Here is a 114,619-nt window from a genome sequence, read left to right as displayed (position 1 = left end):
AGGCGCCCGAGGGCGCCAAATTCACCTGAACCGAGGGAGCCAGGTGAGGCCGTTCTACTTGCAGGAGAGGCAGCGGTGGTAAGGCGCTGCGTGAACGGAAATTGGTAGAGCTGAAATGTGTGCTGGATGTTCTGGCCTCATCGCGAGCAAGCTCGCTCCCACAGGGATAGCATGCCGTACCTGTGGGAGCGAGCTTGCTCGCGATGGCTATGTCAGGTTCAGCAAATCAATTGAGTGGATTACTGGCCGAGTTTCACCTTGGTCCAGCCTCGGGTCATGATCCGCTGGATGGCGATCGGCTGATCCGGTACGGCATAGAGCTTGGCCATCACCGCTTCCGACGGGTAGGAACCTGGTTCGTTGCGGATCGCTTCATCGACCAGTGGCGTGGCCGCCGCGTTGGCGTTGCTGTAGCCGATGTTGTTGGTGATGTCGGCGATCACGTCGGGGCGCATCAGGAAGTTCATGAACAGGTAAGCGTTCTCGACGTTGGCGGCATCGCGCGGCATCGCGAGCATGTCGTAGAAACTGGCGGCGCCTTCTTTCGGGATGCTGTAGTCGATCTTTACCTTGTCCCCGGCTTCCTGGGCGCGGGCCTTGGCCTGCAGCACGTCACCGGAGTAACCGACGGCCACGCAGATGTTGCCGTTGGCCAGGTCCGAGATGTATTTCGACGAATGGAAGTACGCAACGTTCGGGCGAATCTTCATGAACAGCGCCTGCGCTTGGGCGATGTGCTGTTTATCCTGATCGTTCACCGGGTAGCCCAGATAGTGCAGGGCGGTCGGGATCATTTCGGTCGGCGAGTCGAGGAAGCTGATGCCGCAGGCCTTGAGCTTCTCGGCGTTTTCCGGTTTGAACAGCAGGTCCCAGGAGTTGGTCGGTGCGTTGGCGCCGAGCACTTCCTTGACCTTGGCCGGGTTGAAGCCGATGCCGATCGAGCCCCACATGTACGGGATTGCGTGAGCGTTGTCGGGATCGCTCGCGGAGGCGTTTTTCAGCAGCACCGGATTGAGGTTGTTCCAGTTCGGCAGCTTCGACTTGTCCAGCGTCTGGTAGACGCCGGCCTTGATCTGCTTGGCCAGGAAACTGTTGGACGGCACGACGATGTCGTAGCCGGATTTGCCCGCCAGCAGGCGAGCTTCGAGGGTTTCGTTGCTGTCGAACACATCGTAGGTCACCTGGATGCCGGTCTCGTCTTCGAACTTCTTGACGGTGTCCGGGCCAATGTAATCCGACCAGTTGTAGACGCGCAGAACCTTGTCATTGGCCTGGGCGCCAGTGGCGATCGCGCCCAATAAGGACAGTGTCAGCAGAGTCCTGCCAAACATTTTCATCGGTACAACTCCATTTCTTTTTTATTCAAGATCACAAAACAGTGAACACAAAAACTGTGGCGAGGGCGCTTTTGTGGCGAGGGGGCTTGCCCCCGTTCGGCTGCGCAGCAGTCGTAAAACCAGCGAGTGCGGTGAAACTGAAACACCGCGGTTTCCGGTTTTGGGGCCGCTTCGCGACCCAACGGGGGCAAGCCCCCTCGCCACAAAAGCCCCCTCGCCACAGTTAATTCAGCAGCGGCTTAGGCGGTGGCCGCAGCCATCTGCTTTTTCGGTTGTTGCCAGGATTCGCTGGCGGTCTGGTCCATGGCTTCCTGGATCGCGCGTTTGCGGGTGGCTTCGGCACGGCGGCTGAAGTACCAGACCATGAAGGTCACGATCGACACGGCCAACAGGATCAGGCTGGCCACGGCGTTGATCTCGGGCTTGACCCCCAGACGTACCGCCGAGAACACTTCCATCGGCAGGGTCGTGGAACCCGGGCCGGAGACGAAGCTCGCCAGCACCAGGTCATCCAGCGACAGGGCGAACGACATCATGCCGCCGGCCGCCAGTGACGGCGCGATCATCGGGATGGTGATCAGGAAAAACACCTTGAACGGTTTCGCACCCAGGTCCATGGCCGCTTCCTCGATGGACAGGTCCAGCTCGCGAAGGCGGGCGGAGACTACCACCGCAACATAAGCGGCACAAAACGTGGTGTGGGCGATCCAGATCGTCACGATGCCGCGTTCCATCGGCCAGCCGATCAACTGCGCCATGGCCACGAACAGCAGCAACAGCGACAGACCGGTGATCACCTCAGGCATTACCAGCGGCGCGGTAACCAGGCCGCCGAACAGGGTGCGACCCTTGAAGCGGGTAACGCGGGTCAGCACGAACGCGGCCAACGTCCCGAGTGCCACTGCTGCGATGGCGGTGTAGCAGGCGATCTCCAGCGAGCGCACTACCGAACCCATCAGTTGCGAGTTGTCGAGCAAACCGGCGTACCACTTGAACGACCAGCCACCCCACACCGTCACCAGCTTCGAGGCGTTGAACGAGTAGATCACCAGGATCAGCATCGGCAGGTAGATAAACGACAGGCCGAAAATCAGCATGAACTTTGAAAATCCGAAGCGTTTCATCCCCGTGCCTCCATCTCTTTGGCCTGACTGCGGTTGAACAGCAGAATCGGCACAATCAGGATCAACAGCATCACCACCGCCAGGGCAGACGCCACCGGCCAGTCGCGGTTGTTGAAGAACTCTTGCCACAACACACGGCCGATCATCAGGGTTTCCGGACCGCCCAGCAGTTCCGGAATCACGAACTCACCGACCACCGGAATGAACACCAGCATGCAGCCGGCGATGATGCCGTTCTTGGCCAGCGGCACGGTGATTTTCCAGAAGCTGTTGAAGGTGCTCGAACCCAGGTCCGACGCGGCTTCCAGCAGGCTCTGGTCGTGCTTGACCAGGTTGGCGTACAGCGGCAGCACCATGAACGGCAGGTACGCATACACCACGCCGATGTAAACAGCCATGTTGGTGTTGAGGATCTCGATCGGCTGCGACGTCAGCCCGGTCCACATCAGGAACCCGTTGAGCAGGCCGTTGTTGCTCAGGATGCCCATCCACGCATACACGCGGATCAGGATCGCGGTCCAGGTCGGCATCATGATCAGCAGCATCAGCACGTTCTGCGCTTCCTTGCTGGCCTTGGTGATGGCGTAGGCCATCGGGAAACCGATCACCAGGCACATCAGGGTGCTCAACAGCGCGACCTTCAACGAGCCGAGATAAGCCGAGAGGTACAGCTCGTCCTGGCCCAGCAAGGTGTAGTTGCCGATGTTGAGCAACAGCTGGAATTTCTGCTCGGCGTAGGTGTAGATCTCCGAGTAGGGCGGAATGGCCAGGGCCGCTTCCGAGAAGCTGATCTTCATCACCAGGAAGAACGGCAGCATGAAGAACAGGAACAGCCAGATGAACGGAATCCCGATGACGAACTTGCGCCCGCTGGGGACCCACCTGAGGAATTGCTGATTGAAGGTTTTCATGCGCGCAGTACCACGCCGCTGTCGTCTTCCCACCACACGTAGACCTGATCGTCCCAGGTCGGACGTGCACCACGGCGTTCGGCGTTGGCCATGAACGACTGGACGATCTTGCCGCCAGGCAGCTCGACGTAGAACACCGAGTGCCCGCCGAGGTAGGCGATGTCATGCACCTTGCCGCTGGACCAGTTGTAGCGGTTGTCCGGCTTGACGGTGCTGACCAGCAGTTTTTCCGGGCGGATCGCGTAGGTGATCGACTTGTCCTGCACCGAGGTGCTGACGCCGTGACCGACGTAGATCTTTTGTTCCAGATCCGGGCTGTGGATGATCGCGTGACCTTCCAGGTCTTCAACCACGGTGCCGTCGAAGGCGTTCACGTTGCCGATGAATTCGCAGACCATGCGGCTGACCGGTGCTTCATAGATGTCGACCGGGCTGCCGATCTGGGCGATCCAGCCCAGGTGCATGATCGCGATGCGCTGGGCCATGGTCATGGCCTCTTCCTGGTCGTGGGTCACCATCACGCAGGTCACTCCCACGCGCTCGATGATCTCTACCAGCTCCAGCTGCATTTGCGAGCGCAGCTTTTTATCCAGGGCGCCCATCGGTTCGTCGAGCAGCAGCAGCTTCGGACGCTTGGCCAGGGAACGGGCCAGGGCCACGCGCTGACGCTGGCCTCCGGACAGTTGGTGCGGCTTGCGCTTGGCGTACTGGGTCATGTGTACCAGGCGCAGCATCTCCTGCACCCGGGCTTCGATCTCGGCCGCTGGCAAACGGTCCTGCTTGAGGCCGAAGGCGATGTTCTGCGCCACCGTCATGTGCGGGAACAGCGCGTAGGACTGGAACATCATGTTGATCGGTCGTTCGTACGGCGGCATGTCGGTGATGTCGACACCGTCGAGCAGAATCCGGCCTTCGGTCGGACGCTCGAAACCGGCGAGCATGCGCAGCAGGGTCGATTTGCCGGAGCCGGAACCGCCGAGCAGGGCGAAGATTTCACCCTGGTGGATTTCCAGGGACACATCGTCCACTGCGGTGGTTTCGTCGAATTTCTTGGTGACGCGATCGACTTTCACCAGGACCTTTTTCGGTGCCTGGTGACCTTCAATAGCCTTCCTGTAAATGCTGGAGGCGTTTGCCATGTGAAACTCCCAACAGGTTTCAGTCGCCAGGCCAACACGGCCCGGCTTAATAGTGGATTGCAAACCCGTATCGGGGACTTCGGTCAGAGCGCAGACCCTGTGGGAGCGAGCTTGCTCGCGATGAGGCAGCCACATTCAACATTGATGGTGACTGTTCTACCGCTATCGCGAGCAAGCTCGCTCCCACAGGGATTTGCGTTTGTTGATCGAACTCTCCCATACCGCTCCGGGTTAATTCGGCGCCGCCGTCCTGGCTGCCTGGTAGTACTTGTTGTTATTGCAGTGTGTTGTTTTCGCGAACGGGACGCGCAAAAGCGCCTGCCCGCTCGCGTTGGGCAGTCAATCGTTGAATGTGGGTATCAGTTCGTCAGCGCGAGTGACGCAGTGCCGCCCGTTGCCGGCAGGCTTCGCCGAACGCCTGGAAAATACTCAAGTAAGGCGGGTTGTTCAGGACCTGCCATTCGGGGTGCCATTGCACGCCAAGGGCGAAGGCCTTGCTGTGCTCGACCGAGATCGCTTCGATCAGGCCATCGGGTGCGACAGCTTCGGCGCGCAGGCCGGGCGCGAGGCGGTCGATGCCCTGGCTGTGAATCGAATTGACCTGGAACTCCGGTGGCAGGTCCAGGGCTTCGAACACACCGCCCGGCTGCACATTCACCGCATGGGCCGCAGCGTATTGCACAGCCAGGTCCGGGTGGTTGGCTTCACGGTGGTCGAGGAAGCCGGGAAGCTCATGGACTTTCTGATGCAGGCTGCCACCGAACGCCACGTTCATTTCCTGGAAGCCGCGGCAGATGCCGAGCACCGGAACGCCGGCAGCGATGGCTGCGCGGATCAGTGGCAGGGTGGTGCGGTCCCGTTGCGGATCGTGTTCCGTACCGGGGGCGCTGTCGGGGCCTTGATAGTGGAAGGGTTCCACGTTCGACGGCGAGCCGGTCAGCAACAGACCGTCGAGCTGCGGTAGCAGGTCATCGATTTCGGTCAGGTCGCCTAAGGAAGGAATAACGACAGGCAGCCCCAGCGCCGCAACGCTGACAGCACGCAAGTACTTGTCGCCGCTGATGTGGTAGGGGTGCAGGCCAATCTGTTTGACGCACGCAGTAACGCCGATCAATGGCTTGAATGCCATTTTTATCACCTCGAAGTTTCACACTTGAACGAGCTTTTCTGGAGCTTAGCCTTGTTGATTTTAATTAACAACTCCCATGTAAAAAATTCTAAACGCCGAACGTCCGATCTTCAGGATTTACGCGTGTTTGAGGGCGTATCTGGCACTCTCTTCCTTCTGAGAGGCCCGAAAATAAACGTTGAAAGGCCAGGTGTTCGCTATTGACTTCACTTTGCCTTTCGGATTGACTGGGCTCGTGAAAGGGCGGTGAACATAATAATTAACAGTAAAAAATAGGTGCATCATGTCGGTCCCTCTGCGTACCGTTCAACTCAACGAAGCAAACGCATTCCTTAAGAAATATCCTGAGGTTTTGTACGTCGACCTTCTGATTGCGGATATGAACGGTGTGGTGCGCGGCAAGCGCATCGAGCGCACCAGTCTTCATAAGGTTTACGAGAAAGGCATCAACCTACCGGCGTCTCTGTTTGCTCTGGACATCAATGGCTCCACGGTGGAAAGCACCGGCCTGGGTCTGGACATCGGCGACTCCGACCGGATCTGCTACCCAATCCCGGGCACCCTGAGCATCGAACCCTGGCAGAAGCGCCCGACTGCGCAACTGCTGATGACCATGCACGAACTCGAAGGCGAGCCATTCTTCGCCGACCCGCGTGAAGTGCTGGCCAATGTCGTGCGCAAGTTCGACGACATGGGCCTGACCATCTGCGCCGCGTTCGAACTGGAGTTCTACCTGATCGACCAGGACAACGTGAACGGTCGTCCGCAATCGCCGCGTTCGCCGGTTTCCGGCAAGCGTCCGATGTCGACCCAGGTGTACCTGATCGACGACCTCGACGAATACGTCGATTGCCTGCAAGACATTCTCGAAGGCGCGAAAGAGCAGGGCATCCCGGCTGACGCGATCGTCAAGGAAAGCGCCCCGGCGCAATTCGAAGTCAACCTGCATCACGTGGCTGATCCGATCAAGGCCTGCGACTACGCGGTCCTGCTCAAGCGTCTGGTGAAGAACATCGCCTACGACCACGAGATGGACACCACCTTCATGGCCAAGCCGTATCCGGGCCAGGCAGGTAACGGTCTGCACGTGCACATTTCGATTCTCGACAAAGAAGGCAACAACATCTTTGCCAGCGAGGATCCCGAGCAGAACGCCGCGCTGCGTCACGCGATCGGCGGTGTGCTCGAGACCCTGCCGGCGCAGATGGCGTTCCTCTGCCCGAACGTCAACTCGTACCGTCGTTTCGGCGCGCAGTTCTATGTGCCGAACTCGCCGAGCTGGGGCATCGACAACCGCACCGTGGCCGTGCGCGTACCGACCGGCTCAAAGGACGCCGTGCGCATCGAACACCGCGTGGCCGGTGCCGATGCCAACCCGTACCTGCTGATGGCTTCGGTGCTGGCCGGTATTCACCACGGCCTGACCAACCAGATCGAGCCGGGCGCCCCGGTGGAAGGCAACAGCTACGAGCAGAACGAGCAGAGCCTGCCGAACAACCTGCGCGACGCCCTGCGCGAGCTGGACGACAGCGAAGTCATGGCGCGCTACATCGACCCGATGTACATCGACGTGTTCGTGGCGTGCAAGGAAAGCGAGCTGGCCGAGTTCGAGAACTCCATCTCCGACCTTGAGTACAACTGGTACTTGCACACCGTTTAACGGCCTCGTGGATGGGTGGTGTACACAGAGTCTGTGACACCACCAGTCCCCTGTGGGAGCGAGCTTGCTCGCGATGAGGCCGTCACATTCAACATTAATAGTGACTGTTGCACCGCTATCGCGAGCAAGCTCGCTCCCACAGGTACTGCGGCAATCTGATCCATGACCGAATGGCATCAGTCCGACGATCACTTATCGAGTCACAACCATGACAAACACTCGCAGCGATTGGGAGCAACGCTTCCAGTCCCTCTCCATTGAAGGTCGCGCATTCATTGACGGCCAATACTGCGCGGCCGCCAGTGGCGCCACGTTCGAATGCTTAAGCCCCGTGGACGGCCGCTTCCTGGCGAACGTCGCCAGCACCGACGAAGCCGACGCCAATGCGGCAGTCGCCGTGGCGCGCCGCACCTTCGAATCCGGTGTGTGGGCCAACCTGGCCCCGGCCGAGCGCAAGCGCATCCTGATCCGTTTCGCCGACCTGATCCTGGCGAACCAGGAAGAACTGGCCCTGCTCGAAACCCTCGACATGGGCAAGCCGATCAGCGATTCCATGAGCATCGACATTCCGGCGACCGCCAACGCGATCCGCTGGACCGCCGAAGCCATCGACAAGATCTACGACGAAGTCGCCGCCACGCCCCACGATCAGTTGGGCCTGGTGACGCGCGAAGCGTCCGGCGTGGTCGCGGCCATCGTGCCGTGGAACTTCCCGCTGATCATGGCCAGCTGGAAGTTCGCCCCGGCCCTGGCGATGGGCAACTCGTTCATCCTCAAGCCTTCGGAAAAGTCGCCGCTGACCGCGATCCGCATTGCGCAGCTGGCACTCGATGCCGGCATCCCGAAAGGCGTGTTCAACGTCCTGCCGGGCTACGGCCACACCGTGGGCAAGGCGCTGGCATTGCACATGGATGTCGACGTGCTGGCCTTCACCGGCTCCACGGCGATTGCCAAGCAGCTGATGATCTACGCCGGGCAAAGCAACATGAAACGCGTCTGGGCCGAAGCCGGGGGCAAGAGCGCGAACGTGGTGTTCGCCGATGCACCGGATCTGCGCGCGGCAGCACAGGCAGCGGCCAGTGCCATCGCCTTCAACCAGGGCGAAGTCTGCACCGCCGGTTCGCGCCTGCTGGTGGAGCGTTCGATTCGCGAGCAGTTCATTCCATTGTTGGTGGAAGCCTTGCAAGCCTGGAAGCCGGGCCACGCGCTCGATCCTGCGACCACCGTTGGCGCGGTCGTCGACCAGCGTCAACTGGACAACGTGCTGCGCTACATCGGCATCGGCAAGGAGCAGGGCGCCGAACTGATCGCCGGCGGCAGCCGCACCCTCGAAGACACCGGTGGCCAGTACGTGCAGCCGACGATTTTCGACGGCGTGACCAACGCCATGACCATCGCCCGGGAAGAGATCTTCGGCCCGGTGCTGTCGGTCATCACCTTCGACACTGCTGAAGAAGCCCTGGCGATTGCCAACGACAGCATCTTCGGCCTGGCCGCCGGCGTCTGGACCCGCAACCTGAGCAAGGCCCACACCTTCGCCCGTGGCCTGCGTGCCGGCAGCGTCTGGGTCAACCAGTACGACGGCGGTGACATGACCGCGCCGTTCGGCGGGTACAAGCAGTCGGGTAACGGTCGGGACAAATCGCTGCACGCGTTCGACAAGTACACCGAGCTCAAAGCGACCTGGATCAAGCTCTAACAACAATAAAGCGGCGGTCGCCGGCAACCTGCGGCGGCCATCGGAGAAATTTATGAAACACAGCTCTAGCAATCAACAGCATGTAAACAGCTACTACGCCGCCACCCGCAACTTCACCGGCGATTTCCCGGTGCTGGAAGGGGCGGTGGACTGTGATGTCTGCGTGATCGGCGCCGGCTACACCGGCCTGTCCTCGGCGCTGTTCCTCGCCGAAGCGGGCTACAGCGTGACCGTGCTCGAAGCGGCCAAAGTCGGCTTCGGCGCCAGCGGTCGCAACGGCGGCCAACTGGTCAACTCCTACAGCCGCGACGTCGATGTCATCGAAGAGCGCTACGGCGACAAGACCGCCGAAGTGCTCGGCAGCATGATTTTCGAAGGCGCCGACATCATTCGTCAGCGCATACAGCACTACGACATCCAGTGCGATTACCGTCCCGGCGGCATCTTCGCGGCGATGAACAAGAAGCAACTCAAGGGCCTGGCCGAGCAGAAGAAAAGCTGGGAGCGCTACGGCAACAAGAACCTGACACTGCTTGGCGAAGCCGACATCAAGCGCGAAGTGGGTTCCGATGCCTACGTCGGCGGCCTGCTGGACATGCAGGGCGGCCACATTCACCCGCTGAACCTGGCCCTCGGCGAAGCCTCGGCGATCATCGGCCTGGGCGGCAAGATCTACGAGCAATCGGCGGCGGTGGAAATCACCTACGGCGAGCCGATCACCGTGCGCACTGCCAAGGGCGTGGTGAAGGCCAAGTACCTGCTGATCGCCGGTAACGCCTACCTGCCGCAGGGTCTGGACAACCGCGTGACCAGCAAGAGCATGCCGTGCGGTTCGCAGATCGTCGTCACCGAACCGTTGTCGGAAAAGCAGGCCCGCAGCCTGATCAAGAACAACTACTGCGTCGAAGACTGCAACTACCTGCTCGACTACTACCGCCTGACGGCGGACAACCGCCTGCTGTACGGCGGTGGCGTGGTCTACGGTGCGCGCGAACCGAACGACATCGAGCAACTGATCCGCCCGAAAATCCTCAAGACTTTCCCGCAATTGAAGGACGTGAAGATCGACTACCGCTGGACCGGCAACTTCCTGCTGACCATGTCTCGCATGCCGCAATTCGGCCGTATCGAGAAAAACGCCTACTACATGCAGGGCTACAGCGGCCACGGCGTGACCTGCTCGCACCTGGCCGGCAAACTGATCTCGGAAATGATCCGTGGCGACGCCGAACGTTTCGACGCGTTTGCCTCCTTGCCGCACATGCCAATGATCGGCGGGCGCACCTTCTCGGCACCACTGACCGCCCTGGGCGCCGTGTACTACTCGCTGCGCGACCGTTTCGGCATCTAAGCTTTACCTCGCCGGCGGCATCTCCCCAAAGGGTGCCGCCGGTTTTTTATCCGCCCCCCCCTGTGGGAGCGAGCCTGCTCGCGAAGAGGCCATATCAGCCAAAATAGATGTCGCCTGACACACCGCCTTCGCGAGCAGGCTCGCTCCCACAGATCGTTTTTTTCTGCCGTTTATCGAACCTGCTGAGCATTACCAACAAACGTGATTTAATAGCCGCCTTTCACGTTTCCGGGACCGGAAAACGGCGTGATCCGCGCCTGTACTCCACCCATCCATTATCCCTGTAGGAGCGAGCTTGCTCGCGAAAGCGGGTTGGCACATAAGGCTGTCATGGACACGGGCTCACGACTCAAATTAGTACGCGAAAGCTACAAACTGTCCCAGCGCGAGCTGGCCCGGCGTAGCGGCGTCACCAATGCAACCATCTCCCTGATCGAACAGAATCGGGTCAGTCCCTCCGTCAGCTCCCTGAAGAAACTGCTGGAGGGCATCCCCATGTCCCTGGCCGACTTCTTCACCTTCGATCAGCCACCCCGCGAACACCAGTACGTCTTCCGTGCCAACGAACAGCCCGACCTCGGCCGCCACGGCTTGCGCCTGCTGCTGATCGGCGCGTCCGTACCGAGCCGGCAGATGCGCCTGCTGCGCGAGCAATACGCACCGGGCGCAAGCTCCGGCGAAGAGCCGATCGTGCATTCCGAAGGCGAGGAGTGCGGGCTGGTGACACGGGGTACGGTTGAGTTGACCGTGGATGGCCAGGTGAGTGTGCTGAACGCCGGGGATGGTTATTACTTCCCGACGACCTTACCGCACAGGTTTCGCAATATCGGGGCGGATGAAGCGGAGATTATCAGCGCGAATACGCCGGCGAACTTCTGATTACGATGAGGCCTGATTCGGCTGCTGGCTGAAACAGCATAGACGTGGTTGATAAATAATCCGATGCCCAATCAGGCATCGGATTTTTTATGTGCCCAAAGATCACGCAATTAGGCTTGATTGAGCGTTTTGACGCCGCTCTTTCATGGCGTCACGGACCTGCACTGGTTGCGCAGGTCGTCGTTATGGATATTTTCGCAACCATTGCCACTTTGCTTGGCCCGGCAATAGTTACGCTGGTCATCGTCCTTGATATTTTCGCAACCACTGCCGCCTGTCTCCGCCCGGCAAGCATTTCTCATGTCGTCGTTTTTGATATTTTCGCACCCGTTACCCCTTTGCTTGGCCCGGCAATAATTACGTCGGTCATCGTCCTTGATATTTTCGCAACCACTGCCGCCTGTCTCTGCCCGGCAAGCATTTCTCATGTCGTCGTTTTTGATATTTTCGCATCCGTTGCCACTTTGCTGGGCCCTGCAATAGTTGCGCTGGTCATCGTCTTTGATGTTTTCGCACCCGGCATACGCGTACCCGCTCAGCATCAACAACATCGCAATGATTAGTCTCATTACACACTTCCTTGAGGGGCCAGGGAGTAGCCTGGCGCTGGTCGATCCAGAATGATTTGCTACTGCGCGCCATCATATTGACATCAGCTTGTAGGAAAGTTCCGAGACGGAAAAATTCGGCTCAAGAGGGCGCAAGGGATGAGGGCCGCTTCGCAGCCCGGCGGGAGCAAGCGCCCTCGCCAAAAAGGGGCAAGTCCTACAAGTTTTTCGGACGTCAAGATTGAACGTTCGTCGGATGGCGGGTTGCTACCATCGCAATTGCCTGCCGATATCAACACGGCTGCTAAGCTTGGTCGTTGCAGTGCCCGAGCGCCAATCCTGCTCACGCTGCGAGGGTAATCACGGAGTGCGACATCCATTCCTGTCGGCAACCTGCACGGAGGCAGGCGATGGTGATCATGAGCGTGGCCGATTCGACGGCGGCGGGGGTTCCCGAGCCGCTCGATCGGGAAGAAATCGAGCGGGTGCTGGCGCTGTTGCTGGTCAGCCCGCTGTTTGCCAAATCCAGGCGCATGGGCAGTCTGTTGCGCTTTCTGGTCGAGCACGACCTTCAGGCGTGCAAAACGCCGCTGACCGAACACGCCATCGGCATCGCGGTGTTTCGTCGTGACCCGGCAGTGTATTGCACCGGCGACGATCCGGTGGTGCGGGTGCAGGTGGGGCGCTTGCGGCGCAAGCTCGCAGCGCATTACGCCGGCAACGGCCAGCAGGACCCGGTGCACTTCAGCATTCCACCCGGGTGTTATCGCTTGAGCTATCAGCGGCTGCGGCCCAAGGGCGTCGGCACTCGCCATCCTGTGGTCCAGATCCAGCCGTTTACCTGCCTCACCCGCGATGGCAATGACTTTGCCCGGGGCTTGTGCGAGGAGTTGAGTTGCCGACTGTTCGAGTCGTTCGAGCAGGCGCAGACCCGGACCAATCATGTGTTGATGCGGGTGGCACGCAACAGCGAGCCGGTACCGGACTTCAAGCGTGGCGGGCGTTACAGCTATTGCCTGGAGGGCAGCGTGCGGGTCGAGCCTTCGCGGGTGCGCGCGTCATTGCGCCTGGTGGATGTGGCGCAGGGACGGATTCGCTGGTCGGCGCAGTTCGATCGTGACCGACCCTATGGCATCGCCACCCAGGAGGATCTCGCGCAGTCGATCTGTCGCTCGCTGACGGGCTACTTCGCCACGGCGGGTAAAGAGAAGTGAAAGGGCAACCGCAAGGTTGCCCCGGCATGACGGTTACACGGTTTTCCACTGACCGCCTTCGTAAAGGCGACCTGCGGTGTTATCGAACGTCAGGTCGATTTCGATCGCCTTGGAGCGTGAGGTACTGAACATGGTGCTGGTCTGTACGTTCTGTTCGAACCACACGAGGATGGTTTCCACCGGCGTCAGCACGGTTTCACCGGTGACCACCTGATCCACCGCAACGTAAATGGGCGTGCTGACCTGATTGCCATCAATGCCGGTAGAGAGCTGGTTGATACCCGGATGGATGGGGGCGTAGTCGTTTACAAAGGTCATGGAGATGCTCGGCCCCCCGGTAACCGCCGAACTCAGCAGACCGTGCTCATCGAGTGTCGATGTTTGCCCCAGGCCGATATTGACGATGTTGGTCGAGACTTTGACCTGCACATTTGCCTTGAACAGGTTGGACGCAAACAGCTGATATTGAGGCGTCCAGCTGAACTCATTGTTGCTCAGGTAAGCGTCATAGGACTGCCAGACCACGTTGTAGTCGGCGTCACCCACCTTCTTGGCAAAGCACAGCTTGTAGCCGGACTTCTTCAGCTGCGTCAGGTCGCCGGCGGCGATTTCGATGGTGACGGTTTTTTGCGAAGCTGCCAGGGCCGACCTCAGTACCCGGCCGTAATCCGACGCCTTCAGTTGCGTTGCACCCATGATCGACTTGACGGCTTCTTGCACATCATTGTGAAGCTGCTGGCTCTGTTGGCTGACAGCGATTGACTTGCTCATGGTTTCCCTCTTCCTTGGTGGTGTGTTGGGCAAACAATGGCTGCTGACGCTTGGCGCTGCAGTCCATTGACGGTGTCACTCTAGGGTCGAGGGGCAGGGCGGCTAAGTGTCTTGGTGTTACAAGCGGGTATCGGGGTTGTATCAGGGGCCGGGTCAGCGGGGCAGCCGATCGGCCGCCCCGCCTTGACCTCAGGCGGCCCGGGCATCGGCCCAGACGAAGTTCCAGCTGGTGCGTTTACCCTTGGCGATCTCGATCAGCTTGTTCTCGTACACCGTGTGATTGACCACGCCGGTGTAGGTCAGGGTGCGGGCGGCATTGGTCCCGGTGACCTCGCCCGGCGTGCCGCCTGACTCGACCATGGCTTTTTTCATGTCGGCATCCGACGGGGCGCTGCTCTGGTTTTTTTCCACTTTGACGAAACTCATGATTCACCTCTTCCGTGATGGGGGGATCGGTGCCGACGCGGGCCGACAAGTCGACGACCCTGTTCTACACCGACGGCCATACTCTATTGGCCCGTTCGGTGGCGCAGAAGTGACAACTGCGGCGCTGAGGTAACAGTCGGGAAACAGCGCCATGCATTGAAGTATCTGCGACGTATCAAGCGGGGACTCACATCGAAGAAGATTGCTTCTCGATAAACCCGCGAATCGCCGCAATCGTCTGCGTCGATGCTTCCTCCATCAGCCAATGCCCAGTTCCCGGAATCAGCACTTCCATGCGCCGGGGCGGGCGTCGAGTATGGCGTTCCGTGACCCGATGGAACCAACTCCGTCAATGGCGTCTCAAATTAAGGGAATATTCCCGCCACGAAGGAACGACTCATGATCAAGTCTCGATCGTTGATTGCAGCAATTACCTGTTTGGCCCTGGTCAGCGGCTCAGCGACTGCGCTGGCTGATCCAGGAAACGGCCAGGGCAACAACAAGGCCAACCATGGCAGCCAGGGCAACCAGGGCAACAAGAACAAGGGTTCCGGCGGCGGGGACTGGAGTCATGGTCCCAGCATCAATCGCAGCAGCGTGCTCGAGATCATTGGCGCAAGCACAGGCTACTGGAGCCCAGGGCCTGCCTTGCCACCGGGCATTCAGAAGAACCTTGCCCGAGGCAAGCCGCTTCCACCCGGCATTGCCAAAAAACTGGATGGCCGGCTGGTCGGCAGGTTGCCCCACTATGACGGTTACGAGTGGCAGCAAGTCGGCACGGATCTGATCCTGGTCGCGTTGGCCACCGGGCTCGTTTATGAAATTCTCAACGGTGTGTTCGATTGATGTGTAAAGGGGCTTCCAGCCGCCTGTCGTCGAGCTGGAACTGTTTGGGGGATATCGCGTCATACGTCACGCGATATCAACCACCTACGGAAGCAATCATGCTTTTCAAAAACAAGAGTCTCGTTGCTGTAATGTCATGCGCCATGATGCTTGCAGCCGCCCCTTTGCTGCCTGATGGCCTGTCGATCATGGGTTCCGCCTACGCGAAGGACGGCGGTGGCGGTGGCGGTGGAAACGGCGGCGGCGGTGGAAACGGCGGTGGTAATGGCGGCGGAAACGGTGGAGGCCACGGCGGCGGAAACGGTGGAGGCCACGGCGGCGGAAACGGCGCAGGCCACGGCGGCGGCATGGGTGGCGGACACGCCGGCACAGGCCACTCCGGCAGTAACGGCCGCGGCAACGGGCTGGACAGCGACCATGCCGGAAAATCCGTGCGCGACCATGGCCTGAGTGGCAACCACTACGGTAGTGAGCGCAACGATGACAACGGTCATGGCACCACGACCTCAGGCATCGCCCACTCCAAGGACACTCGCGGCCTCTCCAAGGCCAGGGCTATCTCGGCCTCGACGCCGGGTGAACACAATACCAAAGGCTTGAGTAAAGCCGGGATGTCGACCTCGAAGAAATCCCATTGAGTTCACAGCAGTAGCGAGCAGATTCAGAAAAGCCAAAAACCCGCTGAAAAGCGGGTTTTTTGCGTCTGGCATTTGATCGCCGGACATTGCGCAGCACGTTTTCCACCCTGCCTGTCATTGGTTTTCGGCACTGAAGCTGGCCGCACGCCGGGCCATGCACGGACAGAAAACGAGCCATCCGGACACATCGCGCAGCGATTTGCGTTTGCAGGCGATTTGTCATGTTCAGCGTCAATGCAATGTAGATATTGGTCAGCCCAACGTGATTCCAATGAGGCTGCACTGTGTTCCAACGACTTGTGTGTTCGCTGTCTGTTTTGAGCCTGTCCATCGCTGCCGCCCAGGCGGCCGAGACGGTCCCCCTCAACACGCCACGCCTGAAGAGCATCGACAATTTCCGCGATGTCGCCGGTCTCACCACGGCATACACCACAGCCAACGACGGCACGATGCGTGGCGGGGTGTTTTACCGCTCCAACGCGTTGACGCCATCGGCGGCGGACCTGGCGACCCTCAACGGCCTGGGCATCAAGGCGGTCTACGACCTGCGCACGCCCACCGAGATCGCCGCCACGCCCGACACAATGCTCACGGGCGCGACCTACAGCAACATCGACATCATCGGCGGCTCCACGTCTGGCGCGAACGTCACCAACATCGCGTTCCACAGCGCCGCCGAAGCCACCGCGATGATGCAGGACACCAACCGTGATTTCGTACGGAACGCGGGGATGCGCAGCGAGTTCAACCAGCTGTTCAATGAACTGGCCGCGGTCGACGGTGCCGCGCTGTTCCATTGCACCGCCGGCAAGGACCGCACGGGCTGGACCGCCGCTGTGCTGCAAAGCATCGCCGGGGTCGACGATGCCACCATCATGAGCAACTACCTGGCGACCAACGACTACACGGCCGCGCGTATCAGGGCGACCCTGGCGGCGTTGCCACCGAGCCTGGCGACCATCTATGGGCCGCTGATCGGTGTGGAGGCCAGTTACCTGCAAGCCGGGCTGGACCAGGTGACCGCGCAGTACGGCACCATGGACAACTACCTCAAGCAAGGCCTGGGCCTGTCCCAGGAAACCATCTACGTGCTGCGCGGCAAGATGGTGTTCTACAACAGCTTGCCTGGCGCAGCGGACCTGGCCGGCAACGCCGCGGCCGGCGCGCAGTTGTTGCAACAACTGCAGAACAGCAACCTGTCAGGCACCTACAGCGCCTACAACTACTACCTGCAATCGGCCATCGATGCGCACAGCCTCGGTGGCGTCGAGTCCACCGTTGGCGGCCAGGTGCATGCCGACGCTGCCAGCTACCTGCTGCGCCAGGGCGCGATGATCGATCAGGCCGCTGCGCCCTACACCAGTGGTACCGACCTCAAGACCGGGCAATATCGCCTGTGGAGCACCGCCCTGGCGGGGTATCTGGGTACCGACGGCTCCTCTCAGGCCTCCAGCAGCAACGAGCATAGCCAGGGCATGATGATTGGCCTGACCCAGCGCTTTTCCGAACAGCTCAGCGCCCATGCCGGCTTCGGCTACAGCCGCGGCAATGTCGGTGGCGCCGGTGGCGAGGCCGATACCGACCTGACCTTCTTCAGCGTCGGTGCCCGCTTTGCACCGAACGGTCTGGAGCGCGGCCTGTTTGTGGATGCCGATGCCAGCGCCGGTTATCTCGATTACGAGAGCAAGCGAGAGCTCGGCGGCGGCCTGGGCACGGCCAAGGGCGACAGCCATGGCAACCTCACCGGTGCGACCCTGGCCGTGGGCTACCGGGTTCCGGTGAACGGCGTGACCCTCGAGCCAAGCCTCGGTGTGCGGATCAGCCACGTCAATCTGTCGGGCTTCCAGGAAAAAGGCAGCGAGCTGGCGCTGGACGTCGATGGCTTCCACGAGACCCGCAAGAGCGCGGTGGCCAACCTCAACGCATCCTTTGCACCGGTCAGCCTGGGCGCCTGGCAACTGGTGCCGGGGGTGCAAGTGGGCTACGAGCACGTGCTGGGCGACCCTGAAGTCGACAGCGAAGGGCACCTGCTGGGCCTGGACATCGAGCAGCAAGCCGCCTTCGACAACCGTGACCAGTTCACCGGTGGCGTCAACGTCATGGCCAACCTTGGGCCGTGGAGCGTGGGGGCAGAAATCGGCGCCAGCGGTGGCGGCGATAGCCACGGCTTCAATGGCGGGCTGAAGGCCAGCTATCTGTTCTGACGATCAGTCAAGGCAAGCTGTGGGAGATGGCCTGCGATAGTGATCTGACAGGCACATTGGTATTGAGTCTTGCGGCCCCTTCGCGGGCAAGCCCGCTCCCACAGGTTGTGTGTCGTGCCCGGATCATGTGGCAAGCACAAAACATTGTGGGAGCGGGCTTGCCCGCGAAGAGGCCATGTCAGTCGACAGGGATGTTGAATGTCACTCCGCCTTCGCGAGCGCTCCCGCTAATCCCTCAATGGGTCGCCATCGGCCGCGTTCGCACACCCTTCCTCACGTCTGCAGGACTGATGCCGTAGGCGCTCTGGAAATACTGGCAAAACCGCCCGACGTTGCTGAAGCCGTATTGCAAGGCCACGTCTGTCACCGATGGCGCCGCCCCTTGGGACAGCGCGGCAAAGGCGCGCTCCAGGCGTACCTGGCGCTGATAGGCAACGATCGAAGTACCCATGAAACGCTGAAAACCCTCCTGCAAGGCGCGCAGGCTGACATGGGTCAGTTGCGCCAGCTCCGTGCCACTGGCCAGGTGCTCGGGGTGCGCCTGGATGTACTCGACGGCCAGCTTCACATGCCGCGGCGCTATCAGGGGAGAGGGGCGCCGGAGGGCTTCGGTGAAGTTGTGCGGCCAGGTTTCGAGCACCGCATCGACCAGCATTTCGCGAAGACGCGAAGGCATCAGCGAACCGCTGTTGATCAGCAGGTCGAACTCGCTGCCCGTGGCCAGTTCGATCAATGCCCGGATGCCTTGCAAGGCCGATGCCTTCAGATCCACCACCGGTTCGAACTGCACCTTTTGCAGAATGGGTTTGCCCAGCAGTGTCGACAGGCGCTCGGTGATCAGCCGACGGCTGATCGAAATCCCGTGCTGTGCGTGGTTATCGACAAAGCGCGCCGAGCGGACCTCGGCCTTGTCGATCGCCAGGCCGATCTGTGCGAAACCTACGGACTCGGTGACGTGGTTGAAGATGATCTTGCCGGCGGTAGGAATGACGAAAGTGATTTCATCAAGGGGCGCGGGAAAGTCCACCGTGAAGTCGCCGCGATAGTGCATGCGCCGAAAACTGACACCTTCGTGCCGGCCGTAGACCCCGCCGATGATGATGTTCTTCTGCGGCGGCGCAGAGTCGGCATACAGGTTGCCGAACAGGTTCGAGAACAACGCGCCGAAGTCGTCGCAGCTCATGTCGTTGGACCTGATGATGATTTGCTTGCGCGTCGTGCTTGCGTACACCTGAAGTGTCACCTTGAGCGGAGGGGCAAAGCCCTGGTACAGGGAACTGGCGATCGGAGATCGAGCGGATGCGGTTCGGGAAAGCGTCAGGACGTTATCAGTGAGTAATGACAGGTTTGTTACCGCTTGTTGCTGCTGTCGTTTCCGGCCCCCGTTTCCGTTCACCCGACGCCACCGCTCGCACCGGACAACCGGTGGTACGAGCGGTACCGGGGCGTGGGCTGGCCTGCACTGGCCAGGGCTATTTCACCGGCTCTGTCGCCTTGATGTCCCCGCAAAAGATATCGACGTTGCCATCGGTCGCAGCCGTTCGCACGACCACCGAATACTTGCCGTCAAGCAAGGTCTGCAACGGCACGGGCGCGGTCCTGGTAAAAGACCAGCCGCGTATGGGTTGGCGTTCGGTGTTGACGGTGTCGTTCATCGCGTAGGCGACTGATCCGGGTTGCTCGCAGGTGCCGTTATTGATGAACGAGTAAAGGCGCAGGGGCAGGGTGACCCCGCTTGGAGCACCGCTGATGAAGAAACTGAGCCCGGTTTTCTTGTCCCAGTCGGTCAAGGTGACGGTGCCGATCTGACCGGCGTTTTGCCGGGTGGCGACCAGGTTGAGGTTCACGCCGTGGTGCGAGGAAGTGGCGCAGCCGAAAAGGCTTGCCGCCACCATGAGTGCTGCCAGAGAGGTCTTGAGCTTCATTGCCAAACTCCTGAGTTGAAGAACTGCAATGGGGGAATTAGCGGGTATAGCTCAATAATCGCTTTCATGGCGTCGTCCATATAAGGCTTTCCATTTTTGCGCGCAGATGGTGGGGCGTCTGTCTCCTTCTCCAGCCATGTGGCGGCGTAGCCGTGCAAACCGGCTACATTTGTAGTCGAGCCTGCTTGGATTGCCTGCGGGCACGCGCACTTTGAAGCCGATGAGGTTTGCAGTGGTTACGCGTGCAGTTAACGGATTGTGCGGTCAGTTGAGCCCACTCATCATCCGCATGGACGATTTGCGACTGGAGTGACTGATGAATCAACTTGGCAGCGATCCGCAAGGGCGCAACCCTGGCACTCCACAGCGGGGTACCTTGCGCAGCCTGTTGATCCCGCAGTGGCTCGGCAGTTATCGGCCGGACTGGCTACGGGGCGATGTGGTCGCCGGGCTGACGGCAGCGGCCGTGGTCATTCCCAAGGCGCTGGCGTACGCCACGATTGCCGGCCTGCCGGTGCAGGTCGGGCTGTACACGGTGCTGGTGCCGATGGTGATCTATGCCGTGCTCGGCACGTCGCGTCCGCTCAGTGTCAGCACCACGACCACCCTGGCCATTCTCGCCGGCTCCGCGCTGGGCCAGATCAGCCCCGATGGCGATGCGGCGACCCTGCTCGCGGGTTCCGCCACGCTGGCCCTGATGGTGGGCGCGATCCTGATCGTCGCGGGGGTGCTGCGCCTGGGTTTCGTCGCCAATTTCATTTCCGAACCGGTGCTGGTGGGTTTCAAGGCCGGCATCGGCGTGGTCATCGTGCTCGACCAGCTACCCAAGCTGCTGGGCACCCACATCGACAAAGGTGGTTTCCTGCACAACCTGGTGGCTACGGTTCAGAGCATCCCTCATGTCTCGCTGCCGACCGCGGCGGTCGGGGTGTTCATGATACTGCTGCTGGTCGGCATGAAGCGCTTTACGCCGCGACTGCCCGCACCCTTGATTGCGGTGGCGCTGGGCATCCTCGGCATGAGCCTGTTTGGCCTGGATAGTTTTGGTGTGTCTGCCGTCGGCGTGGTGCCGATCGGGTTGCCGGCGACGACCCTGCCGCTATGGTCGTTGGCCGAAACCCTGTGGCCTTCGGCGATGGGTATCGCGCTGATGAGTTTCACCGAAACCATCGCCGCGGGACGCGCTTTCGCCCGCAGTGACGAGCCTGCACCACAACCGAATCGGGAGCTGCTGGCCACTGGCGTTGCCAACATAGGCGGTGCGTTTCTCGGGGCCATGGTCGCGGGTGGCGGGACCACGCAAACGGCGGTCAACCGCCTGGCCGGTGCCCGCTCGCAACTGGCCGCACTGATTACCGCAGCACTGGCATTGGGCACTTGCCTGCTGCTGGCACCGCTCATTGGCCTGATGCCCAATGCCACGCTCGCCGCCGTGGTGATCGTGTATTCGGTGGGCTTGATCGAGCCGTCGGAGTTTCGCGAGATCCTGTCGGTTCGCCGTACCGAATTCGTCTGGGCCGTGGTGGCCATGATCGGCGTGATGCTGCTGGGCACGCTGCAAGGGATCGTCGTGGCGATCATCGTCTCGTTGCTGGCCCTGGCCTATCAGCTCTCGGACCCGCCCGTGCATGTCCTGGCACGCAAGCCCGGCACCAACGTCTATCGCCCGCAGGCCACCGGCAACGCAGATGACGAACAGTTTGACGGGCTGCTGTTGCTCAGGCCCGAGGGGCGGGTGTTCTTCGCCAATGCCGAGCGCATCTCCGAGAAAATCCGGCCGCTGATCGATGCGGCGACACCCAGGGTCGTGGTCCTGGACCTGCGCAGCGTGTTCGACCTGGAATACACGGCCCTGAAAATGCTCACCAGCGCCGAGCAGCACATGAGCGAGAAAGGCATTTCACTGTGGCTGGTAGGTATGAGCCCCAGCGTATGGGACATGGTCATCAAGGCACCCTTGGGCCATACGTTGGGCGAGGCACGCATGTTCCTGAACCTGGAACTGGCGGTTGAACATTACCAGCGCAGTCGGCGCTGAATGAATGCGGCCGGGTGCATCCCGGACGCTGTGTGACGCATTGAAGGAGATTACCGGCATGGCAAAGAAGAAGACGGCAACGAAGAGCAAGCCGGTTGAAAGCGGCAAGCTCAAGAACAAGGTGTATCTCGAGGAGCTGGCGCGGCTGCATGTCGAGATGGTCAAGCTGCAGGAGTGGGTACAGCACTCGGGCGCCAAGGTCTGCATCGTCTTCGAGGGCCGTGATGGCGCCGGCAAGGGCGGGACCATCAAGGCACTGACCGAACGGGTCAGCCCGCGGGTGTTCCGGGTGATCGCGTTGCCGGCACCGACCGATCGGGAAAAAAGCCAGATGTATGTGCAACGCTATCTGCCGCACATGCCGGCGGCCGGTGAAGTGGTGATCTTCGATCGCAGTTGGTACAACCGCGCCGGTGTCGAGCGGGTCATGGGGTTTTGCACCGAAGAGCAGGTGCGCTCATTTCTCACCGTGGCGCCGCGCGTCGAGCATGCACTGGTCGAGTCGGGCATCATCCTGATCAAGTACTGGCTTGAAGTGAGCCCGGAGGAGCAGACCCGACGCCTCAAGGCTCGCATCACCGACGGGCGCAAGATCTGGAAGCTGTCACCGATGGACCTCAAGTCCTATAACCGCTGGTACGACTACTCACGTGCCCGGGACGACATGTTCGAGGCCACCGACACCGAGTTCGCCCCGTGGCGGGTCGCCAACTCCAATGACAAGCGCCGGGCGCGACTGAACATTATCAGTGATGTGCTCAGCAGCATTCCTTATGAGGAAGTACCTCGGGCGAAAGTGAAACTGCCCAAGCGCCAAAGCCCCGGTAACTATCGGGATCCGAACTATCCGTTCAAGTACATCGCGGAAAAATTCTAGAATCCCGCAGCACTGTGCTGCCCGTGCCCGGTCTTCAAGACCCGGGCACGGCAGTCGTGAAATCGCCTCCCCGCTTTTCCGGAATTAACCGATCATCCTCTGTCTCAACGGCCATGCCGAGCCGCAACCAAAAAACGCCAATAATCTTTGCGTAGGAATTTTCCTTAGTTGTGTAGGAAATAGCAATTTATAGAGCAGGCAAGATCTGATCGCAATGTAAGATGCTTCTAAATATTAGTTGGGTGGTTGGAATGCCTTTGTAAGATGATTCACTATTGCATCTGGCAGTGTTTGAGTATTTGTTTCTGTAGTTGCGGTTCCTTTTGGAGAGGCTAGTCTTTCGCAGTCGAAGCAAGTTTGCATGTTGCTTCCGGTTATGTGGTTGCGTGTTGTCCGCCCAACTTTTGATCTCGATTGTGTCATTGATTTTTTTGTAACGCTGTATGTTATTACAAATATCCTGGGAGGATTTATGGCTTCTGGTAGTTTTCAAAACGAAGTGCCCAAGGCACGGGTCAACATCAAGCTCGATTTGCATACGGGCGATGCACAGAAAAAAGTCGAATTGCCGCTCAAGTTGATGGTGATGGGCGACTACAGTAACGGCAAGGAACAGCGGCCGTTGTCCGAGAGAAGCAAAGTCGCCATCGACAAGAATAATTTCGATAGCGTGCTGGCCGAGTTTTCTCCCGAGGTCAAGCTGGCGGTGGCCAATACCCTGGCGGAGGATGCCGGCGAAGCGGCGGTCAACCTGGGTTTCCGGAGCATGAAGGACTTCGAGCCGGAACAAGTGGCTCGGCAAATTCCGCAACTGCGCGCACTGCTGGCAATGCGTAACCTGCTGCGCGACCTCAAGTCCAACCTGTTGGACAATGCCACGTTCCGTCAGGAACTGGAGCGTATTCTCATGGACGAGGCACTGAGTGACGAACTGCGAGGTGAGTTGGCGGCACTGACTCCGGAACACATTCGTTAATTCACCTCGGCTCGTTTAAAGGGAAGTTTAAAAATGTCTATCGAACATTCTCACGCGCAATCGCGCGGCACTACAGTGTTGCCTGAAGAAAGCCAAGGCGTGTATGGCGCGTTGTTTGGCAAGATCAATCTCAACCCGGTAAAAGTGCTGGGCGAAATTGAAGTGTTTCAAAGTTCCGAGGCGCTGTCGGACGTTTCTGCCGATGAGCGAGTGACTGCCGCTGTCAGTGTTTTCTTGAATTTGATCAAACAGTCTTCGCGCAAAGTCCGGCGTCTGGACAGGACACTGCTGGATGAACATATTGCGTCGCTGGATGCACAAATCAGCCGCCAACTGGACGCCGTGATGCATCACCCGGATTTCCAGCGGGTGGAGTCCACCTGGCGCGGTGTGAAATCGCTGATCGATCAGACCGACTTCCGCCAGAACGTGCGCATCGAATTGCTTGATATCAGCAAGGATCACCTGGTCCAGGATTTCGAGGATGCACCGGAGATCGCACAAAGTGGCCTGTATGTGCATACCTACACCCAGGAGTACGACACCCCGGGTGGTGAGCCGATCGCCGCTGCCATTTCCAACTTCGAGTTCGACCGCAGCCCGCAGGACATTGCCTTGCTGCGCAATATTTCCAAAGTCTCGGCAGCCGCGCACATGCCCTTCATTGGCTCCGTCGGCCCGGCCTTTTTTGGCAAGCACTCGATGGAAGAAGTCGCCGCCATCAAGGACATCGGCAACTACTTTGATCGTGCCGAATACATCAAGTGGAAAGCGTTCCGCGACAGCGACGATGCCCGCTATATCGGCTTGCTCATGCCCCGCGTGCTGGGCCGTCTGCCGTATGGCCCGGACACCGTTCCGGTGCGCAGCTTCAACTACATCGAAAGCGTCAAGGGACCGGACCACGACAAATACCTGTGGACCAACGCCTCGTTTGCCTTCGCTGCCAACATGGTCAAGAGCTTTATCGCCAACGGCTGGTGCGTGCAGATCCGCGGTCCGCAGTCTGGCGGCGCGGTCACCGACTTGCCGATCCACTTGTATGATCTGGGCACTGGCAATCAGGTGAAGATCCCTTCGGAAGTGATGATTGCGGAGACGCGCGAGTTCGAGTTCGCCAACCTCGGTTTCATCCCGCTCTCGTACTACAAGAACCGTGACTATGCGTGCTTCTTCTCGGCCAACTCCACGCAGAAACCGGCGCTATACGATACCCCTGAGGCCACCGCCAATAGCCGGATCAATGCGCGCCTGCCCTACATCTTCCTGCTGTCACGCATTGCCCATTACCTGAAGCTGATCCAGCGCGAAAACATCGGCACCACCAAGGATCGCCGATTGCTGGAGCTGGAGCTGAACAAGTGGGTCAGCGGGCTGGTCACCGAGATGAACGATCCGGGCGACTCGCTGCAGGCTTCGCACCCGTTGCGGGCTGGCCGGGTCACCGTCGAAGACATCGAGGACAACCCGGGTTTCTTCCGCGTCAAGTTGTACGCCGTGCCGCATTTCCAGGTGGAAGGCATGGACGTCAACCTGTCGCTGGTTTCGCAGATGCCCAAGGCAAAAGCCTGAGTCCTGTGCAAAACCAACCCATTGCGTAGGGATTCGACCTCATGAAAATCGACCGCCCCTTGTGGGCCGCGGGGGCATTGCTGTCCCCGCAGCAATTCCAGCAGCAGGCGCGCTGGGAAGCCTGGGCCAACGAGCGTCTGGCTCGTCTGTCCCTGGTGCACCCCTGGGGCGTCCAGGACGTCGCGTTTGACCTGCACGCACTGCGCCTGGGCAAGCTCAAGGCCACTCGCCTGAGCCTGCGCATGCCCGACGGCACCTTGATCGACACCGACCATGTGGATCGACTGCCCCTGGGGCTGGAGCTGTCGCGCCTGCTGTCCGACGATACCCAGGCGGCGACCTTGCTCCTGGCCTTGCCACTGGAACAGGCCAATGGCAACAACTGCCTGTTCGACGCCGACAAGGCCGATCGACCCACCCGTTATCGCCAGGACTGGCGTCAGGTGCAGGACATTTACGCCGATGAAGTGCAATCGGTCGGCGTACTGGAATACGTGCTGAGCCTGCGCTTCGATCACGACGAGAACGGCGATTACCTGACCTGCCCGATCGCGCGCCTGGTACGTGACGGGCAGGGCGCCTGGAGCCTTGATCCTGACTATGTACCACCGCTGCTCAGTTTCGCGGCGCACCCGGGTCTGTTGACGCAACTGGACAACCTGTTGACCCAGTTGTCCTCCAAGCGTCAGCGGCTGATGGGCATGCGCCGTGAGAGTAACCAGCGAATGGCCGACTTCGCCGTGGCCGACGTGTCGTTGTTCTGGTTGCTCAATGCCTTGAACACCTACCAGCCGGTATTGGCCGATCTCAAGGCCTGGCCGGCGCGACATCCCGAGCAGGTCTATCTGGAGCTGACAAAACTGGCCGGCAGTCTGCTGACCTTTTCGCTCGAACACGATGTCGAGCAGATTCCGCCTTATCGCCACGAACACCTGGAAAGCGTGTTCCCGCCGCTGTTGCGCATGATCTCCACGTTGCTGGAGGCCAGCCTGCCTTCTCGCGTCATCGCCCTGACACTCGAGCAGAGCGCAGCCAACCGTTGGCAGGTCCGACTTGACGACGCCCGTTTGCGCGAGCCCGACAGCGCCGACTTCTATCTGTCGGTGCGTTGCCGCTTGCCAGCCGTGCAATTGCAGAGTCAGTTCCCGCAACTGTGCAAGATCGGCACACCGGACGAAGTCGATCACCTGGTCAACGCCGCCCTCGATGGCGTGCCGTTGCAGTCCCTCAGTCATGTCCCGGCGGCCATCCCCTTGCGTCTGGAAAACCAGTACTTCGCCCTGGATCTCAACCATGCCAAGGGACAAGCCATTCGGGACCAGGGTATCTGTGCCTTGTACGTCCCGAGCACCCTGGCCGAAGTGAAACTTGAACTGTTCGCGGTACTACGCGCATGAACCTGATCGAAGCGAAAAAACAGGCCGCCATGACGGTCGACATCGACGCGTTGTTGCAAGACAGCTACCTGCTGGTGGTCGAGTTGCGGCAAGGGGCCTCCGCGCAAAGCAGCGATGAGGTCAAGGCGCTTTGCGTAAAGCAGGTCGAGCACGTTCGCCAGCGGCTCATGGATGCCGGCCTGGCCCAACGCAGCATCGACCATATCAGCCACGCTCAATGTGCGCTGCTGGATGAGACCATGCTCAACCGCGCCGATAACGATGCCCATTCCCGGTGGGCCAGTGAACCCTTGCAGGCGAAGTTTTTCAATCGCCACCAGGCCGGGGAGTTCCTGTACGAGGACATGCGTGAGGTACTGCGCGAACCGGCGCCGGACCTTCAGGTACTGACGACCTTCCAGCGGGTTTTGACCCTGGGGTTTCGCGGCCGTTATCGCGATGACAATGACCCCGAGCGTGAACAACTGCTGGCCGACCTGAATGCCCGGGTCGCACCACTGAAGTTACGTCAGGCATTAACCGCACCCCTCAGCGCCAGCCATGGCGCAATGGCGCTGCGCTGGATGCGCTCGCCGCTGGTCAACGTCCTGGCTGCCGGTCTGTTGCTGGCCGGTGTCTGGTACGGCCTCGACCAGCTGTTGGGTAGTCTGGTTGCGACGCTGTTGGCCGCGCAAGCCTGAGGTGGAGCCCATGACGCTCAAACTCAAACAAGGGCTCTGGCTGTGGGCGGGTGCACTGACCCTGATGCTGTTGGCCATTATCCCGTTTGGCGGATGGGGCCGTGCCGCCGTGGCCCTGATCGTTGTCGGTTGCGTTGCGCTCGCCTGTTTCCGGGCCGCGCGTCAACGACAATTACCCGGCTCTCTCGACCACCTGGCGTTGCCACCGGCAGCGTATCGTCATCCGGTGGTACTGGTGTGTGGTGATGGCCTGGCCGGGCTGTTTGGTGAAACGAGTAGCGACCACCCGGCATTGCGCATGACCGAGCAGGGCTGTTACCTGCGGGTCTCCCGTGGGGAACAGCTGTCGGGGGTGACTGACAGTGTCCTGGCCTTGCGTCCCGAGTGGGCCGGGCAGCTCTGCGTGATGTTCATTGTCAACCCGAGCGAGCACACCGATGCCGCGGTGTTGGCCGGGCACGTACGTACGTTCAATTACCAGGCCGGGCTGATTCGCCAGCGTGGCATTGCGCTGCCGCTGATGCTCGTCAGCTACCTGCAATCATCGGCGAGCAAGGGGACCTGGTTCAGTTGGGAAGCCGGGCAGGGTACCTGCAACATTCGTGAAGGAGGGTCGTGCCTTGGCCCCGACGAATGGCATCGCCTGCCCGCTGAAAATGCAATTCACACTCGACGGTTACAGGCCAGCGTGCAGCTCAACAGTGCTGCTGCCTGGCTGGATGAACATGTCCTGGCGCACTTCGCCAGCCGCGAAGGTCGCCAGCCTGTCGGCTTGCCGCTGGTTTGCGCCAGCACCTTGGTACCGACACTGCCCGGTATGGTGACCGGCAATCTGTGGGGGCAATGGCTGCGGGGCAAGACCAGGCTGCGGGACGCCGATGCACAGGTACAAGCGCCGGATGCGTCGCTGCCGTTCCCTGATCCTTTACTGAATCTGCTGCCGGTACAGGCCCGACGTTTGCCAATGCGTCGCGCCAGCGTGATTGCGTTGTGGCTGTTCGCGGCCGCCGCCGTTGTCGCCCTGACCAGCTCGGCCTGGCAGAACACCCTGCTGCTGCGTCAGGTCAGCGATGACCTGCGGCGTTATGCGTCCATTTCCCCGACAGAGCGTCGCGATCAACCCGAATTTGCCCAACGGGAAGAAGCGTTGAACGTGCTGCGCGAGGACGCGGTGCGCCTCGACAATTACTACCGCCGGGGCGAGCCCCTGGCGCTGAGCCTTGGCCTGTATCGCGGCGAGCAATTGCGCGCAGGGTTGCTGTCGACCATCGCCAACCACAGGCAACCGTCGACGAGCCCGATGCCGGCACGCGCGGCGCGAACCGTGCGCCTGGACAGCCTGTCGCTGTTCAGCAGCGCAAGCGCCCGACTCAAGCCGGAATCGACCAGGGTGCTGATCGACGCCCTGGTCGGCATCAAGGCCCAACCTGGCTGGCTGATCGTGATTGCCGGGCATACCGATGCCGTGGGCAGCGACGAACACAATCTGCAGTTGTCCCGTGCCCGCGCGGCAGCGGTGCGTGAATGGATGCAACGCATGGGCGGCATTCCCGACAGCTGTTTCGCCGTGCAGGGCTTTGGCAAGAGCCAACCCATCGCCAGCAATGACACCGAGGCGGGGCGTCAAGCCAACCGTCGCGTCGATATCCGTCTGGTGCCGGAAGTGGGGGCCTGCGGGCTTCCCTCAGCCGGGGCAGACGTACAACCCCCTGTCGCAAACGCGGCATCTGTGTACTGAAAAAAGGAGCTTCACATGGCAACTCCCATTTACCTGTGGCTGAAAAATAACGCCGACGATGACATCAAAGGTTCGGTGGACGTGCAACAGCGTGAAGGCAGCATTGAGGTGGTCGCCCAGGACCACAGCCTCTACATCCCCACTGACAACAACACCGGCAAGTTGACTGGCACGCGGGTCCATACCCCGTTTCAGTTCAGCAAGGAAATCGATGCCTCAAGTCCATACTTCTATAGGGCGGTGGCCACCGGCCTGACCCTGAAAAGCGCCGAGTTCAAGTGGTATCGCATCAACAATGACGGCCAGGAAGTCGAGTACTTCAACACCATTCTGGAGAAGGTGAAGGTGGTGAAAGTCGCGCAGAAAATGCACGACGTGAAAGATCCGTCCAAGGAAAAACACAACCACCTGGAGGAGATCGAGTTGCGGTACGAGAAGATCACCTGGACCTACAAGGATGGCAACGTCACCTACTCCGACTCCTGGAGCGAGCGCCCGAGTGCCTGATGCGGGAAGGCTGGCAGGCCTCTGCCTGCCAGCTCCGGTGTGCTGGGGTGAGCGTCCGTTCGCGGACGTTCACCCCAGCCCATCTCGCCCCTTTCCATTGCCACAACCGACCACAGGCTGGACTTCCAGCACAAGGATGTTTCCCCATGTCCCATCATTCCACGCGCTTGCTTCGCCGCCTCAATCCTTACTGCGCCCAGGCGCTCAGCGCGGCGGCTTCGTTGTGTCAAAGCCGTGCCCATGGGCGGATCAGCATCGAACACTGGCTGCTCAAGTTGCTGGAGCAGGGCGAGGGCGATCTGACCCTCATTGCGCGTCGCCATGAGTGGGACATGGATGCACTTTGGCGCGGGTTGCTCGACCACCTCGACAGGCTGCCGCGCAGCGTGCAGGGCAAGCCGCAGTTGTGCGGCAAGTTGCAAAAGCTCATCGAGAACGCCTGGCTGCGTGCATCGCTGGAGGGTAACGACAACCTGCGTTCGGCACACTTGCTTGGCGCATTGCTGGAGAGTCCGGACCTGCTGGCTTGCGAAGCGGCCTGGTCAATACTGGACCTCAGCGAAACCCAGTTGCAGCAGTTGTTTGCCTTGCTCGACCAACACTCCGAGGAACGCCCGCACGTCCAACAGCAAAGCGCGTTGGACCCGCTCCCGGCGACGCCGCTCGCCGACGGTGCCGGGCACGATGCCTTGCAAGCGGTACTGGACATATTCACCCAGGACGTCACCGCCAAGGCGAGGGCAGGGCAGATCGACCCGGTGTTCGGGCGTGACGATGAAATCCGCCAGGTCATCGACATCCTCAGCCGGCGGCGCAAGAACAACCCGATCCTGGTCGGCGAGCCCGGCGTCGGCAAGACCGCGCTGGTCGAAGGCCTGGCCCTGCGCATTGCCGATGGCAACGTGCCCGACAGCCTCAAGGCAGTCAGCGTGCGCACCCTGGACCTTGGCCTGCTGCAAGCAGGCGCCGGGGTAAAAGGCGAATTCGAACAACGCCTGAAAAACGTCATCGACGCCGTGCAGCAGTCGGCCAACCCGGTGCTGCTGTTCATCGACGAGGCTCACACCCTGATCGGCGCCGGTAACCAGGCGGGCGGGGCGGATGCGGCGAATCTGCTCAAGCCGGCCCTCGCGCGAGGCGAATTGCGCACCATCGCCGCGACCACCTGGAGCGAATACAAACAGTACTTCGAACGTGATGCTGCGCTGGAGCGGCGTTTCCAGGTGGTCAAGGTCGACGAGCCGGACGATGCCAGCGCCTGCCTGATGCTGCGTGGCCTCAAGGCGCGTTACGCCAGCCATCACGGCGTGCACATTCAGGACGCGGCGGTGCAGGCCGCGGTCAGCCTGTCGCGGCGTTATCTCACCGGCCGCCAGCTGCCGGACAAGGCCGTCGACCTGCTCGACACCGCCAGCGCGCGGGTGCGCATGAGCCTCGACTGCGAGCCCCAGGCACTGGTGCGGCTCAAGGCCCGGCATGCCGCGCTGGAGCTGGAGCGGCGCGCACTGGAACAGGATGTGCAACTCAATGGCAGCGACTTGAGCGAACGATTGACGCTGATCGCCGGGCAGCAGGTCGAGATGCAACAACAGCAGGACGACTTGCTGTGCCAGTACCGCTATGAACTTGACCTGACCCGACAATTGCTCGATGCGCGTGAGGCCGAACCGGCCCGCAGCGACCTCTGCGCGAAACTGCAGGAGCAATTGCTGCGGGCTCAGGGCAGCCAGCCAATGCTGTCCCTGGACGTCGATGCACGCAGTGTTGCGGAAGTCATCGCCGACTGGACCGGCGTGCCCCTGGGCAGTTTGCTCAAGGACGAACAAGCCAGCCTGCTGACTCTGGAATGGCAACTCGGCGAGCGGGTGATTGGCCAGGAATCTGCCCTCGGTGCCTTGGCCCAGCGCCTGCGCGCAGCCAAGACCGGCTTGACCGAAGAGCAGGCGCCGTTGGGGGTATTCCTGTTGGTGGGCACCAGCGGCGTCGGCAAGACCGAAACCGCCCTGGCGCTGGCGGACTGCCTGTTCGGTGGCGAAAAATCCCTGATCACCCTCAACCTGTCCGAGTACCAGGAGGCCCACACCGTCAGCCAGCTCAAGGGCTCGCCACCGGGTTACGTAGGTTACGGCCAGGGCGGCGTGCTCACCGAAGCGGTGCGCCAGCGGCCCTATAGCGTGGTGCTGCTGGATGAGGTGGAAAAGGCCCACCGCGACGTGCTCAACCTGTTCTACCAGGTGTTCGACCGCGGCTTCATGCGTGATGGCGAAGGACGCGAAATCGACTTCCGCAACACTGTCATCCTGATGACCTCCAACCTCGGCAGCGATGAGCTGCAAAACGGTCTGCGCGAACAGCCCGAAGCCAGCGACAGCGACTTGCACGAATGGCTGCGACCGCTGCTGCGCGAGCACTTCCAGCCGGCGTTGCTCGCCCGCTTCCAGACCCTGATCTACCGCCCGCTGCTGGCCGACGCGCTCAAGCATATCGTCGCCCTGAAACTTGCCAAGGTCGCCAGTCGCCTGCACAGCCATTACGGCCTGGCCTGCGTGATTGAGGATGGCCTGCACGATGCATTGGTCGCCGCCTGCCTGCTGCCCGACACCGGTGCGCGCAACATCGACAGCCTGCTCAACCAGCAGATTCTGCCGGTCCTCAGTCAACAGTTGCTGCAGCGTCAGGCCGCCAAATACAAAACCCTTGGCGTAACCCTGGGCTACAGCGATGAGGAGGGCATCACGCTGCAATTCACCGACGGACCTTCAGTCGTTGCACCTGAGGGCCGAGCATGAACCCTGTCTTCGGCCACAACCGCCACACACTCAAGATCGACAAACTCGACACCCACCTCGACGTCCTCGCCTTCGAGGGCCATGAGCACCTTAGCCAACCCTACCTCTACCGCATCGAATTCACCGCCAGCGACCTCGACATCGGCGCGGAAAAATTCATCGGCCAGTACGCCGAGTTCAGCCTGTACGACGCACCGTCCAACGTGCCCGTGTTCGACTGGGAAGTGCCCAGACCGTCCAAGCCCCTGCGCACCGTCTATGGCCGCATTACCGCCTGCCAGCGCCTGTCCGCCTCAATCGACGAAGCCCGCTACGAAGTCACCCTGCAACCGCGCCTGGCCCTGCTCGATCGCGGCCAGCAAACGCGGATCTATCAGCACCAGTCCGTGCCAGACATCGTCAAAAGCATCCTGCGCGACCGCCACGGTCTGGACACCGGGCACTTTCGCTTCAACCTCAAGCGCGAATACCCGCCGCGCGAGCAGGTGATGCAGTACCAGGAAAGCGACCTGGCTTTCATCAGCCGGATCCTGGCCGACGTCGGCATCTGGTACCGCTGCATCCAGCACGAAGAGCTCGCCTTCGACGTCGTCGAGTTCTGCGACGACCAGCGCTGCTACCAGTTCGACGTCGAGCTGCCGCTGCGCTCGCCGTCGGGCTTCAGCAACAGCGAGCAGGACAGCGTCTGGGCCCTGAAAACCCGCCACCGGGTGGTGGAACAGCAGGTCAGCGTACGCGCCTATCACCCCGACGACAGCCGTGCCTACCTCGACGGCGAGGTCGACCAGACCCGCGGCGAGCCCGCCACCCACGGTGTGGCCACAACCCGCGGCGTCGCCGACAACACCTACGGCGACGCCTACCACTACGCCGAACCCTATCGCGTGCTCGGCAAGTCCCACCTGCGCGACGAAGACCTGCAAAGCGAAAGCGGCTTTTTCTACGCGCGCCTGCGCCACGAACGCTACCTCAACAACCAGACCCACCTCAGCGGCACCAGCAGCAGCGCCACCTTGGCCCCGGGTCAGGTCCTGACCATCAGCGGCGACGCACCGAAGGCCTTCGCCTCCCGCGTGGTGATCACAAAGATCACCACCCGCGCCGCCCGCGACCGCAGCCTGACCTGCGATTTCGAAGCCATGCCCTACGCCTTGCGCCTGTGCTTTCGCCCAGAAGTACCGCCCAAACCACAAATCGCCGGCACCCTGCCAGCGCGCATCACCCACCCCCAGAGCAACCCCCTGTACACCGAAATCGACATGCAAGGGCGTTACCGGGTCAAATTCCTCTTCGACCGCGACACCTGGCCCGCCGGCCGCGAAAGCAAATGGCTGCGCCAGGCCCGCGCCTACGCCGGCGACACCTACGGCCTGCACCTGCCGCTGATCGCCGGCACCGAAGTGGCCATCGCCTTCGAACAGGGCGACCCGGACAAACCCTACATCGCCCATGCCCTGCACGACGACCAGCACCCCGACCTGGTGACCCAGCGCAACGACCACCGCAACGTGCTGCGTACGCCGGCCAATAACAAGTTGCGCCTGGACGACACGCGGGGGCAGGAGCACGTCAAGCTCAGCACCGAGTATGGCGGCAAGAGCCAACTCAACCTCGGGCATCTGGTGGATGGCCAGCGGAAGAAACGTGGGGAAGGGTTTGAACTGCGTACGGATGACTGGGGCGTCATAAGAGGCGGCAAAGGCCTGTTCATCAGTGCCGATGCGCAGACCAAGGCGCAGGGCCCGGTGCTGGACATGGACGCTGCCGTCGGCCGCCTGCAACAGGCCGGCGAACAACTGCAAAAGCTCTCGGTCGACGCCCAGGCCGCCAATGCCGAACCGGCGGACGTGGCAGCACAACTGAACCTGCTGCGCCAGGACCTCGAACAGCTCAAGTCCCAGGTCCTGCTGCTCAGCGCTCCGCAAGGCATCGCCCTCACCAGTGGCCAGCACCTGCAACTGGCGGCCAAGGACAACCTGATGCTCAACGCCGGTGGCGAGACCGACCTCAGCGTGGTCAAGCGCCTGTTCATCGGCGTCGGCCAGGGGTTGAGCCTGTTTGTGCGCAAGCTGGGGATCAAGCTGATTGCCAATCAGGGGGCGATAAGCGTGCAGGCGCAAAACGACAAGCTGGAACTGATTGCCCGCCATGGCCTGGACATCACCAGCACCGAAGACGAAATCCACATCACCGCGAAGAAGAAAATCGTCCTCAACGGGGGCGGCAGTTACCTCAGCCTGGAACCGTGTGGCATCGAATCGGGCACGGCCGGGGACTACAAGGTCAAGTCGGCGGATTATCAGTATTTGCAGGGCAAAGCCACCCAGACCCCACTGATCCCGAAAGTGCCGCAACGCATCGACCCGCCGCTTGAGTTTCATGAGCAATTCCGGCTATTCGCCAGCGATGGCGAGCAACCCCGCGCCAACGTGCCTTACAAAATCACCGCCGCTTCCGGCAAGGTCTGGAAAGGTACCACCGACAGCCAGGGCTTCACCGAGCGCGTGTACACCGCCAAGCCTGAAGCGCTATCGCTGACCTACGACATGGAAGAAGAGGAGGAGGAAGAGGAGCTCGAAGGCATCACCCTACGCCTGGGGTTGTTCTTTGATGGCACGGGTAACAACTTGGGCAATTCCGCCGCCACAGAACAATGCCGGCGGGACGACCTTGAATTGTTCGATCAGAGTGAACTGGCGAGCATTGTGCAGCTATGCAAGCAGTATGGGTTTGACGAGTTTGATGGCAGTGGTTTTGCCAGTGCACCGGATAGTAGTTACGGCAATGCGCCGAGCAATGTGGCGCATTTGTATGACCTGTACCCGGATAGCACAGCGACACCGCTCAAGGCAGAGGCAGAGATCGGTTACGTAAGGGTCTATCTCTCGGGCATTGGCACTCGCAGTGGAGCCAAAGATTCGCTAGTGGATCAGGCCTCTGGCCGGGGGGAAACCGGGGTGGTGGCGCGAGTTGAGCGGGTGCCTGCGGTATTGGCTGAAAAACTTCGGGATTTTATTGAATCCAACCCCGGCACCTGTATTCGACGCATCGAGTTCGACATCTTCGGTTTCAGTCGCGGGGCCGCCGCCGCGCGGCACTGTGTCAACGAATTGTTCAGGCCCGGGCGGGGAGTGTTCGCCGCGTTGCTACAAGGCGGGCGTTTTGGCCTGCCGGCGAGTTTCGATCCGGCGGTGGATGTCAGCCTCAACCTGGTCGGGCTGTTCGACACCGTTGCGGCGATCTTGGGGATGGACCTGAGCGTAGCCAACGACAACAACCCGGGGGTCAACTTGTACCTGCCCCCCGGTTGTGCCCGCCAGATTATCCAGTTGCAGGCCCGGGACGAGCACCGTCTGAACTTTGCCCTCAACAGCGTGCTGCACGGTCATCGACAAATCAGCCTGCCCGGCGTGCATTCGGATATCGGCGGTGGCTACCTGCCGAACGGCCGGGAGCGCTTGTGGGTCACCCAGCCGCAGCGGATCAGCGTGTCGGCCTACCAGCGGCCGGAGTCCCATCCGCAATGGGCGCAACTCCAGGCCCAGGCGCTGGCCCTGCGTGACAGTGGCTTGTCCGGCAGTGGCACCCTTGAGGTCAAGGCTTGGCCGATCCCCCCGGTCCCGCGCGGTAAGGCTGAATCGAAAGTGGATGAGTATTGGTTAGTGATCGTCCTCGACCGGCCTGTGCGTGGCGAATTGGCGCTGATTGCCCTGCGTTTGATGCGTGAACTGGGTGTGCGTCATGGCGTGCCGTTTGAAGTCATAAGTGACGAAGACAAACGCTTGCGCTTGCCCGATGAACTACAACCCATCGCCGAGCAAATCCTGGAGCAAGCGCTGGCGGGCAACGAAGTTCGACTCGGTCCCGCCGAGGAGTGCTTGTTGCGCAATCGCTACATTCACCAATCCGCTCACTGGACCCCTCGTGCTGGTCTGCTCATCAACAAACCGGCGCCGAACAAAAAGCGCAACGTCTACCCCAACCAGCCGCAGAAGGGGTATCCGCAATGAAGCGTTTGAGTCTGATCACCGGTCTGCTGCTGAGCCTGTGCGCCTGCGCCAGTGAGCCTCGGCCACCCGCACCGCCTAACTTGCCTTATGACAGTTGGTACGTCGGCCTGGCCGCACCGCGTTTCATGGAAGTCTGGGTCGAGACCCTGGATGTGCTCGATCAGCGGGGGCTGGCATTTTTCCGTGTACATGGTGGTGTTGTCAGTTACACCGGTCAGCCGGAGGGCTGGCACAAGGGTGGGGGGGCAACGAAACCGGTCAACAATGTCGATCTGCCGGAGCGGCTCTTTCTGCGCTGGCAATCGCTGGTGGAACCACAGGCTTACAAGATCAGGATCACCATCCCACAGTGGGTGCGTGACGAGATGGTCAAGCCGGAGCGGGCGTTTTGTATAGCGGATCAAAAGGAAGTAACGCTGTATCGCAACAGAGTAAATCTAGGGATGGCTCCCGGCGGTATCGTTAAGGTCTGGGTGGGGGCGGGCTGTCTGGGCTACAAGGAAGTCGGTCGTTTTCAGGCCGAGGTCGAACCACGAGGACCTTATCTGAACGGCAAAGATATTTACTACCGGGCGCTGAAGCCCGAGGCCCAGTTGTATATCGATCAGCACGGCATTCCTTATGGCTCTTGGTAAGCGATAGTTAAGAGTTGTTTCGGCTGGCTTTTTAAGTGTAGGGATTACTACGGGTAAGTTTCAAAAGGACGGCAATAGCATGCAGCAAGTAATACATGCGGGTAGTACCAATAACACTGACGACACCGTCATCAAGGTCGTATCTGCGGAAAGTACGTTGACTTGGCTGTCACCGGCAGAAAATGCGGTATTCAAAATCACGCAGGACGCGATGCTGCCCGATATTATTTTTGAATTTCACACTCAAATCGTCGGATTCTACAAATGGTCGTGGACGATCGAGTGGGAGGCGAAAGCCAGCGGATTGAGGGAGAGAGTTCGCAAGGACAAAGTTCTGCAAACCTTCAAGGAATCTGGCTCTTTTGTCAGCGACGATAGAACGTGGAAGGTGAGTCTTTTTGATCAAGTTATCGGCGGTACTCTGACGGTGAGCGTAAGTGTCAGCGATAAGACCCTGACGAGAACGGTTTTTATAAAAGGGCAGAATCCTACGCAGGAGAGTATCGCCCGCTATATAGCTAGTCTTGACGATATGACCGGCTTCGAAAAACTGCTTGAGCAAGAAACTCATTCCAGGCACTTCATAAACCTGGATGGCGAGCCAATAGTTGCCTTTGATAAAGGTTTCGGCATCACGCAAATGACCAATCCGGTGCCAAATTACGAGCAAGTCTGGAACTGGAAAGCCAACATCCTGGCGGGATCTTCGATTTATAAGGACAAGGTGCGCATCGCCAAAAAATACCTGGGCCAGGCAGGTAGAACCTATACAGATGATCAGCTGCGCCATGAAGTGTTCAGCCGGTGGAACGGTGGTTCTTATCATGAGTGGGATAGGGTCTCTGCTTCCTGGGTCAGAAAGAAGAACCTTTTGTGTGATTCCAATACCGGAAACATAGGCTGGTCGATGGATAACGAAATGAACAAAGACAAAACGCAAGCACAATTGCGAGAGCGAGATAAGGATACCTATTCGAAGGGATCTAAGGGGCAGTCAGATGATCACCCATGGCAATACCAGGGAGTGTGTTATGCAGATCATGTGCTCGGTAAATAAGCTCGGAAAGTTCCTGGTTGGGTTGTTGCTCGGGTTGGCAGCGGTTACCTGCGCAAATGCCGAAACAGTGTGGCTAAAAAATAATGTCGGGCAGGTGCATCTGCAGATGGCCGATGGAACGGTGTATGACGTGAAGTTGTTTTCCGACGTGGGTGGTGTGTTTTATGACAGAGACAAGCACACGATCGGGGGAAGGGAGTATGTCTCGCTGTTCCAGGTTTTATCTTCGAATTCTGCACGCCCTTCAGGCGTTTGTGGTGCGGGTAACGAGGTCTGGCTCCATGTCTATCGAGTCGCTGGCGCAGTATTGAACGAAAAAATAAAAGTATTGGTGAGTAGTTGTTTACGCTCGATTTCACTGGCAAGTCAGAACACAGGGGATCAGATGCAAGACTCCGATTTCTCTTCAGTGCAATGGACCTTAAAGGGGTTTTCCATTGAGTGGTTCGAGCATGTCGATGCTGCCGGGCGACCCTTGCAGTTTACGAACTTTGTTTTGCGTGAGGACGCTTTTTTACCGCAAGACGTATTGAGCCAAGAGAACCCGAACTAGAAATTTTCCGTTCAATAAAAAAAGGATCAAAGAATGAAAGGCATCATCCGTATTGGCGACAAAACCACCGGAGGCGGCGCGGTACTTTCGGGTTCCACCGATATGCGATTCGAGGGTGTCGGTGTGGCGCGCGAGGGGGATCTGGTGCGCTGTCGAAGCCACGGCCGTACGGTGATTGCCGAGGGGCATCCGGCGTTTCGTGACAATGGTGTCCCGGTCGCTTTCGATGGCCATCGCTGCGCATGCGGTTGTGCGTTGATTTCTTCCTTGCCTGTAGCGGGTGCGAATTAGCCCATGCCAGTCAGATTGGATCGAGTCCCAGCATTAGCGGTGAGACCTGCGCGCCCTCGTGTCTGGCTTTGGGCAGGTTTACTGCCTCTGTTGTTGCTGATGGGGGCGGGGGTGGCGTTGTTGTTCGGGCCTGGAGACTTGCATCAGCAGCCAGTGAACTTCTGGGCACTGTCCCTGGGGGTACCGTTGGTTGGCTGGTGCGTGTTGGGTTTTGGGAGAGCACTGATTTACATAGGCCAACAAAGTGCTGCCGATGGTTGGGATGAAGCTCGGGAGAACGATTTGATTCGCAAGACCCGGCAAGGGCGTCGCTCCCAACAATTATTGGGTGTGAGTCTGTATACGGCCCTTCGAGAACCAGGTGATCAGCCCACCGCGCAACTGGATGCTTTTCTGAGCGGGATCTCCTCTATTGCGGCTCGACCCGTGCGGGAGGGGGCAACACCGTTACGTCACAGTCACTTGTCAGGCGATAGGGAAGACCCCGAACTCCTGCTGCTGAGCGTGTTGAAGCAGTTGCTCGGCGATTTGGCGCGAACTCTGGAGCCACTACCGGACAGTGCGCCACTGGCATTTTTACTGGAGGTCGAAAGCGGATTGCCTGAAGGGGGGTTGCGTCGCGTGTGGCGAGAGGCGTGGAGTGCGTCCGGTATCCGTCAATCGTCGATTCCTGTCGAAGGCAGCGGGTTGGTCGCGGTGGATCATTGGCTTGACCAGCGTATTGACGATCAGGCCTTGCTGATGGTGGTGGCGGTGCAGTTTGCACTGGAACAGCCCGAAGGCACGGCAGAGGTTGCTGTTGGCTTGTTGCTGGGCAACCGTCTGACGCAAACGACCTTGGCGCCGATCGCCTGCCTCCATCGTCCCGAACCGGAGCGCAAGCCCACCGACACCGATCTGCTCTACGCCGCACGTCAAGCCCTCGACTGGGTACCACTGGGTGCGCAATCCATCGAGCAGGTTTGGCGCGCGGGCATTGATGCGCAACGTCATGCCGCCTTGTCGATGGTGTCGGCGGAATTACCTCTGCCAGCCAAGCCCAATCAGGGTTTTTGCAGTCTCGATGATTTGCTTGGGCATCCTGGACCCGCAGCACCTTGGCTGGCCATAGCCGCCGCGGCGCAGGCGATTGAGCGCGGTGCCGGGCCGCAATTCATTTTCAGTGGCGGCGCCGTCGCCGATGGGCTTTGGAGCACGGTGCTGATGCCCGTGTCACCCCTTTCGAAATAGGAATCTCGAATGCAGTTTCGACGCTCTGTAGGGATAGGTGTTTTGGTCAGCGTGCTGGTGGTCGCTGGTCTGGTGTTGGCTGCACAGGTTTGGTATCACCCTGAGTCGCTAGGTATTGAATCCGGCAGCGGCTGGCAAACCCTCTGGTTTTCGGTGGTCTCGGCCACCACCTTGATCGTGGCGATGTTCCTGGGTGGTTATCCATTGCTGGGACGGCTGTTGGGGCATTCAACTTATGGCCGGCTTGATACGGATGACGTTCACCAGCCTGCGCAAGTGTTCCCGGAAAAAAACGTTGATACGCCGGGAGCACGAACCATCGCGGCGATCAAAGCTTCCTTGCGCAAGCGCCACGGCCACCTCTGGCGCCACAAAACACGCCTCCTGCTCATCGTCGGCGAACCCGAGCAGATCCAGGCCATCGCCCCCGGCCTGAGCAACGACAACTGGCTGGAAGACCACAACACCCTGTTGTTCTGGGGCGGCAGTGTGCAAACCCAACTGGACGATTCCGTGCTCGACCGCTGTCGCGCCTTGACCCGCTGGAGCGCCCTCGACGGCGTGGTCTGGGCGCTGAACGCCGAGCAGAGCGCCGACGACAACCTGATGGGCAACGGTGCACGTCACCTGCAAGATCTGGCGCGTACGCTGGGCTGGTCGTTGCCGTTGCACCTGTGGCAGGTCTGCGCCAGTTCGTGGGCGCAGGACCAGCGCCCAACCCAGGCGGTCGGCTGCGCGCTGCCGTCACGCCTGACGCCGCCGATCCTGGAACACGCGCTGGAAAATTTGCTGGAACCGTTGCGCCACGAAGGCTGGGCGCAGATGAGCACGCGGCCCGATCATGATTTCCTGCTGCGCTTGTCGCGGGACTTGCAGGTCGAAGGCCTGGCCCGTTGGCGTCAGGCGCTTGCGCCGTGGTTCGGGGGCTTCCGGCAGGACCTGCCGTTGCGCGGGTTGTGGTTCAGCTTGCCGCTGACCGGTAAAACGTTGCGCAAAGATGATCACTTCTGGTCCATGGGGCCGGTCTGGCAGGGCGTGCTGGACGCCCCGAAACCGCACAGCCGGCGCTTGGGTTGGAGCGCGCCGCGCGTCGCTTATGGGCTGGCGTTGGGTCTGGCCGTGGTCTGGGGCACCGGACTGCTGCTGTCGTTCGCCACCAACCGCGTGCAGATCGCGCAGGTGCAGACCGTGTTGATCACCCTCGAACAATCGCAAAGCGCCGATGACCAATTCCTCGCGTTCAACGAACTGGTCCGCGAACTGGCTCGTCTGGATTACCGCGCCGAACACGGCACGCCGTGGTATCAGCGCTTTGGCCTCAATCAAAACGATGCGCTGCTGGCCGAGCTGTGGCCGCGTTACGTCGAGGCCAATCAGCGCTTGCTGCGCGATCCGGCGGTGGCCCACTTGCAGGCGCGGCTCAACGCGCTGGTCAAACTGCCGCCGGACAGCCCCGAACGCAGCAAGCGTGCCGGTGTGGCCTACGCGCAACTCAAGGCCTACCTGATGCTGGCGCGCCCGGAAAAATCCGATCCGGCGTTCCTGGCCCAGGCCCTGAGCGACGCCGAGCCGCAGCGCGCCGGGTTCTCGCCGGGACTCTGGCAGGGCCTGTCGCCGACCCTGTGGCAGTTCTACGCGCAGCAACTGGCGCGCCATCCGCAATGGCGCATCGAAGCCGACCCACGACTGGTGGCCCAGGCCCGCCAAGTACTGCTCGGCCAGTTGGGCCAGCGCAATGGCGAAACCAGCCTGTACCAGAGCGTCCTCGACAGCGCGGCCAATCACGCGCCGGCGTTGAATCTGCAGCAGATGGTCGGCGACACCGAGGCGACGGCGCTGTTCTCCACATCGGCCGAAGTGCCCGGCGTGTTCACCCGCCAGGCCTGGGAAGGCCAGGTGCGGCCGGCCATCGCCGCCATCGCCGAGGCCCGGCGCGAAGAAATCGACTGGGTGCTCAGCGACAATCCCGCCAGCCTCGCCGTCGAACTGACCCCGGACCAGCTCAAGGAGCGACTGACCGAGCGCTACTTTCAGGACTACGCCAACGCCTGGCTGGACTTCCTCAACCACCTGCGCTGGCAACCGGTCGACAGCCTGGGCGAGGTGATTGATCAACTGGCGCTGATGAGCGACGTGCGCCAGTCGCCGCTGATCGCGCTGATGAACACCTTGGCCTGGCAGGGGCAGGCCGGCACGCGCGGCCAGGCCTTGGGCGAGTCGTTGATCAAGTCGGCGCAGAAGCTGATCGCCCAGGACAGCGTGCCGCCGATCGAGCAGTCGCTCGACGGGCCGGGTGGTCCGCTGGACGCCACCTTCGGGCCATTGCTGAGCCTGCTGGGCAAGGACGTCGAGCGCACCAACGACAGCGAGCGCCTGAGCCTGCAAGCCTTCCTCAACCGCGTCACCCGGGTGCGACTGAAGCTGCAACAAGTGAGCAACGCGCCGAACCCGCAGGCTATGACTCAAGCCCTGGCGCAGAGCGTGTTCCAGGGTCACAGCGTCGACCTCACCGACACCCAGGCCTACGGCAACCTGCTCGCCGCCAGCCTCGGCGCCGAGTGGGACGGGATCGGCCAGACCCTGTTCGTGCAGCCGCTGGAGCAGGCCTGGCAACGGGTGCTGCAACCCTCGACGGCGGGCCTCAACAGCCAGTGGCAGCGGGCGATCGTCAAGGACTGGCACGGCGCCTTCGTCGGTCGCTACCCCTTCGCGGCCACCGCCAGCGACGCCTCGCTGCCGATGCTCGGGCAAATGATCCGCGCCGACTCCGGGCGCATTGAACAGTTTCTGCAACAGCAACTGGGCGGTGTGCTGCGCAAGGAAGGCAGCCGCTGGGTGGCCGACGCGCGGCACAGCCAGGGTCTGCACTTCAACCCGAAGTTCCTGACGGCGATCAACCAGCTCAGCCACCTCGCCGACGTGCTCTACACCGACGGCGGCATGGGCCTGAGTTTCGAGCTGCGCGGCAAGCCGGTGCGCGACGTGGTGCAGACCACTTTCATCCTCAACGGCGAAAAGCATGAGTACTTCAACCAGAAGGAACGCTGGCAGCGCTTCAGCTGGCCGGGCTTCAGCCAGCATCCGGGCACGCGTTTGTTGTGGATCAGTGTGCTGGCCAATGAACGGCTGTTCGGCGACTACGAAGGCACCTGGGGCCTGATCCGCCTGCTGGAACAAGCGAAAGTCACCGCGCTGAACGACACCGACAGCCAGTATCGCGTGCAGCTCAGGGCACCTGATGGCCTCGACCTGACCTGGCACCTGCGCACCGAACTGGGCGCAGGGCCGCTGGCGCTGCTCAAGTTGCGCGGCTTTGAATTGCCGGCGCAGATTTTTCTCGGCGAGGGCACTCAAGCGCAGCCTTATGCGCAGAACGGAAGTTACCCATGAGCCTGCTCAAACTGATCACCCATTGCCTCGGCGAACGTGACCCGCTGGCCCTTGCCCGTACCCAGGCCGACTCTTGGCAATCCTGGTTGCAGCCCATCAGCGCGCAGTCGCCGGTTGGTGAAGACCCGGGTTATGACGATGACTTCCAGCGCATGCGCGAAGAGGTCAACAAGCTCTCCGGCGCGAACGTCGACGAGGTGATTCAGCTGGCGGAGAAGTTGCTCGGCCAGCGCTGCAAGGATCTGCGCGTCGCCACTTACTACCTGTGGGCACGCCTGCAGAAGGACGGTGAGACAGGGTTGGCCGATGGCCTTGGTTTATTGGCGGCGCTGGTTGAGCGGTACGCCGACGATGTGCTTCCCGTGAGGGCCAACAGCCGCAAGATGGCCCTGGAGTGGTTGACCGGCGGCAAGGTGCTGGACAGCCTGTCGCTGTACCCGGAGGTGGTCAAGACCGATGCGGAACGCACGGTGGCGGCGCTGGCCTGGCTTGAACATGGGTTGCAAGCCTGGCCCGAGGATCAGCGGCCGCAGCTGGATGCGTTGCATGGGGCGTTGTCGGCGCGCCTGGCGCAGTCTGGTGGGGTCGATGCGGTGGTGCCGCAACACAGCGCCAGCCACGAGTCCGTCGGCCAGGCCAGCGCGCCGGACAGCCTGGCCATCAAGTCCGGGCGCGACCTGCTGGACAGCGGCCGGAAGCTGGCCGACTACCTGCGTGACCAGCCCCTGGGCTGGCTGGCGGCGCACCGCCTGATGAAGAGTTTGCGCTGGGATACCTTGCACGAGCCGCCGCTACAGGACGCCAGCGGCACGACGCGTATTTCACCGCCCAGGGGAGAATCCAGGGCGAAACTCAAGCGCTTGTATCAGCAACAGAACTGGAGCGAATTGCTTCTTCAGGTCGAATGGATATTCGCCGAGGGGGTCAACCATTTCTGGCTGGACCTGCAGTGGTACCTGGTCCAGGCCCTGAGCAAACTACCGGCGCCTCACGACGGCTGGGCCGACATCGTCAAGCGCGACCTGGGTATGTTCCTCGAGCGGCTGCCGGGCCTGGAGGCGCTGGGGTGGAACGACGGTACACCGTTCGCCGACGAGACCACCCGTGAATGGATCGCTCAGCACGTAAGCGCGCAACAGTCGCGCCAGCTCCTGCCCGCAGCGGCCCCGGCAGCGGTCATGGCCGATGGCGAGATTCTGTCCCTGGAAAGCGAGGCGCTGGCCCAGGCCGACAGCGACGGCGTCGAACATGCACTGGCCTGGCTGGCCGCGCGCCCGGACATTCACAGCGGTCGCCAGCGCTGGCTGCTGCGCCTGCTGATGGCGCGGGTGGCCGAGCAATGCGGCAAGAACGACCTGGCCCTGCACCTGCTCGGTGAACTGGATGCCACGGCCGAGCGCCAGGCCTTGGCGGACTGGGAGCCGGAATTGAATTTCGAGGTCAAGGCCCGCCTGCTCAAGCTGACCCGCCTGAAAGCGCAGCGCAACGATGCCGACAAGCCGGCCCTGGCCAGGCGCATGGAGACGTTGCTGGCGGCGCTGGTTGCCATCGATCCGGTACGCGCCTCCGTACTGTGCGGTTGAACCCCATTTATCAGGATTATTTACAGCATGGACAATCTGACACTGCGTTATTACGACGCCGAGATGCGCTACCTGCGCGAAGCCGGGCAGGAGTTTGCGCAAGCGTTTCCCGACCGCGCGGCGCAGTTGAACCTGGACAAACCCGGCGCCCGCGATCCCTATGTGGAGCGTCTGTTCGAGGGCTTCGCTTTCTTGATGGGGCGCCTGCGCGAAAAGCTCGACGACGACTTGCCGGAGTTGACCGAAGGCCTGGTCAGCCTGTTGTGGCCCCATTACCTGCGCACCATTCCCTCGCTGTCGATCGTCGAGTTCCAGGTGGAACTGGCACAGCTCAGGCGCAGCGAGCTGATCGCCGCCGGGCAGGAGGTGCTCTCGCAACCCATCGGGCCGCAGCGAACCGTATGCCGTTACACCACCACCCAGGACCTGCGGCTGCAACCCATCGAATTGCAATCCTTGCGCCTGGCCCATGAGCCCGACGGCCGCTCGCTGCTGCGCCTGCGGTTTGCCTGCGCAACGGCGATCGACTGGAGCCAGATCGACCTCAGCCGCGTGCCGATGTACCTGAACGCCGATGCCCCCCTGGCCAGCGCGCTGCATCAGGCCCTGACCCTGCATGCCCAGGCGTTGTATGTGCGCCTGCCGGGTGAGACGCAACGAGTTGCACTGGCAGGTCATTTCGCGCCCAAGGGCTTTGCCGACGAGGACCGTTTGTGGCCAAAGGGCGACAGCGCGTTCAGTGGGTATCAGTTGCTGCTGGAGTATTTCACCTTCCGCGAGAAGTTCATGTTCGTGACGCTCCATGGCCTGGAACAGGTGAGCATCACACCGGGCATGCCCTGGTTCGAGCTGGAGGTGGTCCTGCGCGAGTCGTGGCCGCAGGCATTCAACCTGAGCGCCGAACACCTTCGCCTGCATGCGGTACCGGTGATCAATCTGTTCACCCTGGAAGCCGATCCGATGCCGCTGGACCCATTGCAAACCGACTACCTGTTGCGTCCCATGCGCCTGCAGGACGGTCACACGGAAATTTACTCGGTGGACCGGGTCACCGCATCGAAGAACACCGAGCGTCTGGACTATGTGCCGTTCAGCAGTTTTCGTCACAAGGGCGGAATGTTGCGCGACGAGGCGCCCGAGCGTTACTTCCATACCCGCCTCAAGCGAGGCGCCATTGGCCTGCACGATACCTGGCTGATTCTCGGGGGCGACGGCTTCGATCAGGATCGCTTGCAGGGCAGCCAGAGCCTGTCCCTGCAACTGACCGGGACCCACGGCCTGCTGCCACGCAAGGCGCTGCAAAGCACCCTGCTTGATGGGCTGGTCAACACCGCCGTGAGCGGCTTGCGCGTGCGCAATCTCAGCGCCCCGACCTTGCCGTGTTATCCGCCGAACCGCGATCGTTTCCACTGGCGCGTACTCAGCCACCTGGGCTCCAACTTCCTGCCGATGCTCGATAACGCCGAAGTGCTGCGCGGCACCCTGGCGCTGTACGACTGGACCGGCAGCGAACTGAACCGCCGTCGCCTGGCGGCCATCGTCGAAGTCAGGCACCACCTGGTGCAGCGGTTCGAAAAGGGCTTTCTGCTGCGCGGCGTGGACATCGAAGTGACCCTCGACGCCCATGGTTTTTGCGGCGAGGGCGACATCAGCCTGTTCGGCGAAATGCTCCATCGCTTCTTCGCGCTGTATGCCGACATTCACCTGTTCAACCAGCTCACGCTGATCCTTCAACCTACTGGAAAGTGCCTGCGATGGAACGAGAACCACAGTCAGCGTATTCCCGGCTGAAAGCCTGCGGATTGCTCGAGGTGCTGGAGGGGCGGGTGGCCGAGGCCAGTCTGTATCGGTTCTGCCAGCTGCTGGAGCAAGCCCTGCCAGGCCATCCGCCGCTGGGCAGCACCAGCCATCCGGCAGACGACCCGGTACGGTTTCGCCCGGACCCCGGCATGGGCTTTCCCGCCGGTGAGCTGAAGTGCATCGAGATCGATGACCGGCAGCCGCTGCGTCCGGCGACGGTGCGTACGCGGCTGTTGGGCTTGTACGGCGTGGATTCGCCATTGCCGACGGCTTTTGTCGACGACATTGCCCAGCGCCGCGACGGGCATGAGGCGCTTGAGGCGTTTCTGGATATTTTCAACCACCGGATCTTCACCCAGTTCTATCGGATCTGGCGCAAGTATTCCTACCCGGCCACCTTCGAAGCCGGCGGCAGTGATGCGACGTCGCAGTGTCTGCTGGGTCTGGTCGGTCTTGGCATTCCCGGCACGGCCAAGCGCATTGCCACGCCGGTTTCGCGGTTTCTCGCGCTGCTTAGTGTGATGCGCATGCCCACCCGCAACGCCGAGGGCATCACCGCTCTGGTGTCGCTGCTCGCTCCAGAGACCCGGGCCAGGATCACGCCGCACTGGCCGCAGAGAATCCCCCTGGCCCACCCGGCGAGTCTGTCCGCGAGTCGTCCGGTCAGCCTGTCCCAGGGAACGCCGCTGGGGAGCAACGGATTCGACGCCAACAGCCAGCTGCACTTGGCGCTGTTCACCAGGGACCGGGACGAAGCACGGGGCTGGTTGCCCGATGGCCAGTTGTATAACGATCTGCTGGTGTTGCTGCGGGTCTACCTGGGCTGGCGCTGCACCGCCAGGCTGCAGTTGTCGCTGCCGGTGCGCAGCTTGCCGCAACCGGTGCTGGGGCGGGCGCCGATCCGCCTGGGTATGACCGGCATGTTGGGTTCGGGCAGTGACACCTGGCAGGGCGCGGAACACGACACCATCACCATCAATCTGGGCCGCTACCAGGGCCTGTCGAAAAACCCTCGGAACAGGGAAGCACAGCATGTCGCGTACCGTTGGTAATTCATTGATCCTGACCACGCTGGCGGTAGTGCTCGCCGGCTGTGGTGTCACTCAGACTGTCTCGGAAGGCACGGCATCAGCCACCCGCTCGATTTTCTACAAACAGGTCAAAGACTTGCGCCTGGATTTCAGTGCCCGCACGGCCATCAACACTGATGTTGCGGACATGAATGCGATGTCGGTCCCGACGCTGGTGCGGGTCTATCAACTGAGCGATAGCAAGGCGCTGCAGAGGGCTTCCTACGACAGCCTGCTCGGTGGCGACGAGCAGGCGCTGGCCGGCAATTTGCTCGATACCCGGGCGCTGGTGATCAAGCCTGGCGAGGGCGCGAAACTGGATGTGCCGCTGGACAAGGACGCGCGGTTCGTCACGGTGGTCGCGCTGTTTCGTAACCCCGATGTGCAGATGAATACCTGGCGCCTGACCTTGAACCGCGACGATCTCGACCCGGACCGGGCACGGGTCATCGAGCTGGGGGACAACCAATTGACCCTGCGCGCATTGGCCCGGGACTGACCATGTCTGACCTCAATCCATCGCTTTACGAAACTCTGCTGCAGAACTTCGACGGTGACCTGGACCTGTATCAAGTCAATGAAGAGGACCAGCACACGCTGTCGGTACTGGACAACCTGCAACGCATCCTCAACAGCCGGGCCGGAACACTCGCGCACCTGCCCGATTACGGTCTTCCCGACATGGGCCAGATCCTCCAGGGCCTACCGGGCTCGGCGCACGTGTTGATGAGAGCCATGCAGGACACCCTGAGCAAGTACGAACCGCGTCTGGCGACCTTGCACATCGAGTTGCTCGAGCAAGCTTTGCCAGGTCATCTGGACTACAGCCTCGACGTGCTGCTCAAAAGCGGCCGGCAGGTGACCTTCGGTACCACACTGGCAGCGGAGGGCAAAGTCCTGGTGCGCCATCTGAAACGACAGCAATGGCTGTCGAAATCCTGAACTTATAAAGCAACGGAGGCTGACGGTGCTATTTGAAATGCGTATTCGACTGGGCGGTGATCCGCGCGGTCATGGTGAGTTTATTGCGCTGCGCGAAGAGCTGGCGAAGTTGAGTCATCCGGCCTGTCCCGATGTAGATTGGGCGAGAGTGGAGCAGTGGTGCCTGGCACTGTTCGAACACAACGGCGCAGACCTGCAGACGGCCGCCGCGTTTGCCCTGGCGCGCAGCCAGCGGCATGGCGTGGAAGGCATGACTCAGGGGGTGACGCTGATCGAAACCCTGTGCGGCCAGTGGGCGGCCTGTTGGCCACCCATGGCGTCGGTGCGCCTGGATATCCTCGCTTGGCTGTGCGTGCAGTGGCAGGCGTTGTTGCGCAATCTGGCGCCTGGAACACAACACTTCCCCGAGTTGCTTCAACTGGACAGCGGGCTGGTGCGTTTGCAGCAGCGCCTGGAGCTGCAGGCACAAGCGCCGGTGGTGGCCCTGCATGCCTTGCGCCAGCAGATCGAGAGCCTGATCCGGCGCATGCAGCGCAGCAGCGTTGTGGTCGGCACGCTATCGCCGCCTGCAAGGGAGCCGGCGCCGGCTGTGATGATGCCCGTGGTGATATTGCCGCCCAACCCCTTGCCCATGCCTGAAATGCCGCCGGCGAAGCGTCCCCTGGCCCGGTGGCTTTGCGCTGCAGCCGTTGTGACGAGCCTGGTCAGTGGAGCCTGGTGGCTGGGCTCGACCGGCGTCGCCGAGCAACGCCTGGCGCATCTATTGCAGCCGCCGCCGACTATTGTCGAGCCTGTGCGCCTGGACAGCCTGTCGCTGTTCGACGCCGGTAGCGCCGAGCTCAAGCCGGGCTCGACCAAGATCCTGATCGGCGCCCTGGTCGACATCAAGGCCCAACCCGGTTGGCTGATCGTCATTGGCGGACATACCGATGGCCGTGGAAACCCGCAGGACAATCTCCTGCTCTCCCACGCGCGAGCCTCTGCCGTACGTGACTGGATGCAACGCATGGGCGACATCCCCGACAGTTGCTTTGCGGTCCAGGGCTTTGCCGCCAGCCAGCCGGTCACCAGCAATGACAGCGAGTCCGGGCGCGCGGCCAACCGACGCGTCGAAATCAGCCTGCTGCCCCAGGCGGGCGCCTGTGGCCAGGAAACGCCGGAGGAGCGTGCTGCGCAAACCTGAGGTGAATGCAAAACCAGGCGCTGGCGCAGACCCGGGTCTGCAACAGCGCCTGCCTGGGTATCAATCCTTGATCACATACCCATACGCCCGGGTGCGACCGCCTTCCTGCTTCAGGTACACCCCTTGCAATTCCGGCGTGAAGCCGGGCAAGCGGTTGATGCCTTCCTCCAGCGCCAGGAAGTACTTCAACACCGCGCCCCCCCAGATTTCACCCGGCACCACGCAGAGCACACCCGGTGGATAGGGCAGCGCACCTTCAGCGGCGATACGCCCGTCGGCATCGGCCAGCGCCACCAGTTCGACGTTGCCGCGGATGTACTCGATTTGCGCTTGCTGCGGGTTCATGGCCTTTTTCGGGAAGTGTTCCTTGCGGAACATGTCCTTCTGCAATTGCTGCACGTTGTGGTGGCGGTACAGGTCGTGCATTTCCTGGCAGAGCTGGCGAATGCTGTAGTTGCGATAGCGCTCCTGATGCTGCGCGTAGATGGCCGGCAGCACCCGGCTCATCGGCGCGTCATCGCTGATGAAGCGTTCGAAGCGGGCGATCTGGGCGGCCAGGTGGGTCATCTTCGCCCAGTCTTCGGCCGGGGTGAGCAGGAACAGGATCGAGTTGAGGTCGCACTTTTCCGTGACGATGCCGTTCTCGCGCAGGAAGTTGGCGAGGATGCCGGCGTGAATACCGAAGTCGGTGTAGCTGCCATCCACCGGGTCGATGCCCGGCGTGGTGAACAGCAACTTGCACGGGTCGATGAAGTACTGCTTCTCGGCGTAGCCGGCAAAGGCGTGCCAGCGGTCCTTGGGATGGAACTCGAAGAAGCGGATGTCGCTGGCGATGTCTTCCGTTGGGTAGTCTTCCCAGGCGCGCCCTTCGATGGTGTCCGGCACGAACGGGCGGACCATGGTGCAGGCTTCGAGAATCAGCTTGCGCGCTTCGATGCCGAACTTCACGCAGTCCTCCCACAGGCGCAGGCCGCTGCGGCCGGAGTGGATGCGGGCATTCACATCCAGCGAGGCGAACAGCGGGTAGAACGGGCTGGTGGAGGCCTGGGCCATGAAGGCGTTGTTGAGCCGGTGGTGGTTGCAATAGCGGGCCTGGCCCTTGATGTGCCGGTCTTTCTTGTGCACCTGGGAGGCCTGGGAAAAACCGGCCTGCTGTTTGTGCACCGATTGGGTGACGAAGATGCCGGGGTCGTTCTCGTTCAGGTCGAGCAACAGCGGCGAGCAGTCTTTCATCATCGGGATGAACTGCTCGTAGCCGACCCACGCCGAGTCGAACAGGATGTAGTCACACAGCTTGCCGATGCGGTCGACCACTTGCCGGGCGTTGTACACGGTGCCGTCATAGGTGCCCAACTGAATGATCGCCAGGCGGAACGGTCGAGGCAGCTGGGCCTTGTCCGGGGCGACTTCGGCAATCAGCTCACGCAGGTAGCCTTCGTCGAAACAGTGGGCGTCGATTCCGCCGATGAAGCCGTAGGGGTTGCGCGCGGTTTCCAGATACACAGGCGTGGCCCCGGCCTGCAGCAGCGCGCCCTGGTGGTTGGACTTGTGGTTGTTGCGGTCGAACAGCACCAGGTCGCCCGGGGTCAGCAGGGCGTTGGTCACCACCTTGTTCGACGCCGAGGTGCCGTTGAGCACGAAGTAGGTCTTGTCGGCGTTGAACACTTGCGCGGCATGTTTCTGCGCCAGCAGCGCCGGGCCTTCGTGGATCAGCAGGTCGCCGAGCTTGACGTCGGCGTTGCACATGTCGGCGCGAAACAGCGTCTCGCCGAAGAAGTCGAAAAACTGCCGGCCGGCCGGGTGCTTGCGAAAGAACTGGCCGCCCTGGTGACCGGGGCAGGCAAAGGTCGCGTTGGCCGCTTCGGTGTACTTCTTCAGTGAGTCGAAGAAGGGTGGCAGCAGGCTTTCTTCATAGGCTCGGGCCGCTGTTTCCAGTTGGTTGCCATGGTACTCGGCGTTGGCGCGGGTGAGATCGAAAATGCCGTTCACCTGCAGCAGCACGTCCGTCAGGTGCTTATAGACTTCCCGGGGACGGTTGGCTGAATCCGGCGAGGCCACCAGGAAAATCGGAATGTCGAAACCGGTGCGCTGAATGGCACCCAGGGCGCCGGCCATGACGTCATTGACAGACACCACCGCCACGGCGACGTTGGTGAAGTCGGTCTGGCTGAGCGCTACCACTTCCCGAGCGTTCTTGAAGCTTGCGGCGGCACCATCGCTGGCGGCTATTTTCAGGGGTTTCATCGTGGCGTCTCCAGGCGGGCACTCAATTGTCCGCAACTTTTTTAGAGAACAATTTCCGGGGGCGCCTTCCAGTACCCCTGATCGGAAATCGTGTCACCACTGGTTATAGAGCATATTCCTGATTTGTCAGGCTTTTCCCGCGACCTTGCACATCTTGACGCCTCACGACCTGTCGGTCAGGCGTGTACCAGCGCAATGGTGAACGAGACCACGATCATGCACGCAAAGGCAAAATTGATATTCATGAGGTTTCCATCCAGAACATGAGTGACGGCGCCATCTTGAACAGCTCACGGGAAAATAAAAAATTCGCTGTAATGATTTGAAAGATCGAAAAAAATGATATCGGGCCGGTTCGTTGTTTTTGCCGGGGGTTGCGGATACTCTCGTGCAACACGCAGTTACACGCATAAACGGGCAAAAACATGCAAGACAACCATTCTGCGACGGAATTGCCGTCAGTGCGCCGGCAAAAAATCTTGTTGATCCTCGAGCGTGACGGCAAGGTCATGGCCTCGGAATTGAGCCAGCATTTCGCGGTGTCCGAAGACACCATCCGCCGCGATCTGGCGGAACTGGCCAGTGCCGGCCTGGTACAGCGGGTGCACGGAGGGGCGTTGCCGCGGCCCAAAGATACGGGCAAGGACTATTTCACCCGGATCAGCGAAACCGATGAGGTGAAGACCCATCTGGCGCAACTGGCTGCGCGACGGGTGCAGGACGGTCAGATCGTGGTGTTCGACTCGGGCACCACCACCTTGCAGGTCGCACGTTCGCTGCCGACGGACATCGCCATCACCGCGATCACGGCGTCGCCGATGACGGCCATTACCCTGTCCGAATACAAAGGCGTCAAGGTGATCCTGGCCGGCGGCCAGTTGAACCCGGCGACGATGTCGGCCAGTGGCCACGAAACCCTGCGGCTGCTGTCGGGCATCAAGGCCGATCTGCTGTTTACCGGGGTCTGCGCGATTCACCCGCAGGTGGGCTTGAGCTCACTGCACTTTGATGAAGTGCCGGTGAAGCAGGCGATGCTCGATTGTGCGTCCCATGTGATTGCCGTTACCACCGCCGATAAGCTGGGCGCGGTGGAGCCCTTTGTCGTCGCGCCTTGCAACCGTGTGCACACGCTGATCACCGAGCGGCATGTGGCGTCTGGCAATGTCGAGGACTACCGGGCGTTGGGGATTGAGGTGGAGCAGGCTTGAGCATTTTTTGCTGGCAGATGTATTGAATGTACCGCCCCCTTCGCGAGCAGGCTCGCTCCCACAGGGGATCGGTGGCGCACACAAGTCCAGTGTGGGAGCGAGCCTGCTCGCGAAGAGGCCGGTACAAACAACATCAATGCCGGATTGTGCAGCCAATGGCTCAGCGCAATCGCTCAAGCATCTGGTAGTACCACATCCCGGCAGCCAGCATCGGGTTGCCCAGCAGGTCGCCCATGGGCACGCGGATGTGTTGGCAGGCGGCGAAGGTGTCGAACTGCTCCATTTGGCCTGTGATCGCGCGGCCCATGATTTCACCCATGATGTGGGTGGTGGCGATGCCGTGGCCGGAGTAGCCCTGGCAGTACCAGACGTTGTCCGACAGCTTGCCCAATTGCGGGATGCGGTTGATCACGATGCCCATCGCGCAGCTCCATTGGTAATCGATGGCCACGCCTTTGAGCGCCGGGAAGGTCTGCTCGATGCACGGGCGCAACTCGGCGGCGATGTCCCGTGAATCCTTGCCGCTGTAGTTGGCGCCGCCACCGAACAACAGGCGACCGTCAGCGGTGAGGCGGTAGTAATCGAGCACGAAGCGGCAGTCGTAGACCGCCAGGTCTTCGGGGTTGATCTGCCTGGCCAGATCGCCCAGCGGCGCGGTGGTGACGATGCCGCCCATGGCCGGGAAAATCTTGCCCTTGAGCTTGCCCGGTTCCAGCTTGTGGTAGACGTCGCCGGCCAGCAGCACCTGGTTGGCGTCGATGTGCCCGTGGGCGGTGCGTACGCCAGGGCTCTTGTGAAGGCCATCGCCATGGATGATCTCCAGCACTTCGCTGTTCTCGAAGATCAACGCGCCCAGGCTTTCGGCCGCGCGGGCCTCGCCAATGCACAGGTTGAGCGGGTGCAGGTGCATGTTGCGGGTGTTCTTGATCGCGCCGTGGTAGAGGTCGCTTTGCAGCAGGTCGCGCACCTGGCTGCGGTCGAGCAGGCTGACCTCATCGCCCATGCCACGGCGCACCGCCTCGTCGTAATCCTTGCGCAAGCCGCCCATGTGCGCGGGTTTGTACGCGGCGTGCAGGTGGCCGTGCTTGAGGTCGCAGGCGATGCCGTATTTTTCCACGCGCTGCTTGATGATCTGGTGCCCGCGCCAGCGCAGGTTCCAGATGAAGTCGTCGACTTCATCACCGATGGAGCGACGCATCTGTTTGCGCATGGCTTCATCGCCCGACAGGCTGCCGGTGACCTGGCCGCCGTTGCGCCCGGTGGCGCCCCAGCCGATTTTGTGGCTTTCGACGATGGCGACCTTCAGGCCTTTTTCCGCCAGCTCGACGGCGGTGGCCACGCCGGTGAATCCGCCGCCGATGATCACCACGTCAACCTTGTGCCGGCCTTGCAGCGTCGGGTAATCGGTGTCCTGGTTGAGGGTGGCGGTGTAGTAGGAATTGCAACGTTGAGTCATGTCGGTGTCCACGCGAAATTGAAAGAAGCTCAATGCCAGTCAGTCAAAGTGCGCAACCTGTGGGAGCGAGCCTGCTCGCGAATGCGGAGTGTCATTCACTGTATATGTCGAATGACACTCCGCATTCGCGAGCAGGCTCGCTCCCACAGGGATTGCATACGCTGAGCAAAGGCAGGGATAGCGAAGAAGAGAGCTCGCCGATCAGGCGAGCAGGGCGCTATCCGGCGGACGTGCGGAGTGACGCAACTTGGAGCGGCGCAGGGCCATGGGCAGGTTGACGATGCGCTTCATGCAATGCCGTCCGTGGCCAACAGCGAGGTGGCCTGGATCGAAATGTTCAGCAGTGACGGCAAAGTACGCATGGCGCAGGTTTCCGGCGGCGCAAATCGTCGGTGGCCAGTAGCACAAGCCATCCGGGGATGGCTGGATACTAGGGAGGATTAGCGCGCGTGTAAATAATTGATTCAGAACATCAGGTGCACCACCAGCCCGATCAACCCGCAGCCGATCAGCACCTCGATCACTCCGCGCTTGAACCGCAGCAAGGCAATGCCCGCCACGATGGCGATCAGTAGCGAAGGCCAGTCCAGTGTTCCTTCGAAGCCTTTGGGCCACAGCACGTGATAGGCAAAGAAGCATGCCAGATTGAGAATCACGCCTACCACGGCGGCCGTAATGGCCGTCAGCGGCGCGGTGAAGGTGAGTTCGTTGTGCGTCGATTCCACCAATGGCCCGCCGGCGAGGATGAACAGGAACGAAGGCAGGAAGGTGAACCAGGTCACCAGCGTGGCGGCCACGGCACCGGCGACAAAGGCTTGATCCGCGCCGAAGACCTGCTGCACGTAGGCACCGATGAAGCCGACGAAGGCGACAACCATGATCAAGGGGCCTGGAGTGGTTTCGCCGAGCGCCAGGCCATCGATCATCTGCGTCGGCGTCAGCCATCCGTAGTGACCGACCGCGCCCTGGTACACATACGGCAGCACCGCGTAGGCACCGCCAAAAGTCAGCAGCGCAGCCTTGGTGAAGAACCAGGCCATCTGGGTCAGCGTGCCTTCCCAGCCGAACAGGGCGGTGAGCATGGCCATGGGCAGTGTCCACAAGATCGCACCGATCACCGCCAGACGCGCCACTTTCAAACCGCTGAAACGGGCGTGTTCAGGGGACGGGGTGTCGTCGTCGATCACAGCCGGGCCGTAGGATTTTTTCGCCGCGCTGTGGCCACCGGTCCTGAATTTTTCCGGTGCCAGTCGTCCGCCGAAGTAACCGATGACCGCCGCGCCGAGCACGATCAACGGGAACGGCAAGTTGATCACGAAGATGGCCACGAAGGACGCGGCGGCGATGCCCCATAACCAGCCATTCTTCAGCGCCCGCGAGCCGATCCGGTGAGCCGCCTGCACCACGATGGCCGTGACCGCCGGCTTGATCCCGTAAAACAGTCCGGCGACCACGGGTAATTCGCCAAAGGCGATGTACACCCAGGACAGCGCGATCAGGATGAACAGCGACGGCAACACAAACAGCACGCCGGCGATCACGCCGCCCCAGGTCCGGTGCATCAGCCAGCCGATGTAGGTCGCCAACTGCTGAGCCTCGGGGCCGGGCAGCAACATGCAGTAGTTGAGGGCGTGCAGAAAGCGCCGCTCGGAGATCCAGCGCCGGCGTTCGACCAGTTCCTGATGCATGATCGAAATCTGCCCGGCCGGCCCGCCGAAACTGATGAAACCAAGCTTGAGCCAGAACAGGAAGGCTTCGCGCAGGCTGATGGTCCGGGGCTGGGGCACAGCCTGTTGCGTGATCGGGGAGGGCGTGGAGCTCAAGCGCGGGTTCCTTGTGCAGGGAAACGTTGAGCCCGTGACTGTAGCTATGCCGGAACGCGTTGCATAGCCGCCTCTTGTGGCGTATCTGCCCAGCGCTCGACAGCGGATCGGTCGCTGTCCCGGGCATCGACCCAGCGTGCGCCGCCCGCCACGTCTTCGCGCTTCCAGAACGGCGCGTCGGTTTTCAGGTAGTCCATGATGAACGCACAGGCCTCGAAAGCGGCCTGGCGATGCGGGCTGCTGACGCCGACAAACACGATCGGCTCGCTGACCGACAACGGGCCGATCCGATGCACGATCTGCACGGCCCGCAGTGGCCATCGGGCCCGGGCGTTGTCGATGATCTTTTGCAGCGAGCGTTCGGTCATGCCCGGGTAGTGCTCCAGAAACAACCCGGCGACCGCCTCACCCTGATTGATGTCGCGCACGTAGCCGACGAAATTGACCACGGCCCCCACGCCTGGATCGTTGGCCTGCAGGCTGGCAATCAGCCGGCCGACGTCGAACACTTCACGCTGGACCCGAACCGTCATGCCTCAGCCCCCGGTGACCGGTGGAAAAAAGGCGATCTCGTCATAGTCCTCGATCACCCGGTCCGGATGGCACAGCTCCTGGTTCAGTGCGCACATCAGGTTGTTTTCACCGAGCACCTGGCTCCACAGCTCGCCGCGAGCCATGAGCAGTCGGCGCACGTCTTCGATGGTCCGGAGGCTGTCGGTCAGGGGCAGTTTTTCACCGCCCAGGTTGAGCTGCTCGCGGTAACGGGCGAAGTAGTTGATCAGGATCATTGTGCGTCCTCGAACTTGAAATGACCGGATCGGCCACCCTGTTTACTGAGCAGGCGGATGTCGTCGATGACCATGCCCCGGTCCACGGCCTTGCACATGTCGTAGAGGGTCAGGGCCGCCACACTGACGGCGGTCAGGGCTTCGAGCTCGACCCCGGTCTGGCCCTCGACGCGGCAGGTGCCGAGGATCTTCACGCTGTCCGGTGTGCAGGCCTTGAGTTCGACATGGATCGAACTGAGCAGCAGGGTGTGGCACAGCGGGATTAGCTCATGGGTTTTTTTCGCCGCCATGATGCCGGCGATCCGCGCCACGGCAAATACGTCGCCCTTGGGGTGGCCGTCGCTTTGAATCAGCTTCAGGGTTTGCGGGCGCATCCGCACCCAGGCCTGGGCCTGGGCTTCACGCTGCGTCGGGTTTTTTTCGCTGACATCGACCATGTTGGCGCGACCCTGGTTGTCGAGGTGGGTCAGACCGTTGGGCGATGCATTTGAAATGTCTGTCATGGGAGGTTCCTGCGCTTACCAGCGCGGTGATCAGGTGAAGGCATCATGCCGGGCTGTAAATGCGTGGCGCGTTGCGGTGGGGGACGTGAATCAGGTTGAGGCGATGCTTGAGCGCCCATTGCACGGTCAGGGCGGTGGGCGCCGACAGGCTGACCAGCGTACCGAGCCTGGCCCTGACGGCCTTGTGGATCAGCTCCAGGCTGCAACGGCTGGTGACCACGGTGAAGCCGCAGCGGCTGTCGATGCCGGCGTGTTGCAGGGCGCCGATCAACTTGTCCAGCGCGTTGTGGCGGCCAATGTCTTCGCGGCAGATCAGCGCGTTGCCGTTGCTGTCGAAGTACAGCGCTGCGTGCAGGGCGCCGCTGCTGCGGGCCATTTGCTGAGCCTGTTCGATGCGGTGGCGGATGTCGATGAAGTGCTCGGCGGGCGGCAGGGCAACCGGCTCGAGAATCTCAAGTTTCGGCAGGGCCTGCTCCAGCGCTTGCACGCCGCACAGTCCGCAGCCACTGGTACCCGCCATTTGCCGACGATGGTTCTTCAGCGCCCAGAACGCGCGGCTGGAGATCTGCACGTCGGCTTGAACGGCCTGGTCGAAGTGGGTCAGGCGCAGGTCGTAGATTTCACGCGGGTCCCGAACGATGTCGTTGCTGACGCTGAAACCGCGGATGAAATCTTCGAGGTTGCCCGGCGACACCATCATCACGGCCTGGCTCAAACCGTTGTAGGTAATTGCCAGGGCAATCTCTGAAGCCAGCGCCGCCTGACAGACTGATGCGCCGTTTTCGTATTCGCGAAAGTTCACACTCAAGGGTTTGGGGGCGGGTGCGTTAGTGTCGCTTCGATCATCGGCTTGTTCAACTTTGCACAACATGAAAAGAACCTCGAAGCGCTGAATTAAGTTCAGGCTACGGGTAACTTTTCAAAGCGTCCAATCGCTTGTTCCGATGCGCCGATTGGTGATGTCTATCACGCCGGGCAAACATCTATGGTTCGGTTTTATAAAACCGACAGTTTCTCAGTGGGTCCGGTTGAATAACGTTCGTGCTTCGGCGAAACACTTCTCGGCAATCGCCGAACGTGGCTCGGTCTTGCGCATCACCAGGCCCAGGGGCGCGAGCACGCTGGCATCGGGCAATTCGATGAACGACAGGTGTTCGATGGGTTCTTCCAGCCCGCTGTCCAGCGGCATGATCGCGCAGCAGAAACCTTCGTGGATCGCCTGCAACAGCTGGTAGGTCGAATCGCTTTCCAGGATCGGCTGCGGGTCCAGTCCGCGGCTGCGAAAGCTCAGGTCGATGGATTTGCGGTAGTGCATGCCGTTGCTGAGCATCCCCAGCGGCAGTTCGGCGGCGTCCTCCCAGCTCATTTGCGTGCCGTCGAAATGGAAGTGGCGGGTGTCGTACAACAGGCCGACGCGGGTCTCGCCGATCTCGAAAAACTCGAAATAGCTCGGGTTGACGTGATCGAGGTAGCACACGCCCAGGTCCAGCTGATTATTGCCCAGACCCTCGATGATCTGGTCGGAACTCAGGGACGACAGGCTGTACTTGAGCTCGGGAAAGCTGCGGGACAGGCCCTGGATGTAGGTGACCGGGTTGAAGCTGCTGAGCGGCACCAGCCCCAGGCGCAGGTTACCCACGAGCTGGCCCCGGCACGCGGCGGCCTCGGCGAAGAGCCCGTCGTGGGCGGCCAGCAAGGTCCTGGCCCAGGCCAGTACACGCTCGCCGGCCTCGGTAAAAAAACCTTCGAAGCGCTGGCCCCGGGTGACCAGCACCAGGTCCAGTTCATCCTCCAGGTTGCGCAGGCGCATCGACAGCGTGGGCTGGGTGATGTGGCAGCGCGCGGCCGCCTGGCCAAAGTGGCGGGTCTGCTCCAGGGCAATCAGGAACTTGAGTTGTTTGATGTCCATGACGGCACCTGCTGGCGGGGGAGTGAAGGGTTAAGTATTGACTCAGGTGTGCAAGACACAAGGCGAGGTGGACAACGTGAGGTGCGGACGATCTCATTGTCTTTGGCGTGCGTCCAATCACTGTTGTTTAAGGGGTTATCGACGGGCTCTATCAATGATGTTTTTTCTGGTTTTTTTATATTGATAGAGCGCCTCGATAGTCTGGTTGGTTAGAGTGATTAGACACGGCTTGATTTATAGAATTAGTCTCCGGGAGTCATTTAACTTAGCTATCTAATTCATGCCTGCCGGAGAACTCCATGAGCGTCAAACCGGATGCCTTGTTTATACCCTTGAATATTGCCGTGCTGACGGTCAGCGATACCCGTGAATATGCCAGTGACACCTCCGGCCAATTACTCGTCAGTCGTTTGCTGGAAGCCGGCCACACCCTCAGCGAGCGCAACCTGCTCAAGGATGACCTGTACAAGATCCGCGCACAGGTGGCGAACTGGATCGCCGATGACGGCATCCAGGTGGTGCTGATCACGGGCGGTACCGGGTTCACCGGCCGCGACAGCACCCCCGAGGCCGTGGCCTGCTTGCTGGATAAACAGATCGATGGCTTCGGTGAGCTGTTCCGGGCGATTTCGATCCTCGACATTGGCACCTCCACGGTGCAGAGCCGGGCGCTGGCCGGGCTGGCCAATGGCACGCTGGTCTGCTGCCTGCCGGGTTCCACGGGCGCCTGCCGCACCGCGTGGGAAGGCATCCTCGCCGAGCAGCTCGACGCGCGCCACCGGCCGTGCAATTTCGTAGCGCACCTCAAGCCTGTGCAAGCCTGCGGGACGCGCGGATGAGCGCTTCACCCTTGATGCCGGTAGAGGACGCCATCGACCGTTTACTGACAATGGCCGAGGCGCAGTGGATTGAAGACAGTGAAGACGTGCCGCTCAATGCCGCGCGGCAACGGGTATTGGCCAATGACCTGCTGGCGACCCTCGATCTGCCGCCATGGCCGAACAGCGCCATGGACGGCTATGCCCTGAATGTCGAGGGTTGGGACGGGGAACCGCTGGCCGTGTCGCAGCAGGTGTTTGCCGGTCAGGCCCCCGAAGCCCTGGCACCGGGAACCTGCGCGCGCATCTTCACCGGCGCACCGGTTCCGCCGGGTGCCGACTGCGTGGAGATGCAGGAGAACACGCAGGTCCTGGATGACGGACGCATCCGCTTCAAGCAACCCCTGAGCGCCGGCAGCAACATCCGCCCGCAAGGTCAGGAGAACCGCGTCGGCGATGTGCTGCTGCGTGCCGGCAAGCGTCTCGGTCCGTTCGAACTGGCGGTCGCGGCGGCGCAGGGCTGTACCCATGTGCAGGTGGTGCGCCGACCACGGGTGGCGTTGCTGTCCACCGGCGATGAACTGGTCGAGCCGGGCAACCCCCTCAAGCCCGGCAGCATCTACAACAGCAACCGTACATTGTTGAGTCATTGGTTGAATGCGTTGGGTTGTGAGGTCATCGATGCCGGCATTCTTCCCGACGAGCCACGCCAGACGCGGCTCAAGCTCGAACAGTTGCAACACACGGCAGACCTGATGCTCAGCACGGGCGGTGTGTCCGCCGGTGACGCCGACTGCCTCGGCCAGGTGCTGCGCGAGTGCGGCAAGCCGTTGCTGTGGAAACTCTCGATCAAACCCGGCAAGCCATTGACCGTGGGCCACTTCGGCCGCGTGCCGGTGATTGGCCTGCCGGGTAATCCGACATCGGCGTTGGTCACTTTCGGCCTGTTGGCCCGGGCTTATCTGTTGCGGATTCAGGGCGTGGAAGAGGTCGAACCGTTGAGCTTCCCGGTCAGCGTCGGCTTTGCCTGGCCCAAACCCGGAAGCCGCCGCGAATACCTGCGGGCGAAACTCGAAGACGGTCGAGCGGTGTTGTATCCGAATCAGAGCTCAGGCGTGTTGCTGGGCGCATCCTGGGCCGATGGACTGGTGGAAGTGCCGGAAGGTTGCACCCTGGAAATGGGCGACACGGCGCGGTTCATACCCTTCAGCGAACTGTTCTGACACTGCCCCCTTGTGGGAGCGAGCCTGCCCGCGAAGAGGCCGGCACATCCAATAGAGAGGTTGACTGACCCACCGCCTTCGCGAGCAGGCTCGCTCCCACAGTTTTTATCTTCAGTGAACGCCAATCCCGTGGCTACCCACAATCCCTGTGGGAGCGGGCTTGCCCGCGAAGAGGCCGGTACATCCAACAGAGATGTCGGCAGACAGACCGCCTTCGCGAGCAGGCTCGCTCCCACAGTTTTTATCTTCAGTGAACGTCAATCCCACGGCTACCCACAATACCTGTGGGAGCGGGCTTGCCCGCGAAGAGGTCGGCACATTCAACAGAGATGTTGGCAGACAGACCGCCTTCGCGAGCAAGCCCGCTCCCACAGTTTTGATCTCCAGTGAACGCCAATCCCACGGCTACCCACAATACCTGTGGGAGCGGGCTTGCCCGCGAAGAGGCCGGCATATCCAACAGAGATGTTGGCAGACAGACCGTCCGTTCGCGAGCAAGCCCGCTCCCACAGTTTTGATCTTCAGTGAACGCCAATCCCGCGGCAGGCCACAATCCCTGTGGGAGCGAGCCTGCTCGCGAAGAGGCCGGCACATTCAACACAGATGTCGGCAGACAGACCGCTATCTACAGGTCCTGTGTGTTTCCTGAAAATCAGTTCAACACAAAATCCACCGGCTCCAGCTGCGGCGGCAACTCCGTCACGCCCAGTGCCGCCAGCACATCGCGCTCGATGTTGCGCACGATGGCGTCGGTGGGCAGGTCGTTTTCGTCGCGGCCGAAGGGGTCTTCCAGTTCGTCGGCAATCGCATCCAGGCCAAAAAAGGTGTAGCTGACAATCGCGGTGAAGATCGGTGTCAGCCAGCCCAGGGGTTCGGCCATGGCAAACGGCAGGAGGATGCAGAACAGGTAGATGGTGCGGTGCAACAACAGGGTGTAGGGAAACGGCAGCGGGGTGTGCTTGATCCGCTCACAGACCGCCTGGGCGTGGGTCAGGCCGGCCAGGTGGTTGGCCATGAGCGTGTAGCGCCAGTCGTTGATCGCCCCGGACTCGTTGAGTGTCGAGCACTGCTGACCGACCTGCATCAGGATCTGCCCGCTGATGTCCGTGGTGTTGCCCTTGGGCATCGGGTGCAGCCAGTCGCCACTGGCGGCCAGTTCGTTTTCCTGGCGCAGCCGTGCGTTGAGGGCATGGGCGAAGCCGCACAGGTTGCTGAGGATCGTATGCCGCTCATCCGTGTCCTTGATCACCAGGGTTTCCCGAATCATCGAGCGGACTTCGACTATCACATCGCCCCACGCCTTGCGCGCTTCATACCAGCGGTCGTAGCAGGCGTTGTTGCGAAAGCTCATGAAGATCGACAACGACAAACCCAGCAGCGTGAAGGGCGTTGCGCTGACCTTGGAAAAGTAGCTGGGATGCAAGGTTTCAATGAGCACGATGGCCGAGGCGAGCAACGTCACCATCAGGCTGCGCCAGGCAATGCGCTTGGCAATCGAACCCTTGAGGGATGTCAGCACGCCGATCAGGTTGGGTTTGGGTCTCACGATCATGGGTTTCAGCCGCCCGTCATGTTCATGAAGCGAATGACCTGGACATCGTCGTTCACTTCGAAATTGTGTCGATAAGGCTTGAGTTTCATCGCCTCGATAATGGCTTTCTCCAGGCGCTCGGGCTGTCCGGGGTGGCTGCGCAAGACAGCCTTGAGATCCACCGAGTGCTCATTGCCCAGGCACAGCAGCAGGCGTCCTTCCACGGTCAACCGCACCCGGTTGCAGGTGCCGCAAAAGTTGTGGCTGTGGGGGGAGATGAACCCCAGGCGAATCTGCGGCGCCTCGGCCAGGCGCCAGTAGCGCGACGGACCCTGGGTCGACTCGGCGGAGTCAATCAAAGTGTAGCGTTCGGCAATGCGTTCGCGGACCTGGGCGCTTGCGAAAAACGATTCTGCGCGGCTGTGCTCGTCGATGGTGCCCAACGGCATTTCCTCGATGAAGGAGATGTCGAGGTTGCGGTCGATGGCGAAGCTCACCAGATCATTGATCTCATGGTCGTTGCGCCCCTTCATCACCACGCAGTTGAGCTTGGTGTTGCGAAAGCCCGCCTGGTTGGCCGCGTCGATGCCCTTGATCACCTGTGCCAGGTCACCGGTGCGGGTCAGTTCGCGAAAGCGTTGCGGGTCCAGGCAATCGAGGCTGATGTTGAGGCGCTTGACCCCGGCCTCGAACAACGGCCCGGCCAGTCTGGCCAGCTGCGAACCGTTGGTGGTCATGCACAGTTCACGCAGGCCGGGCAGGGCGGCGATCTTCTCGCACAGCTGCACCACGCCTGGACGAATCAGCGGCTCGCCTCCGGTCAGGCGGATCTTGCGGGTGCCCAGCGCGACGAAGCTTTGCGCCGTTTGATAGATCTCTTCCAGGGTCAGCACCCGTTGGCGGGGTAGAAACTGCATGTCCTCGGCCATGCAATACACGCAACGGAAATCGCAGCGGTCGGTGACCGACATGCGCAGATAGTCCACGCGCCGGGAGAAGCCATCGATCAAGACTCGTTCTGACATGACACCCTCGCTTGGTGTTGGATGGACTTTGTAGGAGCGAGCCCTGCTCGCGATGGTTGTTAACGATGACGCGTGCTTACTGGCTAAACGCGGCGCTCTTGAGTCCATCGCGAGCAAGCTCGCTCCTACAGGTATTGCGCTGTTAACGGATAAGTGTAGGAGCGAGCCCTGCTCGCGATGGTCGTTAACGATGACGCGTGCTTACTGGCTAAACGCGGCGCTCTTGAGTCCATCGCGAGCAAGCTCGCTCCTACAGGTATTGCGCTGTTAACGGATAAGTGTAGGAGCGAGCCCTGCTCGCGATGGTCGTTAACGATGACGCGTGCTTACTGGCTGAATGCGGTGCTCTTGAGTCCATCGCGAGCAAGCTCGCTCCTACAGGTATTGCGCTGTTAACGGATCTGTTGAGCGCAGGCTAAGAGCAACTTTAACGGGCGTCCAATCACTATTAACAACCGGGTGATCGAGCGGGTCGATGATGAACTTTATTTTGTGGTTTCAAGGGCTGTAAGTGATTTCAAGTTATTGAAAAATAAGTATTTAAACTCGTGATAGAGCGTTTCGATAATGCGGTCGTAAATAGCGATTAGACAATAATTAATCCCCGTCCATATGCTTTTCTCCGTCAAACGATCAATGGCCTGAATCAGGTCACGGAGAAGTACCATGTCTCAAGTCGACCGCTACAAACCCTACAAAGGTGCCGCCGCCGGTTGGGGTGCACTGATTGCTGTTACCAGGAACTGGCTGGGCAGTGAAAACGCGCTGAAGAACATTCGCGCCATGCTCAAGACCAACCAGAACGGCGGCTTCGACTGCCCCGGTTGCGCCTGGGGCGAGTCGCCGGAAGACGGCATGGTCAAGTTCTGCGAAAACGGCGCCAAGGCGGTTAACTGGGAAGCTACCGGCCGTCTGGTCGACCCGGCGTTTTTCAACAAATACAGCGTCTCGGCGCTGGCCGAACAGAGCGATTACTGGCTGGAGTATCAGGGTCGCCTGACCCACCCGATGCGCTATGACGCGGCCACCGACCGTTACGTGGAAACCACCTGGGACGAGGCTTTCGCGCTGATCGCCCGGCACCTCAACGCGCTGGAATCGCCGGACCAGGCCGAGTTCTACACCTCGGGCCGGGCCAGTAACGAGGCGGCATTCCTCTATCAGCTGTTCGTGCGGGCCTACGGCACCAACAACTTTCCGGACTGCTCCAACATGTGCCACGAAGCCAGCGCGGTGAGCATGATCGAAAGCCTCGGCGTGGGCAAAGGCACCGTGGTGTTCGACGACCTGGAACATGCCGACGCGATCTTCGTCATCGGCCAGAACCCCGGCACCAACCACCCGCGGATGCTCGAGCCCTTGCGCGAAGCGGTCAAGCGCGGAGCCCAGGTGATCTGCATCAACCCGCTCAAGGAGCGCGGACTGGAGCGCTTCCAGCATCCACAGCACCCGATCGAAATGCTCATGAACGGCTCCGAGCCGACCAACACCGCGTACTTCCGCCCGGCACTGGGTGGCGACATGGCGGTCATGCGCGGCATGGTCAAGTTCCTGCTGCAGTGGGAGCGCGAAGCACAGGTCAGCGGCGGCGAGCCGGTGTTCGACCACGAGTTCATCGCCGAACACACCTCGGGAATGGGGGCCTACCTGGGCGAAGTCGACGCCACCAGTTGGGAGCACATCGAGCAGCAGTCCGGCATGTCCTTGGCCGACATTGAGCTCGCCGCCCGCATGTACGCCCGGGCCAAACGGGTGATCATGTGCTGGGCAATGGGCCTGACCCAGCACACGCACTCGGTGCCGACCCTGCAGGAAGTCATCAACCTGATGCTGCTGCGCGGCAACGTCGGCCGGCCCGGCGCGGGCCTGTCACCGGTTCGCGGCCACAGTAACGTGCAGGGCGACCGCACCATGGGCATCAACGAACTGGCGCCCACCGAGTTGCTCGATGCCCTGGAAAAACGCTTCTCCTTCAAGCCGCCGCGTGAGCATGGCCACAACACCGTGATGGCGATCGGCGCGATGGAGCAGGGGCGTTCGAAAGTGTTTATCGCCCTGGGCGGCAACTTCGCCCAGGCCACCCCCGACACGCCGCGTACCCACGCTGCGCTGCGCAAGTGCGACCTCACCGTGCACATCGCCACCAAGCTCAACCGCAGCCATCTGGTCACCGGTCGTGAAGCGCTGATCCTGCCGTGCCTGGGCCGCACCGACATCGACATCCAGGCCGAAGGGCCGCAAGGCGTCACCGTGGAAGACACCTTCAGCATGATCCACATCTCCCACGGCCAACTGAAACCCAAGTCCAAACACCTGCTGTCGGAACCGGCGATCATCGCCGGCATCGCTGCCGCGACACTGGGCAAGCACCCGATCGACTGGAACTGGGCCATCGGCGACTACGGGCGCATCCGCAACATGATCGCCGACACCATTCCCGGCTTCGAAGATTTCAACCGGCGCTTGCTGCATCCGGGCGGTTTCCACATGCCCAACGACGCGGCCAGGCGCATCTGGAAAACTGCCAGCGGCAAGGCCCAGTTCACTCCGAGCGTGCTGCCTGAGCACCTGATCAGCGAGGGCGTACGCAACCTGGCGGTCAAGCCGCACCTGATCCTGCAGACCATGCGCTCCCACGATCAGTACAACACCACGCTGTACGGCCTGGATGACCGTTATCGCGGTGTCTACGGCATGCGCGACGTGGTCTTCGCCAACGAGCAGGACATCCGCCGGCTGGGGTTCGAACCGGGGCAGAAGGTCGACCTGGTGGCGCTGTGGGACGACGATCGCGAGCGTCGGGTCAGTGGTTTTACCCTGATCGCCTACGACATTCCGGCCGGTCAGGCGGCAGCGTACTACCCGGAGACCAATCCGCTGGTGCCGCTGGAAAGTTTCGGTGACCGCACCTTCACCCCGACTTCCAAGTTCGTCGCCATCCGGCTGGAGCAGGCCAGGGCCAGCAACCTGATTTCGACCTCCGCTGCGTAGTACCGATCACTCAAGACTTTGTGGGAGCGAGCTTGCTCGCGATTGCAGGGTGCCAGACGCCATTGATGTTGAAGGTGCCGGCCTCATCGCGAGCAAGCTCGCTCCCACAGTTTTAAATCCGCAATGAGGATTTCGATATGTTCAATCTGGAGGCACTGGACCTGGCGCGGATGCAATTCGCGTTCACGGTTTCGTTCCACATCATCTTTCCCGCCATCACCATCGGGCTGGCCAGTTTCCTGGCGGTGCTCGAAGGGCTCTGGCTGAAGACCCACAACGACACCTACCGCGATCTCTACCATTTCTGGTCGAAGATCTTCGCCGTCAACTTCGGCATGGGCGTGGTCTCGGGGCTGGTCATGGCCTACGAGTTCGGCACCAACTGGAGCCGCTTCTCCGACTTCGCCGGCAGCATCACCGGGCCTTTGCTGACCTATGAAGTGCTCACGGCGTTCTTCCTCGAGGCCGGTTTCCTCGGGGTCATGCTGTTCGGCTGGAACCGGGTAGGGCGCGGCTTGCACTTCTTCTCGACGGTGATGGTGGCCATCGGCACGCTGATTTCGACCTTCTGGATTCTCGCCTCCAACAGCTGGATGCAGACGCCGCAGGGTTTCGAGATCGTTGATGGTCGCGTGATGCCGCTGGACTGGCTGGCCATCGTGTTCAACCCGTCGTTCCCGTACCGCCTGGCGCACATGGCGATTGCCGCTTTCGTGGCCACGGCGTTCTTTGTCGGCTCGTCGGCGGCCTGGCATTTGCTGCGCGGCAACGACACCAGACAAGTGCGCAAGATGCTGTCGATGGCGTTGTGGATGGCCTTGATCGTCTGCCCGATCCAGGCCGTGGTCGGCGACGCCCACGGCTTGAACACCCTGGAACATCAACCGGCGAAGATCGCTGCCATCGAAGGGCACTGGGAAAACAACGGTAGCGAAGCGACGCCGCTGGTGCTGTTCGGCATCCCGGACATGCAGGCCGAGAAGACCAAATACGCCATCGAGATTCCGTACCTGGGCAGCCTGATCCTGACCCACAGCCTCGACAAGCAGATCCCGGCGCTCAAGAGCTTCCCGAAAGAGGATCGCCCCAACGCGACGATCATTTTCTGGAGCTTCCGCGTCATGGCCGGGCTGGGCATGTTGATGGTGCTGGCCGGCGTGCTCGGCCTGGTCCTGCGTCGCAGTGGTGCCATCTACCGCAACCGCTGGTTCCTGCGCTTGATGCTGTGGATGGGCCCAAGCGGCCTGATCGCCATGCTCGCCGGCTGGATCACCACGGAAGTGGGGCGCCAGCCGTGGGTAGTGTATGGCCTGCAACGTACCGCGAATGCCGCGTCCAATCACAGCGTCACGCAGTTGAGCATCTCGTTGGCGCTGTTCGTGGTGATCTACTTCTCGGTCTTCACGGTGGGTATCGGCTACATGATGAAACTGGTGGCCAAGGGGCCCAAACCCCATCACGAGCATGCGCCTGTGGGGCATCCCGATCAGGTCATCACACCGCGCCGGCCGCTGTCCGCCGACGCTGAAATCCTCGAAACCGACGCCCGCGTCAATTGAAGGAAGGGAGTTGAGTCATGGGTATTCAAGGTATCGATTTATCGCTGATCTGGGGCGTGATCATCGCCTTCGGCGTGATGATGTACGTCATCATGGACGGCTTCGATCTGGGGTTGGGCATTCTGTTTCCGCTGATCCCGGATGCGCAGGAGCGCGATGTGATGATGAACACCGTGGCACCGGTCTGGGACGGCAACGAGACCTGGCTGGTGCTGGGTGGCGCGGCGCTGTACGGCGCGTTCCCGCTGGCCTATTCGGTGATCCTGGAGGCGCTGTACCTGCCGTTGATCCTGATGTTGTGCGGCTTGATCTTTCGCGGCGTGGCGTTCGAGTTTCGCTTCAAGGCCAGCCCTGAAAAACGTCATGTCTGGGACATGGCGTTCATCGGCGGTTCGCTGCTGGCGACCTTCTCCCAAGGCGTGGTGATCGGCACTTACATTGCCGGTATCCCGGTGGTCGACCGCCAGTTCGCCGGTGGATCGCTGGACTGGCTGGCACCCTTTCCGTTGTTCTGCGGAGTCGGCCTGATCGTCGCCTATGCGCTGCTCGGCAGCACCTGGTTGCTGGTCAAGACCGAAGGCATGCTCGAATCGCGGATGCGCCTGTTCACCCGGCCCCTGGCCTGGCTACTGTTGGCGGTGATCGGCGTGATCTGTGTGTGGACGCCGATCCTGCATCCGGACATCGCCACGCGCTGGTTTGCCCATGCGCACCTGGCGGTGTTCGCAGGCCTCGCGGTGCTGGCCTTGCTGGCGATGTTCGGCTTGCTCAAGACCCTGCGCCAACGCCACACCCATTGGCCGTTCGCCTTCACCCTGATGCTGGTGTTCCTCGGTTACATCGGTCTGGCGTTCAGTATCTGGCCGAACATCGTGCCGCCGTCGATCAGCCTGTGGGCCGCGGCATCACCGCCGACCAGCCAGTTGTTCATCCTGATCGGGGCGCTGTTCATTCTGCCGATCATCCTGATGTACACGGTCTGGAGCTACTACGTGTTCCGCGGCAAAGTGAGGATTGGCGATGGCTACCATTGAATCCCGTGAACCGGCACCGGCGCCTTGGTACAAGCGCCTGGGGTGGCTGGTGTTGATCTGGCTGGGCAGTGTGGTTGCGTTGGGGGTGGTGGCGGGGGCGTTGCGGATGTTGATGCAGGCGGCTGGTATGAGTAGTCACTGATGGCAAGTCGTTAGAGGGTTCCAGTTCGCTTTGAGGTGTTTGGATTGGGTGAATATCCATTTCTGCGGTCACGGCGACTATTGGTTCCGCCCTTACGGCGGGTCACTTTGGAAAAGCCCCAAAGTAACCAAAGGGCTCTTGCCCCTTACGTTCGATGCCTCGCCTAGGCTCGGCATTCCCTCGCTCCGGTCCTGCTCCGTGAGCCCGCCGCCATCGGCCATCCATGGCCGGCGGCGGCTAACCCGGCATCCATGCCGGGTTGCCCACTGCGCAGTACCTGCGCTCGGCCTCTCGATGGGGCAAGAAGATCAAAAGCCAAAGCGAGGCGGCCTACCGGCCGACCTAGTTCTGATGGGTACGTGTTTCCCTGTAGGAGCGAGCTTGCTCGCGATGGACGTCAACGATAACGCGCGCTGTCTGAATGATCGCGTTGATCAGACGTTTTTCGCGAGCAAGCTTCGCTCCTCGCGGCCAAGGACTTCAGTCTCACCGCAAAAACTTTCTTGAAGGGCATAGAGTCCTGTCATTACAGCGCCCAGGTTCACGCTAGCCAGTGTCCTGTTGGCCGGCGTATTCGGGCAGTTTCACATGTATGTAGGCCAATACTTGCTGACGACGTGCTCCACCGAGCAAATGCACGAAATCATCAATGTGGTATTCGTCACCAACGCACTGGCATCAATCCTGTTGCAGTACCTGATCGGGCGCAAGGTAACGGCTGAAGGCCTCAGGCTTTGGACGCGCGGGTGTGTCTTGGCCTTCGTTGCCGGGGATCAATATGACTTTGCATAAAGTGCCCAGGTGTCCGTTTTACGACCGGTGAATAAACAGGTTGCGGAAGCTTTAGGTTGTTTTAGCGGAATACAGCGAACGGTTGCTCCAAGCTCTCCGATGGCTTTTTCAACTTTTTCATCTTCGGTGAAGGGGGCAAGAACAAAGGCGTTAAGTTTTGCGTTCTGTTTAAAGCGCTTTTTGAATTCGTCCAGGGTAGTGATCATTGTGGTGTTGTCGGACAGTTTCTTCTGTGCTACCTCCAACATGTCTTTTTGAAGGGTGGTCAGTATTTTCGAGATATTTTTAACGAAACTTTCAGTGTCAAGCTTCAGTAGGGTTTTGCAGTTGTTTCGACAGGAATAGGACACTACATTTTGCTCTAGTTCCTTTATCCCGATCTCGACCCGGACAGGGACGCCACGCTTGATGTGGTACCACTTTTTTTCACCGCCATTCATGTCCCGCCAATCGATGCTGGCCCGAAGGTTTTGCCCTTTCAGCTTCTTCCGGGATATCTGCTTTTGCAGTTTTTTACAGTAGTCATGGATGGCATCTGCATTCTGTTCGTCGCGGACGATCGGAACAATGATCACCTGGGTCGGCGCCACGAGGGGCGGGAGTATTAGCCCGTCATCGTCTCCATGGGCCATTATCATCGCGCCGATCAATCGCGTGGATACTCCCCAGGACGTCGTCCATGCCAGTTCCTTTATCCCTTCTTTGTTCACGAAACGGATGTCTGAACTCTGTGCGAAGTTCTGGCCTAAAAAATGAGAGGTACCTGCTTGCAGGGCCTTGCCGTCTTGCATCATTGCTTCAATGGTGTAGGTGCTGACGGCGCCCGGAAAACGCTCCCAAGAGCACTTTTCGCCCTTGATTACCGGTATGGCCAAGTGCTCGGTAGTAAAGCGCTCGTAGATATCCAGCATCTTTAGCGTTTCGTCCAAGGCCTCATCATGAGTTGCGTGAACGGTGTGACCTTCTTGCCATAGGAACTCCGATGAGCGAAGGAAAATCCGAGGACGCATTTCCCAGCGCATTACGTTCGCCCATTGATTGATAAGGAGCGGCAGATCCCGATAGCTTTGTACCCATCGTGAAAAGGATGCACCGATGACCGTTTCACTGGTGGGCCTGATGATCAACGGTTCTTCTAGTGTTCCTGCGGGAGTAAGGGTTCCATCCGCTGATTTTTCGAGACGGTGATGGGTTACAATCGCGCACTCTTTGGCAAAGCCTTCAACATGCTCGGCTTCTTTTTGAAGAAAGGATAACGGAATCAATAGTGGAAAATAGGCGTTTGAATGTCCTGTGTCTTTGATTTTCTGATCAAGTTCTCGTTGAATCTGCTCCCATATGCCATATCCCCAAGGACGGATAACCATGCAACCTCGAACTGGAGAGTTCTCAGCCATTTCCGACTGGATAATCACTTGTTGATACCAGTCAGAAAAGTTTTCATTTCTTGTAGGTGATATTGCGTTTTTCATAGAGCCCTGACTTTGAGGTCGAAATTTGCTATTCGAAATGGTGTCGTATGGGGCTAGGTATATTTATTGGGCTTTGAAATTTCAAGATTTCATGTGTGGTTTTTCATATTTCAGAAATTTCCTTCAGAAGGATCTTTCATTTTGTGAAGTTACTCCGCTCTTCGACGTGTTCATTGACCACAAAGAACCCCCAATGCAATCGCTTCGGGGGCTATGGCACTCACTGCGCCCCAAACATCGCCGTCCAGTAAATCCCCGCATCGCTCTTCGGGTCGGTCGCATACGCCGCGCCCAACTCGCGGAACTGCGGGTTCATCAGGTTGGCGCAGTGGCCGGGGCTGGACAGCCAGCCTTCGACCACTTTGTGTGCGGTGTCTTGCCCGGCGGCGATGTTTTCGCCGATCTGCTGGAAGTTGTAGCCGGCCAGTTCCGCGCGGTCGCCCGGGGTGCGGCCGTCGCGGTCCTTGTGGTCGAAATAGTTGTTGTTGGCCATGGAACGCGAGTTGCCTTCGGCGGCGCTGGCCAGTGTGGCGTTCCAGGCCAGCGCTGGCGCGGCGGCGAAGGATTGCGTGCCGCACTGGCGTGGCTGGGTGCGTGCGGTGTTGAGTTCGGCGAGCAGCTTCTGGCCTTCGGCCTGCGCGTCGCCCAGGCGTGCGCTCAACAATGGCCGAGCGACCACGATGCGCCATTGCTGGTCCTGGCGGCTGACGCCGACATCGACGAATTGCGGGTCGAGGACGATCTGGCAAAAACTCTCCTGGATCGCCTTCATCGCTGCGGCTGCATCGCGAGGTCCGGACAGGCTGATTGCCTGCACGTTTTTCATCGGATAACCGGCAGCGGCCATGGCCTGCTGCAGATTACCGATGCTCGAGGCGCTCAGCACCAGGCGCGGGTCGGCCGACAGCGGCGGCAGCTCCGATGACACCTGGCCGGCACAGCGCTGCAGTTGGCTGCGGTAGACGTTGATCGATTCGATCAATTGCGCTTCGTCCGCCGCCATGGCGTTAGCGGCACATACCAGGCCCAGTGACACACCGGCCAAGCGCATTGCGGATGAGATGAATCCCATGAAAATCCCCTTTGAGCAGATGGCGCTCATGATGCGCGAAGTTGGCCCATTTAAGACAACGGATTTATCCAGAGTGTAGTGGGGTGGGCGAAATCATTTCACGACTAGACTGAATCGAACCACTCACCGAGTAACACCGACCATGCGCCTCGACTGGATCGCCACCTGCTTCGCCCTCACACTGCTCGCCGGCCCGGTATCGGCTACGGATCAGGAGCAAAAAGAGGAATCGGCGGAGAACAAGGCCCAGGTGCTGGAACAGAAGGCCGCCGAGAATAAATCCCCCGCAACGGCTCCCAAGGTCGAAGCCATTACCCCGTCCGAGGTCCAGGCCGTTGACCCGGCGGGTGCCGCGCCGCTGGACGATGCGATCACGTGCCTGGCCCGCTCCATTTACTGGGAAGCCAAGGGCAAGGACTCTGCCGACATGGAGGCGGTGGCCAATGTGGTCATGAATCGCCTGGGTCACGAGGGCTTTCCGGACACGGTGTGCAAAGTGGTCAAGCAGGGATCGGAGACCAAGAGCTGTCAGTTCTCCTGGTGGTGTGACGGCAGATCCGACTCGGTCCAGGAAGAAGTGCCTTACGCGATGGCCAAGGAAATCGCGCGCAAGGCCCTGAACAAGGAGCTGCCGGATCGCACCCAGGGTGCCCTGTATTTCCATGATCGTACGGTCAAGCCGGATTGGGCCAGGGAATACATCAGGACCGTGGATATCGGCCTGTTCCGGTTCTATAAGCCCCGTGACGGATCGGCCAGGTAGCAGCGCTGATTTCGGCCAGATAGTGTTTTTGCAGAGGTCGTGCGCGGCGTTATCCAAACTGAAATGTTTCTGTTTTATAAGCTGCATGACGCAACCGTGCGTGACATGACGTTATAAGCAGGAACTGCACATGAAGCGGGTGAGGGTCTGGATCAGTAATTTCGCGTCGAACGCGGCGCAGTCGTCAGCGTGCGCCCGATGACCGTCCTGGTCACCGGTGCCGCCGGTTTCATCGGTTTTCATACGGTCCGGCGCTTGTGCCACGAGGGTCAGGAGGTTGTCGGTATCGACAATCTCAATGACTACTACGACGTGGAACTCAAGCACGCACGCCTCAAGGTGCTGGAGACGTTGCCGGGTTTTCGCTTCCGGAAAATGGACATCGTCGACAAACCGGCCCTGATGGACCTGTTCCGCGACCATGGTTTTACCGAGGTGGTGCACCTGGCGGCGCAAGCCGGGGTGCGTTACTCGCTGGACAACCCGGATGTCTATGCCCAGTCGAACCTGGTGGGTTTCCTCAATGTGCTGGAAGCCTGTCGGCACCATCGCCCCGAGCACCTGATCTATGCCTCGAGCAGCTCGGTATACGGCACCAACAGCAAGATGCCGTTCAATGTCGAGGACCCTGTCGATCATCCCGTATCGCTGTACGCGGCCAGCAAGCGCGCCAATGAACTGTTGGCCGAAAGTTACTGCCACTTGTATGGCTTGAAAGCCAGTGGCCTGCGCTTTTTTACCGTCTACGGCCCGTGGGGCCGCCCGGACATGGCGCTGTTCAAGTTTACCGACGCCATCCTCAAAGGCCTGCCCATCGACATCTACAACCAGGGCCAGATGTCGCGCGACTTTACCTATGTCGACGACATTGTCGAAGGCATCGCCCGACTGCGCCCAAAGCCACCGGTGCCGCAAGGCTCTGGCGCTGGCGTCAACCGGCTCTTCAACATCGGGCGTGGCAAGCCGGTGGCGTTGCTGGATTTCGTCGAGTGCCTGGAATCGGCCCTGGATCGACAGGCCCGGCGCAACTACCTGCCGATGCAGGCCGGTGATGTGGTCAAGACCTGGGCCGATGTCTCGGCACTGGCCGAGTGGGTGGGCTTCAGCCCGCAGGTGACGCTGGAAACCGGCGTCGCAGCGTTTGTGCAGTGGTATCGGCAGTTCTATCGGATTTGAAGCGTTCGCCTCTGATCTCGAAAAAATCATGAAAGGCGAGAGAGACCCCATGAGCCAAGACATTTTTGTATCCGTGCTGATCCCGGCCAAAAACGAAGCGAACAACCTCAAGCCGCTGCTTGAGGAAATCCGCGTGGCGCTGGCCGATGAGTCGTACGAAATCATCGTCGTCGACGATGGCAGCACCGATGCGACCCTGCAGGAGCTGCGGCAGATCCGCCACGACGGCTTGAACACCCTGCGCATCCTCCATCACGAGCGCTCGCTGGGGCAGAGCACTTCGCTGTACCACGCCGCCCGGCAGGCCCGTGGGCAATGGCTGGCGACCCTCGATGGCGACGGCCAGAACGACCCGGCGGACATCCCCGGCATGCTGGCGCTGGTGCGCGGCGAACCGGGCAAGGTCGATGTGCAACTGGTCGCCGGGCACCGGGTCAATCGCCGCGACACCGCGAGCAAACGCTACGCCTCGCGGTTCGCCAACAACCTGCGCCGCCGCCTGCTAAAGGACGCCACCCCGGACACCGGTTGCGGCCTGAAGCTGATCGAGCGCGCGGCGTTCCTGCGCCTGCCGTACTTCGACCACATGCACCGCTTCATTCCGGCGCTGATCCAGCGCCACAACGGGCGCATGATCGTGCACCCGGTCAACCACCGGCCGCGCACGGCCGGGGTGTCGAAATACGGCAACCTCGACCGCGCACTGGTCGGCATTCTCGACCTGATCGGCGTCTGGTGGCTGATCAAGCGCACGCGGCTGAACACCATTGCCCAGGAGCTCGAAGGATGATGCTGACCCGTGAAACTCTGTGGCTGGTGGTCGGCTTTGCGGGGCAGATTGCCTTTACCGGGCGTTTTGTCCTGCAGTGGCTGTATAGCGAATACAAGAAACGCAGCGTGATCCCGACCAGCTTCTGGTACCTGAGCATCGTCGGCAGCTCCTTGCTGCTCGCTTACGCCATCTACCGTCAGGATCCGGTGTTCATTGCCGGGCAGGCCTTTGGCTCCATCGTCTATTTTCGCAACCTGCAATTGATTGCCAAAAGCCGCAGCGTGAAGGAATAAACCATGCGTAGATCGTTGTCGCCCCGGGTCGAGTGCCTGGGACTGATGCTGCTTGCCCTGTTGCTGATCGGCGCGGGGCTGGGGCTACGCCAGGCTCAGAACGTGGATGAGGAGCGCTTCCTCGGCGTCGCCCTGGAGATGCTGCAAAACGGCTCGTGGTTGATCCCGCACCGTGCCGCCGAGATCTACGGTGACAAACCGCCGATTTTCATGTGGACTGTGGCGTTCTTCACCTGGCTGACCGGCAAGCCCAACATCGCGCTCTATCTGCCGGGACTGTTTTCGGCGGTGACGGTCACGGCGATGGTCTATGACCTGGGTCGTCGCCTGTGGACCCAGCGTACCGGGCGCAACGCCGCGCTGCTGTACCTGGCGACCTACCAGACCTACAGCATCCTGCGCACCGGCCAGATCGACAGCTTTTTGATTCTGTTCACTTCGCTTGGGCTCTACGGTCTGGCGCGCCATCTGCTGCTCGGCCCGGCGTGGCGCTGGTTTTACGCCGGCTGCGCGGCCATGGGCATCGGCGTGATCACCAAGGGCGTGGGTTTTCTGCCGGCGCTGTTGCTGATTCCGTACGCCTATGCGGTGCGCAAAGGCTGGCCCGGCGTGGTGGCCATGCCTGGCGAGGCGCGCAAGTGGTTGCTCGGGTTTGCGCTGATGCTTGGCGCCATCGCGATCTGGCTGTTGCCCCTGGCCTTGTCGATCATACTCAATGGCAGCGCCGACGAAATGGCCTATGCGCGGGAGATCCTCCTGCGTCAGACAGCGGGCCGCTATGCCGCTGCATGGCATCACCGCGAACCGTTCTGGTACTTCTTCACCAAGGTGATTCCGCAGTATTGGCTGCCATTGGTGCTGGTGCTGCCTTGGCTGGTGCCTGCCTGGCGCCGGCAGTTGCAAAAACGCGACGGCAGGGTTTTGGTACTGCTCGGTTGGGTGGTGCTGGTGGTGCTGTTTTTCTGCATCAGCACGGGCAAGCGCAAGTTGTACATCTACCCGGCGCTGCCCGGGCTGGTGCTGGTCGCCGCGCCGCTGATTCCGTGGCTGCTCAAACGCTGGTTCAAAAAGCACCCGCGTTTGCGTCGAGTGTTCCCGGCACTGGTGGCAACCTGGTTCGCGCTGTGGTTCGCCCGGGGGCTCATCGAACCGCTCAAGGACGGCACCAATATCGATCAGGTGCTCATGGCGCAGGCGGCGACCATGACCCGGGGCGCCGATCTGGTGCTGGTCAACTGGGAGGAGGGGCACTGGTTGTTCGCCCGCCAGCCGATCGTGCATTTCGGCATGGATAATTCGTCCATCGAGAAGGCCGCGCTGTATTTGCGCGAACACCCCAAGGCCTACGCCTTGGTGCCGGATGACGTTTTGAACCAGTGTTTCAACGCCGACGCGGCCCGTGAGCTGGGCGAAAACGCCCGGGCGAACTGGTCGATCGTGGGCGCGGATGCCGACAACGGCAAATGCCAGCCGCAAGAGGCTGGCAAAGCCTATCGGTTCAGCTGGAATGACCCGCACATGCCAATGGCACCGGCGCAGGCAGCCAATCCCTGAGGTAAAAAAGGTCCTTCACATATTCCCGGGAGCCTGTAGGAGCCAGCCTGCTGGCGATGGACTCAAGCGCACCGCGTTCATCCAGTTCACCCGCGTTATCGTTAACGACCATCGCTGGCAAGCCAGCTCCCACAAAGGACCGTGCCCACGCTAAAACTGTAGGAGTCAGCCTGCTGGCGATGGACTCAAGTGCGCCGCGTTCATCCGGTTAGCACGCGTTATCGTTAACGACCATCGCTGGCAAGCCAGCTCCCACAAAAGACCCTGCCCACGCTAAAACTGTAGGAGCCAGCCTGCTGGCGATGGACTCAAGCGCGCCGCGTTCATCCGGTTAGCACGCGTTATCGTTAACGACCATCGCTGGCAAGCCAGCTCCCACAAAGGACCGTGCCCACGCTAAAACTGTAGGAGCCAGCCTGCTGGCGATGGACTCAAGCGCGCCGCGTTCATCCAGTTCACCCGCGTTATCGTTGACGACCATCGCTGGCAGGCCAGCTCCTACAGGGGACCGCGTTCATCCAGCTCACCCGCGTTATCGTTAACGACCATCGCTGGCAGGCCAGCTCCCACAGGGGACCGCGTTCGGCTCTCCTGTCACCGGCTGGCGTCCAGCACCACGCGGTAGCGCGCCTTGCCGCTGCGCAAGTGATCGATGGCGTCGTTGATCCGGCTCATGGGAAACATCTCGACTTGCGGCAGGATCTGGTGGCGGGCGCAGAATTCCAGCATGGCCGCGGTGTTGGCGGGTGAACCGACCGGTGAGGCGGACAGGGTTTTTTGCTGGGGAATCAGGTTGAACACGTGCACCGGAATCGCGTCGGGCACGACGCCGACAAAGTGCAGGCGCCCCTTGCCACGCAGGGTGGCGAGCATGGCGGTCCAGTCGAGGTTGGCGTTGGCGGTGACCAGGAGAAAATCCAGAGTGCCGGCAATGTCGTTGAGCGCATCGGAGTCGGTCGAGGCAACCACCTTGTGTGCGCCCAGGCGCCTGGCTTCGTCCTGCTTGCTCAGCGATGAGGTGAACGCCGTGACTTCGCAGCCCCAGGCGTTGAGAAAGCGCAGCGCCAGGTGACCGAGGCCGCCGATGCCCACCACGCCAACCCGGTCGGTGGGCTTGATGCCGAATTCCACCAGCGGGTTGAACACGGTCGAGCCGGCACAGAACAACGGCCCGGCCATTGCCGGGTCGAGCCCCGCCGGGATCGGCAGGGCCCAGGCCCAGTGCGAGCGGACGCGGTCGGCAAAGCCGCCGTTGCTGCCGATGATGGTCGGCTGCACCGTGCTGCACAGGTTATGTGAGCCTTCGATACAGGACGTGCAATGCATGCAACTGCCCTTGTACCAGCCGATACCCACCCGTTGTCCCAGTTCCAGGCCACGCACCTGGGCGCCCATCCGCACGATACGGCCGACCACCTCATGGCCGGGAATGAACGGGTAGCGGCTGATACCCCAGTCGTCGTCGATCAGCGACTGATCGGAGTGGCAGACGCCGCAATACTCCACGGCGACTTCCACCTCATCGTTGCCCAACGGACCGGGATCGTAGCTGTAGCGTTCCAGTGGCGCGCCCGCTGTCGTGGCGGCCCAGCCGGTAAAGGTGGTGAGTTCGCTGCTGTCGCTCATGGGATACCTCCAGATCAGAAGTCAGGGGTCGTGGCCGCTCGGGTGCAGCGGCGGAGCGAGGAAAGTGTAGCGGGTTGCCGGCGTCGCATCGGGCGCGAGCCTGGATACTTGAAAATACAAAGGCGCCCGATCTGGACACAATGCCGATACATGAGCGCGGTTTCATGGGCCAGGTCCCACGACAACAGAGAGATCCGCCATGTTCCGTAAACTGCAGCAGGTCGCCAGAATGTTCAGCCAGAGCGCCCGATTGATGGTCGGCGTACCCGAGTACGACAACTACGTGGCACAAATGGCCCGCAACCGTCCGGGCGAGCCAGTGATGAGTTATGAAGCGTTTTTCCGCGAACGCCAGGAAGCGCGTTTCGGTCGGGGCAAGTGCAATACGCGGTGCTGCTGACTCGAGAGCTACCTCAGAAATCCAGCTCAATCACGAAGGCATCATCGAAATCGGGGTTTTCGTTGATGCCGTTCCTGGCATAGCCCCGAGGGTTGCAGACCACGCGGGTATTGCCCACCCGATAATCAAAACTGCCATGGGTGTGGCCATGCAGCCACAGCGCCGGCTGCCAGTCTTTGATCCGCGCTTCGAGATCCGAGACAAAACTTGAGTTGATAGGCGAACCGGCAAACGTCGGGCTGATGCTCGATCGTGTCGGGGCGAAATGCGAGACCACCACCGTGGGCGTGCTGCTGTCGCGGGCGAAGCAGTCTTCCAGCCAGGCGACCGTCTGCAGAAACACCAGCTGGGAAATGGCCGGCGTGAACAGGTCTGGAAAATCGGGGGCGATCTTGATGTGGCTGAAGTCACGGATCAGTTGAGTCGCCAGGTTGATACCCAGCGCTCGGTCCTCGGGGCTGTCGAGCAGACGATAGTCAGACCACAAGGTGCAACCGAGAAAGCGCACGCCGTCTTGCACGTACTCCTTACGTTCCAGCACGTGGATCTGCGTGCCTTGCGCCAGGCTGTTCAGCTGTTCGTAGGTCGAGACCAGGTCACTGCCATAGAACTCGTGATTGCCTGCCACGTACAGCAGCGGAACCGGGCACGCCCTGGCCCACTCGATGGCCTTGGCGGGGCGCGCGATGTCCCCGGCGAGCACGACAATATCGGCGTCCACGGCGGGAAAGGGGACCGCGTTGACGGACAGGTGCATGTCGGACAGCAAGGCGATGCGCATGGGTCAACTCCGGCGTGTCTTGGAGGGCTGGTCAATCAAGTTACGCGTTGTGAGCTCGTCGCCACAAGCCTGCTCCCACAGTTTGATCTTCAGTGAACGCCAATCCACGGCTGGCCAAAATCCCTGTGGAGCGGGCTTGCCGAAGAGTCCGGCAAATCCAATAGAGATATTGGCTGAACTACCGCCTTCGCGGCAAGCCCCGTCCCACAGTTTTGATCTTCAGTGAACGCCAATCCACGGCTGGCCAAAATCCCTGTGGAGCGGGCTTGCCCGCGAAGAGTCCGGCAAATCCAATAGAGATATTGGCTGAACCACGCCTTCGCAAGCCCGCTCCCACAGTTTTGATCTTCAGTGAACGCCAATCCCACGGCTGGCCACAATCCCTGTGGGAGCGGGCTTGCCCGCGAAGAGTCCGGCAAATCCAATAGAGATATTGGCTGAACCACGCCTTCGCAAGCCCGCTCCCACAGTTTTGATCTTCAGTGAACGCCAATCCCACGGCTGGCCACAATCCCTGTGGGACGGGGCTTGCCCGCGAAGAGTCCGGCAAATCCAATAGAGATATTGACTGAACTACCGCCTTCGCGAGCAAGCCCGCTCCCACAGTTGACTGGTTTACTTCAAATACCACCCCCAAGGCTGGTCACTGACGTACTCGGTCACCTGCTTGACCTCCAGGTAATTGTGCAGCCCCCATTGCCCCAGTTCCCGGCCGATGCCGCTGTGTTTCATCCCGCCCCAGGGCGCTTCGACGAAGGTCGGTTGCGAGCAGTTGACCCAGACGATTCCGGCGCGCAGCTGGTTGGCGACCCGGGCGGTGCGCTGCAGGTCGGCGCTCATCACGGCGGCGGCCAGGCCGAAGCGGCTGGCGTTGGCCATTTGTACTGCTTGTTCTTCGGTCTTGAAGCGCTTGATGCACAGCACCGGGCCGAACACTTCTTCGCGCCACAGAATGCTGCTGTGGCCGGGCTCATCGAAGATCGCCGGCTCAATGAAATACCCTTCGGCCAGATGCGCCGGGCGCCGTCCGCCGGTGAGCAAACGGGCGCCACTGGCCAGTCCCTGGTCGATGAATCCGAGCACCTTGTCATACTGGCCCTGGCTGACCAGCGGACCCAGCAGAACCCCGGGCTGCATACCGGGGCCGATGCTGATCTTGCGGGTTTCCTCCACCAGCCGTTCGATCAGGCGTGGGGCGATGCTTTCCTGCACCAGCAGGCGTGATGTGGCGCTGCACACCTGGCCCTGGTTCCAGAAGATCCCGAACAGAATCCACTCCACGGCGGCTTCGACATCGGCGTCATCGAATACGATGAAGGCCGACTTGCCACCCAGTTCCAGGCTGATGTTCTTGATGTCCCGCGCCGCCGCCGACATGATTTTCGTCCCGGTGGGCACGCTGCCGGTGAAGGCCAGTTTGTCCACGCCCGGATGCTCGGTGAGCGGGCTGCCGGCGTCGGCGCCGAGGCCGGTGACCAGGTTCAATACCCCGGCGGGCAGGCCGATACGGTCGGCGGCGGCGGCCAGTTCCAGGGCGGTCAGCGGCGTCAGCTCGGACGGTTTCAATACCACCGTGGCCCCGGCGGCCAAGGCTGGCGCCACCTTCCACGCAGCCATCAGCAGCGGGTAGTTCCAGGGGATGATCTGCCCGGCCACGCCAATCGGTTCGTGACGGATGCGGCAGCGGAAACGCTCGTCCGGCAGGGCCAGCGGCTGGTCCTGTTGCTGATCCAGATCGCGGGCCAGACCGGCGTAGTAACGAAAGCAACCAATCGCATCGCCAATGTCCCACTGCGCTTCGGGCAGCGGTTTGCCGTTGTCGCGCACTTCCAGTTCCGCCAGTGCCTGTTTGCCGGCCTCCAGTTCATCGGCCAATGCCTCCAGCCACTGCGCACGCTCGGCGCCGCTGGTCTGACCCCAACCATTATCGAAGGCCCTGCGAGCGGCGCGCACGGCATGGTCGACATCTTCTTCAGTACCCGCTGCCACGCGGTGCAAAGCCTGTTCGGTGGCAGGATCGATCACGTCCAGATAGCCACCCAGGTCCGGGCTGACCCATTCGCCGTTGATGTAGAGCTGATCACGCATGGTGCGACTCCTGGACGCCGGTGCGGCGGTTTTGCAGATGGCGGGAAGTGAACAGCAGGGCCAGCGACACGCAGATGATCACCGTGGAAATTGCGTTGATCTCCGGCGTCACGCCGCGGCGGATGGAGGAAAAGATGTAGATCGGCAACGTCGTTTCGGAACCGGCGACGAAGAAGGCGATGATGAAATCGTCGAAGCTGAAGGTGAAGGCCAGCAGGAACCCGGCCATGATCGCCGGGCTGATCTGCGGCAGGGTCACCCGCCAGAAGGTGTCCATCGGTGGCGCGTACAGGTCCGCCGAGGCTTCCAGCAAGGCCTTGTCCAGCGAGTCGACACGGCTGCGCACGATCACCATCACCAGGGCCATGGTGAACAGCGAGTGCGCGGCGATCACGGTGAAAAACCCCATGTTCAACTTCGGCACAGTGGGCAACCAGCTCGCCAGCAGCGGGTTGATCAGGTCGAACAGGCTGATGAAGGCGATCAGCGTCGAGATACCGATGACGATACCGGGCACGATGATCGCGCAGTAGGTCAGCGCATCGAACAGCAGGCGCACCTTGGCGCCGCAGCGCTGCAAGCCGAACACCGCCAGGGTGCCGAACAGCGTGGCGATCACCGCCGAGCTGAAGGCGATGAGCGCGCTGTTACCCAGGGCTTCCATGATGAAGGGGTTGCCGAACGCGGTGCCGAACCATTGCACCGAGCAGCACTGGAAGGCCAGGCCACTGCGCCCGGCGTTGAAGCTGAACAGTACGATCAAGGCAATCGGCGCGTAGAGGAACAGGTACAGCGAAGTGGAATAGCTGCGCAGCCACATGTCACAAACCTCCGTCGGCAGGGCGGCCGCCGTAGCGCGCCACCAGTTTCAGATACACGCCGATGATCAGCAGCATCATCGCCACCAACGTCATGGCCAGCGCACTGCCGAACGGCCAGTTGCGCGATTGCAGGAACAGGTCGACCAGCGCATTGCCGACAAAGAACACCTTGCCGCCGCCGAGTATGGCCGGGATCAGGAACTCGCCCATCAGCAGGATGAACACCAGCATCACCCCGGTGATGATCCCCGGCGCAGACAGCGGCAGGGTGATCCGGCGAAAGCTTTCGAAGGCGCTGGCGCCCAGGTCGGCGGACGCTTCGAGCAGGCGCTTGTCGAGTTTTTCCAGGCTGACGTAGATTGGGAACACCATCAGCGGCAGGTAGCCGTAGACGATGCCGATCAGCACCGCCCACGGCGTGTTGATCAGCCGCACATCCTCCAGACCCAGGCTGGCCAGCAGCGCCGGAATGCCTTTTCCGCTGAGGAGGAAAATCCACGCATAGGTGCGGATCAGAAAACTGGTCCAGAACGGCACGATCACCAGGGTCAGCAACAGCGAGCGGTTTCTGCTGACCTTGACCGCGAGGAAGTACGCCAGCGGATAGGCCGCTGCCAGGCACACCAGGGTGCCCAGCGGCGCAAGCATCAGCGTGTTGCTGAACGCTGCGCCACGAGAACCGAGGTTCAGGTAGTTGGCCAGGGTGAAGCCACCGGCGTAACCGCCCACGGCGCTGCGCTCGCCGAAACTGAAAACCAGGATGATCACCAGCGGCATCAACAACAGCAGCAGGAACCACAGGGTCGAAGGCAAGAGCATCAGCAGGGTGATGCGCCGGCCGAGGCTGCGCCGCTGGCGAACCTCGGCCGACAGGGCATGGCCTGGCTGCACCGTTTGCGGGTGGGCGGCGGCATTCATGGGTGACTCCTCATTGGCCATGGTCAGGCGATCAGGCGGACTTGAAACGCGCCATCAGTTCGGCGCGGGCCGGGCTGGTCAGCGTCGCGGCGGCACCGAACTCCAGCGGGCTCAAGGCCTCGGCAGCCGGGTACATGATCGGGTCGTCGAGCATCGCCACAGGCAGCAGTGCGTCGACACGCTTGTCGCCGCTCGGGTAGCCGTGGCTCAGCACTTCCAGCTTGTTGTGCTGCGGGTCGAGCAGGTAGTTGATGAACGCGTAGGCGGCGTCCTTGTGTTCCGAACTTTTGGGAATCGCGAAGAAGTCGCTCCACAACTCGCCCCCTTCCTTGCCCAATTCGAACTGCATTTGCGCGTTGTCGCGGTGCAGTTGCGAAGCGTCGCCGGTCCAGGACATAGCCAGCCAGGCATCGCCGCTGCGCATCGACGGTTGAATGTCGGAGTTGATCGCGAACAGGTGCGGCTTGACCTCGATCAGCAGTTTTTCCGCGTCGGCCAGTTCTTTCGGGTCCAGGGAGTTGAAGCTGTAGCCGAAGCTTTTCAGGGCGTTGCCGATGGCGGTCAACTGGTAGTCGTGGACCATCGTCCGGCCACTGGCCGGGCCCTGGGCGGCGGCCCAGAATTCCTTCCAGCTGGTCGGGCCGTTTTTCAGCTTGCCGGTGTCGTAGAGCATGCCGGTGGTACCCCAGTTTTTCGGCACCGCGTAGACCTTGCCGTCCACCGTGCCCTGGGCCATGAATTTCTGCTGGAACGCCGAGGCATCGAAGTTGGGAATGCGCGACAGGTCCAGCGGTTCGATCAAGCCCAGCCCGACGTAGGTGCTGATGGTGTAGTTGGTCGGCACCAGCACGTCCCAGCCACTGCCGCCGGCCTGCAATTTGGCGAGCATTTCTTCGTTGGAACCGAACACGCTCATCGACACCCGGGCGCCGGTGGTCTTGCCGAAGGCGTCGAGGTTCTCCTGGCTGTGGTAGTTCGGCCAGGTTGCCAGCGACAGGCGATCACCGAGCTTGGCTTGTTCGGCGGCCTCGGCGCTGGAGGTCAGCAGGCCGGGCATATTGGTCGCGACCACGGCGGCGGCAATGCCGAGGCCGGTGCGGCCAAGGAACTCGCGGCGGCTGATCGAGCCGTTCTGCCAGCTGCGCAGGGTTTTGATAAAGGTCTTCTGGTCCATAACACGCTCCACATCCGGTTGATGAAACGAATCGATGATTTACAACGCCATGGCCAACCCATTGGCGTGATCCCAGCCGACGCGAACCGCTGCGCCGTGTTCGAAGGCATTGGCGCCGTGATCCTGCTGGCGCGGTACCCGCACGCAGACCACGCCGAAGGCCTGGGTGCGTACGCGGTATTCGGTGCAATTGCCCAGGTAAATGCGGTCTTCGACGCAGCCCGGCAGCTTCACTTCGCGGCTCATTTCTGCATTGGCGCCGGCGATGCTGATCAGCTCCGGGCGCACCGCAATGCAACCGGCTGTGTTGGCGCTCAGGGCTTTGCCGGTGGGCGTCAGCGGGCTGGTCAGTTCCAGACCCTGCTCGGTACGCAGCACCACCGAATTGCCGTTGAGCTGGCGCACGGTGCCGTCGAACAGATTGGACTCGCCGATAAAATCGGCGACGTAGCGGCTGGCCGGGGCTTCGTAGAGTTGTTCCGGGGTGGCGGTCTGGATGATCGAACCGTTGTGCATCACGCTGATGCTGTCGCTCATCGACAGGGCTTCTTCCTGATCATGGGTGACCAGCACGAAGGTGATGCCGACCTCGCGCTGCAAACGCAGCAACTCCGATTGCATCTCCTTGCGCAGCTTGCGGTCCAGCGCGGCCAGTGGTTCGTCGAGCAGCAACACCGTCGGCTTGTTGACCAGTGCGCGGGCGAGGGCGACACGCTGTTGCTGGCCACCGGAAAGCTCGCTTGGCTTGCGCTGGCCAAAGCCGCTCAGACGCACCATCTCCAGCGCTTCATCGGCCATGCGCAGTTGCTGTTTCTTGTCCGGGCGCGGTGTGCGATAGCGCAGGCCGTAGGCAATGTTCTGCGCCACGGTCAGGTGCGGGAACAGCGCGTAATGCTGGAACACCATGTTCACCGGCCGCTCGAACGCCGGCACACCGGCCACGCTCTTGCCGGCCAGACGAACCTCGCCGCTGGTGGGCTGTTCGAAGCCGGCGATCATGCGCAGGGTAGTGGTCTTGCCACAGCCCGAGCCGCCGAGAAAGGAATGAAACGAGCCACGCCGCACCGCGAAATCCAGACCGCTGACGGCCTGCACCTCGCCATAGCGTTTGACCACATTGCAGAATTCGATATCGCTTGGCGGGGTGTTGTTCACGAGGCGGGCTCCCTTGCAGTGATGAATCAGTGCGTCGGGGGCCAAACTAACAATGGGGGTTTTGCGGTGTATATATCCCTACGGGGATAGAAGCAGATTGTTGTAGGAGCGAGCTCGCTCGCGATGGACTCAAGAGCGCTGCGTTCAGCCAGTCATCCCGCGTATTCGTTAACGACCATCGCGAGCAAGCTCGCTCCTACACAAAATGCAGATGCGTGTTTAAAGACATCCGGGGTTACTTCGCGAAGGCTACACCACCTTGCGTCGTTGCCTACAGGTACGCCAGAATCCGCCGGCTTGTGCGCCTTGGGCCTGGGTTTTATCGTTTGCCGGTCACTGGATAACAACAGTGATCGGGTTTGGTAGCCCGGCTATGTGAGGTGCAAAGCGTCATCATCTGCAGCGTTTTTCTACTCTGCTCTATGGTGGCCATGCACAGGGCGCCTTCGGGCGCGCCGGTCTCCTTGCATCCCGGTCTACCAACCTGCGTATGGCCACCACCCTCCGTTTGGTAGCGTGAGAGTGATGGCTCCTTTTTACGATGCGAGGAGTTTCACTATGTTCAAGGTCACACCCAACCCGCCTGACACTGACCCGGCATCTCCGTGCGAAAGCCTCGATTACGACCTCAACCCCGGCCCCCAGATCATGGCGACGCCGCGCAAGCCCAGCACCATGTTCATCGTCAATCCCGAACTCAATACCGAAACCTTGCTGGTGCACGCCTGTGAATCACTGGCCTCGGCCAATGTCATGGCCAACGATCTGGTGGATCATCTGGAGGGCACGAGTCGCAATGCGCTGTTGGGCATTGCGCAGGTGATCATGTTGGGGGAGTTGGCGGTGAACCGGGCGCTGGATCAGCTTGATCCGCCCTGACCAGAATCTCCAGATCACCGACAGACCTGTGGGAGCGAGCCTGCTCGCGAATACGGTTTAACATCCAACGCGGATGTTGGCAGATACACCGCTTTCGCGAGCAGGCTCGCTCCCACAGGGATATGCGTATACCAACAGGTATCAGGCTTGCAGCCTGAGGCCGGGATCCTCCGTCAGCTCCCGAATGAACAACCCCAACAACTCCGACTGGCTGCCAATGCCCAGCTTGGCGTAGATGTTCTTGCGGTGAATTTTCACCGTGCCGGGACTGATGTTCAGTTGCTCAGCCACTGAAGCACTGGAGTGCCCGCGCAGCAACAGCTGGACAATCTCCTGCTCGCGCCCGGTGAGGATGTGCGCGCCGAAGTGGTCGAAGGCTTCGCGGATCTTGAAGTCCAGGTCCTGCGCCGGTCGCGGTTGCTGGGCCTGGCGCATGCGCCAGGCTTCATTGATGACTTGCTCGACCACCGCTTGCGCGCATTCGACGAGCTGCATTTCGTCCCGGCTGAAGGCGCAACTGGCACTGGAACGCATCAGCGACAACACCGCCATGGCGCCGTTGCCGAGGTCGACGAAAAACGCCACTTCCTCGGCCAGCCCTGTTTGCTGGTAATAGGTCAGGAAGTATTCGCCAAGGTAGAAATGGTCGGGGGCGAACTGGCGCAGACGCCACAGCCCCGGCGCCTGCCCGCGTGTACAAGCCAGGTAGAACGGATCGAGCAGGTAAGGCCCGCACTGGTAGTCGTCGACATACACTGCGCGCTTGTCTGCTGAGAACGTATCGAACAACGCCAGTGGCCGGTGATTGCCTTCGTAGACAAACAACACGAAATGATCGACCGGGCAGATTTGTCGAAGCCAGTGGCTTAACCCCGACAGCCGCGCATGCCCGGCAGGCAGGTCGAGCAGGTGGGCGACTCCGGTGGTCCAGAGTTTCAGTTCCTTGGGGCGCATGGCGACTACAGGCAGAGGAGGATGGCCTTTGGATGCACAAAGTACGCCATGGCGGGTGGCCCCGTGTGGAGCGGGGTGGCGCACGGCAAGGCGTTTGAAAGACGCACCGCATTGGGGCCGGGTGTTACCGAGTGCTACAGGGTTGGTAGCAGAAATGATCAGGAGCACAGGTGGCTTTCCCTGAGCTCAACCCTCGCTCCCGGAAAACCTGCGCGCCAGTTGTCGCTGTTCAAATGCCTCGCTGATGAAGTCGATGAACGCCCGGGTCCTGGCCGGCATGAGGGCGCGTGTGGCGAAGTACATGGAAATGGTGCCGGCATCGGCGTACCAGTCCGGCACCAGGCGCAGCAGATCGCCGCGTTCGATCCAGCCTTGCACATCCGCCACGGCGAGAAACCCTACGCCCAGCCCCAGCAATACCGCCTCGCGCACGGCAACGGGATCGTTGACGATGATGCTTTCCCTGACTTGCGCGGGCACTTCCACGCCGGCCTTGTTGCGCATGTTCCAATAACGTACCCGACCGGTCTGGGGGGATCGCATCAAGATGCCTTCAAGGTCTTCGAGTGCGTCCGGGGTCGCGGGGACAGGACGGCCCCGCAGGTAATCCGGTGAAGCGACAGCGATGACATGAGCAGGGGCCAACGGTCGTGAAATGACGCCTTGGGCCAGCTCAAAGCCAGCGCCGATGGCCACGTCATAACCATCGGCGATCAGGTCTACCTGGCGGTTCTCGAAATGCCATTCCGGGCGAATCAACGGATAACGGGCCAGAAACGCCGGTAGCAGGGGCAGCACGTGGCTGATGCCAAAGGTCGGCGCCATGCTCACCTTCAGTTGCCCGCAAGGTTCGCCCTGATCGGTCGCCACTGAACTGATCGCGTGTTGCAAGGCGTCGAGGTTGCCGCCGATGGACGCCAGGAAGTGCTCACCGGCTTCGGTCAATGTCAGCTTGCGGGTTGAGCGATGGAACAAGCGGACGCCAAGGTTGCGCTCAAGCATCGCCACATTGCGGCTGACAGCGGCAGGCGTCAGGGCGAGATGACGGGCAGCGGCTGAAAAGCTGCCGGCCTGCGCGCTACGGACAAAAGACTCCAGATTGGCCAGGGTTTCCATCGCTCACCTGATACGAATACTTGAAAGTGATTTAAGTCATTGCACTCTAATCATTAAGTATTGGCGCGGCCATGATGATTTCACCTTAACCCGAGAGTGAATCCATCATGACGACCCAAACCCTCCCGCTTGCAGGAAAAGTTGCCCTGGTTACCGGCGGCTCGCGTTCGATCGGCGCGGCCATTGCCAGGCGCCTGGCCGCCGACGGTGCGCAGGTGGCACTGACCTACAGCGCCTCGCCGGACAAGGCCCGGGAAGTGGTGCAGGCCATTGCCAGCGAAGGCGGCCGCGCCATTGCGATTGCGGCGGATGCCGGTGAACCGCAAGCGATGCGTGCGGCGGTTGCGCAAACCGTCGACACCTTTGGGCGCATCGACATTCTGGTCAACAATGCCGGCCTGGCCCTCGGCGGCCCGATCGAAGACATCGAGTTCGAAACCTACCAGCGCATGATCGCGGTCAACGTCACCGGCGTGTTCGTGGCCACCCAGGAAGCCGTGCGCCAGATGAAGGACGGCGGCCGCGTCATCCATATCGGTTCGTCGATGACCCGTTATGCCGCATTCCCCACTGCTTCTCTGTACACCCTGACCAAAGGCGCGATCACCGGTTTTAATCGCAGTCTGGTGCGTGACCTGGGACCAAAAGGCATCACGGTCAACACCGTGCACCCGGGCCCGACCGATACCGACATGAACCCGGATGGCGGCGCGGTCAGCGATTTCGTCAAGCCCGGCATCGCTGTTGGCCGCTACGGCCAGCCCCACGAAATTGCCAGCCTCGTGGCCTTCCTCGCCGGCCCCCAAGCGGCCTTTATCACCGGCGCCGACATCGTCGCGGACGGCGGTTTCACGGCTTGATCCATTTCTTTCATTGAACGAGGAATTTTCAACATGACCACCATCGGTGTGATCGGCGCGGGCGCTATCGGCAGTGCTTTTGCCCGGGCAGCGGCAAGCAAGGGGATCAGTGTCATCCTTTCCAACAGCCGTGGCCCGGCGTCGCTGGCTGAGCGGGTCAGGGAGTTAGGGCCGCTGGTCAAGGCGGGCACCCGGGAGGAGGCCGCCGCACAGCCGATCGTGCTGGTCGCGGTGAACTGGTCGAAGTTGCCGGCAGCACTGGCAGGGCTGCCGGACTTCGCCGGACGGATTGTGATCGATGCCAACAACCCGATCGAGGCACCGCTGTTCAAGGGCGTCGACTTGCAGGGCCGGACATCCAGCGCGGTGTTCTCCGAGCTGGTACCCGGTGCCCGGGTGGTCAAGGCATTCAATCACCTGCAACCGCAACTGATTTGCGCCGACCCGGGGAGGGAAGGCGGGCGCCGCGTGCTGTTTTTCTCCGGCGATGACCCGCAAGCCAGGGACACGGTCGGTGGACTGATCAACCGCCTGGGCTTCTTCGGCATCGACCTGGGCGTGCTCGACGTCGGCGCCCGGCTGGTGCAGTTTCCTGGCGGACCTTTGCCGGCACTCAATCTGGTCAGGTTTGCCTGACCAGATTCAGGCGCCTTTCATTGCCGCAACCGCCATCAGCGCCCAGACACCGACGGGCGCTGCCCAGTAGACGGCAACAGGATCGTCAGAATCCCCAGCAGCGGCAGGAATGAACACAGCGTATAGACATACTCGATGCCATGGATATCGGCCAGGTGCCCGAGCAGCGCAGCACCGATCCCGCCGAATCCGAACATCAGGCCGAAGAACACCCCGGCGATCATGCCGACGTTGCCGGGCACCAGTTCCTGGGCGAAGACCACGATGGCCGAGAATGCCGAGGCGAGGATGAAACCGATGATCATGCTCAGCACGCCCGTCCAGAACAGGTCGACGTAGGGCAGGACGAGGGTGAACGGCGCAGCGCCGAGGATCGAGAACCAGATCACCTGCTTGCGGCCGATCCGGTCGCCGATCGGGCCGCCAAAGAACGTACCCGCCGCGACGGCACCGAGGAACAGGAACAGGTACAGCTGCGAACTGGCCACCGACAGGTCGAATTTCTCGATCAGGTAGAAGGTGAAGTAGCTGGTGAAGCTGGCCATGTAGAAGTATTTGGAAAACACCAACAGCGCCAACACGATCAGAGCGAAGGTCACCCGCCGTTTCGAAAGGCCGTGGGTGGCCTTGCTGCCTTGCTTGAGCTTGAACAGGTTCAGGTGATTGCGATACCAGCGACTCAGGCCGTATTGCACGAGGATGGCGAACACCGCGAACAGGCCGAACCAGGCGACGTTGCCCTGGCCATAGGGAATGATGATCGCGGCGGCCAGCAAGGGGCCGAAGGCGCTGCCGGCGTTGCCGCCGACCTGAAAGGTCGATTGCGCCAGGCCGTAGCGACCGCCCGAGGCCAGGCGCGCCACCCGCGAGGTCTCCGGGTGAAAGGTCGACGAGCCAACCCCCACCAGCGCCGAGGCCACGAGAATCGCCGGGAAACTGCCGACCATCGACAGCATCAGGATACCGATCAGGGTGCAGACCATACCGGCCGGCAGCAGCCACGGTTTGGGATGACGGTCGGTGTAGAAACCGATCCAGGGTTGCAGCAATGAAGCGGTGAGCTGGAAGGTCAGGGTGATCAGGCCGACCTGGGTGAAGCTCAAGCCGTAAGTGGCCTTGAGCATCGGGTAGATCGACGGCAGCACGGCCTGGATCAGGTCGTTGATCAGGTGCGCCAACGCACAGGCGCCGATGACGCGCATGACCAGGGGGCTGGCCTGGCTGGCGACCGAGACGGTGGGTGAGGGCGAGCTGAGGGTGGTGGTCGACATAGGCAGGTTTCCGGATAAAAACGCGAGCCGCGAACGCAAGGCGCAGCCAATTTCAGGGTTCGGCGTTATCCTATGGCCCACAAAGTCGCCCGTCTCGCGCAACTCGGGCGCCGACCATCGCAAAAAGGGCGTCATGATCAAGTCATTGCAGACATTTCTTGCGGAGATCGACCAGGGCGATTGGAGTGTTCGCAGCAGTGCGACCGACTACCCGGAAAACTGGTTTATCGCGCCGCATTCCCATGAAAAGCATCAACTGATCTATGCCATCGAAGGCGTGATGGTGGTGCACGCCGCCACCAGCCAATGGACAGTGCCGCCGAGCCGTGGCATCTGGATGCCGAGTGGGGAAGTGCACTGGATTCGCTGCGTCGGGCCGATCAAGATGCGCAGCGTGTTTGTGCACCCCGGCGCGAGCCCGGACCTGCCCGGCGAAACCCGCGCGGTGAGTGTGTCCGCATTGCTCAGTGAGCTGATCAAGGTCTCGGTGGATTTCGATTTCAATTGCAATCCGGACTCGCGGGAAGCACGGGTGCTGCGGCTGATCCTGGATGAACTGACGATCCTGCCGACCTTGCCATTGAACCTGCCGCAGCCCACCGATCAACGGATCAACCAGATCTGTAGCGCATTGCAGCAACACCCGGGCGATGGCTCGACCTTGTCGGACTGGAGCGCGCGGTTGAGCCTCGACGCCAAAACCATCCAGCGCCGCTTCCGCAAGGAAACCGGCATGACCTTCGGCCAATGGCGCCAGCAAGCGCGGCTGCTGCTGGCGCTGGAACGCATCGCCGTCGGGGAGAAGATCATCGACATCGCCGGGGAGCTGGGATACGACAGCCCGAGCGCGTTCACCACCATGTTCAAGAAGCAGTTCGGCAAGACGCCGAGTGATTTTTTCAGGTGATGAAAAAGGGGGACCTTCCAGAAAAGAACCTCCTGCCGTGCCGCCCAAGTCGTCAGTGCCCGCGGCCGTTGTCCTCAGAAACGATCAAGCGTGTACGGCGCAGTCGCCGGTAGGCTGTGAGGCTGAACGTCGGTCAAGGGTGAGGCCATTTGCGCGATCATCTCCGCCGTGACCGCCGCCTGGGTCAACCCCAGGTGCTGGTGGCCGAAGGCGAGCAGGACCTTGCCGTCGCACACCCGGTCGATGATCGGCAGGGAGTCGGGCAAGGAGGGCCGGAAACCCATCCATGGCGTCGCTGCTTCGGCACTCAGGTCGCGCTTGAACAGGCCTTTGCTCAGGCGATGCAACTGCCAGGCGCGCTCCATGGTCGGCGGGCACTCCAGGCCGGCGAATTCAACGGTCCCGGCCAGGCGCAGCCCGTCTGCCATCGGCGTCATGATGAACTTGCGCTCCAGTGACGTGACGGCGAACGGCAGGCGCCCATGTTCGTGGGGCAGCATCAGGTGATAGCCGCGCTCGGTGTCCAGCGGCACCTTCTTGCCGGTCAGCGTGGCCGTGAGTTTCGCGGAGTGCGCGCCGCAGGCGATCAGCACCTGACGGCTGGTGAGCCGGCCTTGATCGGTGATCAACGACACGCCGTGTGCATTCAATTGCCCGCCCTCGACCCGCAGCTTGAGGAACTGCACGCCGCTGCTTTTGGCCGCGCGGACCAGTTCGCCAACCACCCGGAAGGGGTCGAGAAAGTGCCCGGTGCGCGGGAAGAACAATCCACCCTGGATCTGCTCGCTCAGTTGCGGCGCCGCATCGCGTACCGCCTCGGCCTGCCAGAAGTCCACCGACACCTGCTGCTGGCGCATGCGCACCTGTAGCGCCTCGATGGCCTGTTGCGAGTCGGCGCGCTCGAACACCAGCAATGAGCCGTCTTCTTTCATCAGTTCGGGACGGTCGATCGCCTGCAGCAAGCGGTGCCAGGCACCCAGGCTGCTTTCATTGAGCGCGCGGATGCCGGCCACGGTGCGCTGGAACGGCGCCGGGCGCAGGTTCAGCAGCAGGCGTGCGAACCAGGGCAAGGCCCGGGGCATGTATTTCCAGTCCAGGCGCAGCGGGCCCATCGGGTCCATGAGCATGGCCGGCAGGCGCTTGAGGATGGACAGGTCGGCGATGGGGAACACCTGTTCCGTGGCCAGGTGCCCGGCATTGCCGAACGAGGCGCCGCGGCCGGGCTCCTGTTGATCGATGACCACCACCCGCCGGCCCTGGCGAGCCAGGCGCAGGGCGCAAGCGACGCCGATGATGCCGGCACCGACCACGGCAATGTCTGCTGCTGTTTGCGAATGGTTCAAAGGGGAATGGTTGGACATGGCCTAGGCTTCTCTCTGGCCGTCGAGCAGGCGACGCAACTGCAACGGGTTGCCGTGCTTGAGGGCGGCCGGCAACAGGGCATCCGGGAAGTCCTGATAGCAGACCGGGCGCAGGAACCGCAGGATGGCGGCGGTGCCGACCGAGGTGCTGCGTGCATCGGACGTCGCCGGGAACGGGCCGCCATGGACCATGGCGTCGCACACCTCGACCCCGGTCGGCCAGCCATTGACCAACAGGCGCCCGGCCTTGCGCTCCAGGGTCGGCAGCAAGGCGCGGGCGCTCTCCACATCGCCGTCGTCCAGGTGCAGGGTGGCGGTCAGCTGGCCTTCAAGGTGTTCGATGACCTGGCGGATTTCCTCGTCGCTGGCGCATTGCACGATCAACGATGCGGCGCCGAACATTTCCGCCTGCAGCGCCGGGTCGGCGAGAAAGTCACGGGCCTGGGTGACGAACAGGTGGGCCTGGCACTGGTTAGGCGTTTCGCCCCTCAGGCCGGTGGCCACCGATTGCGCGTGTGCATGTTCGAGCAGCGCGCCGACACCGGCCTCATAGGCGTTGAAAATACCGGGCGTGAGCATGGTCTGCGCCGGGCTGCGATTTACATGATCTGCCGCTGCATCGATGAAGCGCTCAAGCGCCGGGCCTTGGCGGGCAATCACCAGACCCGGGTTGGTGCAGAACTGGCCGGCGCCTTGGGTGAGGGAGGCGACGAAGCCTTGCGCCAGTGTTTCGGCTCGCGATTGCAGGGCCGCCGGGAACAGCAATACCGGGTTGATCGAGCTCATTTCCGCATACACCGGGATCGGCTCGGGGCGCGCCTGGGCCGCGCTGCACAAGGCCATGCCACCGCTGCGCGAGCCGGTGAACCCCACGGCCTTTATGCGCGAATCGCTGACCAGGGCGATGCCCACTTCGCGGCCGGAGCCGAACAACAGCGAGAACACGCCTTCGTGCAGCCCGCACAGTTTGACCGCACGGGCCAGCGCTCGGCCCACCAGCTCACTGGTGCCGGGGTGCGCGCCATGGGCCTTGACGATCACCGGGCAACCGGCGGCCAGCGCCGACGCGGTGTCGCCACCGGCAACCGAGAAGGCCAGGGGGAAATTGCTGGCGCCGAATACCGCCACCGGGCCGAGCGGCACCTGACGCTGACGCAGGTCCGGGCGGGGCAGGGGCTGGCGTTCCGGCAGCGCGGAGTCGACCCGTACATCCAGCCACTCACCGGCCCGCACGGTGCGGGCAAAGGTGCGCAACTGCTGGCAGGTACGGCCCCGTTCACCCTGGATGCGCGGGCGTGGCAGGCCGGTCTCGGCCACGGCGCGGTCGATCAACTCATCGCCGAGGGCTTCGATTTCACTGGCGATGGTTTCGAGGAATTCGGCGCGTGCGTCCAGGGATGTCGCGCGATAGCTGTCCAGGGCACTCCACGCCAGGGCGCAGGCCTGTTCGACGTGTTCGCCGCTGCCACCGCGATAGGCCGGTTCGAGGGGCAGATCAGTGGCCGGATCGATGCCGCGGATCGCTTCGCGGTTGCCGGTGATGGCCTGCTGGCCGATCAGCATGTTGCCTGTCAGAGTCATGGTGTTTCCTGAAAAAAAGAGGGGAGGCGTTTGCGAAAAAACGCCGTACCGCCGTGGGCGAAAATAAAAGCGGCGCACTCTGGCACGCCGCTGTACAGGCCGGACGTCAGGCGAAGTCCTGCTCGGCCGACCACTGCTCGTACCACTGGCGGAACAGCGCGTACTGGTTCTCGGCATAACGACGCTGGGCATCGCTGAGCGCATCGGTTTCGTTGAAGTGCAGGCTGTATTCCTTGTCGCCGTTGAGCACCATCAGGTGCTTGTAGTAGAGCACCAGGTCGCAGCCCTCATCGAAGGACGACAGCACCGCCAGTGCCGATTCCAGCTCCCGCGCCTGACGACGGGCCTTGGCGTCGCCCTTGGCCGCCTGCTTGCTCAGGGCCACCAGGCGCAACACTTCGCGCGGCAGTGCGTTGCCGATGCCGGTGATGGCGCCGGTGGCGTTGCAGTTGACGAAGCCATGCACCACCTGGGTGTCGACGCCGACCATCAGGGTCACGTCATCGTCCTTGGAGGTGATGTGCTCGGCCGCGTAGCGCAGGTCTGCCGCACCGCCGAACTCCTTGAAGCCGATCAGGTTCGGGTACTCGCGGCGCAGTTCGAAGAACAGGTCGGCGCGGGTGGCGAAGCCGTAGTAGGGGCTGTTGTAGATCACCGCCGGCAGGCCCGGGGCGGCCTGGAGGATCGCGGCGAAGTGGGCTTTTTGCGCGGTGGCCGAAGCGCCGCGCGACAGCACGCGAGGGATGACCATCAAGCCATGGGCGCCGACCTTGGCCGCGTGGGCCGCATGGGACACCGCTTCGCGGCTGTTGACGGCACCGGTGCCGACGATGGTCGGCACGCCGGCGGCCACCAGGCGCGCCACGCCTTCCTGACGCTCGGCTTCGGTCAGCAGCGGCCAGTCACCCATGGAGCCGCAATACACCACCGCGCTCATGCCAATGTCGATCAGTTCGCGACCCTTGGCCACCAGTGCGTCGAAGTCCGGCTTGCGCTGGGCGGTGCACGGGGTCATCAGGGCAGGGATGCAGCCAGTGAAAATGTTGTCGCTCATTGTGTTGTCACTCCTTGAAGCGTTCATTCAGATTTAGGGAAGAGACGTGGGGCTCAGATGCCCCACGCAAAGGGGTCCTGTTCGTCGATCAGCAAGGTGCTGTCGGCGGTCATGTAGGCACGGCCAGTGATGAAAGGGATGATGCGTTCGCCTTCCCACTCGAAACGGCCGACGAACTGGCTGGCGGTGATGCTGGCCTGGACCCAGCGTTCACCGGCGGCCAGTTTTCCGTCCGCCGCCAGGCACGCCAGTTTTGCGCTGGTGCCGGTGCCGCAAGGCGAGCGGTCGTAGGCCTTGCCGGGGCACATGACGAAGTTGCGGCTGTCGGCGTGGTCGTCGTCGGCGAACAGTTCGATGTGGTCGATCAGCGCGCCGTCTTCACCGTGGATGCCCTGATCCTGGAGGGCCTTGAGCGTGGCCCAGGTGTACTCGGTGAGGAACTCGACGTTGTCCATCTGCAACGCCTGACCGTGGTCGGACACCAGGAAAAACCAGTTGCCGCCCCAGGCGATGTCGCCGTACACGCGACCATGTCCCGGCACGTCGACCGGCACCTGTTGGCGGTAGCGGTAGGCGGGCACGTTGCGCAGGGTGACGTTGCCGTCCTCATGCAGTGTGGCGCTGACCGGGCCGACCGGCGTATCGATCTTGTGCTCGCCGGGCTGGATGTGACCCAGGTGCTGCAGCGAGTTGACCAGGCCGATGGTGCCGTGACCGCACATGCCGAGGTAGCCGGCGTTGTTGAAGAAGATCACGCCGCAGGTGGCATCCGGCGACACCGGTTCGCAATACAGCGCGCCCACCAGCACATCGTTGCCACGGGGCTCCAGCAGGCAGGCGCGACGCCATGGGTCATGCTGCTCGCGAAAGGTGTCGCGCTTCTCGGCCATGGTCCGGCCGGACAACTGGGGCAAGCCCGACATCACCAGGCGAGTCGGCTCGCCGCCGGTGTGTGAATCAATGACATGTACTTTTTTCATAAACCTTCCTAGTGGAAAAACTCAGAGGTTTTGCAGGTCTGAATTTCAGCGAGAGGTCTGGACGGACGCACCAATCGGGCGCTGGCCTGTGGCCGTGCCGCTGTAGACGGGAACGACCTCTTCTTCACCTTCCTCGGCTTCCAGGCGAACCAGATGCGCCGGCACGCCGGTGGCCGCGCCCCAGTAGTAGATGCCCATGGCACAGGCCGCTACGACCAGGGTGTCGAAGGGATGGGTGAGTACGCCCATGCCGCCAAAACTGCCAAGCCAGGACAGCACGATGGTCACGGCATAGAAGCCGATCAGCCATGCCGAAGAGCGCACTTGCTGGGCCAGGCTCAGGTGTTGGGTTGGCACGAAACGACCGCACAGCAGGTACACCACGAACATCAGGATCTGCAGACCGAGCAGCCAGGAAACGGTGTTCCAGCCGGACCAGTAGACGATCAGCGCGGCGATGATGAATGACAGCGGACCGAGCACGCCCATGCGCTTGACCTTGAACGGACGCGGCATGTCCGGCGCATTGCGGCGCAGGGCAGCCACCGACACCGGGGCGACGGCGTAGCTCAGCACCAGCGCGGCGGAGACCACGTTGATCAGGGCTTCCCACGAAGGGAAGGGCAGGGTCCAGAACACCGACAGGGCAAAGGTCAGCCACAGCGCCGGACGCGGGATGCCGGACTTTTCGTCAATGCGGGTGAAGACCTTGAAGAAGGTGCCGGTCTGCGCCCAGCCGTAGATCACTCGCGGAGTCGCGTTCATGTAGATGTTGCCGCAACCGCTTGGGGAGATCACCGCGTCGGCCACCACCAGATAAGCCAGCCAACCCACACCCAGTGCCAGGGCGATGTCGCGGTAGGGCAGGGCCAGTTCCTTGGCCACGCCGGCCCAGCCGTTGGCGAGCATTTCGGTGGGCACGCCGCCGAGGAATGCCACTTGCAACAGCACATAGATGGCGGTGGACAGCAGCACGGAGAGGATCAGGGCAATGGGAATGGTGCGTTGCGGATTTTTCACTTCGCTGGCCACCGAGATGATCGGCGTCAGCCCCAGGTAGGCGAAGATGATGCCGCCGGCGGACACCGCCATCTCGACGCCGGACAGCCCGAACGGCATGAAACCCTGGGACTGGAAATTCTCTGGTTTGAAGAAGGTGAACAGCACGCCGATCACCAGCAGCGGCACGATGAACTTGAACAGGCTGATCAGGTTGTTGGCCTTGGCGAAGGTTTTCACGCTGTAGTAGTTGAGCATGAAGAACAGGCACAGCAGGCCGAACTGCACCAGCCAGCCAAGCGCCGTTGGATTGCTGGAACCGGCCTGGGTCAATGCGGGAAACCACGCCGCGGCGTACTGGCGCGCGGCGACCACCTCGATGGCCACCAGACTGGAAAACGCGATCAGCGTGATGAAGCCCATCAGGTAGCCCAGCAGCGGGCCGTGTGAATAAACCGGGTAGCGAATCACACCGCCGGCACGGGGCAATGCGGCGCCGAGTTCACAGTAGACGATGCCCAGCAGCAGCACCGCAAAACCGCCCAGCAGCCAGGAAAAAATCCCCGCCGGCCCCGCGATGGCGGACACGTGACTGGCTGCGAACAGCCAGCCGGAGCCGAAGATCGCCCCCAGTCCGATAAACGTAAGGTCTATCAACGAAAGTTGTTTTTTGAACTTGCCTTGGCCTGACATGGCATCGCCTTCTTGTGAGTTATTGGATAGGCAGGTGTGCACTTCAAATCGCCCTTGTCGGTTTTGCCGGGGAGGGCGGTGGCCATAGAGTGAACTTGGCGGCGTGCTCGCGATTGATGTTTTGCTTGGGTGTCGATGACGAAATCAGCACAATGGGAACTGTCTGATTTTTGCGAGGGGCCGGTGGATGACTCAGGATGCGTTTGCGCTGTTGTGCCAGGGCGACGACTCGAACCGCCCCGAATCCATCGAGCAACTGCTGGCAGGTGTTGCGCTTCTGTTGCCGATGCTCGATGTCATTCCGAATGCGGCGATCTTCATCAAGGATGTGCAGGCGCGCTATGTCATGGCCAACCGCACGCTGGTGCAGCGCTGTGGCTTGAAGCAGCTCAAACCCTTGCTGGGGAAAACCAGCGCCGAGGTGTTTCCCGAGCAATTGGGGCCCGGGTATACCGAGCAGGACCGGCGGGTGCTGGAACAGGGTTTTGTCCTGGAAGACCAGCTGGAGTTGCATCTGTACGGCAGCCGCGAGCCGGGCTGGTGCCTGACCCATAAACGACCCTTGTATAACCGTCGAAATGAAATCATCGGTCTGGCGGGGATCTCGGTCGACCTGCAATCGGCCAGCGACACGCACCCGGCGTACCAGCGCCTGGCGGCGGTGGACGAGCACATTCGCGCGCATTTCAACCGTCGCATCACCCTCGGCGAGTTGACGCGCATCGCCGGGATTTCAGTGGCGCAACTGGAGCGCTACTGCAAGCGCGTGTTCCACCTGACGCCACGGCAGATGATCCAGAAGGTTCGCCTGGAGCATGCGCATCGGTTGCTCCACACCGATGTGCCGATCACCGAGGTCGCCCTGCAATGCGGCTATACCGACCACAGCGCGTTCACCCGGCAGTTCAAGGCCTTGACCGGCTTCACCCCGCGCCAGTACCGCCAGGCCACCGGTCACGGGCAGCCGAGCGCTGCGCATTAGCGACGCGCCGGAAATGGCCCTGTAAACTGGCGGCGCAAAAGGCGCTCGCCTTACCCTTTCAAGCAAGAGAAATTCCAATGGCAAACCACGACCTGACCTTTACGCCTGACCTCGATGCCGATTCGATTTCCTCCGACGTCGTCGGTTTCGGCGGTGTGCTGGTCTCCACCCAGATCCCCACCCGTGCCGACGGCAGCCTGGAACTGGGCGACATCACCCTGCAAAGCGAATGCACCCTGCAAGCGCTGAAGGTTGCGCTGGAACGTGCCGGCAGCTCCATGGACCGCGTGATGCACCTGACCATCTACCTCACCGACATGGCCGACCGCGCCGCGTTCAACGAGGTCTACAAGCGCTACTTCGCCAAGCCGTGGCCAGTGCGCGCGGCTGTCGGGGTTGCCTCGCTGGCGGTTGAAGGCATGCGCGTGGAAGTGACCGCGATGGCGGCCAAGGCCTGATCGCTGCGATACACAAAAAACCCCTTGTGGGAGCGAGCCTGCTCGCGAAAGCGGTGTGTCAGTCGCCATCAACCTTGACTGTCATACCGCCTTCGCGAGCAGGCTCGCTCCCACAGGGGATGTTGGGCATGGGCTAAATTTTTTGGTCAACGCCGATCAAATGTAGGAGCGAGCTTGCTCGCGATGAACACAAGGGCGACGCGTGCATTCAGAATGCCCGCGTCATCGTTAACGTCCATCGCGAGCAAGCTCGCTCCTACATGGATTCAGGCAGGGTAGATCTACCCAAGGCCACCACCGGGCAGCATACGGGTGCCGGTCGGGCGTTTCGCCGCTACAATGCACGCCTCGACCGTGACAAGCCTGACTAAAAAAACTATGTCTTTGCCCAAACATCACCTGGAATTGCTCAGCCCTGCCCGCGATGTCGCCATCGCCCGCGAGGCTATCCTGCATGGTGCCGATGCCGTGTACATCGGCGGCCCGAGCTTCGGCGCCCGCCACAACGCCTGCAACGAGGTGAGCGAGATTGCCGAACTGGTGGAATTCGCCCGTCGTTATCACGCGCGGATCTTCACCACCATCAACACGATCCTGCACGACAACGAACTGGAGCCGGCCCGCCAGCTGATCCACCAGTTGTACGACGCCGGCGTCGATGCGCTGATCGTCCAGGACCTGGGTGTGATGGAACTGGACATTCCGCCGATCGAACTGCACGCCAGTACCCAGACGGACATCCGCACCCTGGAGCGGGCAAAGTTTCTCGATCAGGCCGGATTCTCGCAACTGGTGCTGGCCCGCGAGCTGAACCTCAAGGAAATCCGCGCCATCGCCGACGAAACCGACGCGGCCATCGAGTTCTTTATCCATGGCGCCTTGTGCGTGGCGTTTTCCGGTCAGTGCAACATTTCCCACGCACAGACCGGGCGCAGCGCCAACCGCGGCGACTGCTCCCAGGCTTGCCGCCTGCCGTACACCCTCAAGGACGAAAAGGGTGGGGTGATCGCTTACGAAAAGCACCTGCTGTCGATGAAGGACAACAACCAGAGCGCCAACATCCGCGCGCTGGTCGAGGCCGGCGTGCGCTCGTTCAAGATCGAGGGCCGCTACAAGGACATGGGCTATGTGAAGAACATCACCGCCTACTACCGCCAGCGTCTGGACGACGTCCTCGAAGACCGCCCGGACCTGGCCCGGGCTTCCAGCGGCCGCACCGCGCACTTCTTCCTGCCCGACCCGGAAAAGACCTTCCACCGTGGCAGCACCGATTACTTCGTCACTGACCGCAAGATCGATATCGGCGCCTTTGACTCGCCGACCTTCACCGGTCTGCCGGTGGGTGTGGTCGAGAAGGTCGCCAAGCGCGACATGCAGGTCGTGACGCACGAGCCGCTGTCCAACGGTGACGGCCTCAACGTGCTGGTCAAGCGTGAAGTGGTGGGTTTCCGCGCGAACATCGCCGAACCCAAGGGCGAATTCGAGGAGGACGGCAAGAAGCGTTATCGCTATCGCGTCGAGCCCAACGAGATGCCGGAAGGGATGTACAAGCTGCGCCCCAACCATCCGTTGAATCGCAATCTCGATCACAACTGGCAACAGGCGCTGCAAAGGACCTCGGCCGAGCGTCGTATCGCCCTGAGCTGGGTCGCTCGCCTGCGCGAAGAACAGCTGGAGCTGACCGCGACCAGCGAGGAAGGCATCAGCGCCAGTGTCACGCTGGCCGGCCCGTTCGGCGCGGCCAACAAGCCGGAGCAGGCGCTGGAGCAATTGCAGGATCTGCTCGGCCAGCTGGGTACCACCCAGTACCACGCCATCGACATCAAGCTGGATGCGCCGCAGGCGTTCTTCATCCCGAACTCGCAGCTCAAGGCCTTGCGCCGCGAAGTGATCGAGGCCTTGACCCAGGCGCGGGTTGCCGCCCACCCGCGCGGCAGCCGTAAAGCCGAAACCACGCCGCCGCCGGTGTACCCGGAGTCGCACCTGACCTTCCTGGCCAACGTCTACAACCAGAAGGCTCGCGACTTCTATCACCGCCATGGGGTCAAGCTGATCGACGCGGCCTACGAGGCCCACGAGGAAGCCGGTGAAGTGCCGGTGATGATCACCAAGCACTGCCTGCGTTTCTCCTTCAACCTGTGTCCGAAACAGGCCAAGGGCGTGACCGGCGTGCGCACCAAGGTCGCGCCGATGCAGCTGATTCACGGCGATGAAGTGCTGACGCTGAAGTTCGATTGCAAACCATGCGAAATGCACATCATCGGCAAGATGAAGGGCCACATCCTCAATCTGCCGCAACCGGGCAGCGTGGTCGGTCACATCAGCCCCGAAGACCTGCTCAAGACCATCCCGCGCGCACCGCACTGAGTGACCGGCAAGCGCGCCGCAACGGCGCGCTCGCCATTTGCTCCAGATCCAGCGAAAGGGCGTCCTCGTTTGTAGTTTTTTCGTTTTAAGCGCGGAGCATGGCCTGTTTTTGCTGGAATCCAGACGCTGGCGACAAATCCGCAGCTGCAGTCGACGCTACCCGCAGGTCTCGAGGACGGCTTTTTCAGCTCGTTTGAATTCCTGTTTGATGTCGGTGGGGATGCGTTGCTTTTTGAGTTCCTGGCCGAGGAAGGGTTGATCGCTGCGGGAGTGGACCTCGGCGTCTTCGGCCGTTATCTGTGCTTCGATGGCCGCGGCGTGCTTGTCGATGACGGCATTGACCTCTGCTTCGTTCCTGGCCGTATCAAGTGCCAGGACCAACTGGCCAGCCTCGGCTTTTTCGGCCTCGGCATAGGCTTCGACCGTCAACCCGGAGGCCAGGGCCCGCGCCTGGGTTTCCAGGCTGTTGAGATGCTCCCGGGCGGCCCTGCAGACCGCTTCCTGTCGCTGGCTCTCGATGTGTTCCCAAGTGTTCAGTCCATAAATCGCGGCCCCGACCACCAGGATGGTTGCAAAGGTGCCCATCAATTTGCCTTTCACATTTTGCGCCCTCAAATGACAAAGGAGGGGTGTTGAGCAAACGATTTCCGATTCCATCCCCTAAAGGAAAAGCGTAGCAGACGTGATCGAGCCGAATGTGCGCCGAGCACTTCCCGGGGACTTGGCTGAACACTAAGCATCTGTTTTAAAAAACAAATTGTTTTATTGGGGCTTCCCATACGAGGCAAAAGTTGGTAAATTGCCGCCCACTCTTGCACAGGCCCTCAGGGAGCCTGTAACGCAAGCAGGCAGCAGCGCTTGTTGCCACTCAAGAAAGCGAGTGCCTGGCACTCATCGCAACAGATACAGGGGCGTCGCCAAGCGGTAAGGCAGCAGGTTTTGATCCTGCCATGCGTTGGTTCGAATCCAGCCGCCCCTGCCATTTTTTCTTCCTGCTCAATCAGAAAACACTCGGCCGACGGTTGTTATTCGTCGATTCGTCGGTTTTTTGCGCTCGTTACTCATGTTCCGGATGTTCCCTCGCAAACCCGCGTGCAGCCAAGGCTTGCGCAAGGTCTTTGTGCACGAGCCTCTAGCGAAAGCGCTCCGGGATGGCCTCGGCAAACGGATACCAGGCAAACCAGGGCCTTGCCTCGTCGATCACCCGCTTGACCGAGGGCCTTTCGGTCAACCTGTCGAGATAAGCGCGCAAGTGGCGATGATCGTCGGCAAAGGGGACGAGGGTGCTGGCGTAGAACAGCGCCGGGGCGGCGGCGCAATCGGCCATGCTGAATGCCGGACTGGCCACCCAGGTTCGTGCCGTCAGTTGCCGTTCAAGCAGGCCGTACGCCGTTGTCAGCGCGGCGCGCTCGCGGGTCAGGTCGCCGTTGGCGGCGTTCAGGCGGTCAGCGACGATCTTCTGCATCGGCACCTGGACGTGGAGGTCGAAAAAGCGATCCCACAGCCGCACTTCCAGGGCGGCTTCCCAATCGTGGGGAATCAGGTGCGCCTGGCCGGCATGGAGCCGGTCCAGATATTCAATGATCACACTCGACTCCGGCACGTTCTTTTGCCGGGTGTGATCGCGAAGCACCGGGAACTTGCCGATCGGCCACAGCGCTTGAAGTTCGCCCCGGTCGGCGTCGTTGCCCAGGTCGATAACCCTTTTTTCAAACTCGATGTCCAGTTCATAGAGGGCGATCAGTGCTTTGTGGCAGAACGACGAGAGCGGGTGGAAATAAAGAGTCAGTGACATCCTTCCATTCCTCGGTGAGATGCAAACCGCTTCATTATCCGTCGCCATCGGCCAGTGCGCGAGGCGCTCCATCATGATGTCCGGTGCGGGCTGTTCGGGTTAGAGTACAGATCCTGGCCTGAATATCAGGCATGCCACGTTCAGGGTCATACCGCCATGCACCAGATCGGACTCATTGTTTACCCCGGTTTTCAGGTTCTGGGGCTGGCCATGTGTGCCGCCTTCGAATTGGCCAACAGTGCCGGTGACGAACCGTTGTACCGCATTGCCTTGTTGTCCGAGCCGGGTGGCCTGGTGCAAACGTCCGCCGGTTTTGCCGTGCAGACCGAAGCGTTCGACCAGCGCGCGTTCGATACGCTGCTGGTCCTGGGCGATAACCTGATCCGCCCGACCACTGCGGGCATGCTGGCGTTTTTGCGCCGCGCCAGTCACGGCACCCGACGCCTGGGCTCGATTTGCACAGGGGCGAATGCCTTGGCGGAGGCGGGTTTGCTTGATGGCCGGCGGGCAACCACCCACTGGGCGCATGTGCCGGCCTTTCGCAAGGCGTACCCGAACGTGAAGGTCGAGCAAGACCGGATCTTCGTCAATGATGGTCATCTGTGGACGGCGGCGGGCATGAGCGCGTGCGTGGACCTGGCGTTGGCGTTGGTGGAGCAGGACCTGGGCGCCGACCTTGCACGCAAGGTGGCGCGGCAGTTGGTGGTGTACCACCGGCGTTCCGGCGGCCAGTCGCAGTTTTCAGTGATGCTGGAACTGGCCCCCAAGACCGATCGGATTCAGGCCGCGCTGAACTACGCCAGGCAGAATCTCAAGTCTGCGCTGTCGGTCGAGGAGCTGGCCAGCGCGGCCAATCTCAGCCCCCGGCAATTCAGCCGGGTGTTTCATGCCGAAACCGGCCAGTCTCCGGCCAAGGCCATCGAAAGCCTGCGGGTCGAGTCGGCCCGGTTGATGATGGAAACCGGACGGCACTCCATCGATGTGGTGGCGACGGACACCGGTTTTGGTGATCGGGAGCGGATGCGCCGCGCTTTTATTCGTGCCTTCGGGCAGCCGCCGCAGGTGATTCAGCGGGCCAGTCGGGGTTGATTTGTTGATGTCCTGAAAAGTGGTATATACGACATTCAAGCCTTGATATGATGTGCGTAATATTGATCTCGTTGAAACTTTTCCCTCAGTGAGATCACCGCCATGACCATCGTCAAAGCCGCCGCCGTACAAATCAGTCCCGTTCTTTACAGCCGTGAAGGCACGGTCGACAAAGTGGTGCAGAAGATTCTCGAACTCGGCGAACAGGGCGTGCAATTTGCCGTGTTCCCGGAAACCGTCGTGCCGTACTACCCGTACTTTTCCTTCGTGCAATCGCCGTTCGAAATGGCCGCCGAACACCTCAAGCTGCTGGACCAGGCTGTTACCGTGCCTTCGCCCGCCACCGATGCCATCGGCGCTGCGGCCAGGCAAGTCGGCATGGTCGTGTCCATCGGCGTCAACGAGCGTGATGGCGGCACGCTGTATAACACGCAGTTGCTGTTCGATGCCGACGGCTCGCTGATCCAGCGTCGCCGCAAGATCTCCCCGACCTACCATGAACGCATGATCTGGGGCATGGGCGACGGTTCCGGCCTGCGGGCCGTCGACAGCGCGGCAGGGCGAATCGGGCAACTGGCCTGCTGGGAGCATTTCAACCCGCTGGCCCGTTATGCCTTGATGGCCGATGGCGAGCAGATCCATGCGGCGATGTACCCGGGGTCGTTTGCAGGTCCGTTGTTCGCCTCGCAAATGGAAGTCAGCATTCGCCAGCATGCCCTGGAGGCCGCGTGTTTCGTGGTCAATTCCACGGCATGGCTGTACCCCGAGCAACAGGCGCAGATCATGGCGGATACCGGCTGCACCATCGGCCCGATCTCCGGCGGCTGCTTTACCGCGATCATCAGCCCGGATGGCACGTTGCTGGGTTCGTTGCAGGAAGGGGAGGGCGAGGTGATCGCCGACCTCGACATGGGCCTGATCGACAAGCGCAAACGCATGATGGATTCCCGCGGCCACTACAGTCGCCCGGAACTGCTGAGCCTGCTGATTGACCGTACACCCCACGCCCATGTGCATGAACGCAGTGCGCATCCGCAGCTGGCCGAGCAGACCGGGATGGAAGAAGTGATTGGGTAGGCTGTTCACGTAATTGCGAGGAACACCGATACCTGTAGGAGCGAGCTTGCTCGCGATGGAGGTCAACGATGATGCGGGGAGCCTGACACCCCGCGGTGCTCTCAGGTTTTTCGCGAGCAAGCTCGCTCCTACAGATGTTTCGTAATCTGTGAGCCCCGGGATTCCGTGCAAAAAAAAACAGGGGACTTCATGGAAGTCCCCTTTTGTTTGTCCGCGTTGCAGATTGCGTTTCAGCGACGCCAGAAGTAACGCGTCAGCAGTGCGTCGAGGCTGAGCTTGCCGGCACCGGACAGCAACAGCGGAGTGAGGGTCACAAGGTAGATCAAGGGCAGCTTGAAGTTGCCGTAACCCTTGTTGCTGATGGCGTAACCTTGGGCAAGTTCACTCAGGGTGTGCCAGTCGGCGGGCCAATGCACGGCGGCGGTGGCGACGAGGGTCACCACCATCAGGCTCAACGCCGAGAAGCGTGTGCCAAGGCCCACCAGCAAGGTCATGGCGAAGATCAGTTCGGCCCACATCGACAGTTCCCAGTTCAACGTCGCTGGTAGGTGGTCGAACGGAAACGGGAAGCGCTCCTGGATATCGGCGAACCAGTTCTGGCCGTTGAATTTTTCCAGGCCCGACTCGAGGAATTCCCAGGCAAGGAACACTCGCAGCGCCAGGGGCGCAACCCAGTCGCCGGCACGGTCGAGGTTCAGGTTCAGGCCTTTGACGGCCGAGGAAATGGAGGTGTTCATGGACGATGATCTCCTTCTGGTCGGGGAGGTGGGGCAAGGGCATGCCCCGTGAGTTGAGCGCTTTGATCGGCCAGGCCAATCGACCGGCGTATTTCATCAACGGGGTGTGTCTGCGGTGTGTCGTTGGGGTGGGGTTTTGCGTGCGGGGTGTGTCAGGGGCGGGGCTGTATACATTGAGATACGTAACCATGAGATTTTTTCATCCAGTGAACAACCAGTGTGGGAGCGGGCTTGCTCGCGAAAGCGGTATGTCAGCCAGACTGATGTGGCCTGACACACCGCTTTCGCGAGCAAGCTCGCTCCCACAGGGGATCACCGGTGCGAAGCGTGACGCTCCGGGGAAATTGCTATACATTTTCCGGCCGCCCACTGCATGGTGAAACCGCTTCATGTCTCTCGCGCTCGAACGTCTAGTCGCTGGTACGCCCATCCCTTTCGCCGGTAATCGTGTCACCGTCGTCAGCCCCGAACTGGCGCAACGCTTCCAGCCCGGTGATCACCTGCTGGTGGAGCAGGTCAGCGGCGAGTTGTTGTTGATCCCCGTGGCGGACCAGCAAGCGGCCAACGTCGCGATCGAGCGCGCCCAAGCGGCGTTTACCGCGCTGTCGGCGGTGTCTGATCAAGCGATCAGCGCCTTCTTCGACCTGTTTGCCCAACGCCTGGAAACCCCGCAATGCTGGACCTTGATCGAGGCCGCCAACCTGGCCGACATTGAGCGGGCCAAGGCGCGCGGCCGCTCGACCACCCGGTTGCTCGCCGATGAGCGCATGCGTCGCGACATGATCGCCGGCCTGCGCGCGTGGCGTGATGCGGCGGCCAGTCGGGGCAAGGTGATCAGCTGCGTCGAACACGATGGCTGGAAAGTCGAGCAAGTGGTCTCGCCGTTGGGCATTGTCGCGTTCGTCTTCGAAGGCCGGCCGAATGTGTTTGCCGATGCGGCCGGTGTGTTGCGCACCGGCAACACCGCCGTGCTGCGCATCGGCAGTGATGCGTTGGGCACCGCCCAGGCGATCGTTACCCATGCACTGAACCCTGCACTGAGCGACGCCGGCTTACCGGCCGGTGCGGTGTCGCTGGTGGAAAGCGTCAACCACGCCGCCGGTTGGGCGATGTTCGCTGACCGCCGCCTGTCACTGGCGGTGGCCCGCGGTTCGGGTCGCGCCGTCAGCCAGTTGGGCAGTATCGCGCAGCAGGCCGGCACGGCGGTCAGCCTGCACGGTACCGGTGGCGCCTGGCTGATCGCCAACGCCGATGCCGACGCCCAGCGTTTTGCCGCCGTGGTGCGCAACTCCCTGGACCGCAAAGTCTGCAACACCCTGAACGTCTGCCTGATTCACCGCGACCGCGCCGCTGAATTGGTGCCGCTGTTTCTCGACGCACTCAAGCAGGCCGGCACTGCGCGGGGGCAGGGCTGCAAGCTGCACATCGTCGAAGGCAGCGAGTCGCACCTGGCGCAAGACTGGCTGAGCGCAACGGTCGAGGTGTACCGCGCCGAAGGCTATCAGACCGAAGCCCAGGCCGAGCCGTTGCCGGAAGATCAATTGGGTCGCGAATGGGAGTGGGAAGAAACCCCGGAAGTCAGCCTGAAAATCGTCGACGACCTGGACACTGCCATTGCCTTGTTCAACCGCTACAGCCCGCAGTTCACCGTGTCCTTGATCAGTGAAAGCGCCGAGACTCAGGAGCGTTTCTACAACGCGGTCAACGCGCCTTTTGTCGGCAATGGCATCACCCGTTGGGTCGACGGCCAGTACGCGTTGAACAAGCCGGAACTGGGTCTTTCGAACTGGGAGAGCGGGCGCCTGTTTGCGCGCAGTGCGATTCTCTCGGGTGACGGCGTGTTCACCATCCGTAGCCGCATGACCCAGACCGATCTGGGCGTCAAACGCTGAGACGGGGAAACAGTGACCGCTGCAAGGGCGGTCACTTTTTTGAAATATCGGCAGTGCGGCGTCGGTGGCGTTTGTGGATCTGGTGTTGGGGGCGAATGTTTCTTAAGCACCACATACCCTTGTGGGAGCGGGCTTGCTCGCGAATGCGGTGTATCAGTTGACATAGTGTTATCTGACACACCGCCTTCGCGAGCAAGCCCGCTCCCACAGTTGATCTTCGTTCAGGCATAAAAAAGCCTGCTCCTTATTGGGAGCAGGCCTTGTTTTTCAATAAGTCAGTGACGACTCATTCAATTAGTAGAACCGGTCAATTACCCGAACTTCGTTCTGATTCTGCATCGAGGCCCAGGCCTGTTTCAGGGTTTGCAGAACATTACCGATGAAGTCCTTGTCGGCCGCGGCCTTCTTGCCGACATAGCCCTGGCCGCGACGGTACATCTTCAGTCGGGCAAGCAGGTTCTGGTTGTTCTGGTCGAACTCTGCTTCATGAGCGTGCGGCGACAGGGGGTCGATATGAACCTGGCCACACTTGCTGATCCAGAGAATATGGCTGTCGTGGCTGTCTTTCTTTGCAGCGAACATACGAGCCAGTTCATCGATAGTTGGTTGATTGTTCAGATTCATCATAAAGCCCCTTGACCAATTGGTGATCTTTCAAAGTTGATTCGCTAATACAGGTAGCCCATCGGTTAGTTGATCCCTGGCACCGAAACCAGGACGTCAGCGTTCGACCGCCTTATCGGGCGGGGTCCTGCGTCTGTTGCATGTAGTCGTGTTGAATAACTGCTACGCAATAGCGTCACAACGAAGAGAAGCGGCGAAAACCTTAAGGCCACTGCCGACATTTTCAGGGTCGGCCACAAGCATCATGAGGATTGCTCGCCAAGACTTCTCGCCCTTGTACTGGACGTTCAGGCCAGGTCAGCTTCTTCAATCTGCCTTGTGGGCAGCGTGTATCCGGGAAAAACAGCTCGGCGGTCAGACGAGCTTGCTCAAACGTGTTGCCTGTACTCCCGATCGGGGAGACGTCTGCATCATGCAAGGGCAAAACGGAGGCGTCAACGGTTTTGTAGTGATTATTTTCAGTCACTACATATTGTCGGACAAAGCTGTTCGGAATTAGCGGTGGGAGGCGAGGGTGTGTCGGTCAGGACGACAAAGGCGGACACTCAAAGCGGTAAAAAGTGCAGGGATGACCGTCTACCTGCTGCTGATGCAAGGTGAGCCCGCCAACGCCGAGCCCCGGCATCACGGTGGCCCAGAACAGGCGTGCCGGCTGATTCGCCTCGAGATGGAAAATCTGCCATTGACCGGGGAATTGACTCAAGAGGGTGGAAACGACAAATCGCGCGACACCCCGGCCACGAAAGCGTCGACTGACAAACAGATAGCCGATGTTGTAGTCGGCACCGGCGAGATGAGTCCGGTTATCCACGGTCACGAAACCGGCCAGTTCTCCGTCGACCTTGATCAGGAAAGGGCGGGTGGCCGGGTGTCGCCAGTACTCCGGCATGGGCAGGATGTTGAAGAATCCGGATTCACCCAGCTTTAGCGGCAACCATTCGCTGAAGTCGTAGGTGTAGAACTGCATCAGGTTTTCGATGGTTTCCAGTTCGTCGCGTTGGGCGGCGTGCAGTGCTATCGAAGACATACGGGGTGGCTCCTGTCTCGGTCAGACAAGGATAGATCGTGCGATGAGTATCCTGTGGCGAAGGTTAAGTCTTGCTTGCCGGTTTTGCCCTGCGCTTGGTGCCGCTCGCTGGTTTGCGCGGGGCGCTCTTGCGTTTTTTCTTCCAGGGGGCTGCGGCAGATCCGTTAGGCGGCGGACCGCTGATGGTCAGGCTCAGTCCGGCGCAACGGCTGACCTGCTTGCTCATCCACGCCGCCTGTTTGGTGACGAACTCTTCAAGACTCATTTCACCGCTTTGCACCATGTCCAGGGCCTGTTCCCAGATCGCCGTGGTGCCCGGGTCGGCAATGGCCCGCGGCACGGCGTCGATCAGGCTGAACGCAGCCGGCGTGGCGGCCAGGGCCTTGCCGTTCTTGACCAGATAGCCACGGTCGAGCAGGCCCTGGATGATCGACGCACGGGTCGCTTCGGTGCCGATGCCGGTGGTGTCCTTGAGCTTTTGCTTGAGCAGCGGGTCTTCCACCAGTTTGGCGACGTTCTTCATGGCCTTGATCAGATCGCCTTCGGTGAACGGCTTTGGCGGTTGCGTCCAGAGGTCCTTGAGTTGCACGCCGGCCACTGCGCAATCGATGCCTTCGGCCAGGTTGGGCAGTGTCTGTGGCGCTGGAGCTTCGCGTCCCTTGGTCGCAGCCAGTGCCTCGGGCAGGGCGCGTTTCCAGCCCTGCTCGATGATCTGCTTGCCGACAGCGCGCAAGGCTTGGCCTGCGCAATCGAAGTCGGCCTGGGTGCGGTCGTATTCGTGATTGGGCAGGAACTGCGCCAGATACCGCGCGCGGATCAGTGTGTAGACCGCGCGCTGCTTGCCCGCCAGCTTGTCGAGGTTCTTCGCCGCCGCGGTGGGGATGATGCCGTGGTGAGCGCTGACCTTGGCATCGTTCCAGGCCCGTGAGCGCCGTTGCGGATCAAGGTGATCGTGCAAGGTGTTCAACGCCGGGTCGGCCTGGCGCAGCGCCGCCAGAATGGCCGGTGCCTCGTTGTGCTGGCTGAGGGGCAAGTAGCCGCAATCGCTGCGCGGATAGGTGATGACCTTGTAGGTTTCGTAAAGCGCCTGGGCAATGTCGAGGGTTTCCTGGGCGCCGAGGCCGAGTTTCTTTGAGCAGACCTCCTGCAGGGTGCCCAGGTCGAACGGCAGCGGGGCCACTTCGCGCATCCGTTCGGTGCGCAATTTGATCACCCGCGCACTGGCCGCGCCGCGCATGGCGTCTGCTGCTTGTTGGGCCAGCGCCTGATTCAGGCAACGGTCCTGATCGTCGCAAACCTCGGATGCCGCGCGCCATTGCGCCGTGAATGCGGTGCCGTTGTGCAGCAGTTGCACATCGATGGCCCAATAGGGGACGGGCACAAAGTCGGCAATGCTGCGATCGCGATCCACTACCAGGCGCAAGGTCGGCGTTTGCACCCGGCCCACCGGCAGCACGCCTTGATAGCCGGACTGGCGCCCCAGCAAGGTGAACAGCCGGCTCATGTTCATGCCGATCAGCCAGTCGGCCCGGGAACGCCCCAGGGCCGAGTGATAGAGGCTGAACGTCTCGTTGCCCGGTTTGAGTGCCGCGAGAGCCTTGCGGATGGACGCATCATCCAGGGCCGACAACCAGAGGCGGCGGATCGGCCCGCGATAGCGGCAATGCTCCACCAGTTCCCGGGCGATCATCTCGCCCTCACGGTCGGCGTCCGTGGCAATGACCAGTTCGGCCGCTTCACCGAGCAGGCGCTTGACCGCCTTGTACTGGCTGGCGGTGCGCGGCTTGACGGTCATTTTCCACTTTTCGGGAATGATCGGCAGGTCGGCCAGCACCCAGCGCTTGTAGCGCGCGTCGTAGGCATCCGGCGGCGCGGTTTCCAGCAGGTGGCCGATGCACCAGGTCACCGTGACATCCGTTCCCAGCCAACAGCCATCGCCTCGGCGCCGGGCGCCGAGGACTGCCGCAATGTCTTTGGCCTGGGAAGGTTTTTCACAGAGGTACAGCCGCATAACCACCATCGTCGATCTATGTGTCAGGGGTGCACAGAA

General features: G+C 61.4%; 96 protein-coding genes, 1 tRNA gene and 1 pseudogene. 54 read left to right on the top strand and 44 right to left on the bottom strand.

Annotated elements, in window-relative coordinates; genetic code table 11:
- Positions 1-239: 239 nt before the first annotated feature.
- From PPUTUW4_RS15805 to PPUTUW4_RS15785, 5 genes are all read right to left on the bottom strand, one after another.
- Complete coding sequence (locus tag PPUTUW4_RS15805; protein WP_015095585.1) at positions 240-1,337, bottom strand: polyamine ABC transporter substrate-binding protein; 1,098 nt, start codon at positions 1,335-1,337, stop codon at positions 240-242.
- Positions 1,338-1,576: 239 nt separating this feature from the next.
- The gene (locus PPUTUW4_RS15800) at positions 1,577-2,461 is read right to left on the bottom strand and encodes an ABC transporter permease subunit (RefSeq protein ID WP_015095584.1); all 885 of its coding nucleotides are present in this window, start codon (positions 2,459-2,461) and stop codon (positions 1,577-1,579) included.
- Positions 2,458-3,372, bottom strand: coding sequence for an ABC transporter permease subunit (locus PPUTUW4_RS15795; RefSeq protein WP_015095583.1), 915 nt, complete (start codon positions 3,370-3,372; stop codon positions 2,458-2,460). Before PPUTUW4_RS15795 ends, PPUTUW4_RS15800 begins: the two co-directional genes overlap by 4 nt.
- On the bottom strand, positions 3,369-4,511 hold the full coding sequence (gene potA, locus PPUTUW4_RS15790; protein ID WP_007982155.1) for a polyamine ABC transporter ATP-binding protein: 1,143 nt from the start codon (positions 4,509-4,511) through the stop codon (positions 3,369-3,371). The genes PPUTUW4_RS15795 and potA overlap by 4 nt, the downstream gene beginning before the upstream one ends.
- A 367-nt stretch (positions 4,512-4,878) precedes the next feature.
- A complete protein-coding gene (locus PPUTUW4_RS15785) occupies positions 4,879-5,640 on the bottom strand; it encodes a gamma-glutamyl-gamma-aminobutyrate hydrolase family protein (RefSeq protein ID WP_015095582.1) in 762 nt (253 codons plus the stop codon).
- Between the two features lie 283 nt (positions 5,641-5,923).
- On the opposite strand from PPUTUW4_RS15785, the gene PPUTUW4_RS15780 reads away from it, so the two are divergent.
- The 4 genes from PPUTUW4_RS15780 (at position 5,924) to PPUTUW4_RS15765 (ending at position 11,229) form a co-directional block, all read left to right on the top strand.
- Positions 5,924-7,300 (top strand): glutamine synthetase family protein, encoded by a 1,377-nt coding sequence (locus PPUTUW4_RS15780; protein ID WP_015095581.1) that lies wholly within the window; start codon positions 5,924-5,926, stop codon positions 7,298-7,300.
- 208 nt (positions 7,301-7,508) lie between these two features.
- On the top strand, positions 7,509-8,999 hold the full coding sequence (locus PPUTUW4_RS15775; RefSeq protein WP_015095580.1) for an aldehyde dehydrogenase: 1,491 nt from the start codon (positions 7,509-7,511) through the stop codon (positions 8,997-8,999).
- A gap of 52 nt (positions 9,000-9,051) precedes the next feature.
- Entirely contained in the window at positions 9,052-10,350 is a 1,299-nt protein-coding gene (locus PPUTUW4_RS15770; protein ID WP_015095579.1) for an FAD-binding oxidoreductase, read from the top strand.
- Positions 10,351-10,680: 330 nt separating this feature from the next.
- Positions 10,681-11,229, top strand: a complete 549-nt coding sequence (locus PPUTUW4_RS15765) for a cupin domain-containing protein (protein WP_007975263.1) — start codon at positions 10,681-10,683, stop codon at positions 11,227-11,229.
- A 143-nt stretch (positions 11,230-11,372) separates the two neighbouring features.
- Here PPUTUW4_RS15765 and PPUTUW4_RS30295 read toward each other — a convergent pair whose 3' ends face one another.
- Positions 11,373-11,798: a hypothetical protein gene (locus PPUTUW4_RS30295; protein ID WP_015095578.1), complete on the bottom strand. Its 426-nt coding sequence runs from the start codon at positions 11,796-11,798 to the stop codon at positions 11,373-11,375.
- Positions 11,799-12,187: 389 nt separating this feature from the next.
- Here PPUTUW4_RS30295 and PPUTUW4_RS15755 point away from each other — a divergent pair, with 389 nt between their 5' ends.
- Positions 12,188-12,991: a hypothetical protein gene (locus PPUTUW4_RS15755; RefSeq protein WP_015095577.1), complete on the top strand. Its 804-nt coding sequence runs from the start codon at positions 12,188-12,190 to the stop codon at positions 12,989-12,991.
- A 33-nt stretch (positions 12,992-13,024) separates the two neighbouring features.
- On the opposite strand, the gene PPUTUW4_RS15750 is transcribed toward PPUTUW4_RS15755, so the two are convergent.
- Positions 13,025-13,762 carry a hypothetical protein gene (locus tag PPUTUW4_RS15750; RefSeq protein WP_015095576.1) on the bottom strand — a complete coding sequence of 246 codons (738 nt, stop codon included), beginning with the start codon at positions 13,760-13,762 and terminating at the stop codon, positions 13,025-13,027.
- 189 nt (positions 13,763-13,951) lie between these two features.
- Positions 13,952-14,188: a hypothetical protein gene (locus PPUTUW4_RS15745; RefSeq protein WP_015095575.1), complete on the bottom strand. Its 237-nt coding sequence runs from the start codon at positions 14,186-14,188 to the stop codon at positions 13,952-13,954.
- A gap of 399 nt (positions 14,189-14,587) precedes the next feature.
- Here PPUTUW4_RS15745 and PPUTUW4_RS15740 point away from each other — a divergent pair, with 399 nt between their 5' ends.
- The 3 genes from PPUTUW4_RS15740 to PPUTUW4_RS15730 all read left to right on the top strand — a co-directional run bounded on the left by PPUTUW4_RS15740 (position 14,588) and on the right by PPUTUW4_RS15730 (position 17,876).
- Positions 14,588-15,034, top strand: coding sequence for an anti-virulence regulator CigR family protein (locus tag PPUTUW4_RS15740; protein WP_015095574.1), 447 nt, complete (start codon positions 14,588-14,590; stop codon positions 15,032-15,034).
- Between the two features lie 98 nt (positions 15,035-15,132).
- Positions 15,133-15,672 (top strand): hypothetical protein, encoded by a 540-nt coding sequence (locus PPUTUW4_RS29980; protein ID WP_015095573.1) that lies wholly within the window; start codon positions 15,133-15,135, stop codon positions 15,670-15,672.
- 284 nt (positions 15,673-15,956) lie between these two features.
- Positions 15,957-17,876 carry a tyrosine-protein phosphatase gene (locus PPUTUW4_RS15730; protein WP_015095572.1) on the top strand — a complete coding sequence of 640 codons (1,920 nt, stop codon included), beginning with the start codon at positions 15,957-15,959 and terminating at the stop codon, positions 17,874-17,876.
- 235 nt (positions 17,877-18,111) lie between these two features.
- On the opposite strand, the gene PPUTUW4_RS15725 is transcribed toward PPUTUW4_RS15730, so the two are convergent.
- Positions 18,112-19,059: an AraC family transcriptional regulator gene (locus tag PPUTUW4_RS15725; RefSeq protein WP_177325099.1), complete on the bottom strand. Its 948-nt coding sequence runs from the start codon at positions 19,057-19,059 to the stop codon at positions 18,112-18,114.
- A gap of 289 nt (positions 19,060-19,348) precedes the next feature.
- Positions 19,349-19,801 carry a hypothetical protein gene (locus tag PPUTUW4_RS15720; RefSeq protein WP_015095570.1) on the bottom strand — a complete coding sequence of 151 codons (453 nt, stop codon included), beginning with the start codon at positions 19,799-19,801 and terminating at the stop codon, positions 19,349-19,351.
- Between the two features lie 316 nt (positions 19,802-20,117).
- Between PPUTUW4_RS15720 and PPUTUW4_RS15715 the strand changes: the two genes are divergently transcribed.
- From PPUTUW4_RS15715 to PPUTUW4_RS15610, 22 genes are all read left to right on the top strand, one after another.
- Positions 20,118-21,839 carry a SulP family inorganic anion transporter gene (locus PPUTUW4_RS15715; protein WP_015095569.1) on the top strand — a complete coding sequence of 574 codons (1,722 nt, stop codon included), beginning with the start codon at positions 20,118-20,120 and terminating at the stop codon, positions 21,837-21,839.
- Positions 21,840-21,897: 58 nt separating this feature from the next.
- Positions 21,898-22,716 (top strand): polyphosphate kinase 2, encoded by an 819-nt coding sequence (ppk2, locus tag PPUTUW4_RS15710; RefSeq protein ID WP_015095568.1) that lies wholly within the window; start codon positions 21,898-21,900, stop codon positions 22,714-22,716.
- Positions 22,717-23,188: 472 nt separating this feature from the next.
- The gene (tssB, locus tag PPUTUW4_RS15705; RefSeq protein ID WP_015095567.1) at positions 23,189-23,692 is read left to right on the top strand and encodes a type VI secretion system contractile sheath small subunit; all 504 of its coding nucleotides are present in this window, start codon (positions 23,189-23,191) and stop codon (positions 23,690-23,692) included.
- Positions 23,693-23,725: 33 nt separating this feature from the next.
- Entirely contained in the window at positions 23,726-25,264 is a 1,539-nt protein-coding gene (gene tssC / locus PPUTUW4_RS15700) for a type VI secretion system contractile sheath large subunit (protein WP_015095566.1), read from the top strand.
- Positions 25,265-25,305: 41 nt separating this feature from the next.
- Complete coding sequence (tssK, locus tag PPUTUW4_RS15695) at positions 25,306-26,661, top strand: type VI secretion system baseplate subunit TssK (RefSeq protein ID WP_015095565.1); 1,356 nt, start codon at positions 25,306-25,308, stop codon at positions 26,659-26,661.
- Positions 26,658-27,341: a type VI secretion system protein TssL, short form gene (gene tssL / locus PPUTUW4_RS15690; RefSeq protein ID WP_015095564.1), complete on the top strand. Its 684-nt coding sequence runs from the start codon at positions 26,658-26,660 to the stop codon at positions 27,339-27,341. Before tssK ends, tssL begins: the two co-directional genes overlap by 4 nt.
- Before the next feature lie 10 nt (positions 27,342-27,351).
- The gene (locus tag PPUTUW4_RS15685; RefSeq protein ID WP_015095563.1) at positions 27,352-29,079 is read left to right on the top strand and encodes an OmpA family protein; all 1,728 of its coding nucleotides are present in this window, start codon (positions 27,352-27,354) and stop codon (positions 29,077-29,079) included.
- A gap of 15 nt (positions 29,080-29,094) precedes the next feature.
- Positions 29,095-29,586 (top strand): type VI secretion system tube protein TssD, encoded by a 492-nt coding sequence (gene tssD, locus PPUTUW4_RS15680; RefSeq protein ID WP_015095562.1) that lies wholly within the window; start codon positions 29,095-29,097, stop codon positions 29,584-29,586.
- Between the two features lie 146 nt (positions 29,587-29,732).
- Positions 29,733-32,375 carry a type VI secretion system ATPase TssH gene (gene tssH / locus PPUTUW4_RS15675; protein ID WP_015095561.1) on the top strand — a complete coding sequence of 881 codons (2,643 nt, stop codon included), beginning with the start codon at positions 29,733-29,735 and terminating at the stop codon, positions 32,373-32,375.
- Positions 32,372-36,385: a type VI secretion system tip protein VgrG gene (vgrG, locus tag PPUTUW4_RS30635; RefSeq protein ID WP_015095560.1), complete on the top strand. Its 4,014-nt coding sequence runs from the start codon at positions 32,372-32,374 to the stop codon at positions 36,383-36,385. Before tssH ends, vgrG begins: the two co-directional genes overlap by 4 nt.
- Positions 36,382-37,020: a DUF2931 family protein gene (locus PPUTUW4_RS15665; RefSeq protein ID WP_015095559.1), complete on the top strand. Its 639-nt coding sequence runs from the start codon at positions 36,382-36,384 to the stop codon at positions 37,018-37,020. Before vgrG ends, PPUTUW4_RS15665 begins: the two co-directional genes overlap by 4 nt.
- Positions 37,021-37,099: 79 nt before the next feature.
- Positions 37,100-38,077, top strand: a complete 978-nt coding sequence (locus PPUTUW4_RS15660) for a hypothetical protein (protein WP_015095558.1) — start codon at positions 37,100-37,102, stop codon at positions 38,075-38,077.
- Positions 38,052-38,630, top strand: a complete 579-nt coding sequence (locus PPUTUW4_RS15655) for a hypothetical protein (RefSeq protein WP_015095557.1) — start codon at positions 38,052-38,054, stop codon at positions 38,628-38,630. The genes PPUTUW4_RS15660 and PPUTUW4_RS15655 overlap by 26 nt, the downstream gene beginning before the upstream one ends.
- Before the next feature lie 33 nt (positions 38,631-38,663).
- A complete protein-coding gene (locus PPUTUW4_RS15650; protein ID WP_015095556.1) occupies positions 38,664-38,921 on the top strand; it encodes a PAAR domain-containing protein in 258 nt (85 codons plus the stop codon).
- A gap of 282 nt (positions 38,922-39,203) precedes the next feature.
- The gene (locus tag PPUTUW4_RS15645; protein WP_227698095.1) at positions 39,204-40,151 is read left to right on the top strand and encodes a hypothetical protein; all 948 of its coding nucleotides are present in this window, start codon (positions 39,204-39,206) and stop codon (positions 40,149-40,151) included.
- Positions 40,152-40,160: 9 nt separating this feature from the next.
- Positions 40,161-43,541, top strand: a complete 3,381-nt coding sequence (locus PPUTUW4_RS15640; protein WP_015095554.1) for an ImcF-related family protein — start codon at positions 40,161-40,163, stop codon at positions 43,539-43,541.
- Entirely contained in the window at positions 43,538-45,124 is a 1,587-nt protein-coding gene (gene tssA / locus PPUTUW4_RS15635) for a type VI secretion system protein TssA (protein ID WP_015095553.1), read from the top strand. Before PPUTUW4_RS15640 ends, tssA begins: the two co-directional genes overlap by 4 nt.
- Positions 45,125-45,151: 27 nt before the next feature.
- On the top strand, positions 45,152-46,915 hold the full coding sequence (gene tssF, locus PPUTUW4_RS15630; RefSeq protein WP_015095552.1) for a type VI secretion system baseplate subunit TssF: 1,764 nt from the start codon (positions 45,152-45,154) through the stop codon (positions 46,913-46,915).
- Positions 46,879-47,976: a type VI secretion system baseplate subunit TssG gene (gene tssG, locus PPUTUW4_RS15625; protein WP_015095551.1), complete on the top strand. Its 1,098-nt coding sequence runs from the start codon at positions 46,879-46,881 to the stop codon at positions 47,974-47,976. Before tssF ends, tssG begins: the two co-directional genes overlap by 37 nt.
- Positions 47,957-48,493 (top strand): type VI secretion system lipoprotein TssJ, encoded by a 537-nt coding sequence (tssJ, locus tag PPUTUW4_RS15620; protein ID WP_015095550.1) that lies wholly within the window; start codon positions 47,957-47,959, stop codon positions 48,491-48,493. Before tssG ends, tssJ begins: the two co-directional genes overlap by 20 nt.
- A gap of 2 nt (positions 48,494-48,495) precedes the next feature.
- Positions 48,496-48,936: a type VI secretion system baseplate subunit TssE gene (tssE, locus tag PPUTUW4_RS15615; RefSeq protein ID WP_015095549.1), complete on the top strand. Its 441-nt coding sequence runs from the start codon at positions 48,496-48,498 to the stop codon at positions 48,934-48,936.
- Positions 48,937-48,973: 37 nt separating this feature from the next.
- Positions 48,974-50,119 (top strand): type VI secretion system ImpA family N-terminal domain-containing protein, encoded by a 1,146-nt coding sequence (locus PPUTUW4_RS15610; RefSeq protein ID WP_083884578.1) that lies wholly within the window; start codon positions 48,974-48,976, stop codon positions 50,117-50,119.
- 60 nt (positions 50,120-50,179) lie between these two features.
- On the opposite strand, the gene speF is transcribed toward PPUTUW4_RS15610, so the two are convergent.
- Positions 50,180-52,363: an ornithine decarboxylase SpeF gene (gene speF / locus PPUTUW4_RS15605; RefSeq protein ID WP_015095547.1), complete on the bottom strand. Its 2,184-nt coding sequence runs from the start codon at positions 52,361-52,363 to the stop codon at positions 50,180-50,182.
- A gap of 425 nt (positions 52,364-52,788) precedes the next feature.
- Here speF and PPUTUW4_RS15600 point away from each other — a divergent pair, with 425 nt between their 5' ends.
- A complete protein-coding gene (locus PPUTUW4_RS15600) occupies positions 52,789-53,571 on the top strand; it encodes a DeoR/GlpR family DNA-binding transcription regulator (RefSeq protein ID WP_015095546.1) in 783 nt (260 codons plus the stop codon).
- A 160-nt stretch (positions 53,572-53,731) separates the two neighbouring features.
- Here PPUTUW4_RS15600 and PPUTUW4_RS15595 read toward each other — a convergent pair whose 3' ends face one another.
- The 8 genes and pseudogenes from PPUTUW4_RS15595 to PPUTUW4_RS15565 form a co-directional block, all read right to left on the bottom strand.
- Positions 53,732-55,027: an FAD-binding oxidoreductase gene (locus PPUTUW4_RS15595; protein ID WP_015095545.1), complete on the bottom strand. Its 1,296-nt coding sequence runs from the start codon at positions 55,025-55,027 to the stop codon at positions 53,732-53,734.
- A 54-nt stretch (positions 55,028-55,081) separates the two neighbouring features.
- Positions 55,082-55,180: pseudogene (locus PPUTUW4_RS30630) on the bottom strand (metal ABC transporter ATP-binding protein); the annotation flags it as partial.
- A gap of 311 nt (positions 55,181-55,491) precedes the next feature.
- The gene (gene chrA / locus PPUTUW4_RS15590; protein ID WP_015095544.1) at positions 55,492-56,850 is read right to left on the bottom strand and encodes a chromate efflux transporter; all 1,359 of its coding nucleotides are present in this window, start codon (positions 56,848-56,850) and stop codon (positions 55,492-55,494) included.
- 44 nt (positions 56,851-56,894) lie between these two features.
- On the bottom strand, positions 56,895-57,383 hold the full coding sequence (gene moaE / locus PPUTUW4_RS15585; protein WP_015095543.1) for a molybdopterin synthase catalytic subunit MoaE: 489 nt from the start codon (positions 57,381-57,383) through the stop codon (positions 56,895-56,897).
- A 3-nt stretch (positions 57,384-57,386) separates the two neighbouring features.
- A complete protein-coding gene (gene moaD / locus PPUTUW4_RS15580; RefSeq protein ID WP_015095542.1) occupies positions 57,387-57,638 on the bottom strand; it encodes a molybdopterin converting factor subunit 1 in 252 nt (83 codons plus the stop codon).
- The gene (moaC, locus tag PPUTUW4_RS15575; RefSeq protein WP_015095541.1) at positions 57,635-58,141 is read right to left on the bottom strand and encodes a cyclic pyranopterin monophosphate synthase MoaC; all 507 of its coding nucleotides are present in this window, start codon (positions 58,139-58,141) and stop codon (positions 57,635-57,637) included. The genes moaD and moaC overlap by 4 nt, the downstream gene beginning before the upstream one ends.
- Positions 58,142-58,184: 43 nt before the next feature.
- Entirely contained in the window at positions 58,185-59,012 is an 828-nt protein-coding gene (gene fdhD, locus PPUTUW4_RS15570; protein ID WP_015095540.1) for a formate dehydrogenase accessory sulfurtransferase FdhD, read from the bottom strand.
- Positions 59,013-59,156: 144 nt separating this feature from the next.
- Entirely contained in the window at positions 59,157-60,050 is an 894-nt protein-coding gene (locus PPUTUW4_RS15565; protein WP_015095539.1) for a LysR family transcriptional regulator, read from the bottom strand.
- A 299-nt stretch (positions 60,051-60,349) separates the two neighbouring features.
- Between PPUTUW4_RS15565 and moaB the strand changes: the two genes are divergently transcribed.
- Positions 60,350-60,889, top strand: a complete 540-nt coding sequence (gene moaB, locus PPUTUW4_RS15560; RefSeq protein ID WP_015095538.1) for a molybdenum cofactor biosynthesis protein B — start codon at positions 60,350-60,352, stop codon at positions 60,887-60,889.
- The gene (gene glp, locus PPUTUW4_RS15555) at positions 60,886-62,091 is read left to right on the top strand and encodes a gephyrin-like molybdotransferase Glp (protein ID WP_015095537.1); all 1,206 of its coding nucleotides are present in this window, start codon (positions 60,886-60,888) and stop codon (positions 62,089-62,091) included. Before moaB ends, glp begins: the two co-directional genes overlap by 4 nt.
- A gap of 652 nt (positions 62,092-62,743) precedes the next feature.
- On the opposite strand, the gene PPUTUW4_RS15550 is transcribed toward glp, so the two are convergent.
- Positions 62,744-63,643, bottom strand: a complete 900-nt coding sequence (locus PPUTUW4_RS15550) for a bestrophin family protein (protein ID WP_015095535.1) — start codon at positions 63,641-63,643, stop codon at positions 62,744-62,746.
- Positions 63,644-63,648: 5 nt separating this feature from the next.
- On the bottom strand, positions 63,649-64,647 hold the full coding sequence (gene moaA / locus PPUTUW4_RS15545) for a GTP 3',8-cyclase MoaA (protein WP_015095534.1): 999 nt from the start codon (positions 64,645-64,647) through the stop codon (positions 63,649-63,651).
- 666 nt (positions 64,648-65,313) lie between these two features.
- Between moaA and PPUTUW4_RS15535 the strand changes: the two genes are divergently transcribed.
- The 4 genes from PPUTUW4_RS15535 to PPUTUW4_RS28180 all read left to right on the top strand — a co-directional run bounded on the left by PPUTUW4_RS15535 (position 65,314) and on the right by PPUTUW4_RS28180 (position 70,373).
- Positions 65,314-67,638 (top strand): FdhF/YdeP family oxidoreductase, encoded by a 2,325-nt coding sequence (locus PPUTUW4_RS15535; RefSeq protein WP_015095533.1) that lies wholly within the window; start codon positions 65,314-65,316, stop codon positions 67,636-67,638.
- Positions 67,639-67,775: 137 nt separating this feature from the next.
- Positions 67,776-69,197, top strand: a complete 1,422-nt coding sequence (locus PPUTUW4_RS15530; protein ID WP_015095532.1) for a cytochrome ubiquinol oxidase subunit I — start codon at positions 67,776-67,778, stop codon at positions 69,195-69,197.
- 17 nt (positions 69,198-69,214) lie between these two features.
- Entirely contained in the window at positions 69,215-70,231 is a 1,017-nt protein-coding gene (gene cydB / locus PPUTUW4_RS15525; protein ID WP_015095531.1) for a cytochrome d ubiquinol oxidase subunit II, read from the top strand.
- The gene (locus PPUTUW4_RS28180) at positions 70,218-70,373 is read left to right on the top strand and encodes a DUF2474 domain-containing protein (protein WP_083884577.1); all 156 of its coding nucleotides are present in this window, start codon (positions 70,218-70,220) and stop codon (positions 70,371-70,373) included. The genes cydB and PPUTUW4_RS28180 overlap by 14 nt, the downstream gene beginning before the upstream one ends.
- Before the next feature lie 773 nt (positions 70,374-71,146).
- Here PPUTUW4_RS28180 and proS read toward each other — a convergent pair.
- Positions 71,147-72,637 carry a proline--tRNA ligase gene (gene proS, locus PPUTUW4_RS15515; protein ID WP_015095530.1) on the bottom strand — a complete coding sequence of 497 codons (1,491 nt, stop codon included), beginning with the start codon at positions 72,635-72,637 and terminating at the stop codon, positions 71,147-71,149.
- Between the two features lie 220 nt (positions 72,638-72,857).
- Positions 72,858-73,709, bottom strand: a complete 852-nt coding sequence (locus PPUTUW4_RS15510) for a CAP domain-containing protein (RefSeq protein WP_015095529.1) — start codon at positions 73,707-73,709, stop codon at positions 72,858-72,860.
- A 142-nt stretch (positions 73,710-73,851) separates the two neighbouring features.
- Here PPUTUW4_RS15510 and PPUTUW4_RS15505 point away from each other — a divergent pair, with 142 nt between their 5' ends.
- From PPUTUW4_RS15505 to PPUTUW4_RS15485, 5 genes are all read left to right on the top strand, one after another.
- A complete protein-coding gene (locus tag PPUTUW4_RS15505; protein ID WP_015095528.1) occupies positions 73,852-74,472 on the top strand; it encodes a cell wall hydrolase in 621 nt (206 codons plus the stop codon).
- 198 nt (positions 74,473-74,670) lie between these two features.
- Positions 74,671-75,648, top strand: coding sequence for an NAD-dependent epimerase (locus PPUTUW4_RS15500; RefSeq protein WP_015095527.1), 978 nt, complete (start codon positions 74,671-74,673; stop codon positions 75,646-75,648).
- Between the two features lie 49 nt (positions 75,649-75,697).
- Positions 75,698-76,438, top strand: a complete 741-nt coding sequence (locus tag PPUTUW4_RS15495; RefSeq protein ID WP_015095526.1) for a glycosyltransferase family 2 protein — start codon at positions 75,698-75,700, stop codon at positions 76,436-76,438.
- Positions 76,435-76,713, top strand: a complete 279-nt coding sequence (locus tag PPUTUW4_RS15490; RefSeq protein WP_007976061.1) for a lipid-A-disaccharide synthase N-terminal domain-containing protein — start codon at positions 76,435-76,437, stop codon at positions 76,711-76,713. Before PPUTUW4_RS15495 ends, PPUTUW4_RS15490 begins: the two co-directional genes overlap by 4 nt.
- A 3-nt stretch (positions 76,714-76,716) precedes the next feature.
- A complete protein-coding gene (locus PPUTUW4_RS15485) occupies positions 76,717-78,267 on the top strand; it encodes a glycosyltransferase family 39 protein (RefSeq protein WP_015095525.1) in 1,551 nt (516 codons plus the stop codon).
- 594 nt (positions 78,268-78,861) lie between these two features.
- Here the strand turns inward: PPUTUW4_RS15485 and PPUTUW4_RS15480 are convergent.
- A complete protein-coding gene (locus PPUTUW4_RS15480; protein ID WP_015095524.1) occupies positions 78,862-79,893 on the bottom strand; it encodes an NAD(P)-dependent alcohol dehydrogenase in 1,032 nt (343 codons plus the stop codon).
- A 199-nt stretch (positions 79,894-80,092) separates the two neighbouring features.
- On the opposite strand from PPUTUW4_RS15480, the gene PPUTUW4_RS15475 reads away from it, so the two are divergent.
- Complete coding sequence (locus tag PPUTUW4_RS15475) at positions 80,093-80,293, top strand: CstA-like transporter-associated (seleno)protein (RefSeq protein ID WP_015095523.1); 201 nt, start codon at positions 80,093-80,095, stop codon at positions 80,291-80,293.
- Positions 80,294-80,306: 13 nt separating this feature from the next.
- Here PPUTUW4_RS15475 and PPUTUW4_RS15470 read toward each other — a convergent pair whose 3' ends face one another.
- From PPUTUW4_RS15470 to PPUTUW4_RS15445, 6 genes are all read right to left on the bottom strand, one after another.
- Positions 80,307-81,074, bottom strand: coding sequence for a metallophosphoesterase (locus PPUTUW4_RS15470; RefSeq protein WP_015095522.1), 768 nt, complete (start codon positions 81,072-81,074; stop codon positions 80,307-80,309).
- Positions 81,075-81,689: 615 nt separating this feature from the next.
- Positions 81,690-83,162 (bottom strand): aldehyde dehydrogenase family protein, encoded by a 1,473-nt coding sequence (locus tag PPUTUW4_RS15465; protein ID WP_015095520.1) that lies wholly within the window; start codon positions 83,160-83,162, stop codon positions 81,690-81,692.
- Positions 83,155-83,982: an ABC transporter permease gene (locus PPUTUW4_RS15460; protein ID WP_015095519.1), complete on the bottom strand. Its 828-nt coding sequence runs from the start codon at positions 83,980-83,982 to the stop codon at positions 83,155-83,157. The genes PPUTUW4_RS15465 and PPUTUW4_RS15460 overlap by 8 nt, the downstream gene beginning before the upstream one ends.
- 1 nt (position 83,983) lies before the next feature.
- On the bottom strand, positions 83,984-84,901 hold the full coding sequence (locus PPUTUW4_RS15455; RefSeq protein WP_015095518.1) for an ABC transporter permease: 918 nt from the start codon (positions 84,899-84,901) through the stop codon (positions 83,984-83,986).
- Between the two features lie 31 nt (positions 84,902-84,932).
- Positions 84,933-86,075: a spermidine/putrescine ABC transporter substrate-binding protein gene (locus PPUTUW4_RS15450; RefSeq protein WP_015095517.1), complete on the bottom strand. Its 1,143-nt coding sequence runs from the start codon at positions 86,073-86,075 to the stop codon at positions 84,933-84,935.
- Between the two features lie 39 nt (positions 86,076-86,114).
- Positions 86,115-87,230, bottom strand: coding sequence for an ABC transporter ATP-binding protein (locus PPUTUW4_RS15445; protein ID WP_015095516.1), 1,116 nt, complete (start codon positions 87,228-87,230; stop codon positions 86,115-86,117).
- 558 nt (positions 87,231-87,788) lie between these two features.
- Here PPUTUW4_RS15445 and PPUTUW4_RS15440 point away from each other — a divergent pair.
- Positions 87,789-88,109: a DUF6124 family protein gene (locus PPUTUW4_RS15440; RefSeq protein WP_041474890.1), complete on the top strand. Its 321-nt coding sequence runs from the start codon at positions 87,789-87,791 to the stop codon at positions 88,107-88,109.
- Positions 88,110-88,250: 141 nt separating this feature from the next.
- Here the strand turns inward: PPUTUW4_RS15440 and PPUTUW4_RS15435 are convergent, their stop codons facing one another.
- Positions 88,251-89,063 (bottom strand): LuxR C-terminal-related transcriptional regulator, encoded by an 813-nt coding sequence (locus PPUTUW4_RS15435; protein WP_015095514.1) that lies wholly within the window; start codon positions 89,061-89,063, stop codon positions 88,251-88,253.
- A 186-nt stretch (positions 89,064-89,249) separates the two neighbouring features.
- On the bottom strand, positions 89,250-90,179 hold the full coding sequence (locus tag PPUTUW4_RS15430) for a LysR family transcriptional regulator (protein WP_015095513.1): 930 nt from the start codon (positions 90,177-90,179) through the stop codon (positions 89,250-89,252).
- A 107-nt stretch (positions 90,180-90,286) separates the two neighbouring features.
- Here PPUTUW4_RS15430 and PPUTUW4_RS15425 point away from each other — a divergent pair, with 107 nt between their 5' ends.
- Together PPUTUW4_RS15425 and PPUTUW4_RS15420 are read left to right on the top strand one after the other, a co-directional pair.
- Positions 90,287-91,039 (top strand): 3-oxoacyl-ACP reductase family protein, encoded by a 753-nt coding sequence (locus tag PPUTUW4_RS15425; protein ID WP_015095512.1) that lies wholly within the window; start codon positions 90,287-90,289, stop codon positions 91,037-91,039.
- A gap of 33 nt (positions 91,040-91,072) precedes the next feature.
- Entirely contained in the window at positions 91,073-91,675 is a 603-nt protein-coding gene (locus PPUTUW4_RS15420) for an NADPH-dependent F420 reductase (protein ID WP_015095511.1), read from the top strand.
- Positions 91,676-91,710: 35 nt separating this feature from the next.
- On the opposite strand, the gene PPUTUW4_RS15415 is transcribed toward PPUTUW4_RS15420, so the two are convergent.
- Positions 91,711-92,946 (bottom strand): MFS transporter, encoded by a 1,236-nt coding sequence (locus PPUTUW4_RS15415; RefSeq protein WP_015095510.1) that lies wholly within the window; start codon positions 92,944-92,946, stop codon positions 91,711-91,713.
- Positions 92,947-93,079: 133 nt separating this feature from the next.
- Here PPUTUW4_RS15415 and PPUTUW4_RS15410 point away from each other — a divergent pair, with 133 nt between their 5' ends.
- Positions 93,080-93,853, top strand: coding sequence for a helix-turn-helix transcriptional regulator (locus PPUTUW4_RS15410; protein WP_015095509.1), 774 nt, complete (start codon positions 93,080-93,082; stop codon positions 93,851-93,853).
- A 74-nt stretch (positions 93,854-93,927) separates the two neighbouring features.
- Here PPUTUW4_RS15410 and PPUTUW4_RS15405 read toward each other — a convergent pair whose 3' ends face one another.
- The 5 genes from PPUTUW4_RS15405 to PPUTUW4_RS15385 all read right to left on the bottom strand — a co-directional run bounded on the left by PPUTUW4_RS15405 (position 93,928) and on the right by PPUTUW4_RS15385 (position 100,521).
- Complete coding sequence (locus PPUTUW4_RS15405; RefSeq protein WP_015095508.1) at positions 93,928-95,214, bottom strand: FAD-dependent oxidoreductase; 1,287 nt, start codon at positions 95,212-95,214, stop codon at positions 93,928-93,930.
- Between the two features lie 3 nt (positions 95,215-95,217).
- Positions 95,218-96,795, bottom strand: coding sequence for an aldehyde dehydrogenase (NADP(+)) (locus tag PPUTUW4_RS15400; protein WP_015095507.1), 1,578 nt, complete (start codon positions 96,793-96,795; stop codon positions 95,218-95,220).
- Positions 96,796-96,901: 106 nt separating this feature from the next.
- Complete coding sequence (locus PPUTUW4_RS15395; RefSeq protein WP_007980532.1) at positions 96,902-97,849, bottom strand: dihydrodipicolinate synthase family protein; 948 nt, start codon at positions 97,847-97,849, stop codon at positions 96,902-96,904.
- Between the two features lie 53 nt (positions 97,850-97,902).
- Entirely contained in the window at positions 97,903-98,829 is a 927-nt protein-coding gene (locus PPUTUW4_RS15390; protein ID WP_015095506.1) for a 4-hydroxyproline epimerase, read from the bottom strand.
- Positions 98,830-98,874: 45 nt separating this feature from the next.
- A complete protein-coding gene (locus PPUTUW4_RS15385; RefSeq protein WP_015095505.1) occupies positions 98,875-100,521 on the bottom strand; it encodes an APC family permease in 1,647 nt (548 codons plus the stop codon).
- A gap of 187 nt (positions 100,522-100,708) precedes the next feature.
- Between PPUTUW4_RS15385 and PPUTUW4_RS15380 the strand changes: the two genes are divergently transcribed.
- From PPUTUW4_RS15380 to PPUTUW4_RS15370, 3 genes are all read left to right on the top strand, one after another.
- On the top strand, positions 100,709-101,503 hold the full coding sequence (locus PPUTUW4_RS15380; protein ID WP_015095504.1) for an AraC family transcriptional regulator: 795 nt from the start codon (positions 100,709-100,711) through the stop codon (positions 101,501-101,503).
- Positions 101,504-101,580: 77 nt separating this feature from the next.
- Positions 101,581-101,961, top strand: coding sequence for a RidA family protein (locus PPUTUW4_RS15375; protein ID WP_007980523.1), 381 nt, complete (start codon positions 101,581-101,583; stop codon positions 101,959-101,961).
- Positions 101,962-102,339: 378 nt separating this feature from the next.
- A complete protein-coding gene (locus tag PPUTUW4_RS15370) occupies positions 102,340-104,328 on the top strand; it encodes a U32 family peptidase (protein WP_015095503.1) in 1,989 nt (662 codons plus the stop codon).
- Positions 104,329-104,484: 156 nt separating this feature from the next.
- Here the strand turns inward: PPUTUW4_RS15370 and PPUTUW4_RS15365 are convergent, their stop codons facing one another.
- Positions 104,485-104,913 (bottom strand): hypothetical protein, encoded by a 429-nt coding sequence (locus PPUTUW4_RS15365; protein WP_015095502.1) that lies wholly within the window; start codon positions 104,911-104,913, stop codon positions 104,485-104,487.
- A gap of 322 nt (positions 104,914-105,235) precedes the next feature.
- On the opposite strand from PPUTUW4_RS15365, the gene PPUTUW4_RS15360 reads away from it, so the two are divergent.
- Positions 105,236-105,310 (top strand) — tRNA-Gln (locus PPUTUW4_RS15360).
- A 150-nt stretch (positions 105,311-105,460) separates the two neighbouring features.
- Here the strand turns inward: PPUTUW4_RS15360 and PPUTUW4_RS15355 are convergent.
- Positions 105,461-106,123: a glutathione S-transferase family protein gene (locus tag PPUTUW4_RS15355; RefSeq protein WP_015095501.1), complete on the bottom strand. Its 663-nt coding sequence runs from the start codon at positions 106,121-106,123 to the stop codon at positions 105,461-105,463.
- A 156-nt stretch (positions 106,124-106,279) separates the two neighbouring features.
- Here PPUTUW4_RS15355 and PPUTUW4_RS15350 point away from each other — a divergent pair, with 156 nt between their 5' ends.
- Positions 106,280-107,212: a GlxA family transcriptional regulator gene (locus PPUTUW4_RS15350; protein ID WP_015095500.1), complete on the top strand. Its 933-nt coding sequence runs from the start codon at positions 106,280-106,282 to the stop codon at positions 107,210-107,212.
- A gap of 102 nt (positions 107,213-107,314) precedes the next feature.
- Entirely contained in the window at positions 107,315-108,289 is a 975-nt protein-coding gene (locus PPUTUW4_RS15345; protein ID WP_015095499.1) for a nitrilase-related carbon-nitrogen hydrolase, read from the top strand.
- A gap of 230 nt (positions 108,290-108,519) precedes the next feature.
- Here PPUTUW4_RS15345 and PPUTUW4_RS15340 read toward each other — a convergent pair whose 3' ends face one another.
- On the bottom strand, positions 108,520-109,026 hold the full coding sequence (locus tag PPUTUW4_RS15340; RefSeq protein ID WP_015095498.1) for a DoxX family protein: 507 nt from the start codon (positions 109,024-109,026) through the stop codon (positions 108,520-108,522).
- 389 nt (positions 109,027-109,415) lie between these two features.
- On the opposite strand from PPUTUW4_RS15340, the gene PPUTUW4_RS15335 reads away from it, so the two are divergent.
- The gene (locus PPUTUW4_RS15335) at positions 109,416-110,918 is read left to right on the top strand and encodes an aldehyde dehydrogenase family protein (protein WP_015095497.1); all 1,503 of its coding nucleotides are present in this window, start codon (positions 109,416-109,418) and stop codon (positions 110,916-110,918) included.
- A gap of 294 nt (positions 110,919-111,212) precedes the next feature.
- On the opposite strand, the gene PPUTUW4_RS15330 is transcribed toward PPUTUW4_RS15335, so the two are convergent.
- The 3 genes from PPUTUW4_RS15330 to PPUTUW4_RS15320 form a co-directional block, all read right to left on the bottom strand.
- Positions 111,213-111,542 (bottom strand): hypothetical protein, encoded by a 330-nt coding sequence (locus PPUTUW4_RS15330; RefSeq protein ID WP_033047536.1) that lies wholly within the window; start codon positions 111,540-111,542, stop codon positions 111,213-111,215.
- A gap of 523 nt (positions 111,543-112,065) precedes the next feature.
- Entirely contained in the window at positions 112,066-112,569 is a 504-nt protein-coding gene (locus PPUTUW4_RS15325) for a GNAT family N-acetyltransferase (protein WP_015095496.1), read from the bottom strand.
- A gap of 64 nt (positions 112,570-112,633) precedes the next feature.
- Entirely contained in the window at positions 112,634-114,580 is a 1,947-nt protein-coding gene (locus tag PPUTUW4_RS15320) for a DNA topoisomerase III (protein ID WP_015095495.1), read from the bottom strand.
- Positions 114,581-114,619 lie beyond the last annotated feature (39 nt).

Source organism: Pseudomonas sp. UW4 (assembly GCF_000316175.1).
GTDB lineage: Bacteria > Pseudomonadota > Gammaproteobacteria > Pseudomonadales > Pseudomonadaceae > Aquipseudomonas > Aquipseudomonas laurylsulfatiphila.
The sequence above is the reverse complement of the archived record's forward strand: the minus strand, read 5'-3'. Positions and strand labels throughout refer to the sequence as shown.

What these genes read in the sequence shown, in the direction of transcription:
- PPUTUW4_RS15500 (WP_015095527.1), top strand. Translation starts at nt 74,671, where the DNA reads ATGACCGTCCTGGTCACCGGTGCCGCCGGTTTCATCGGTTTTCATACG.
- PPUTUW4_RS15415 (WP_015095510.1), bottom strand. Translation starts at nt 92,946, where the DNA reads ATGTCGACCACCACCCTCAGCTCGCCCTCACCCACCGTCTCGGTCGCC.
- PPUTUW4_RS15785 (WP_015095582.1), bottom strand. Translation starts at nt 5,640, where the DNA reads ATGGCATTCAAGCCATTGATCGGCGTTACTGCGTGCGTCAAACAGATT.
- PPUTUW4_RS15505 (WP_015095528.1), top strand. Translation starts at nt 73,852, where the DNA reads ATGCGCCTCGACTGGATCGCCACCTGCTTCGCCCTCACACTGCTCGCC.
- PPUTUW4_RS15465 (WP_015095520.1), bottom strand. Translation starts at nt 83,162, where the DNA reads ATGCGTGATCAGCTCTACATCAACGGCGAATGGGTCAGCCCGGACCTG.
- PPUTUW4_RS15770 (WP_015095579.1), top strand. Translation starts at nt 9,052, where the DNA reads ATGAAACACAGCTCTAGCAATCAACAGCATGTAAACAGCTACTACGCC.
- moaC (WP_015095541.1), bottom strand. Translation starts at nt 58,141, where the DNA reads ATGACAGACATTTCAAATGCATCGCCCAACGGTCTGACCCACCTCGAC.
- PPUTUW4_RS15435 (WP_015095514.1), bottom strand. Translation starts at nt 89,063, where the DNA reads ATGCGCCCCAAGGAACTGAAACTCTGGACCACCGGAGTCGCCCACCTG.
- speF (WP_015095547.1), bottom strand. Translation starts at nt 52,363, where the DNA reads ATGAAACCCCTGAAAATAGCCGCCAGCGATGGTGCCGCCGCAAGCTTC.
- PPUTUW4_RS15340 (WP_015095498.1), bottom strand. Translation starts at nt 109,026, where the DNA reads ATGAACACCTCCATTTCCTCGGCCGTCAAAGGCCTGAACCTGAACCTC.
- PPUTUW4_RS15475 (WP_015095523.1), top strand. Translation starts at nt 80,093, where the DNA reads ATGTTCCGTAAACTGCAGCAGGTCGCCAGAATGTTCAGCCAGAGCGCC.
- PPUTUW4_RS15655 (WP_015095557.1), top strand. Translation starts at nt 38,052, where the DNA reads ATGCAGATCATGTGCTCGGTAAATAAGCTCGGAAAGTTCCTGGTTGGG.
- PPUTUW4_RS15420 (WP_015095511.1), top strand. Translation starts at nt 91,073, where the DNA reads ATGACCACCATCGGTGTGATCGGCGCGGGCGCTATCGGCAGTGCTTTT.
- PPUTUW4_RS15455 (WP_015095518.1), bottom strand. Translation starts at nt 84,901, where the DNA reads ATGAATGCCGCCGCCCACCCGCAAACGGTGCAGCCAGGCCATGCCCTG.
- PPUTUW4_RS15610 (WP_083884578.1), top strand. Translation starts at nt 48,974, where the DNA reads ATGCGTATTCGACTGGGCGGTGATCCGCGCGGTCATGGTGAGTTTATT.
- PPUTUW4_RS15430 (WP_015095513.1), bottom strand. Translation starts at nt 90,179, where the DNA reads ATGGAAACCCTGGCCAATCTGGAGTCTTTTGTCCGTAGCGCGCAGGCC.
- PPUTUW4_RS15495 (WP_015095526.1), top strand. Translation starts at nt 75,698, where the DNA reads ATGAGCCAAGACATTTTTGTATCCGTGCTGATCCCGGCCAAAAACGAA.
- tssA (WP_015095553.1), top strand. Translation starts at nt 43,538, where the DNA reads ATGAGCCTGCTCAAACTGATCACCCATTGCCTCGGCGAACGTGACCCG.
- PPUTUW4_RS15715 (WP_015095569.1), top strand. Translation starts at nt 20,118, where the DNA reads ATGAATCAACTTGGCAGCGATCCGCAAGGGCGCAACCCTGGCACTCCA.
- PPUTUW4_RS15325 (WP_015095496.1), bottom strand. Translation starts at nt 112,569, where the DNA reads ATGTCTTCGATAGCACTGCACGCCGCCCAACGCGACGAACTGGAAACC.
- proS (WP_015095530.1), bottom strand. Translation starts at nt 72,637, where the DNA reads ATGAAAAACGCAATATCACCTACAAGAAATGAAAACTTTTCTGACTGG.
- PPUTUW4_RS15470 (WP_015095522.1), bottom strand. Translation starts at nt 81,074, where the DNA reads ATGCGCATCGCCTTGCTGTCCGACATGCACCTGTCCGTCAACGCGGTC.
- tssK (WP_015095565.1), top strand. Translation starts at nt 25,306, where the DNA reads ATGAAAATCGACCGCCCCTTGTGGGCCGCGGGGGCATTGCTGTCCCCG.
- PPUTUW4_RS15355 (WP_015095501.1), bottom strand. Translation starts at nt 106,123, where the DNA reads ATGTCACTGACTCTTTATTTCCACCCGCTCTCGTCGTTCTGCCACAAA.
- PPUTUW4_RS15440 (WP_041474890.1), top strand. Translation starts at nt 87,789, where the DNA reads ATGTTCAAGGTCACACCCAACCCGCCTGACACTGACCCGGCATCTCCG.
- PPUTUW4_RS15460 (WP_015095519.1), bottom strand. Translation starts at nt 83,982, where the DNA reads ATGTGGCTGCGCAGCTATTCCACTTCGCTGTACCTGTTCCTCTACGCG.
- PPUTUW4_RS15685 (WP_015095563.1), top strand. Translation starts at nt 27,352, where the DNA reads ATGACGCTCAAACTCAAACAAGGGCTCTGGCTGTGGGCGGGTGCACTG.
- PPUTUW4_RS15390 (WP_015095506.1), bottom strand. Translation starts at nt 98,829, where the DNA reads ATGAAAAAAGTACATGTCATTGATTCACACACCGGCGGCGAGCCGACT.
- PPUTUW4_RS15370 (WP_015095503.1), top strand. Translation starts at nt 102,340, where the DNA reads ATGTCTTTGCCCAAACATCACCTGGAATTGCTCAGCCCTGCCCGCGAT.
- PPUTUW4_RS15400 (WP_015095507.1), bottom strand. Translation starts at nt 96,795, where the DNA reads ATGACTCTGACAGGCAACATGCTGATCGGCCAGCAGGCCATCACCGGC.
- tssC (WP_015095566.1), top strand. Translation starts at nt 23,726, where the DNA reads ATGTCTATCGAACATTCTCACGCGCAATCGCGCGGCACTACAGTGTTG.
- PPUTUW4_RS15375 (WP_007980523.1), top strand. Translation starts at nt 101,581, where the DNA reads ATGGCAAACCACGACCTGACCTTTACGCCTGACCTCGATGCCGATTCG.
- PPUTUW4_RS15800 (WP_015095584.1), bottom strand. Translation starts at nt 2,461, where the DNA reads ATGAAACGCTTCGGATTTTCAAAGTTCATGCTGATTTTCGGCCTGTCG.
- PPUTUW4_RS15755 (WP_015095577.1), top strand. Translation starts at nt 12,188, where the DNA reads ATGGTGATCATGAGCGTGGCCGATTCGACGGCGGCGGGGGTTCCCGAG.
- PPUTUW4_RS30295 (WP_015095578.1), bottom strand. Translation starts at nt 11,798, where the DNA reads ATGAGACTAATCATTGCGATGTTGTTGATGCTGAGCGGGTACGCGTAT.
- PPUTUW4_RS15450 (WP_015095517.1), bottom strand. Translation starts at nt 86,075, where the DNA reads ATGGACCAGAAGACCTTTATCAAAACCCTGCGCAGCTGGCAGAACGGC.
- PPUTUW4_RS15480 (WP_015095524.1), bottom strand. Translation starts at nt 79,893, where the DNA reads ATGAGCGACAGCAGCGAACTCACCACCTTTACCGGCTGGGCCGCCACG.
- PPUTUW4_RS29980 (WP_015095573.1), top strand. Translation starts at nt 15,133, where the DNA reads ATGCTTTTCAAAAACAAGAGTCTCGTTGCTGTAATGTCATGCGCCATG.
- PPUTUW4_RS15660 (WP_015095558.1), top strand. Translation starts at nt 37,100, where the DNA reads ATGCAGCAAGTAATACATGCGGGTAGTACCAATAACACTGACGACACC.
- PPUTUW4_RS15535 (WP_015095533.1), top strand. Translation starts at nt 65,314, where the DNA reads ATGTCTCAAGTCGACCGCTACAAACCCTACAAAGGTGCCGCCGCCGGT.
- PPUTUW4_RS15410 (WP_015095509.1), top strand. Translation starts at nt 93,080, where the DNA reads ATGATCAAGTCATTGCAGACATTTCTTGCGGAGATCGACCAGGGCGAT.
- PPUTUW4_RS15405 (WP_015095508.1), bottom strand. Translation starts at nt 95,214, where the DNA reads ATGTCCAACCATTCCCCTTTGAACCATTCGCAAACAGCAGCAGACATT.
- moaA (WP_015095534.1), bottom strand. Translation starts at nt 64,647, where the DNA reads ATGTCAGAACGAGTCTTGATCGATGGCTTCTCCCGGCGCGTGGACTAT.
- PPUTUW4_RS15740 (WP_015095574.1), top strand. Translation starts at nt 14,588, where the DNA reads ATGATCAAGTCTCGATCGTTGATTGCAGCAATTACCTGTTTGGCCCTG.
- tssL (WP_015095564.1), top strand. Translation starts at nt 26,658, where the DNA reads ATGAACCTGATCGAAGCGAAAAAACAGGCCGCCATGACGGTCGACATC.
- PPUTUW4_RS15650 (WP_015095556.1), top strand. Translation starts at nt 38,664, where the DNA reads ATGAAAGGCATCATCCGTATTGGCGACAAAACCACCGGAGGCGGCGCG.
- PPUTUW4_RS15365 (WP_015095502.1), bottom strand. Translation starts at nt 104,913, where the DNA reads ATGGGCACCTTTGCAACCATCCTGGTGGTCGGGGCCGCGATTTATGGA.
- PPUTUW4_RS15490 (WP_007976061.1), top strand. Translation starts at nt 76,435, where the DNA reads ATGATGCTGACCCGTGAAACTCTGTGGCTGGTGGTCGGCTTTGCGGGG.
- PPUTUW4_RS15335 (WP_015095497.1), top strand. Translation starts at nt 109,416, where the DNA reads ATGTCTCTCGCGCTCGAACGTCTAGTCGCTGGTACGCCCATCCCTTTC.
- PPUTUW4_RS15530 (WP_015095532.1), top strand. Translation starts at nt 67,776, where the DNA reads ATGTTCAATCTGGAGGCACTGGACCTGGCGCGGATGCAATTCGCGTTC.
- PPUTUW4_RS15745 (WP_015095575.1), bottom strand. Translation starts at nt 14,188, where the DNA reads ATGAGTTTCGTCAAAGTGGAAAAAAACCAGAGCAGCGCCCCGTCGGAT.
- cydB (WP_015095531.1), top strand. Translation starts at nt 69,215, where the DNA reads ATGGGTATTCAAGGTATCGATTTATCGCTGATCTGGGGCGTGATCATC.
- PPUTUW4_RS15720 (WP_015095570.1), bottom strand. Translation starts at nt 19,801, where the DNA reads ATGAAGCTCAAGACCTCTCTGGCAGCACTCATGGTGGCGGCAAGCCTT.
- PPUTUW4_RS15640 (WP_015095554.1), top strand. Translation starts at nt 40,161, where the DNA reads ATGCAGTTTCGACGCTCTGTAGGGATAGGTGTTTTGGTCAGCGTGCTG.
- tssE (WP_015095549.1), top strand. Translation starts at nt 48,496, where the DNA reads ATGTCTGACCTCAATCCATCGCTTTACGAAACTCTGCTGCAGAACTTC.
- PPUTUW4_RS28180 (WP_083884577.1), top strand. Translation starts at nt 70,218, where the DNA reads ATGGCTACCATTGAATCCCGTGAACCGGCACCGGCGCCTTGGTACAAG.
- moaB (WP_015095538.1), top strand. Translation starts at nt 60,350, where the DNA reads ATGAGCGTCAAACCGGATGCCTTGTTTATACCCTTGAATATTGCCGTG.
- tssD (WP_015095562.1), top strand. Translation starts at nt 29,095, where the DNA reads ATGGCAACTCCCATTTACCTGTGGCTGAAAAATAACGCCGACGATGAC.
- PPUTUW4_RS15725 (WP_177325099.1), bottom strand. Translation starts at nt 19,059, where the DNA reads ATGAGCTGCGACGACTTCGGCGCGTTGTTCTCGAACCTGTTCGGCAAC.
- PPUTUW4_RS15485 (WP_015095525.1), top strand. Translation starts at nt 76,717, where the DNA reads ATGCGTAGATCGTTGTCGCCCCGGGTCGAGTGCCTGGGACTGATGCTG.
- PPUTUW4_RS15345 (WP_015095499.1), top strand. Translation starts at nt 107,315, where the DNA reads ATGACCATCGTCAAAGCCGCCGCCGTACAAATCAGTCCCGTTCTTTAC.
- tssH (WP_015095561.1), top strand. Translation starts at nt 29,733, where the DNA reads ATGTCCCATCATTCCACGCGCTTGCTTCGCCGCCTCAATCCTTACTGC.
- tssB (WP_015095567.1), top strand. Translation starts at nt 23,189, where the DNA reads ATGGCTTCTGGTAGTTTTCAAAACGAAGTGCCCAAGGCACGGGTCAAC.
- PPUTUW4_RS15320 (WP_015095495.1), bottom strand. Translation starts at nt 114,580, where the DNA reads ATGCGGCTGTACCTCTGTGAAAAACCTTCCCAGGCCAAAGACATTGCG.
- tssF (WP_015095552.1), top strand. Translation starts at nt 45,152, where the DNA reads ATGGACAATCTGACACTGCGTTATTACGACGCCGAGATGCGCTACCTG.
- tssJ (WP_015095550.1), top strand. Translation starts at nt 47,957, where the DNA reads ATGTCGCGTACCGTTGGTAATTCATTGATCCTGACCACGCTGGCGGTA.
- PPUTUW4_RS15765 (WP_007975263.1), top strand. Translation starts at nt 10,681, where the DNA reads ATGGACACGGGCTCACGACTCAAATTAGTACGCGAAAGCTACAAACTG.
- PPUTUW4_RS15385 (WP_015095505.1), bottom strand. Translation starts at nt 100,521, where the DNA reads ATGTCAGGCCAAGGCAAGTTCAAAAAACAACTTTCGTTGATAGACCTT.
- fdhD (WP_015095540.1), bottom strand. Translation starts at nt 59,012, where the DNA reads ATGTTGTGCAAAGTTGAACAAGCCGATGATCGAAGCGACACTAACGCA.
- tssG (WP_015095551.1), top strand. Translation starts at nt 46,879, where the DNA reads ATGGAACGAGAACCACAGTCAGCGTATTCCCGGCTGAAAGCCTGCGGA.
- PPUTUW4_RS15380 (WP_015095504.1), top strand. Translation starts at nt 100,709, where the DNA reads ATGACTCAGGATGCGTTTGCGCTGTTGTGCCAGGGCGACGACTCGAAC.
- PPUTUW4_RS15510 (WP_015095529.1), bottom strand. Translation starts at nt 73,709, where the DNA reads ATGGGATTCATCTCATCCGCAATGCGCTTGGCCGGTGTGTCACTGGGC.
- PPUTUW4_RS15805 (WP_015095585.1), bottom strand. Translation starts at nt 1,337, where the DNA reads ATGAAAATGTTTGGCAGGACTCTGCTGACACTGTCCTTATTGGGCGCG.
- vgrG (WP_015095560.1), top strand. Translation starts at nt 32,372, where the DNA reads ATGAACCCTGTCTTCGGCCACAACCGCCACACACTCAAGATCGACAAA.
- PPUTUW4_RS15565 (WP_015095539.1), bottom strand. Translation starts at nt 60,050, where the DNA reads ATGGACATCAAACAACTCAAGTTCCTGATTGCCCTGGAGCAGACCCGC.
- PPUTUW4_RS15795 (WP_015095583.1), bottom strand. Translation starts at nt 3,372, where the DNA reads ATGAAAACCTTCAATCAGCAATTCCTCAGGTGGGTCCCCAGCGGGCGC.
- PPUTUW4_RS15665 (WP_015095559.1), top strand. Translation starts at nt 36,382, where the DNA reads ATGAAGCGTTTGAGTCTGATCACCGGTCTGCTGCTGAGCCTGTGCGCC.
- PPUTUW4_RS15600 (WP_015095546.1), top strand. Translation starts at nt 52,789, where the DNA reads ATGCAAGACAACCATTCTGCGACGGAATTGCCGTCAGTGCGCCGGCAA.
- moaE (WP_015095543.1), bottom strand. Translation starts at nt 57,383, where the DNA reads ATGACGGTTCGGGTCCAGCGTGAAGTGTTCGACGTCGGCCGGCTGATT.
- PPUTUW4_RS15750 (WP_015095576.1), bottom strand. Translation starts at nt 13,762, where the DNA reads ATGAGCAAGTCAATCGCTGTCAGCCAACAGAGCCAGCAGCTTCACAAT.
- PPUTUW4_RS15550 (WP_015095535.1), bottom strand. Translation starts at nt 63,643, where the DNA reads ATGATCGTGAGACCCAAACCCAACCTGATCGGCGTGCTGACATCCCTC.
- PPUTUW4_RS15780 (WP_015095581.1), top strand. Translation starts at nt 5,924, where the DNA reads ATGTCGGTCCCTCTGCGTACCGTTCAACTCAACGAAGCAAACGCATTC.
- moaD (WP_015095542.1), bottom strand. Translation starts at nt 57,638, where the DNA reads ATGATCCTGATCAACTACTTCGCCCGTTACCGCGAGCAGCTCAACCTG.
- potA (WP_007982155.1), bottom strand. Translation starts at nt 4,511, where the DNA reads ATGGCAAACGCCTCCAGCATTTACAGGAAGGCTATTGAAGGTCACCAG.
- PPUTUW4_RS15395 (WP_007980532.1), bottom strand. Translation starts at nt 97,849, where the DNA reads ATGAGCGACAACATTTTCACTGGCTGCATCCCTGCCCTGATGACCCCG.
- PPUTUW4_RS15330 (WP_033047536.1), bottom strand. Translation starts at nt 111,542, where the DNA reads ATGAATCTGAACAATCAACCAACTATCGATGAACTGGCTCGTATGTTC.
- PPUTUW4_RS15595 (WP_015095545.1), bottom strand. Translation starts at nt 55,027, where the DNA reads ATGACTCAACGTTGCAATTCCTACTACACCGCCACCCTCAACCAGGAC.
- PPUTUW4_RS15425 (WP_015095512.1), top strand. Translation starts at nt 90,287, where the DNA reads ATGACGACCCAAACCCTCCCGCTTGCAGGAAAAGTTGCCCTGGTTACC.
- ppk2 (WP_015095568.1), top strand. Translation starts at nt 21,898, where the DNA reads ATGGCAAAGAAGAAGACGGCAACGAAGAGCAAGCCGGTTGAAAGCGGC.
- PPUTUW4_RS15775 (WP_015095580.1), top strand. Translation starts at nt 7,509, where the DNA reads ATGACAAACACTCGCAGCGATTGGGAGCAACGCTTCCAGTCCCTCTCC.
- PPUTUW4_RS15350 (WP_015095500.1), top strand. Translation starts at nt 106,280, where the DNA reads ATGCACCAGATCGGACTCATTGTTTACCCCGGTTTTCAGGTTCTGGGG.
- glp (WP_015095537.1), top strand. Translation starts at nt 60,886, where the DNA reads ATGAGCGCTTCACCCTTGATGCCGGTAGAGGACGCCATCGACCGTTTA.